Here is a 111,291-nt window from a genome sequence, read left to right on the forward strand (position 1 = left end):
ATCCTGACCCCGCCGTCGGACGCGGCCGCGGAGGCGGTGTCGGACGCCTGGGCGGTGCCGAGGCCGGCGAAGCCGGCGAGGGCGCCTGCGGCGAGCGCGGCGGTGGTGAGTGCCGCGAGCATCGGTCTGCGGGAGCGCATGTGCAGCCTCCGGGAGGTGCGGATCGGGGGGTCTGGAGCAGTGATAGCGATCCGCACAGCCCCCCGTCAATGGTCTGAACCAAACCGGGAACTAGACCTTTCCCGCAGTGAAACCCCTTGTCAGAGAGGTGAGCTGACAGAAATCAGCCGCTCGTCAGCGGGGTGACGAGCGGCTTAAGGATCTCTTAAGCGGCGGTGGGGCCGGAGGTTGACCACTGGACCACCCGCCGGTGCGGCCGCCAGGTTTTACCCGGCGGCAACGCCCACGGGGTCCCCTGCGGGCAGCCCGTACGCGTCCGCGAGGAGTTCGAGACCGCGCAGCCGGGCCCCGGCGCCGTGGACGTTCGCCGTCAGCATCAGCTCGTCGGCGCCGGTGCGCGCCACCAGCGCGTCGAGGCCCTCGCGGACCGCGTCGGGGGTGCCGTGGACGACGTCGGCGAGCCACGCCTCGGTGAACTCGCGCTCGGCGGCCGTGAACGGGTACGCCGCCGCCTCCTCCGGGGTGGGGACGAGACCGGGCCGCCCGGTGCGCAGCCGGAGCATCGCCAGCGCACCGGTCAGGACCTGGCGCCGGGCCTCGCGCGCGTCCTCCGCCGCCAGCGCCCCGACGCCGATCAGGGCGTAGGGGGCGTCCAGTACCGCGGAGGGGCGGAAGCTGTCCCGGTACAGCTCCAGGGCCGGAACGGTGTGGCGCGCCGAGAAGTGGTGGGCGAAGGCGAAGGGCAGCCCGAGCTCCCCCGCCAGCCGGGCGCTGAAACCGGAGGAGCCGAGCAGCCAGACCGGCGGCCGGTGCGGGGACTGGACCCCGCCCGGCACGGTGCTCTGCACCGGGCCGGGCACCGCGTGGATCCGGGCGTAGGGATGGCCGTCGGGGAAGCCGTCGTCGAGGAAGCGGAGCAGCTCGCCGAGGAGCCGGGGGAAGTCGTCCGCCCCCTCGTCCGCCGTGCGGCGCAGCGCCGCGGCGGTCGCCCCGTCCGTCCCCGGGGCGCGCCCCAGCCCCAGGTCCACCCGTCCGGGCGCCAGGGCCTCCAGGGTGCCGAACTGCTCGGCGACGACCAGCGGGGCGTGGTTGGGCAGCATCACGCCACCCGACCCGAGGCGGATGCGCCCGGTGTGCGCGGCGAGGTGGGCGAGGATGACTGCCGGGGACGAGGAGGCGACGCCCGGCATGGAGTGGTGCTCGGCGACCCAGTGGCGGTGGAAGCCGCGGCGCTCGGCCAGCCGGGCGAGCTCCACACTGGTCCGCAGCGCCTGCCCCGCCGTGCGTCCGCTGCCGACGGTGACCAGGTCCAGCACGGACAGCGGCACCGGGGCGGAGCCGGCCGCCGTGCCTCGGATCTCGTCCACTGCGTTCACCGGGGAGCCTCCTGTTGCGGGTCGCGGGTACTCCGCGGCACAACAGGAGGCAGTCTCCGCTTATTCCCCGGACGGGGGCGGGCGGCCCGGACCGGGCGTCAGTCCCGGCCCGCGAAGAGGGCGCCGAGCTCGTCGGCGCGCACACCGTGCCGCTCGGCCAGCCTCAGCCCCTCCCAGACCGTCACCTGGTTGGCCGTGAGCACCGGCTTGCCCACCGCCTCCTCCAGCTCCGGCAGCAGCGCCACCGTGCGCAGCGCGGTGTCCGGAACCAGGACCGCCTCCGCCTCCGGGCGGTCCGCCGCCCGCACCAGGTCGAGCAGCTGCCCCGGCCCCCAGCGCGCGGCCTCGGCCGCGGTCGCCACCCCGCCGGTCACCGCCGACACGACCTCCACCCCGGCCTCCCCCAGGAACTGCGCGAACAGCTCGGCCACGTCCTCCGGGTAGCTGGCCGCGACCGCCACCCGAGCCGCCCCGACGGCCTGGGCCGCGCGGACGAAGGCGAACGAGGTGCTGGACGCCGGAAGGCCCGCCGCCAGGGCCAGGGAGCGCACCTGCTCGCGCGCGCCCGCCCACCCGTACACGAAGGATCCGCTGGTGCAGGCCCAGACCACCGACTCCGCCCCGGACAGCCGCAGCTCCTCCACCCCGGCGGCGAGGCGGTCCTCCTCGCCCATCCGCAGCAGGGCGTCCACCCGGTGGGCGTCCTCGCCGATGTCGGTGTGGACCACGGGCACGTTGACCCCGGTGAGCAGCGCCTCGATGCGCGGGTAGTCGTCCTCTGCGGAATGCCCGGGGTACAGCAGCCCCACGGTGGTCATGTCACGCCCTCCTGTCCTTCCGGCTCGGCCGGTCTCGCAGCAGCGTCCATCAGCAGAGCCTGGTAGGGGCCGACCGCGCGCACCCCGATGGCGCGCAGGGCCGACCACATCGTGACCTGGTTGGCGGAGACCACCGGCATCCTCAGCTCGGCCTCCAGCTGCGGGATGACGTCGTAGGTGGGCAGGTTGGTGCAGCTGACGAAGAGCGCGTCCGCGTCCGCCGACACCACCCGGCGTGCCATGTCCGCCACCTCGCGGTACGGCACCTTCCAGATGTGGCGGGTCAGACCGAGGAAGGCCCGGCCCGTGACCGCCACGTCCGCCTGGGCGAGGAAGTCCTCCAGCGCCCGGGTCACCGACTCCGTGTAGGGCGTGAGCACGGCTATCCGGCGTGCCCCCAGCTCCTGCAGGGCCTCGATCAGTGCGCCGGACGTGGTCAGCGACGGTACCTCGCCGGCCGCGCTCATCACCTCGCACATGGCGCGTTCCCCGAGGAGGCCGTCCACAAAACTGCCGGAGGCGCACGCGTAGGCGACGACGCTCGGCTGGGAGGCGCTCAGCGCCCGGACGGCCTCGCGCAGCGTGTGGTGCTCGCTGACGAGCCGGGCCAGGTCGAGCGAGACACCGGCCGGCACGAAGGGGGTGCGCGTCAGGCGCAGCGAGACCTCGTCCGGGACCCAGCGCCACAGCTCGCGGTCCAGTGCGAAATCGAAGGGGGCGACCACGCCGACACCGTGCTGCGGCAGGGGCCCACCGAGGAAGGAGACGTCCATGACCGTGCCCTTCAGACGCCTTGTTGACGACGGTAGATTCAAGTGCAAGCGTGGGTCAATCCATACATCCCAGACTTTTCGAGGCGGTTTCCGGTCGATGTCCCGACCCTCGCTCCTGGTCCTCGCGGCCGACCCCCCTCCACGCCTCGGCGCCCTCACCGGGAAGGCGGACGTCCGCTTCACCGACGAGGCGCGCCTGGCCGGTGAACTCCCCCGCGCGGACGCGCTGCTGGTGTGGGACTTCACCTCCGAGGCGGTCCGCCGGGCCTGGCCCGGCGAGGGGCCCAGACCGCGCTGGGTGCACACCCCCAGCGCGGGGGTGGACCGCCTGCTCTGCCCGGAGCTCGCGGCCTCCGAGACCGTGGTCACCAACGCCCGGGGCATCTTCGAGCAGCCCATCGCCGAGTACGTGGCGGCCCTGGTCCTCGCCATGGCCAAGGACCTCCCCGCCACCCTGGAGCGGCAGCGCGAGCGCCGCTGGCGGCACCGCGAGACCCTCCCGGTCGAGGGCAGCCGCGCCGTCGTCGCCGGCGCCGGGCCGATCGGCCGGGCGGTGGCCGGGACGCTGCGCGCCCTGGGGGTCCGCACGGCCGTGGTCGGCCGTACCGCCCGACCCGGCATCCACGGCGAGCAGGACCTCGACCTGCTGCTGACCCGGGCCCACTGGGTGGTGTGCGCCGCCCCGCTGACCGAGGCCACCCGGGGGATGTTCGACGCCCGGCGCTTCGCCCTGATGCAGCCCTCCGCGCGCTTCCTCAACGTCGGGCGCGGCCCCCTGGTCGTCGAGGCCGACCTGGTCGCCGCCCTGCGCGACCGGACGATCAGCGGCGCCGCGCTGGACGTCTTCGAGCAGGAGCCCCTTCCGCCGGACAGCCCCGTCTGGGAGGCCCCCGGCCTGATCGTCTCCCCGCACATGAGCGGCGACACGGTCGGCTGGCGCGACCGCCTGAGCGAGCAGTTCGTCTCCCTGTTCGAGCTGTGGGCCGCGGGAGAACCCCTGCCGAACGTGGTCGACAAGGAACGTGGGTACGTGCCCATGCATGACCACGCGCCTGACTGACCTGACCGCACACCGACTGCTGGCCGGCTACGCACGGGGGGACTTCTCCCCCGTGGACGCCGTCCGGGAGTGCCTGGAACGGGCCGAGGCCGTCCAGCCGACCGTCAACGCCTTCGTCCGCATCGATACCGAGGACGCCCTCGCCCGGGCGGGGGAGTCGGCGGCACGCTGGCTGCGGGGGGAGCCGCGGGGCCTGCTGGACGGCGTGCCGGTGACCGTCAAGGACCTGCTGCTCCAGCGCGGGGTGCCCACCCTGCGCGGCTCGCGGACCGTGGACCCGAAGGGCCCCTGGACGGAGGACGCGCCCTCGGTGGCCGCCCTGCGCCGCCACGGGGCGGTCTTCCTGGGCCGGACCACGACCCCCGAGTTCGGCTGGAAGGGCGTGACCGACTCCCCCCTCCAGGGGGTCACCCGCAACCCCCACGACCCCTCGCGGACGAGCGGGGGGTCGAGCGGCGGCGGCGCGGCGGCCGTGGCCCTGGGCGCCGGTCCGCTGTCGGTCGGGACGGACGGGGGCGGTTCCGTGCGCATCCCGGCCTCGTTCTGCGGGGTCTTCGGGCTGAAGCCGACCTACGGCCGGGTGCCCCTGTACCCGGCCAGTCCCTTCGGGACCCTGGCGCACGTGGGCCCGATGGCGCGGGACGCCGCCGACGCGGCGCTGATGCTCGACGCGATGAGCGCACCCGACTGGCGGGACTGGACCCAGTCCCCGGCGGAGGGCGATCTGCGCGGGCGGCTGGCCGAGGGGGTGGAGGGGCTGCGGGTCGCCTACTCCGCGACCCTCGGCGGGCAGGTCCCGGTGCGGCCCGCGGTGGCGGCCGCCGTGCGGCGGACGGCTGCCGCCCTGGCCGACCTCGGCGCCTACGTGGAGGAGGCCGACCCCGACATCGCCGACCCCGTCGACGCCTTCCACACCCTGTGGTTCACGGGCGCGGCCCGCGTGGTGCAGCACCTGGGCCCGCGCAAGCGGGCGCTGCTGGATCCGGGCCTCGCCGAGATCTGCGCCGAGGGGGCGGGGCGCAGCGCCCTGGACTACCTGGCCGCGGTGGACGCGCGGGCCGCGCTCGGGCGGCGGATGGGCCGCTTCCACACCCGCTTCGACCTGCTGGTGACGCCCACCCTGCCGATCACCGCCTTCGAGGCGGGGGCGGAGGTGCCCGCGGGCTCGGGCCTCCACCGCTGGACGGGGTGGACGCCGTTCACCTACCCGTTCAACCTGACCCAGCAGCCCGCCGCCACCGTGCCCTGCGGGACCGACGATGACGGCCTCCCGGTGGGCGCGCAGCTGGTGGCGGCACGCCACCGGGACGCGCTGGTGCTGCGCGCGGCGCACGCGCTGCACGGGGCGGGGGCCGCGGTGGCACCCTCCCCGGGCGCGCCGCGCTGACGCCCGGGGACGGCCGGCTCAGGCGCGGCGGAAGGAGAGCGTCTCCCCCGCCGCGCCGGTGCGCCACAGGTCCTGGCAGGCCGCGGCCATCTCTTCGAGCCCCTGCACCACCTCGCCCCAGACGGTGCCCGGCACCCAGCCGGTGTCCCCGTTCAGCAGCAGGTTGTTGCGCTCGTAGAACAGCGCCAGATCCACCGTCACCGGCCCCGGACGGGCGGCCCCGTAGCCGTGCGAGGCCGTGCCGAGCTGCTCGCCGCTGAAGGTGAAATAGCACAGGTCGCCGGGGATCGGGGTGACCGTCGGGTTCTCCAGCGGGGGCTCGGCGTCGGCGAAGGGCGGGAAGAGGGCGTAGACCTCGTTGCGGGCGTACTTGGCGTGGTAGACGTCGCCGCTCAGCGGCAGCGCCCCCCACACGGCGGCGCAGGCGGCCGGGGCCCGGTCGTCGAGCAGCCGGGCGGTGCAGCGGGCACCGCGCCGGTCGAGGGACACGGTCAGGTATCGGTCGGCCATCTTCTACGCATACCCCACGCGGACCCGGGTAGCCGCGCGGCCATGGCTCGTACTAGACACGCACGACCAATGAGCAGACGCTCGGTGCTCCTCGGCACCGCGGCCGTCGGCACTCTCGGGGCGCTGGGGGCCGCGGGGTGCGGCCGGGTTCCCTCCGGTGACGCGCTGGCCAGGCTGAAGTCCCAGGGAACGGTACGCCTGGGGATCGCCGGGGAGGTGCCGTACGGCTACGTGGACGACCGGGGCGAGTTCACGGGCGAGGCCCCGGAGCTGGCCCGGGTCGTCTTCAGGCGCCTGGGGATCGACACCATCCAGCCGGTCGCCACGGACTTCGCCTCCCTCATCCCCGGTCTGAACTCCCAGCAGTTCGACGTGGTCTCGGCCGGGATGTACATCAACAAGGACCGGTGCGCCCAGGTCATCTTCTCCGACCCCGAGTACCAGATGCTCGACGCGTTCATCGTGCGCAAGGGCAACCCGAAGAACCTGCACACCTACGAGGACGTGGTGCGGACCAAGGCCCGGTTCGCCACCGGGACGGGCTACGCGGAGATCGGCTACGCCGTCGCCGCGGGGATACCCGAGAAGGACATCGTCATCCTCCAGGACCAGGTGGCCGGGCTCAACGCGGTGGAGTCCGGCCGCGTCGACGTCTTCGCCGGAACGGCCCTGACGGCCCGTGAGGTGGTGCGCAAGAGCTCGCGCGCCGAGGCCACCGAGGCGTTCGCGGCGGTCGTCGACGGCAAGGAGCAGATCGACGGGGGCGGCTTCGCCTTCCGTCCCACCGACACCGAGCTGCGCGACGCCTTCAACGACGAGATCCTCGCGATGAAGAAGAGCGGTGAGCTGTTCCGGATCCTGAAGCCCTTCGGCTTCACCGAGTCCGAGATGACCACCCTGACCGCCGAGGAGCTGTGCCGGAAATGACAGCCGGACTCTGGCAGAACTGGGTGCTCCCCGGTATCTGGATCACCGTGCAGCTGCTGGTCTACAGCGCCGCGCTGGCCGCGTTCGTCGCCTTCGCCGTGGGCATGGCGCGAACCCATCGCTCGACGCCCGTGCGCTTCCTGGCGGGCTTCTACACCGAGGTCTTCCGCGGGACGTCGGCCCTGGTGCTGATGTTCTGGCTGTTCTTCGTGGTGCCCCCGCTGATGGGCTGGCAGCTGGTCCCCATGTGGGCCGCGGTCCTGGCGCTGGGCCTGTCGTACGGTGCCTACGGCGCGGAGATCGTGCGCGGGGCACTGAACTCGGTGGCCACCGCCCAGCGTGAGGCGGGTGTCGCCCTCAGCTTCACCCCCTGGCAGCGGATGCGGCTGATCCTGCTCCCGCAGGCGGTGCCCGAGATGATGCCGTCCTTCTGCAACCTGCTGGTCGAGCTGCTCAAGGGCACCGCGCTGGTGTCGCTGCTCGGCGTGGGCGACGTCTCCTTCGCCGCCTACCTGGTGCGCCTGGCGACCCAGGAGAGCGCGCAGATCTACACGGTCAGCCTGGTGATCTACTTCGTGCTGGCCCTGCTGGTGACCCGGTCGATGAAGGCGCTGGAGCGCCGGTCGAAGCGGAACATCGGCATCGAGCAGGAGCCCGGCCTGCTGGGCGGCCTGCTGGCGCGCCGCGGCGCCGGACCGGTCCGCGGTACCGAGGCGGCGGGAGGTGCGTCGAAGTGACGTGGGACTGGTCCGCCGTCTGGGACTTCATGCCGCGCTTCTGGGAGGGGCTGCTGGTCACCCTCCAGGTACTGGTGCTCGGCTCCCTGCTCTCGTTCTCCCTGGGCCTGGTCTGGGCCCTGGCCTTCCGCGCCCCGAGCCGGCTGGTCCGCTGGCCGGTGAACGCCTTCACCGAGTTCGTCCGCAGCACGCCGCTGCTGGTGCAGCTGTTCTTCCTGTACTTCGTCCTGCCCGAGTGGGGCATCCGCTTCTCCGCCCTGGTGACGGGCACGATCGCGATCGGACTGCACTACTCGACGTACACCGCCCAGGTCTACCGCGCCGGTATCGACGCCGTGCCGAAGGGCCAGTGGGAGGCGGCGACGGCCCTGAGCCTGCCGGCCCACCGGACCTGGTTCGCGGTGATCCTGCCGCAGGCCGTCCGCCGCATCACCCCGGCGCTCGGCAACTACGTCATCGCCATGCTGAAGGACACCCCGCTGCTGGCCGCGATCGGCGTGCTGGAGCTGCTCCAGCAGTCCCGGCTGGAGAGTGCCTCGACCTTCCAGTACACCGAGCCGCTCACCGTGATCGGCATCGCCTTCATCCTGATCGCCTATCCGGCTTCCCTGCTGGTACGAGCCCTGGAGCGCCGCCTTGCCCGCTGACACCGCCCCCGACACGGCCCCCGAGACCGGCGGCACGCCGAACGGCGAGCTGATCCGCTTCGACAACGTCACCAAGCGGTTCGGGGACAACACGGTCCTCGACGACCTCTGCTTCTCGGTGAAGCCGGGCAAGCACGTGACCCTGATCGGCCCGTCCGGCTCCGGGAAGACGACGATCCTGCGGCTGCTCATGACCCTGGAGTCGCCGGAGGAGGGCACCATCACGGTGGCCGGAAGGACGCTGTTCCCGGCCGCCGAGAAGGAGCGCCGCGAGGCCCGCAAGAAGATCGGCATGGCCTTCCAGCAGTTCAACCTCTTCCCCAACATGACGGTGCTGCGCAACATCACCGAGGCGCCGGTGCGGGTGCTGGGGCTCTCCAAGGAGGAGGCCGAGGCGCGCGCCCGGGAGCTCCTGGAGCTCGTGGGGCTGAGCGAGAAGGCGGACGCCAAGCCCGGCCAGCTCTCCGGGGGCCAGCAGCAGCGGGTGGCGATCGCCCGCGCCCTGGCGATGCGCCCGCAGGTGCTGCTGCTGGACGAGGTGACCTCCGCGCTCGACCCCGAGCTGGTCGCCGGGGTGCTGGATCTCCTGCGGGACATCGCCCGGACCACGGACATCACCATGGTGTGCGTGACGCACGAGATGAGCTTCGCCCGCGACATCTCCGACGAGGTACTGATGTTCGACGGCGGCAAGGTCATCGAGTCGGGCCCGCCGGAGAAGATCTTCTCGGATCCGGAGCAGGCACGGACGCGCGAGTTCCTCGGCGCGGTGCTCTGACCACCCGCCCCACCGAAGACGTATGCCCTTGGCATATGCCAAGCAGATGCGCCCCAGCGCAGGCCGCTGGGGCGCCGCGTCTTTTGCGCCAACACCCCGCCGCCAGGGGGTCCTTGGCCGCTATCGTGGAGGGGAAGTTGCGGTAACAACCTGGTAGGGGGAAACCGTGGCGCTGAAGCCCGAGCCGACCGCGCCGTTCCATTCGGTGCACTACGTCCTGCGCGTCCTGGAGACCATCTCGCGCCACGGCGGCGGCGTGAGCGACGCCCAGATCGCGCGTGAGACCGGACTGCCGCCGGGCCACCTCGCCCCGATGCTCGCCATGCTCCGCCGCGAGGGCTACGCGGAGCAGACGGCCGACGGGGCGTACGTGACCGGCGAGTCGCTCGTCCTGCTGGGTTCGGGGTCGACCCGCAAGGAGGCCCTCGCGGCCAAACTCCAGGACACCCTGTCCGAGCTGCGGGACTCGGTGGGGGCGGCCGTCTACATCAGCCGGTACATCGACGGCGAGGTGAAGATCACCCAGTTCGCGGACGGCCCGGGCACCCCGAAGGTCAACGAGTGGGTCGACTTCCGCTCGGCGGCCCACGCCAGCGCGGTCGGCAAGTGCCTGCTCACCCAGCTCGACGTCAACGGCCGCCGCGACCACCTCTCCCGTCACAAGATCGCCAGGCTGACCTCCCGGACGATCACCAGCGAACGGCTGCTGTTCTCCAAGCTCGACGCCCAGCCCCCGACGGTGCCCGTGCTGGACCTGCAGGAGTACGCGGTGGGCACCGTGTGCGCGGCGGTCCCGCTGACCGCCGGGTCCGCGGTGGGCTGCCTGGCGCTGTCCCTGCCGATCGAGCACGCGCACCGGCTGCGGCAGGCCGCGGACACCCTCAACCGCAGGGCCGCACCGGTGGTGCTCTCCCTGGCGATCTGACGCCGCCCTCCGGGCCGTACCGCCACGGAACGGGTGATACCGCCCCCCGGCCGACGGCCGGGGCCCCTCGGGTCCCGGCCGGGGCTCCCGTGGTCGGAACCATCCTCCGGGAGCCGGTAGTATGGACGCCGTCGGCCGCCGAGCGGCGGACGAGTCAGGCGCCGCTAGCTCAGTTGGTTAGAGCAGCTGACTCTTAATCAGCGGGTCCGGGGTTCGAGTCCCTGGCGGCGCACAGCACGGCAAGGCCCCTCGCGTGAGCGGGGGGCCTTCCGCGTTCCTCCGGACGGCACCCCGGCGCGGCGGCACCGCACCCCGGACCCGGCGGTGGTCCGGGGGGTTGCGGCGCCGGGGCGCGAGGGGCCGCCGTCCGGCACGGGGATCAGAACTGGACGTCGGAGCAGGCGTAGAACGCGTTGCCCGTGTCGTGCACGGTCCACACCGCCAGGATCAGATGGCGGCCGGACTTCCCGGGCAGCGTGCCGGAGTGCGACAGCGTCGAAGGCGGCTGCTGCCCCCCGTAGGGAACGGTCAGGAAGGGCTGCGACTCCAGGGCCGCGCGGGTGAGCGGCCGGGCGGGGTTCCACCCGTCCCTGGTGATGAAGTACCTGAAGTCGGTGGTGCGGTGGCGGGCGGTGAACTGCCAGCGGAACGTGTAGTTCTGCCCGGCGCCGACCCGGGTGGCCGGCCAGGCGCCGCCCCGCGGGTCGTCGAGCTGCGAGAAGCGGCCGTTGCCGCCCGCGCAGATCGTTCCGTCGGCGGGGCCGCGGGCGGGAAAGCCCTTGGGGCCCTCGACGCTCTGCGGTTCCCACTGGATCGAACCGCAGCCGGTCACGGTCCTGTTGGCGCAGAGCTTCTGCCGGCTGATGGGGGAGTCGGTGTAGCCGTGGCTGCTGGCGCTGCCGGTGGCGAGCACGGTCGTGCCCGCCACGGCGAGGCCGACCAGGGCCGCACCCATCTTCTTTCGCATGCTGGCTCCAGGAAGGGACGTGGGGAGTGCCTTGCGGTGCACGCGTGCGGTGGAGCGTATTCCGGTCTAGACCAAGTCCCAATGTATTGAGCCCCGTTGAGCATGTCCATACCATTCACGGAGCCTCTGCCGCGCCCGCCCGTCCCGTGTAGAAGGCAACGGTCAGATCCTTCACCAGCGCCTTGCGCTCGTAGTCCTCCCGGTCGACCAGACCCCGGTCCGTCAGCCGCCCCACGGCGTCCTCGACGGCGTCCACGACCGAGCTCAGCACGGCGTCCCGGTGCCGTGCGTCGATCGCGGCGATCTGCCGCCGCTGGACCGCCTCGGCCACCTCGGGCGCGTAGTCGACCACCACCGGCTGGGCGGTGAAGACCTCGACGCCCACCGGGGCGCACTGCGCGGCCAGCGTCTCGGTCAGCGCGGCGCCCACCGCGCGGGCGTCCCGGAGCGTCGGGACGGCCTCCCCGAAGCCGTCCGCCGGAAGCTGCGAGAGCACCCGGGCCGTCGCCGACTCCACCTGCTCGGCCAGGTACTCCTCGTGGTCCTCGACCCCGAGCGCCGCCCGCACCGTGTCGGCCACCCGCCACACCACGAGGACCACCACCCGCAGCGCCGTGCCGTCCGCGTCGTGCACGGGCATCGGATCGCTGCGCCAGTGGCGCAGCCGCACGTCGATCCTCCGGCGCAGCACCAGCGGGCTCACCCAGACCAGTCCCGTCCGCCGCACGCTCCCCCGGTAGTCGCCGCAGAGGGTGAGCACCCAGGCGTGGCCGACGCGCCCGCGGCCCAGGCCGCCGAGGCCGAACAGCGCCAGCAGCACGCCCAGGGCCAGCAGACACCAGACGCCGAGCCCGATCCCCTGGTACGGCGGCGGGCTGACGCCGAGCATCCGGCCCACCATGCCGGGCACCGCGCCCGTCCCCCACACCAGCGCGCCGATCCCCGCGAGCGAGAAGGCCCCCGCCACCAGGCCGATCCAGCCGGGCAGCACCGGACCGGGCCGCTCGGTCAGCCGGGGGTCCACGACCGGCACGGTGCCCGGGTCGGGCGCGGCCTTCGGTCGCGCCGCCGGACCGGACCGCGCGCCGGGGCCCGCGACCGGGCGCCCCGCCGCGCTCACCCGGGGCTGCTCGCCGGTGCCCATCCGGCGGTTGATCACCGAGGCCCGACGGGCCGGGGCGAGGGCCGGGGGCACGTCGTCGTCCCGGAAGAGCAGGTGGATCGGGATCTCGGTCGTCGTCTCGCTCGCGATCACCGGGCTGCGCCGGACCGGCTCGGCGGCGGGTGCCTCCTCCGAGGCGGCCGGGGGATCGCCGGGGTCCGCGGACTCCTCCGGCGCCCCGGTCGGCCCGCCGTCCCCCGCCGCGGGCGCCGAGGAAGACGGCCCGGGGGCATCGGGCGCGGGGCGGGGGGCCGCGGGCGCCAGGGTCGCGGCCTCGGACCGGAGCGCGGGGCCGTCGGGCGGGACGGGGCCTTCCGGTTCCGGCTTCGTGGTGTTCATGGCGCCTCGCCTTCCTTCGATGGGCAGTGGCCGGCAGTGGCCGTGTGCGAGGGCCGGCGGGCGGCGGGGACGGGCCCGCCGTCCGCCGGCCCCGGGTCAGCGGGCGGCGAAGAGCCGCCGCCAGGTCTCGGGCCCGGGGTAGCCGTCGGCCGCGGTGCCGCGCCAGCCCTGCGCCAGCTGGAACTCCTGGACGTTGCGCCGGTCGGCCTCGGACCAGCGCGGCGAGGGCCCCACGGCGTAGTGGCGCCCGTAGCCGCGCAGGACCAGCTGCTGCCCGAGCCGGGTGACGTGGTCGTTGGACCGCCCGGTGCGGAAGTGCTCCCGCCCGGGGAAGGGCGGCGCCTGGGCGGACGGGCCCGCGGTCACGGCCGGGGCGATGTCCTTGCCCTTTCCGTCCACCAGCAGCTGCCAGGTGTGGGGGCCGGGCAGTCCGTCGGCCTCGGCCCCGCGCCAGCCCTGCGCGCGCTGGAACGCCTCGGTCGCCCGCCGGTCCGCCTCGGACCACTGCGGCCCGGGCCCCTCCTGGTAGAAGCGCTTGCCGCCCCGCGCCACCAGCAGTTCGCCGAGCCGGGTGACATGGGCGTTGTTCGCGCCGGGGCCGAAGGAGGCCGCGCCGGGGAAGGGGGTCGCCGCGCTCTCGGCTCCGCCGGTGGTGGCGGTCACACCCTTGTAGCGGTAGGCGACGTAGCTGGCCGAGTTGCTCCAGTAGGCCATGGGCGTGGCCTGCCGCCGGGTCCGCGGCTTGGTCTGCTCGTAGGCCACGTAGGACGTGTGGGTGTAGTCGGTCCAGCCGCCGAAGATCGTCACATGGGAGCCGGAGGTGGGGTCGGCGGGGTTGTGGAAGAGCAGGATGTCACCCGGCTGGAGGTCCTCGCGGGCGATCCGGTCCCCGAACTTGGCGAGGCTGCCGGTCCATTCGTTGCTGCCGAGGTCCCAGGCCATGGAGACGTAGCCGGAGCAGTCCTGGCGGTACCCGTCGGTCCAGTACGCCGTCATGCTGTACGGGACCTTGGCGGCGACCCACAGCTTGGCGCGGTTGATGATCTCGGCCCGGGTCGTGGTCTTCAGCTGGGAGGCGACGACCGGCTTCCCGGTGGGGCCGTGCAGCGGCCCCGCACTCCCCTGCTCGGTGGGCGGCAGCGGATCCGCCGCGGGGGTGACGGGCCGGACGGCCCCCGGGGCGGACGCGGCAGCCGCCCCGGCACCGCCCAGGACCACTCCGGCGGCGGTCACCAGCACCAGCGCGCGGCGGCAGCCGTGCGCGGACGGGTGGGCTCCCGCGGCCAGGGCCCGGCGGGCCTGCGCACATCCGGCGCAGTCGCACTCCCCGCCCGGCTCGTACTCCTCGAAGACCGGCACGGCCATACGCCTCGCCTCCCCAATCGCAATCGGCAAGATCCTCTGACGGTGTTTCACGGGCGCCAGTGTCCCAACCGAACGGACAAAACGCATTTTGACGGATCAACCAATAAAAACCATGATCTGACCGGCATCGGCGCGGCGGGCGGCTCCGCGCCGCCCACCCGGCCGGTGCGGAGCACCCCTCGCCGTCGGGTAGAGTTCTCCAGGTCAGCAGGCGCCGCTAGCTCAGTTGGTTAGAGCAGCTGACTCTTAATCAGCGGGTCCGGGGTTCGAGTCCCTGGCGGCGCACGCACACCGAGGCTCCTCTCGTTCGACGAGAGGAGCCTCGTTCGTGTGCCCGCACGCAGCGGGAGGGGTTCCGGCGGCGGGGACCGCCGGGCCGGCCGCTCCGGTCAGTCGGAGTCCGAGCGGCGGCGGCGCGCACTGCGGACGGCGAAGACGACGGCCGCGACCGCGGCCAGCACCAGTCCGACGACCGCCTGGGTCCGGCTCGGCCCGGCGTCCTCCGGGTCCACCGCGGCGACGGGCGCGGCGACGGCGACCGCGCCGCCACGCGCAGGGGCCCGCTCGGCCGGGGCGACCGGCGGGGGCACGGCCGCCGCGGGGGCGCGGTGCGCGGCGGCATGATGCGCGCGACGGGCCTCCGGCCGCTGCGCGGACCGCCCCGAGAGGCCCGCGAGGGGTGAGGCCGCCGCCGGCAGGAGGACGGACCGACCCGCGCGGCCGCCGCACACCGCCGCCGCCCTCAGCACGTCCGGCCAGGACTCCGGACCGGGACGCACGGCGGCCGGGGGGCGCAGGCCGTCCGGCCGGGACGGGCGGCGGACGGCGGTGGGCAGGAGGGCGGCCCCCGCGGCCGGTGCGGTCGCCTGCGCGCAGGACGCGGCACCCGCGCGGGGCGCACCGCCGGGCTCCGGGGCGGCGGGCGCCGGAGGGGCGTCGGCACCCCGGGCGGCGGCCGGGGAGGGCGGCGCGAGGGGCATCAGGACGAGGACGGCGGCCACACCGGCCGAACCCAGGGCAATCGAACCTGCACGCATCGTGAACCTCCTGCTTCCGCCAGGGTCACGCCTGCCGTCCGATTCCGCATCCGCGGGACCCGCCCGGCCTCGCGAGCGGGTCCGCGAACGGCCTCAGACCCGCTCGACGAGGTCCGCGATGGAGTCCACGATCGTGGACGGGCGGAACGGGTAGCGGTCCACGTCCGCCGGGGTGGTCAGCCCGGTCAGCACCAGGAAGGTCTCCATACCCGCCTCCAGGCCGGCGAGCACGTCCGTGTCCATCCGGTCGCCGATCATCGCGCTGCTCTCGGAGTGCGCACCGATCGCGTTGAGGCCGGTGCGCATCATCAGCGGGTTGGGCTTGCCCGCGAAGTACGGCTCCTTGCCGGTCGCCTTGGTGATGAGCGCCGCGACGCTGCCCGTGGCCGGCAGGGGGCCCTCGGTGGACGGCCCCGTCTCGTCCGGGTTGGTGCAGATGAACCGGGCACCGCCGTTGATCAGCCGGATGGCCTTGGTCAGCGATTCGAAGCTGTAGGTGCGGGTCTCGCCGAGTACCACGTAGTCCGGTTCGTGGTCGGTGAGCACGTAGCCGATGTCGTGCAGGGCGGTGGTCAGGCCCGCCTCCCCGATGACGTACGCGGTGCCGCCGGGGCGCTGGTCGTCCAGGAAGCGGGCGGTGGCCAGCGCGGAGGTCCAGATGTTCTCCACGGGCACGTCCAGGCCCATCCGCGCGAGACGGGCGTGCAGGTCCCGTGCCGTGTAGATGGAGTTGTTCGTGAGCACCAGGAAGGGCTTGCCGGTCTCCCTGAGCTTCTTGACGAAGGCGTCGGCGCCGGGGATCGGCACGCCCTCGTGGATGAGGACGCCGTCCATGTCGGTCAGCCAGGACTCGATCGGCTTGCGCTCTGCCATGTGGGCGGACTCCTGCCGTGCATACGTCGATACGTGCGAAGGACGCCGCGACAGCACTGTGGCGACACCGGACAGACTAAGGCCTTCCGCGCAGGCGGCCCCCGGCCGGTCGGCGGGAAACCTGAAGGCCGCGGGCGGTCCGCGGGCACGGGGCACGGGCCCGCGCGGGCTCCGCCGGCCCCTCCGCGGCCGGTCCGGCGGCAGGGGTGCGGCCGCGGCGGCTCAGCGGCGGCGCTGCGACCGCAGCCGGCGGGAGAGCAGCAGCAGGACGGCGCCCCCGCCCGCGGCGGTCACGGCGACCGCGGCCAGGGCCCGGGCGGCCGGACCGGGGCCCGTGGCCGCCAGCTCGCCGGGGGCGAACGGCACGGGCGGGCGGGCGTCCGGGCTCCGCACCGGGCGCGGGGCGGGGTCGGCCCCCGGGCTCTCCGTGCGCCCGGCGGGGGGCTCCGCCGGGCCGGTGGCGGGGGCCGAGGGTGCGGGGTCCGCCGGGGTGACGGCGAGGCGGTAGTCACCGGACTCCCCGACCCAGTCGCCGTCGTCCCCCATGCGCTGGACCACGGCCGCACTGACGGTGACGTCGCCCGGGGCGGTGGTGGCGGCGAGGGAGAACCTGACCTCCACGGCGACCGTCCGCCCGGCGGGCACCACGAAGCCGCGGAACCCGTCGTCGAACGCACCGACCAGTTCCTCCTCCTCGGTGCGCTCCAGGGCGACGGGCCGCCAGCGGCCGGCGTCGGCGTCGCGGAACTCGACGGCCACGCCGTCGGGGCGCAGCGGCCCGGCGGAGCCGGCGAGGACCACGACGGGGTGCAGGTGGTGGCACTGCTCGGGCGTGGTGTTGGTCATCTCCAGCCGCCACCGGCTGAAGCCCGAGCCCGCGCGCACGGTGTCGGGACCGCCGCGGATGCGGGCCCGGATCGGGAACTCGGGGTCGCCGTCCCGGCCGCAGGTGGGCTGCTGGTCCGCGGGGCGTGCGGCGCCCTGGTCGCCGACCCCGGCGCGGGGCGCCGGGCGGTCGTCGTCTGCGGCGGCGGGGGCCGCCGGCAGGACGGTCGCCGCGATCGCGGCGACCGCACAGGCGGACGGGAGGGCGAGGGCGTTGCGGAGTCGCATCGGGGGGCCTTTGCTGCTCGCGTGCTGCCGGGACGGCCGGGCCGGGGTCCGGGGGGACAGGGCCATCGTTGCCCCGAGCGCCCGGTTGCCGCGGCCCGGATACCGCCGAACAGCGGCGGATCGCCCACCGTGCCGGGGACTGCCCGCCCCGGCGGGGCCCCGGGGCGAGGGGATCCGCGGCGGCGCCGGGGAGGCGCGCCGGGATCAGGCGGGGCGCCCGAAGAGGGGGGCGAGCACGAGGTGGGCCGCGCCCTCGGCGACGGTGTCCGCTCCGGCGTCCACCGCGGCGACCGGCACCGGCCCCCGGGCGGCCACGGCCCGGGCCACCCCGGCGGTGAACACCTCCGGGGCGGCGGCCACGGTCCGGCCGCCGAGCAGCACCCGGTCGATGTCGAGCAGGGCCACCAGGTTGGCCGCGCCGGTCCCGAGGACCCGGGCGGCCTCCGGGAGGTCGCCCCGGCCGACCGCCGCGAGGCAGAGCGCTTCGAGGCAGCCCCGGCCGCCGCAGCCGCACACCGGCCCGTCGAGCCGGACCACCTGGTGGCCGAACTCCCCGGCCCCGGTGCGGGAGCCCCGGTAGGGCGCACCGCCGAGCACGAGGCCCGCGCCGAGGCCGGTGCCCAGGTGGAGGTAGGCGAACGAGTCGCCGGGGCCGCGCAGGGCGAGCCCGAGGGCGGCCGCGTTGGTGTCCTTGTCGAGGACCACCGGCAGGCCCAGCCGGGCGGCGAGCTCCTCGCGCAGCGGGTGGCCCTCCCACTCGGGGAAGCCGGTGACCCTCCCGGGGACGCCGGAGCGGTGGTCGAGCGGCCCCGGCATGGCGACCCCGGCGCCGAGGACCCGCGGCGGGCGCCCGTCGGCCCGGACGCGGGCCGCGGCGTCCCCGAGCAGCGCACCCACGGCGTCCGCGGCGGCGGCGATCACCCGCCCGGCGCCCGCGCCCAGGTCGAGCGGGCCCCGCCGGGAGGCGACGGGCGTGCCGGAGAGGTCGAGCAGCACGGCTGTCAGCTCGTCGCGGTCGAGGTGGAGGCCCACGGCATGGGCCGCGGACGGCACCAGGCCGAGGACCGTGCGGGGCTTGCCCCCGGTGGAGGCGCGCCGGCCCGCCTCGGCGACCGTGCCGTCCGCACGGAGCCGCCCGACGATCTTGCTGACGGCCTGGGGGGTGAGGCCGGTGCGCTCGGCCAGCTCCACGCGGCTGATGCCCTGCGCACCCGCCGTGCGCAGCAGGTCCAGGACGAGGGCCGTGTTGTGGCTGCGCAGGGCCGTCAGCCCGGCCCCGGCCGGGGCACCGGCGGGCAGGGTGAGCCCGCCCGGCGGACCCTGCCGCCGGGCGGCGCCCGGCGCCCCGCCGCCGGTCCCCGCCGTACCCGTACCCGTGCCCGCCTCGTCCGGCCGCTCCGTCGTCACCCTCCCATTCTGCGGTGTGCTTGCACTTTGGCAACAGCGTTGCTTAAGTGGCCTCCATGACCGGACCCGGCACTCCCCTGCGCGTCGGGCTCGTGGGCTACGGCCTGGCGGGCTCCGTCTTCCACGCCCCGCTCATCACCACCACACCGGGGATGGCACTCGACACGGTCGTCACCTCCCGGGCGGAGCGCCGGGACGCCGCCCGCGCCACGCTCGGCGACGGGATCCGCTTCGCCGCCCGCCCCGAGGAGCTGTGGGAGCGGGCCGGGGCGCTCGACCTCGTCGTCATCGCCTCCCCGAACCGGACGCACGTGCCGATCGCCACGGCCGCCCTGCGGGCCGGGCTCCCGGTGGTCGTGGACAAGCCGATGGCCGGGACGGCCGCCGAGGCGCGTGCCCTCGGGGCCCTCGCCGAGGAGCGGGGCCTCGTCCTCTCGGTCTTCCACAACCGCCGCTGGGACAACGACTTCCTCACCCTGCGCGGCCTGCTCGCCGACGGCGCCCTGGGCGAGGTGCGGCGCTTCGAGTCCCGCTTCGAGCGCTGGCGCCCCGAGCCGAAGGGCGGCTGGCGCGAGTCGGGCGACCCGGCGGACCTGGGCGGGCTGCTGTACGACCTCGGCAGCCACCTCGTCGACCAGGCCCTGACGCTCTTCGGGCCGGCCGTACGGGTGTACGCGGAGGCCGATGTGCGGCGGCCCGGCGCGCAGGCCGACGACGACACCTTCCTCGCCCTCACCCACGCGGGCGGCGTCCGCTCCCACCTGTACATGAACGCCGCGGCCGCGCAGCTCGGCCCGCGTTTCCGTGTGCTCGGCTCACGCGCCGGGTACGTGAAGTACGGACTCGACCCCCAGGAGGCCGACCTGCGTGCCGGGAGGCTGCCGGGCGGGGGCGGGCCCTGGGGCGTCGAGCCCGAGTCGCTCCGGGGCCGCCTGGGCTCCGGGGAGTCCCCCGCGACCGGCGGGGGCGCCCCGGTGCCGACCCTGCCGGGCGACTACCCCGCGTACTACGCGGCCGTCGCCGCGGCCGTGCGCGGCGAGGGCCCGGTCCCGGTGACCGCCGGACAGGCGGCGGCCGCCCTCGACGTCCTGGAAGCCGCCGGCCGTTCCGCCAGGGACGGCGTGACCGTGGAGATCGACAGATGACCGGTACGACGCCGACGGAGCACCCGTCCGCCGACGAGATCACCGAGCAGGAGCGGCGCCTGACGCTGCGCCGCTTCAGCAACGAGGACGCCTGGAGGCTGGGCAGCCTGCTGGTGGAGATGGCCCACCTGCGGAGCGCTCCGGTCGCGATCGACATCCGCCGGGGAGCCCAGCAGCTGTTCCACGCGGCGCTGACCGGTTCCAGCGCCGACAACGACGCCTGGATCGACCGCAAGCGGCGGGTGGTCGAGCGCTACGGGGTGAGCTCCTACCTGGTCGGGGCCCGGCACCGCGAGAAGGGCGTCCCCTTCGAGGAGTCCTCCCGGCTCGACCCCGCCCGCTACGCCGCGCACGGCGGTTCGTTCCCGATCAACGTCGAGGGTGTGGGCCTGGTGGGTTCGGTGACGGTCTCCGGTCTTCCCCAGGCCGAGGACCACGCCATGGTGGTGGAGGCGCTGGAGCGGTTCGCCGCCCACGCGGACGGCTCCAGCGGCGTGGCGGGCCCCCCGTCCTGACACCCGCGGGCGCGCCGCGACCCGGGCGGGTGCCGCCCGGGCCGCGGCGGCGCGGGGCGCCCCGCGCGTGTCCTACGCCCCCTTCAGCTGCTGGCGCTGGCGGCCGAGGCCCTCGACCTCCAGCTCCACCACGTCGCCCGGCCGCAGGTAGGGCTTGGGCTCGGGCCGGCCCATCGCCACCCCGGCCGGGGTGCCCGTGTTGATCACGTCGCCCGGGTGGAGCGTCATGAAGCGGCTCAGGTAGCGGACGACCTCGGCCACCGGGAAGATCTGGTCGGCGGTGGAGCCGTCCTGCTTGAGCTCGCCGTTGACCCACAGCCGCAGGCCGAGGGCCTGGGGGTCCGGGACCTCGTCGGCGGTGACCAGCCAGGGGCCGAGGGGGTTGAAGGTCTCGCAGTTCTTGCCCTTGTCCCAGGTGCCGCCGTGCTCGATCTGGAACTCGCGCTCGGACACGTCGTGCGAGACCGCGTACCCGGCCACATGGGCGAGTGGGTCATCGTCGTCGCCCAGGTACCGGGCCGTGCGCCCGATGACCACGGCGAGCTCCGCCTCCCAGTCCGTCTTGCGGCTGCCGCGCGGCACGAGCACGGTGTCCTCCGGGCCGACGACGGTGTCGGCGGCCTTGAGGAAGACCACCGGCTCGGCCGGGGGCTCGGCCCCGGTCTCCGCGGCGTGGTCGTGGTAGTTCAGGCCGATGCAGACGACCTTGCCGACCCGGGCGAGCGGCGGCCCGATCCGGAGCCCGGCAGGGTCCAGCGGGGGCAGCACGCCCGCGCCGGCCGCGGCCCGGATCCGGTCGAGTGCGGACGCGTTCGCGAGCAGCGCCCCGTCGATGTCGTCGACGAGCTGGGACAGGTCGCGCAGGGTGGCGCCGTCCGGGTCGAGCAGGGCGGGGCGCTCCGCACCCGCCGGACCGACACGCAGCAGCTTCATGGGTTCGTCTCCCCTGTTCTGTGACCGCCCCGGACCGACGGGTGCGGCCGTCGGCGATCGGGGGGTCGGCTGATCCTCCAAGAGGTCCGACGGCTCTGCAAGACCCTGTTCACCACCTGGACCGGGGCCGGGTGGGAGCGGAGTGCACCCCGGACCGGCGCCCCGCCCGCTCCCGCCCCGGCCGTCAGGCCGGCGCCGGGGCCTCGGGGGCGGCCGCGTCGCGGTACAGCCAGGCGCGCTCGGCCACGGTCCAGGTGGTGGAGGTGACGACGTAGAGCGCGGCCGCGAGCGGGACGACGGCCACCGTGACCAGGGTCGCGAAGGACAGCAGCGGCATGAACCTGAGCATCGCCCCGAGACCGGGCGGCTGGTCCGCGACCGGGGCGGGGGCGGCGGCCAGCTGCCTGCGGGTGGTGCGGTAGCCGAACACCGCCACGACGGCGACCAGCGCGAAGACCGCCAGGTACACCGTTCCGTCGGGCCCGAGGAGACCGCCGTCGGCGAGGGCGTCGGCCCAGCGGCCGCCGAGCGGGGCGCCGAACAGGCCGTGGTCGAGCAGCGCGTTGGCCTCGCCGCCGATCCGGTCGCTGGAGAACAGCTGGTACATCAGGAAGAACGCCGGCAGCTGGAGCAGCGCGGGCAGGCAGCCGGCCAGCGGCGAGACCTTCTCCCGCGCGTACAGCTCCAGGACGGCGCGCCGCAGGCGCTCCGGATCCGCCCCGTGCTTCCTGCGCAGCTCGGCGACGCGGGGCGCGAGCCGGGTGCGGGCACGGGCTCCGCGGGCCGCGGCGCGGGCGAGCGGGTGGGCGGCGAGGCGGACCAGGGCGGTGAAGACCACGATGGCCGCGGCGGTGGCGGACGCCGCGAGGAGCGGCTGGAGCAGGTCGGCGAGGCGCTCGACCAGCGAGGCGAAGGCGGGCAGGGGGGAGACGGACATGGCTGGGCCCTTCCGGAGGGGGTCTCGTCGTGCCGGGGTGGTGACGCGGGATCGGCGGGACGGCCCGGAGGGCGGGCAGGGGTGAGCGCCGGGCGCACGGAGACCTCGGGTGTCCGTGGCGGGGCGGCCCCCGGGCCTACGGAGCGTCAGGCTCCGCGGCGGGGTGCGGGAAGCGCTACCCGGGAGGTCCGGCACCTGCCGGACCCGGGAGCCCTACGCGGCCGTCAGGACGGGACGGCCGGGCGCCCGGGGCCTGGTGCGGCCCCGGGAGTCGGGATCGCGCTGGGGAAGGAAGGCGGTGCGCCGCGCCCTGTCGCGCAGCGCGGTGCGGACCCGGGTGCGCGGCACCGCCGGGACGCATCGGGCCCCGAGCGCCACGCAGACGACGAGGGCGGAGCCCGCGGCGGCGGTCGCGGTCGCGGCGAGCGCGAGGGCCGCCGTCATGCCGTCGCCGTCGACGAGATGGGCACCGGCGAAGAGCAGCAGCAGGAGCAGCCCGGGCAGCCGGATCGGGCGCGGCACACCGCGGAGCATCCCGCCCTCCCTCCCGCACGCCGTTCCCGTGGACCGGTCGGCCCCCTCGTCCCTGTACACGATCAGACGCGGGGCCCGGTTCCCGCCGCCGGGCGGACGAGGCGGGTCGCGCGCTGTGACGTACCCCACGCCCCACGGGTCCCCGCACCCGGCAGCGCCCCTGCCTGGGGCGATACCGCTCCCCCTCCGGCACCGCGCGGAGCGGCCCGACGGCCCCCGCCGCGGCCCCCCGCACCGCCGCCGCACGGCAGTACGGTGTGGGGCATGCGCCCCGACACCCCCGCCGACCACACCGCCGAAGCCGAGCGCCTGCTGCGGACCGCCGAGAGGTACCCGGAGGACGACGAGCAACTGCTGCTCCAGGCCGCCGCCCATCTGGAACTCGCCGGTGAACGCGAGCGCGCCTCCGGGCTCTACGACCGCCTGCTGGCGGCCGACCCGGAGCATCCGCAGCTGGTCAAGGCGCTCCAGGCGGCGAACCTCTGGGAGTACGGGCACGAGGCGGAGGCCCGTGCCCTGATCGCGGGCATCCGCATCGCCGCCCCGCCGCAGCCCGCGCCCTGGGAGGTCGTCGCCGAGACGCTGGAGGCCCACGACGAGCTGGACGCCGCCCACGCCTGCTACGACGAGGCGCTCGCGCTGCTGCTGCCGCAGGACGGGGAGGTGCCCTACGCGGCCCGCACCCTGCTGACGGGCCGCCACCGGGTGCGGCGGCTCCAGGGCCGCGAGCACGACGCGCACGACGCGCTCGCGGACCGCGTCCACGCCGCACGCACACCGGACGTCAGCCTCGACGAGCTCCACGACCCGGGGCGCCTGTGGGCGCTGGGCTCGGACAACCCGGAGGAGCTCCGGGCGGAGATCGCGCGGCTGCGGTCGGAGCTGGGCTCCTACCGCTCGGCGCTGTCGCGGCCCTTCCCCGTGGCGGTCCTGCACTGGTCGGCGCCGGAGCTGGCCGAGCTGCTGGCGGCGTATCCGGAGCTCGCCGCCGAGTACCCCTCGCACGAGGCGCATCTGGCGACGATCGAGTCCTCGCTGCGGGACCTGGCGGCCACCGGGACGGAGAACCTCGGCGTCGTCACCGGCACGCTCCCCTCCTACGAGGCGTTCGCCGCCTCGGAGTCCGCCTCGCCCGCCGCGGTCTCGCTGCTGCCGCAGTACGCCACGACGCTCGCCGCCCGCGGGCGCGCGGCGGCCTGGCCGCCCGCGCAGGGCGCCCGGTGCTGGTGCGGCGCGGACGGCGCCTACCGGGACTGCCACGGCCGCTGAGCGGGCCGGTGCCGTGCGCGGCGCGCCCCCGGAACCGGAGCGGTTCCGGGGGCGCGCGGCATCCTCGGTCAGGGGCGCAGCAGCAGCACGTTGCCCAGGGAGCGCTCGCCCGCCGCGTCCGAGGGACGGTTGACGATCCCGGCGTCGGCGGTCGCCATCACGCTGGAACCGCCGCCGTCGAGGTTCATCGCCTCGCGGGCGCCCAGGCGGCGCATCAGCTCGGCGGCCCGGGCGATGCCGAGGCCCTCGCTGTACCCGGCCCGGCGCCCGTCGACGACCACCAGCATCAGGCGGCCGGCGCCGTCGACACCGATCATGGACCGGGGGTTGGCACGCACCGTCCAGTTGTAGGTGAACGTCTGGTCCGCGCCCTGGCGCACCACCCCGTCGGCGACGGCGTTCACGGACACCCTGCCGTCCCGCACCATCGTCGGACCGACCTGGAGGACGGTGGTGTCCGGGGTGAGGGCGACACGGCGGCCGCTGCCGTCCTCGACGCGCTCCTCCACGGTGAGCCGGGTGCCGGGCACCGCGTGCGCGCGCAGCCAGCGGGCGCTGTCCCCGAGGGCCTGCACGGTGGACCCCCCGGCGGGCACGGCGGTCCCGCGCGTGCCGTTCAGGGCGAGGACGGTGCCCTGTGCGTCGAGCACGGCCTCGGCTCCGGCGCCGGAGGGCGTCGCGGCGCCCCATTCGGGTGTGAAGCGGACCAGTTCGCTGGGGTCGGTGCAGCGCAGGTCGTGCTGGGGGAGCTCGGTGGGCAGGTCGCCGCCGACCCCGCCGCAGTTCCACACGACGCCCGGCGGCCGGTTGACGCCGTCGACCTCGGCGGCCGCCGCGCCGGCGCGGAGCGTCACACGGGCGGTGAAGGTGTCGACGTCGACCGAGCGGCCGCCGGTGATCCTGATACCGGCCCGGCCCCGGGTGGCGGAGCCGATCAGCCGGCCGTCCTTCACGTACAGCCCGGCGGGCGCCCCGTCGTAGAACCACTGGCCGTTGATCCCGGCGATCGCGTCGGCGGCGCCGAGCAGTTCGGTGAGCTTCTCGGTGCCCTTCAGCGAGGGGCCGAAGTCGGTGTCCAGCCGGCCGCCGAAGCGGGTGAAGTCCACCCGCAGCACATGCACCCGCTGCGGGGCTCCCGCGTCGTCGCCGTCCTGGGCCGTGAAGCGGGTGCCGCCCGCGAAGCCGGCCTTCCTCACCCGGGCCAGCTCCGCCGCCGCGTCCGCCTCGGCGGCGTGGCCGCCGACCCGCACCGTCCAGCCGAGCCTCCCGGCCGGCCGGTCGGCGAAGGCCGGGGCCCGGACCTCGGCGACGCGGGGGGTGAACCCCGCGGCCCGCAGCGCCGCCGCGACCCGGTCGGCGGTGGCCCGCGGGCCGAGGGCGGTGCGCGCGGAGGCGAGGGGGCCGTCCGGCGTCGCGGGCAGGTTGACCTGCACGGTCCACCGGTCGCCCGGGTCGGGGCTGCCCAGGGCGTAGGTGCTCAGGAGCACCCCGGGGGCCACCTCCCTGGTCGTGACGGCGGCGCCGGGGAAGCGGGGCTCGGCGGAGCGCGCCCGGGGAGTGCCCGCCGCCTCGGCGTTCGGCGCCGCCACCGCAGGATTCCTCGCCGCTTCCGTGCCGTTGAGGGCCACCATGGTGCCCGCCACCACTCCGGCCGCCGCCAGGAGGGAGAGTGCCTTCGTCCGCATGTTCGCCTCCGCTCGTCGGAACTGTGCCACCGGGCAAGTCAACGAGCGGCGGGTGTCGCAGGATACAACTCCCGCGGCACGGGCGGGGAAGAGCCTCCGGCGCTTCTGCTCCGAGGTCCGCACCGCCTGCGCTCCGCGGCGGCGCGGTGCGGGCCGGAGCCCCGCCGGGCCAGGACGCGGCGGGGGCGGACGCGCCGGGGGCGGGACCCCGTTGAACACCGGGGCCCCGCCCTCCGTACTCAAGGGCACCTCCCCCAAGAGGCTGGGCGCGTGACCGTCGGGCAGGGACGGCTCACGCGCCCGGCTGCTGCTCCCGGCACGCCCGGTGCGCGGGCGGCTCGCCCTCCGCCGCCCGGGCGGCCGGCGCCGGCCGCTCGTCCGTCCGCGGTCCGAACAGCCGGGGCAGCCCGGCCCGGTCGGATCCCACCTTGCGGTAGATGTCCGACAGCAGCCGGGTCACCGCGGCGGGTTCGGCCTCGAGCGCCTCGGCCATCCGCTCGTCGGACCAGCCGAGCGCCGCCCACTCCGCGACGGTCCGCTCCTGCGCGGTGAGCGACTCCGTCGCCGCCGTGCGCAGTTGCAGCGGCCACAGCCCGGCCTCGTCCAGCTCCTTGCGGGCCCTGGCGGCCAGCGCGTCCGCACCGCACTCCACCGCGCCCTCCAGTCCGCGGTGGAGCTGCTCGCCCGCCCGGTCCCGCAGCCCGGCTGCGCGCAGCGCGACGCCGTGGTCCACCAGGGCGCAGGCGAGGTCGTAGCCCGCGGGCGAGCGCTCCAGGTGCGCGACGGCGTCGGCCAGCAACTCGATCCGTCCGGACCCCTCGGTCACGGCGGCCATGGCGTGCAGCGCCTGCCCGATCGCCGACTGCGTGCCGAACCGGCGGGCCAGGTCGACCGCTTCGGAGGCCAGCGCGAGGGCCCGCTCCGGGTCGTCGGTGGCGCGGGCGAGGTGCAGCCGCCAGGGGCACCAGGCGGGGTTGCGCATCCCGCGCGGCTCCAGCCTCAGGCCCACGCGGGCCAGCTGCTGCTCCGCCTCCCGCCGCCTGCCCAGGGCGAGCAGCAGCTCGGCGTGCACGGTCTCGGCGTCCGGGTAGACCACGGCGCTCGGCACCACGTCGCCGTAGTGGTAGGCGGAGGCCACCTGGTGGGCTTCCTGGGTCCGGCCGCGGGCCAGCAGGACCTCGACGAGGATGCCGATGGCGAAGTACTGGGCGGGCACCATGTGGCCGACCCGGTCGGCGATCCTCAGCCCCGCCCGGACCAGCGTCTCGGCCTCGTCGAGGCGGCCCCGCCGGTAGCGGATGTAGCCGAGCAGGGTGAAGCCGAAGGACAGGTGGGCGCCTCGCCAGCCCTTGGTCTCGCACTCCTCGATGCCCTTGGTGAACAGTTCCTCGGCGCGTCCGGGCCGGTCGCAGTACATGAAGGTGAGTGCGACGAGGATCGGCACCTCGAAGCCCCACTGCTCGTCGGTCCAGCTGAGGCCCTCGCCCAGTGCCTCCTCCGCGTAGTGCAGGGCGGTGGCCGCGCTCTCGCCGCGGACCATGGCGTCCCAGGCGCGCAGGCCCAGGATGTACCGCTCGGCCAGTCCGCGGCCGGTGAGGTGCTCGGCGAGCTTGGCCAGCCGGCGCGAGCGGGACCGGGAGTCGGGCTCGTCGGCGCGGAAGGCGTTCCACATGAACTGCTCCGCCTGCATGTGCAGCCGGGTCCGGGCGTCCGTGGCGTCGCGGGCCGCCGCGGCGACCGTCTCGGCCGCCTCCGCCATCCGGTCCGAGTGGCCGAGCGCCTGGGCCAGCCGGTAGACGACGGCCTCGCGCAGCGACGGGGCGAGCACCGGCTCCTCCAGCGCGGCGCGCAGGTGGTTCACGGTGGTCGCCGGTTCGGTCAGCAGCGCGGAGCAGCCCAGTTCGAACAGGACGTCGGCCCGCTCCTCCAGTGCGGGAGGTTCGCGCAGTGCCCGGGCCAGGCAGCGGCGGGCCGCCTCCGGGGCACCGGACCTGAGGTACTCGCGTGCGGCCTCGCGCAGCTGCCGCACCGCCCACGGGTCGCTCTCCGGGTGCATCTCCAGCAGGTGCCGGGCCACCGTGGTCACGCCGAGGCCCGCCCCCGAGACGACCGCCGCGGCCTGGCCGTGCATGGCGACGCGGAACGCTGCGGGTATGGCCCGGTAGACGGCCGACGCGACGAGCGGGTGGAAGAACTCCAGGCGCCCGTCCGGAGCGTCCTCGGGCACGCCGTCCGCGTCGGTGGGCGGTTCCGCCAGGATGCGGGCCTCGCGCAGCGCGGCGACGGCGTCCGCCGACTCCGCCTCGCCCAGACCGCCGACGCTCGCGGCCAGGCTGCGGGTGGCCCCGGCGCCCAGCACGGCCGCGCTCCAGGCGAAGCGCACGGCGGAGGTGCCGAGGCGCTCCAGCCGGTCGACCAGTCCGCTGCCCTTGACGGCGGAGGCCAGCTCGCGCAGTTCGGGGACGTGGGCGGACTGCGGCTTGAGCCCGCGGTCGGCGACCTTGGCGGTGAGTTCGACGGTCTCGAAGGGGTTCCCGCCGGTGACCGCCCAGGTCTCGCGGCAGAAGCCGTCGTCGGCCTCCTCTCCCAGGCAGTCGCGGACCAGGCGCCCGACCGCGCCGGGGGTCAGCGGGACGAGTTCGTGGGGGTGCGAGCCGTTCCGCTCGGCCAGGCCGGCGAACGCGGCCGCGTCGGCGGGCAGTTCGTCGCTGCGGTAGGCGACGACCAGCAGCATCGGGAGTTCGCCGATGCGGGGCGCGAACCCGGTGAGCCAGGCCAGCGACTCCGCGTCCGCCCAGTGGGCGTCGTCGAGGACGACCACCAGGGGCGCGTGCTGCACGGCGAACCGGGTGGCGATCCAGTCCAGCCCGTCGCGGACGCCCTGCGGGTCGGGGCTGCCGTTCCCGCCCGCCACCAGGCCCATGGCCGGGGCGACGATGTCGTACCAGCTGCCGAGGAGTTCGCGGTGCTCGCGCTCGCCGGACGCGGCGAGCAGCGGCTGGACGAGCTGGCGGACCACGTGGAAGGCCACGCCCTGCTCCTGCTCGCCGCCGCGGGCGAGCAGGACCGTGCAGCCGCGCGCCGCGGCCCTGCGGCGCACTTCGTTGAGGAGGGTCGTCTTGCCGAGTCCGGCCGGTCCGGCGAAGGCCAGCAGTGCGCCGTTGCCGCGCCCGGGCGACCCGGCACCTGGCGCGCCGAGTTCGGTCAGCAGCGCATCCACTGCCGCGAGTTCGGTGTCACGTTCCAGCAGCAGGCGCCGCGAGCGCCCGGGCCGGTCTCCCGTGTGGGCCACATCTGTTCCTTTGACCGTGAGGTGTCCATGGGGTCATGCGGGGTCGGGCGTCCGGGTGCCCCGGCGGTGGGACCGGACGGTCGGCGGGTGCTGGAGCGGGGCGGGGGCCTTCCGTTGCGGTGGCCGGGGGTTCGCCGGTGGTCGCGCGGTCGGTGCGGGAGCGGTGGGCCGGACGGCGGTCGGGTCGGGTCGGGTGGTGCAGATCGGTCAGGGCGGTCAGGGCGGGGCGCACTCGTGCGCGCCGGGCGCGTACCGCGCGGCGCGGGCACATGCGCCCCCTGCGTAGCGTACGGCCACCAGGACGTTGCGTGACCCCGTGTACCTGTTCCGGCCACGGGGGCCCTGGGCATCTGGTAGCAACGGGGCGGGCGCACGGGTCGCGCGCGCCCGGTACCCGCGCCGGGATGACGTTGCCTCAGAATCCTCTGGTGCACCACCCGTCGCAGAAGCCCTCGCCACCGGGCGCGCGAGACCGGTCCGGCGGTGCTTCACACCACTTGGCCCGCCCCGCATGCTCCCCTACCGGCGACCGGGCGCCTAGCCTCCATGAGGCCGAGTCCCGCCCCTGGCAGGGGCGGACCGGTGGGGCCCTCCCACCGGAGGCGCGTCCCGCCCGGGATCACCGGAGGGGCGGCGGCGGACGCGGCGGACCGCACCACCGCCCGGTGGAGCGGCGCGAGAAGTCTGGGGGAGCGATGGCGAACGCGATGGACACCGAAAGCACCGCCGGTATCGGGGGCTCCGGAGGCACCCGCGGCACCCGCAAGGCCCTGACGGACCCGACGCGCCGGACGGCGGCCGTCAGGATCCCCTTCCCCGCGCGGCTGAGCCCGCACGCGGAGCGTGCCCGCCGCCACACCCTCACCTGGCTGCTGGAGACCGGCATGCTGGACGGCGACGCGGCGACGGCCGAGTACGACGCCCTCCGCCTGGAGCGGCTGATGGCCTACTTCTACCCCGACGCCAAGGCCACCGACCTGGAACTGGCCGCGGACTTCAACGCCTGGTTCTTCATCTTCGACGACCAGTTCGACGGCAGCCTGGGGCTGCGCCCGCGGGCCGTCGAGCGCCTGGTGGACCTGCTCGGCCGGACGATGGACCCCGCGGGCCGACTGCCCCGCCCTCGCCCGGAACCCGGCCGGGACGGCACCGAACCGCCCCTGGTGCGCGGCTTCCGGGACATCTGGCTGCGCTCCACCACCGGGGCACCGGCCTCATGGCGCCGGAGGTTCCGGCGCCACTGGCTCGCGTACATGGCGGCCCACCGGGACGAGGCGCTCAACCGCAGTGCGACGGTGCTGCCGGGGCTCGACCGGTTTCTCGAGGTCCGGCGGCACTCCATCGGGGTCCAGCCGTGCCTGGACTTCACGGAGCGGTGCGGAGGCTACGCCCTGCCCGACGCCCTCCACGGCGGCTCGCCCCTCCGGGAGATGCGGCAGATCACCTCCGACGTGGTGATATTCGTCAACGACATCGTCTCCCTGGTCAAGGAGCTGGCCGCGGGCGACGTGAACAACAGCGTCGTGGTCCTGCGCGAGGAGCTCGGCTGCACCCTGGACGAGGCGGTGGAGCAGATCGCCCGGCGCGCCAACACGTGCTGCGCGCGCTTCGCGGAGCTGGCCGCCACCCTCCCCGCGACGCTGGCCGCGGCGGGTGCCCCGGCCGAGCTCAGGGGGCATGTGGAGCACTACGTCGAGGGCATGGGGCACCTGATGGCGGGCAACCTGGCCTGGTCGCTGGCGACCTCCCGCTACGACGAGCAGGGCGTGGCGGCGGTGAGCGGGGGGCGGCAGCGGCCCTGGGCGCACCTGGTCGCGGAGCGCGACGGCGCGGCTCCGGACCCGGAGGGGGCGGCGGACGGGGACGCGGCGGCCGCCGGGGGGCGGGCCGGCGCCGCCCGGCGCGACGGGAGCTGAGCCCGGAGCGGGGCACCGGCCCGGCGGGAGCGGCGGCACCGGGGCCGGTCAGCCGCCCAGGGCGTGCGCCACGGTGTAGATCGCCAGCCCGGCCAGCGCTCCGACGACCGTGCCGTTGATCCGGATGAACTGGAGGTCCCGGCCGATGTGCGCCTCGATCTTGCGCGAGGTGTGCTCGGCGTCCCACCCGGCCACCGTCTCCGAGATCAGCGAGGTGATCTCGGAGCGGTAGGTGGTCACCACGTACACCGCCGCGTCCTCCACCCAGCCGTCGACCTTCGCCTGCAGCCGGGTGTCGGTGGCCAGCCGCGCGCCCAGCGACAGCAGCGAGGCCCGGGCGCGCAGGCGCAGCTCGCTGCGGTCGTCCTCCGCCGCCGAGATGACCATGGTCCGGACCGCGGACCAGGCCGAGGCGATGACGTCCTGCACCTCGGAGCGCGCGAGCAGCTCGGACTTCAGGTGCTCGACGCGCTCCCGCGTCCTCGTGTCGGACTGGAGGTCGGAGGCGAAGTCGGCGAGGAAGCGGTCGATGGCTCCCCGGGCGGGGTGGCCGGGCATGTCCCGCATCTCGGTGACGAAGCGGAGCAGCTCCCGGTAGACCCGCTCGCCGACCTTGCGGTCGACGAACCGGGGCGTCCAGCCCGGGGCACCTCCCTCGACGGCCCCCATGACGGAGTCCGCGTGCAGCACCAGCCAGTCGTGGGCCCGGGCGCAGACCAGGTCCACCGCGCGGTGGTGCGCCCCGTCGGCGACGACCTTCTGCAGGGTCCGGCCGACGCCGGGGGCGATCTCGACGGCCTCGGCCCGGCGGGTGACGGCCTCGCCGACCACGGCCTGGACGTCGGAGTCCCGCAGCACGGTGAGGGCCCCGCGCAGGGCGGTGGCCAGCTCGGCGGTGACCCGGTCCGCATGGGCGGGCTCGGAGAGCCAGCCGCCGAGGCGGGAGCCGATGCCGAGGGCGCCGAGGCGGGTGCGCACGACGTCCTCGGAGAGGAAGTTCTCCCCGACGAAGGAGCCCAGCGACGCACCGAGCTGGTCCTTCTTGTTCGGGATGATCGCGGTGTGCGGGATGGGCAGCCCCAGCGGGCGGCGGAAGAGCGCGGTGACGGCGAACCAGTCGGCGAGGGCGCCGACCATGCCCGCCTCGGCCGCGGCGGCGACGTACCCGGCCCAGGGGCCGGCACCCGCGTTCCGTGCCCAGGTGGCGAGGGCGAAGACCAGGGCCACGAACAGCAGCAGCCCGGTGGCCGTGGCCTTCATACGGCGCACGCCGCGGCGCTTCTCCTCGTCGGCGGCGGTGTAGGCGAAGCCGGGCAGGATCCGCGGCCGGGACCCGGCCGGGCCCGCCGTCCCGCTCCCCGCGGGGGCGGCGGCGACCGCGCCGGGAGCGGCCGGAGCCGCGGCCCGCGGCGGCGCGTCCTGCGGCCCGGCCCCGGAGGACTCCCGGGCCGCCTCCGCCGGGCCCGGGGAACCGCCACCGGGGCCCCGGGCCGTGCCGGTGCCGGGCCCCTCCGGTCCGGGCGAGGGCGCCACGGCGCCGGAGGGGCCCACGGCCCACGTGTGCGCCCCCGGCGGCCCGCCCGCCCCGGGCGCCTCCCCGGAACCGGCGCCGCCGGGATCGTCCCGTCCTGTGCGTTCCATGCGCTCCACCCGTCCGCGCGTACGTACCGTGGGGTCCCGTACGCATTGTCCCTCCCTGGAGGACTCCCGGGCGGCACGCCGAGTTCCCGGGTCGTGCCGGATGATGTGTGCATGGAGAAGCGACAGGGTCTTCCGGGCACGGCACGCCTCGCCGCGCTCCTCGCCGCCGTGGTCCTCATCGGCGCCGGTGCCCGTCTCGGCGCCGACACCCTGCGGCAGGGCCCGGCCCTGCGCACGTCCCCCGGCGCCGCGGCGGCATGGGTCGGCACCTGGACCGCGAGCCCCGTCGCCACGGCCGCCCCCGACGGCCCGGTCGGCTCCCCGGCCGGCCCCGGCGGACGCACCGTGCGCAACGTCCTCCACACCAGCATCGGCGGCACCGCCGCCCGGATCACCCTCTCCAACCTGTTCGGCACGGCACCGCTGGACGTCTCCTCCGTCACCCTCGCCGTGCGGGCCCCGGGCCGCGGCGCCGGGGCCGCCCTCGGCACGCTGCGCCCGGTCCCCTTCGCCGGGCGGCAGGCCGCGACCCTGGCCCCCGGCGGCATGCTGGTCAGCGACCCCGTCGCCTTCGGCGTCCCGCACGACGGCGACCTCCTGGTCAGCATCCACACACCGGCCGCCGCCGACGGCGCCACCACCCATCCCCGGGCCCACCAGACCTCCTACGTCGCCGAGGGCGACCGGACCCGCGACACCTCCGGGAGCGCCTTCACCTCCCGGACACCGTCCTGGCACCACGTGACCGCCGTCGACGTGCTGACCTCCGAGGCCCGCGGCGCGGTCGTCGCCGTCGGCGACTCCCTCACGGACGGCGCGGCCTCCACCCCGGGCGCCAACGCACGCTGGCCGGACCGCCTCTCCGACCGGCTGGGCGGCCGGTACGCCGTGCTGAACGCGGGCATCAGCGGCAACCGGCTCCTGACCGAGGGCCGCGGGCCCGGCACGCTCGACCGGCTCGACCGCGACGTCCTCGGCCGCTCCGGGGTGCGGACGGTGATCGTGGCGGTCGGCATCAACGACCTGCTCCGCTCGCCGCAGGCCCCGCCGGCGGCGGAGGTCGTCGCCGGCTACCGGCGGCTCGCCGACCGCGCCCGTGCACGCGGGCTGCGCGTGGTCGGCGCCACCCTCGCCCCCTGCGGGGGGTACCGGAACTGCTCGGCCGCGGTCCGGGCGGCCCGGACGGAGGTCAACGAAGCGGTACGCCGGGGCGGCATCTTCGACGCGGTGGCCGACTTCGACCGCGCACTGCGCGACCCCGGGGACCCGGAGCGGCTGGCGGCCGCCTACGACAGCGGCGACCACCTGCACCCCGGCGACGCGGGCTACGCGCGGATGAGCGAGGCGGTCGACCCGGAGGTCCTGTGACCGGGCCACCCGCCGAAGGCCGCCCGCGGGGACGGCCGCGCGCGCCTCAGCCGAGCTCCTTGCGCCCCTCGCGCTTCTCCAGCTTCTCCCGCCGCGCCCGCTCGGCCCGCTCCGCCCTCAGGCGCTGCTTCTCGGCACGGGTCGGCTTGCGCTCCACGGAGACCCCGCCCATCAGCGCGATCCCGCGGACCACGACCCGCGGGGCCTCCGGATCGGGCGCCCGGTCCGTGCGCCCCTCCTCGGCGAAGCCGCCCATCAGACCGATACCGGTCACCTCCACGTTGAGGTCGGGCGGCACGACCACCGCGACCCCGCCCATCACGGCGACGCAGGTGATGACCGTCTCCCTGGCCTCGAACCGGGCCTCGCGCAGATCGAGTTCGCCGCCGCCCATCACCGTCACCGCGTTGAACCCGCGGCCGATGGTCCAGGTGCCCCTGCGGCTGAAGCCGCCCCAGAACGCGAACGCGCCCTTCGACGTCGGCGGAAGCCCGATCCGCTCCCGCCAGCCGGAACGCACCGGCTGCGCCGCTTCGTAGGGGGCCGGGGAGGCCGCGCCGCCGGGAGCCGGGAGGTCGCGCACCAGCGGGGCCAGCTCACCGTGCGTACGCGCCCGGTACACCGCGTCCAGGCGCTGCTCGAACTCGTCCATGTCCAGACGCCCCTCGGCGACCGCGTCGCGCAACCGCTCCGCCACCCGCTCCCGCTCGGAGTCGGACGCACGCATCTCGGGGAGTTCGCTCGTCATACCGCCAGCCTAGTCAAGCAGAACGGCCCGCGTACATCCTCGCGATCACCGCCTCGATGTCCGGCTCCCGCACCGACAGGTCCACCAGCGGGTACCGCCGCGCCAGCTCCGCGACCAGCGGGGCCGCCGACCGCGCGGCGGGGAAGGCCAGCCACTGGCGCGGCCCCTCCACCCGCACCACCCGCACCCCCGCGAGCCCGACCGGCGCGAACTCCCGCTCCAGGTCCACCACGAGCATCCGCTCGCTCTCCCCCGCCTCGTGCAGGCCCCCGAGCGCCCCGTCGTAGACGACCCGGCCGTGGTCGATGACCACCACCCGCCCGCACAGCTGCTCGATGTCCGTCAGGTCGTGGGTGGTCAGCAGCACGGTCGTGCCGCGCTCCTCGTTCAGGTCCCGCAGGAAGCCGCGCACCCTCGCCTTGGACACCACGTCGAGCCCGATCGTCGGCTCGTCCAGGTACAGCACCTCCGGATCGTGCAGCAGCGCGGCGGCGATCTCCCCCCGCATCCGCTGACCCAGCGACAGCTGGCGCACCGGCACCTCCAGCAGAGGCGCCAGGTCCAGCAGTTCCACGCAGCGCTCCAGGTTCGCCCGGAACACCGCGTCGGGCACCCGGTACAGGCGGTGGATCAGCCGGTAGGAATCGCGCAGCGGAAGGTCCCACCACAGCGTCGAGCGCTGCCCGAACACCACGCCGATGCGCCGCGCGAGCCGGGTGCGCTCCCGCGAGGGGTCGATACCGGCGACCCGCACCCGCCCCGCGCTGGGCGTCAGGATGCCGGTGAGCATCTTCACCGTGGTCGACTTCCCCGCCCCGTTCGGCCCGATGTAGCCCACCACCTCCCCGCTCCGGACCGTGAAGCTGACCCCGTCCACCGCCCTGACCCGGTGCCTCTCCCGCCGCAACCGCCCCGCCCTGCGGCGCACGTCGAACACCTTCTCGACCGCGTCCACCTCGATGACGTCCACCCGCACACCCTTCCCTCGTCGACTCAGCTGCCCGTACTGCGGTACGCGCGCAGCCCCGCCCGCCACGCCAGCCCCGCCGCCGCCAGGGCCGCCGCCGCGACGAACGGGGGCAGCAGCGCGCACCAGGCGGGCAGCCCGATCGGGCTCTGCCTGCCCAGCACGTACATCGCAGGCACCCAGTTGACGAAGGCGAGCGGCACCACGAACGTCACCCCGCGCACCAGGTCCTTCGCGAAGATCGACGGCGGGTACTGCAACAGCGTGTTCCCTCCGTAGGTGAACGCGTTCTGCACCTCGGCCGCGTCCTGCGCGAAGAACTGGAACGCCGCCCCCGCCACGAACACCGCGGCGAACAGCGCCCCGCCGCACAGCACCATCAGCGGCACGGCCGCGACCCTCCCCGGCGTCCACTGCACCTCCACGGTCGCGAGCGCGTACCCCAGGACCAGCAGCCCCTGCACCACCCGCCCCAGGCGGCGCAGCGCGAAGCGGTCCGCCGCCACCTGCGCGAGCACCGGCACCGGACGCACCAGCAGCACGTCCAGCGTCCCGTCCCGCACCCGCCGGCCCAGCCGGTCCACCGACCCCAGCACCAGGTCCGCCAGCCCGAAGGCGGTGCTCGTCGTGCCGTACAGGAACGCCACCTCCGGCAGCGACCAGCCGCCCAGCGCCTCGACATGGGAGAACATCAGCAGGATCGCCACGAAGTCGAACGCCGTCGCCGCGAGGTTGCCGAACGCCGTCATCGCGAACGACAGCCGGTAGGCCATCGTCGAACGGACCCACATCCCGACGATCAGCCCGTACGCCCGCACCCCGTCCGCCGCCCGCACCCCGCGCCGCGGGACGCGGCCGCGCACCGGGGGACCGTCCTCCCGCACCGCCTCAGCCACCCTGCACCACCACCCGCCGCGTCGCCGCCGCCTGCACCAGCCGCCCCGCACCCAGCAGCACCACCGCCCACCCCGCCTGGAAGGCGTACGCCCCGGCCAGCTCCCACCCCGTGCGCTCCCCCAGCAGCACATCCGCCGGCACCTGCAGCAGCGACGACCACGGCAGCGCCCGCGCCACCTCCCCCAGCACCCCGGGGAACACGTTCAGCGGAAGCAGCATCCCCGAGAAGAACAGCCCCGCCAGCCAGCACATCTGCGCCACCCCCGCCCCGTCCAGCAGCCAGAACGCCGACAGCGCCACCAGGAAGCGGACGGCGAAGCCCACCACCACACCCAGCACCACCGACAGCAGGAACGCCGGCCACGTCCACCAGGAGGACGGCAGCGCCAGATCGAACGCCAGGGCCCCCACCAGCAGCGGCACCAGACCCCGACCCAGCAGATGGAACGCGGCCCGCCCCAGGTCGCACGCCAGCCACCACAGCTGCAGATCCGCCGGACGGTACAGGTCGACCGCGATGTCCCCCGTACGGATGCGCTCGATCAGCTCGTCCTCGACACCGCCGCCCATCAGGGCGCAGGCCATCAGCAGCGTCTGCCCCAGCCACACGAAGGTCACCGCCTGGGAGAGGTCGTAGCCTCCGAGCTGCGGCCGCTGCTCCCACAGGGCGATGTAGGCGTACGCCATGATGAAGCCGAACACCGTGTTGGTGAACACCCCGGCCGCCGTCGCCACCCGGTAGGTCGCATAGCGCCGGAACCCGCCCGCGGCGACCCGCGCATACAGCCGCACCACCCTGCCGCCCTCCGCCGCACTCGCCCGCCCGCCGGGCCCCGACCGGGCTCCCGGGGCCCACCCGCCCGCCACCGACCGGCAGACGCTAGTGGAGCCACTCCCGGGACGCGACCCCTTTTCCGTCCACCTGCGCCCGGATCCAGGGGATATGACAGGGAAAAGGGCACTATGTGCACATGAGTGACGAGTCGCAGCAGAGCCGGCCGCCCCGGGACGCGACCGCGCCCGGCCCCGTCCCGCCCGCTCCCGACGGGAAGCGCAGGCGCACCCCCCGCCGCAGGCGCACCGGCTGGCGCCGCGCCGTCCCCACCTGGCGCACCGTCCTCGGCACCGCACTGGCCACCGCGGCCCTCCTCACCGGCGCCTTCCTGGCCGGCTACCTCCTCATCGACATCCCCGCCGCCAACGCCACCGCCACCGCCCAGACCAACGTCTACCTCTACCGCGACGGCACCCGCCTCGCCCGCGACGGAGAGGTCAACCGCGAGAACATCCGCCTCTCCGACGTGCCCACCGGCGTCCAGCGGGCCGTCCTCGCCGCCGAGGACCGCGACTTCCACTCCGCGCCCGGCGTCGACCCCCAGGCCATGCTCCGCGCCGCCTGGAACACCGTCACCGGAAAGGGCCGCCAGTCCGGCTCCACCATCACCCAGCAGTACGTCAAGAACTACTACCTCGCCCAGGAGCAGACCCTCTCCCGCAAGGTCAAGGAGTTCTTCATCGCCGTCAAACTCGGCCGCGAGCGCAGCAAGGACGAGATCCTGGAGGGCTACCTCAACACCAGCTACTTCGGACGGGGCGCCTACGGCATCCAGGCCGCCGCCCACGCCTACTACGCCAAGGACGCCGCCGACCTCGACACCGCGGAGGGCGCCTACCTCGCCTCACTCCTCAACGCCCCCAGCCAGTACGACGTCGCCACCCACCCCCACAACCGCCCCGCCGCCCTGGCCCGCTGGCACTACGTCCTCGACGGCATGGTCGACGAACAGTGGCTCACCCCCGCCGCACGCCGGGCCATGCGCTTCCCCGCCCCCCGCGCCGCCGAACGCTCCCCCGGCCTGTCCGGCCAGCGCGGCTACCTCGTCGAGGCGGTGACCGAGCACCTCTCCCGCACCGGCGTCCTCGAACCCCGGCAGCTCGCCCGGGGCGGCTACCGCATCACCACCACCCTCGACCCCCGCCTGCAGAACGCCCTCGCCGAAGCCGTCGACGAGCACGTCACCCACCGCCTCGACGACACCCGCGAGGCCGACCGCACCGTCCGCGTCGGCGGAGCCTCGCTCGACCCCGGCACCGGCGAGCTCCTCGCCATGTACGGCGGCATCGACTACACCGAGCAGTTCGTCAACAACGCCACCCGCCGCGACTACCAGGTCGGCTCCACCTTCAAACCCTTCGTCTTCGCCTCGGCCGTCGAGAACTCCGCCACCACCCAGGACGGACGGCCCATCACCCCCAACACCGTCTACGACGGCACCTCCGCCCGCCCCGTACACGGCTGGCCCGGCACCCCCTACGCACCCGAGAACGAGGACGACGTCTCCTACGGACCCGTCACCGTCGGCCGCGCCACCGACGAGTCCGTCAACGCCGTCTACGCGCAGATGGCCGTCGACGTCGGCCCCGCCAACGTCCGCAGCACCGCCGTCGCCCTCGGACTCCCCCCGGCCACCCCCGACCTGACCGCCTCCCCCTCCATCGCCCTCGGCCCCGCCACCGCCAGCGTCCTCGACATGGCCGGCGCCTACGCCACCCTCGCCGCCCACGGCCGCCACCTCCCCCCGGCCCTCGTCCTCGGGATCAGCCGCAACGGCACCGAGATCGCCCTCCCCGAACGCCGCCCCCGCCGCGCCGTCTCCCGCGAGGCCGCCGACACCACCACCGCCGTCCTGCGCAACGTCGTCGACGGCGGCACCGGCGCCGCGGCCGGGACGGTCGGCCGCCCCGCCGCGGGCAAGACCGGCACCGCCGAGGAGGACCGCGCCGCCTGGTTCGCCGGCTACACCCCCGACCTCGTCACCGTCGTCGCCCTCCTCGGCCAGGACCCCGAGACCGGCGCCCAGACGCCCCTCTACGGCGCCCTCGGCGCCGCACGCGTCAACGGAGGAGGCCCGCCCGCCGAGATCTGGGCCGCCTACACCGCCGCCGCCCTCCAGGACAGCAGCCCCCTCGACTTCGACCTCACCGTCACCGAGGAACCGCGCCCCGAGCAGCCCCCCGCCCCAGAGGACGCCGCACCCTACGGCACACCGGACGCACCGGACGGCGACACCCCCGGCGGGGACACCCCCTACACCGACGGCACGGACCCGGCCCCCGGAGCCGGCGGCCCCCCTCGGCCCCTGCCCGCGACCGCGGCGCCCCCGGCCCCCGAGCACCCCGCACACCCGGCCCCGGCCGGGCCCGCGCAGGCACCCCAGGCCCCGCCCCACCCGGCACCCACCGGACCTCAGTGACCCGACGTCGCCTTCAGACCGACCACCGCCACCAGCAGCAGGCACACGAAGAAGATCCTGGCCGCCGTCACCGGCTCACCCAGCGCCACCATGCCGACCACCGCCGCACCCGCGGCCCCGATCCCCACCCACACGCCGTACGCCGTACCGATCGGCAGCGAACGCGCCGCATGCGACAGCAGCACCATGCTCGCGACGATCCCCCCGGCCGTGAACACACTCGGCCACAGACGGGTGAACCCCTCGGTGAACTTCATCCCGACCGACCAGCCCACCTCAAGCAGACCGGCGACCACCAGCAGCACCCAGGTCATGACGGACGGCACCTCCGAAAACGCGGAACGGACACGGGTGCGTCGTCTTTGCGGAAACCCGGTACGGCGCGTCTCGTCGGGATCCCGCCAACCTAGCAAACCGCACACGCAAAGGACCGGTGACCTCCGCCACCGGCCCCGGCCGCACCGCGACCCTCCCGCACCCCTCCCGGGGCCCTGCCACGCAGGCGCCCCGCGGGCACGCCCTACAGGTACAGCCCCGTCGAGTCCTCCGACCCCTGGAAGCGGTCCGCCGCCACCGCGTGCAGATCCCGCTCGCGCATCAGCACGTACGCCACACCGCGCACCTCGACCTCCGCCCGGTCCTCGGGGTCGTACAGCACCCGGTCACCCACCTCCACCGTGCGCACGTTCTGCCCGACCGCCACCACCTCGGCCCAGCCCAGCCGCCGGCCGACCGCCGCCGTCGCCGGGATCACGATGCCGCCGCTGGACCGCCGCTCCCCCTCGGGGATGTCGGTCCGCACGAGCACGCGGTCGTGCAGCATCCGGATCGGCAGCTTGTCGTGGTGGGTCGTCTGCTCATGGCTGTTGGCGCTCACGCGACAAAATTACCCGCCCGGACCCGCACGGCGCGCCGCAGGGTCACCCGCGGCGCCGTCGCGCCGACGCCGCCAGCAGCCCCACCACGCCCACGGCCACCATCGCCACCGGCACCACCCGCTCCAGCCGGGGGGCACCGTCCTCCCCGACGAACTTCTCCTTCACGCCCGAGAGCGTCCGGTTCACCGCCACGAAGGCACGCCCGGCCGTCTCGTCCACGGTCGACGCGACCTTCGCCTTCGCGTCGCCGATCACCGTCCTGGGGTGCACGCGCACACCGATCTCGTCGAGCATCTCGGCGAGCTGCTCGCGCCGGCGGACGATGTCCGCCTCGATCTGCGCAGGGGTCCTGGTATCCGACACCGCGCCGCCTCCGTGGTCGTGTCCGGTGGTCCTACATCGACTGGTCCTTCATCGACAGTCTGTCAGCTGTCCCCGTCCCGCACCCCACGGCACCCCCATTACGCTCGACGGCGTACACCCGCACGTCCTCCGAGGAGAACCATGAGCGAGCGCCTCCAGCCCGGCGACACGGCCCCCGCCTTCACGCTGCCCGACGCGGACGGAAACGAGGTCTCCCTCGCCGACCGCAAGGGCCGCAAGGTGATCGTCTACTTCTACCCGGCGGCGCTCACCCCGGGCTGCACCAAGCAGGCGTGCGACTTCACCGACAACCTCGACCTCCTTGCGGCCGCGGGCTACGACGTCATCGGCGTCTCCCCCGACAAGCCGGAGAAGCTGGCCGCCTTCCGCGAGAAGGAGAACCTCAGGGTCACCCTGGTCGGCGACCCCTCCAAGGAGGTCCTGGCCGCCTACGGGGCCTTCGGGGAGAAGAAGCTCTACGGCAAGACCGTCACCGGCGTGATCCGCTCCACCGTCGTCGTCGACGAGGAGGGCAGGGTCGAGCGCGCCCTGTACAACGTCAAGGCCACCGGGCACGTCGCGAAGATCATCAAGGACCTGGGCGTCTGACCCTGCCACCGGGCCGCCCCGCCCCGGCGTGACCTCCCCCGCCCCGGCTCGTTGCTCCGTACGGGTAACGAACACGCGGGCGGGAGGGGAAGGGCCGATGGAGCGGAGTCCCTACACCAGGGAGCGGCTGTCCGAGGCGGCGGCGGGGGCGCGGACGCTGAGTGAGGCCCTGGTCTCACTGGGAGTGGACCCGAAGGGCCCGGCCCGTCGCTACCTGCGCGAGCGGATGCGGCGACTGGGCGTGCCCACGGAGCACTTCACGCGTGAGGGCACCCGCTGGACGCGCGAGGTACTGGAATCCGCCGTGGCCTCGTCCGCGAACATGTCCGAGGTGCTCCGGCGGCTCGGCCTCGACGTACTCGGAGGGCACCACACCCACCTCGGCCGCCGGGTGCGCGCCCTCGGCATCGACACGAGCCACTTCACCGGTCCCGTACGACGCAGGGGCGGGGGCGGTCGGCAGGACCCGGCGGCTGTTCTCGTCCGTTCGCCGGGGCTGACCCGCCGCGTTCCCGGGGAGCGCCTGCGGCGGGCCCTGTCCCGTCTCGGCGTCCCGCAGCGCTGCGACCTCTGCGGGACGGACCCCCTCTGGCGTGGCCGCCCCCTGCCGTTGGAGGTCGACCACCGGGACGGCGACTGGCGGAACAACAGCCCGCACAACCTGCGTCTGCTGTGCCCGAACTGCCACTCGACCACCGACGCCTACCGGCGACGGTCCCGTGGCGGTCGGCCCGCGCGCGGCGGGGAGCGCTGAGATGCCGCCCGCGAAGTACACACGGGAGGCTCTCTCGGCGGCCGCCGCGGCCTGTGCCGATCTCGACGAGGCGATCGCCCTCCTCGGAACGAGGCCCTACGGGAAGCTGCGTCGCTACCTGCGAGGCCGCTTCGCCCACTTCGGTATCGACGTCTCGCACTTCACCGACGAGCCCGGGCGCCCACCGGGCCTGTCGGATACGAAGCAGCTGAGGGACGCCGTGGAGCGGGCGCTCTCCGTGGCCCAGGCGCTGCGGCTGCTCGGCCGCCCTGACAACAGCAGGACGCGCGCCCGGTTCCGGGAAGCCGTGTCACGGGCCGGGATCGACACCTCGCACTTCCTCGGCCAGGGCCATGGAAAGGGCCGACCGGGCCGGACGCGGCCGCCCGAGGAGGTCCTCGTCCGGCACTGCGGTCCGCGCCGCACACGGACCGCGGTCCTGCGCCGGGCGCTCCGGGCGAGCGGCGTCCTTCCGGTGTGCGAGGAATGCGGCACGGGCGAGCTGTGGCACGGTAACCGCCTCACCCTGGAGATCGACCACGTCAACGGCGATCCGTACGACGACCGCGGGGAGAATCTCCGGCTGCTGTGCCCCAACTGCCACGCCGTCACGAGCACCTGGTGCCGAGGAGGTCGGCGCCGACCCGGCGGTCCCACCCTGCCCGGCGAGGCTCCCGCCCAGTAGAGTGGCAGCGCGGCAACGCAGGCGCCCGTACGCCAACGGCTGAGCGGCGATCTTTAGGTGGTCGTGTCTGTCGGTTCGAATCCGACCGGGCGTACCGCAGACGAGGGCCGGTCCGCGCACGACGTGCGGACCGGCCCTTCGCCGTCCTCCTCAGCCCAGCAGCTCCCGTACCGCCGGTACCAGCGCGCGGAAGGCCTTGCCGCGGTGGCTGATGGCGTTCTTCTCCCCGGGGCTCAGCTCGGCGCAGGTGCGGTTCTCGCCCTCCGGCTGGAGGACGGGGTCGTAGCCGAAGCCGTTGGTGCCGTGCGGGGAGCGGCGGAGGGTGCCGGTGAGGCGGCCCTCGGCGACGCGCTGGGTGCCGTCCGGGAGTGCGAGGGCGGCGGCGCAGGCGAAGTGGGCGCCGCGGTGGGGGGTGTCGATGTCGAGGAGCTGGGCGAGGAGCAGGTCGAGGTTGGCGCGGTCGTCGCCGTGGCGTCCGGCCCAGCGGGCGGAGAAGATGCCGGGGGCGCCGCCGAGGACGTCGACGCAGAGGCCGGAGTCGTCGGCGACGGCGGGCAGGCCGGTGGCCCGGGCGAGGGCGTGGGCCTTGAGGAGGGCGTTCTCGGCGAAGGTGACGCCGGTCTCCTTGGTGTCGGGGATGTCGGGGAAGGCGTCCGCGCCGACGAGGTCGTGGGTGAGGCCCGCGTCGGCGAGGATGGCCTTGAGTTCGGTGATCTTCCCGGTGTTGCGGGTGGCGAGGATCAGGCGCGTCATGCCCCCAGTATCTACGGGGTGCAGACCTTGCCGATCTCGGTGGCGGCGTCGGTGACGGGGGTGAGGTCGGGGGTGGGGTCGCCGGCTTCGATGGAGGCGCGGACGTTGTCGACTCCGGCGGCGAGGTCGTCGACGGCCTTGCCGAGGTCGGCGTTGTCGGTGGTGTCTCCGAGGTCGGCGAGGTCGCGGTCGATCTGGTCGAGGGACTCCTTGGCCTGGGTGGGGTCGTCGGAGGCGGTGGAGACGGCTCGCTGGAGGTTGTCGACGCTGGTGGCGATGGCGTCGGCGGTGGCGACGCAGTCGAGGGCCTTGTCGATCGCGCTGCACCCGACGGCCGCGGGTATGAGCAGGGCGGCTGCGGTGATGACGGCTGCGGTGCGGCGGCGGGCGGGCATGGATCGTCCTCCTGGTGTGCGGACGGGCGCACGGTGGTCCGTGCGCCCGTACGGGGTGACGCCGGCGGGGGTGTCGACGGTTGCCGGCGTGGGGTGGTGGTGTGCGGCGCGGGCCCCGGGTGGGTGCGGGGTGCGGGTGGGTCAGGTGGTGGGGGCGGTGCCGTCGAGGGCGGTGCGCTGGAGGGCGGCGAGGTCGGCGCAGCCTCCGGTGGCGAGGTCGAGGAGGGCGTTGAGTTCCTTGCGGTCGAAGGGTTCGGCCTCGGCGGTGCCCTGGACCTCGACGAAGCGTCCGTCGCCGGTGCAGACGACGTTCATGTCGGTCTCTGCGCGGACGTCCTCCTCGTAGCAGAGGTCGAGGAGGGGGGTGCCGTCGACGATGCCGACGGAGACGGCGGCGACGGTGCCGGTGAGGGGCTGCCGGCCGGTCCTGACGAGCTTCTTGCCCTGGGCCCAGGTGACGGCGTCGGCGAGGGCGACGTAGGCGCCGGTGATGGCGGCGGTGCGGGTGCCTCCGTCGGCCTGGAGGACGTCGCAGTCGAGGACGACGGTGTTCTCGCCGAGGGCCTTGTAGTCGATGACGGCGCGCAGGGACCGGCCGATGAGGCGGCTGATCTCGTGGGTGCGGCCGCCGATCCTGCCGCGGACGGATTCGCGGTCGCCGCGGGTGTTGGTGGAGCGGGGGAGCATCGAGTACTCGGCGGTGACCCAGCCCTCGCCGCTGCCCTTGCGCCAGCGGGGGACGCCTTCGGTGAAGGAGGCGGTGCAGAGGACCTTGGTGTCGCCGAAGGAGACGAGGACGGAGCCCTCGGCGTGCTTGCTCCAGCCTCGTTCGATGGTGACGGGGCGGAGTTGTTCGGGGGTGCGGCCGTCGATGCGTGACATGGGGGCGAGCCTAGCGGCAGACGGGTGAGGGGCCTGCGTCCGGTGATCGGATTCAGGCCCCTCGGGTGCGCCGGGCGCCGCTGGGGTGGGGCGTCAGTGCGCGGTGCGGTGGGTTCGGGTCACATCATGTCTTCGATGTCGGCGGCGATGGGGTCGGCGTCGGTGCCGATGACGACCTGGATGGCGGTGCCCATCTTGACGACTCCGTGCGCGCCGGCGGCCTTGAGGGCTGCTTCGTCGACCTTGGAGGGGTCTGCGACCTCGGTGCGGAGGCGGGTGATGCAGCCTTCGATCTCCTCGATGTTGTCGATCCCGCCGAGGCCGGCGACGATCTTCTCAGCCTTTGTGGCCATGTTCTCTCCCTGATGTCCTGTGCGCGGGGCGCCTGCCCGACCCACCGTTGGTCGGATTTGTCACGGTAACGCACGGTTGGCCCATCTTCACGGGCGGGTGGTCGCCTTCTGTCGAAGGATGGCGACCACCGGCGTCCCGCCCGCCCCGCAGTGCGGCGCGGGCGTCCGACCCGTTGGCGACTGGTCTACACCAGTCTGCAGCACCTGCCAACCAGAGTCTGCCCCGGGAGGACGCCGATGACCGCGGAGAGCGCCGCAGCACCGCAGCACCGCTGGTGGAACGGGCTGCTCCAGGGGCTCCAGAAGGTGGGGCGGAGTCTGCAGCTGCCGGTGGCGGTGCTGCCGGCCGCGGGGCTGCTGGTGAGCCTGGGCAATCTGTTCGGCGCCTATCTGCACGGCCCGTTCTGGGACAAGACCGCGAACGTGCTGATCAAGGGCGGCACGGGGATCCTCGACGGGGCGCTGGGGCTGCCTTTGCTGTTCTGCATCGGGGTGGCGATCGGGTTCGCGAGGAAGGCGGACGGCTCCACGGCGCTGGCGGCGGTGGCGGGGTTCCTCGTCTACTTCAACGTGCTGAAGGCCTTCCCGGTGGACGGCACGGTGACGGAGGCGCTGCCGGACGGGGTGCCGCAGAACCCCGGGGTGCTGGGCGGCATCATGATCGGCCTGCTGACGGCGGTGATCTGGCAGCGCTACCACCGCACCAGGCTGGTGGACTGGCTGGGCTTCTTCAACGGCCGGCGGCTGGTGCCGATCATCATGGCCTTCGTCTGCTGCGTCCTGGGGGTGCTGTTCGGCCTGCTGTGGGAGCCGGTGGGCGACGCGCTGACCTCCTTCGCGAAGCAGCTGATCGACCTGGGGGCCTGGGGTGCGGCGATCTTCGGCGTGGCGAACCGCCTGCTGATCCCGATCGGCATGCACCAGTTCCTGAACACGTTCTTCTGGTTCCAGGCGGGCGAGTACACGGGTGACGACGGCACGGTGGTGCAGGGCGATCTGACGCGGTTCTTCGCGGGCGACCCGGATGCGGGCCTGTTCATGTCGGGCTTCTTCCCGATCATGATGTTCGGCCTCCCGGCGGCGGCCCTGGCGATCACGCACTGCGCGCGGCCGGAGCACCGCAAGCGGGTGGCGGGGCTGATGGTGTCGGTGGCGCTGACGTCCTTCGTCACGGGCGTGACGGAGCCGATCGAGTTCTCGTTCATGTTCGCGGCACCGCTGCTGTACGGGCTGCACGCGCTGCTGACGGGTGCGTCGATGGCGATCACCTGGGGGCTGGGGGTGCACGCGGGGTTCAGCTTCTCGGCGGGGCTGATCGACTACATCGTCAACTGGCACCTGGACACCAAACCGTGGCTGATCATCCCGATCGGGTTGTGCTTCGCGGTCGTCTACTACGTGCTGTTCCGGATTCTGATCACTGTCTTCAATATTCCGACTCCGGGGCGTGAGCCGGAGGAGCTGGAGGAGGAGATCGAGCGGGAGCAGACGAAGTAGCCCTCTCCCACCAGGCAGAACCCCGGCGGGGTGCGGCCCCCGGACCCGTGCGGGTCCGGGGGCCGCCGTGCGGGTGACCTGATTGTTACCCGGGCCGGGAAATTCGCAGGTTCCTTATCTATCGTTCACCGTGCTACAACAGGTCTACACCACTCAAAGGTGTAGACCACGCGGTCCAGACCATCGGCCGCGTTCCCCTTTTGAGAGACGCCGCCCTCCCCCGTGCTCCGTCCCGGCGACGTCTTGTTCCACTGGAGGAAGTTGATGTCCACGGCTAGCGCCGCCCCCGAGGCGGACAAGAAGAAGATGGGCGCGGGCGCGATGGCTGTCATGCAGCGCATCGGCCGCAGCCTGATGCTGCCGGTCGCCGTGCTGCCCGCCGCCGCGCTGCTGGTGCGCTTCGGTCAGCCCGACATGCTGGGCAAGGAGTCGTTCCCGACCTTCATCACCAAGATCGCGGGCTACATGGCCGCGGGTGGCGGAGCGCTGCTGGACAACATGGCGCTGCTGTTCGCCGTGGGTATCGCGATCGGCTTCGCGAAGAAGTCCGACGGCTCCACCGCGCTCGCCGCGGTCGCCGGCTACCTGGTGTTCAAGAGCGTGCTCGGCACCTTCACCGACAGCAGCCTCCCCAAGAAGGAGGCGATCGTCGACGGCAAGATCGTCATGGTGGAGCAGGCCGTCGACGCCAAGGTGCTCGGCGGCGTGGTCATGGGCATCATCGTGGCCCTGCTGTACCAGCGCTTCTACCGCACCAAGCTGCCCGACTGGGCGGGCTTCTTCGGCGGGCGCCGCCTGGTGCCGATCCTGTCGGCCTTCGCGGGTCTGCTCACCGGCATCGTCTTCGGTCTCATCTGGCCGTGGCTCGGCGCGGGCCTGCACTGGTTCGGTGAGAGCCTGGTCGAGTCCGGCGCCGTGGGCGCGGGCATCTTCGGTGTGGCCAACCGCGCGCTGATCCCGGTCGGCATGCACCACCTGCTCAACTCCTTCCCGTGGTTCCAGGCCGGCACCTACGAGGGCAAGAGCGGCGACATCGCCCGCTTCCTCGCGGGCGACCCGTCGGCCGGGCAGTTCATGACCGGCTTCTTCCCGATCATGATGTTCGCCCTGCCGGCCGCCTGCCTGGCGATCGTGCACTGCGCCCGCCCGGAGCGCCGCAAGGTCGTCGGCGGCATGATGTTCTCCCTCGCGCTCACCTCCTTCGTCACCGGTGTGACCGAGCCGATCGAGTTCACCTTCATGTTCATCGCCCCGGTCCTGTACGCGATCCACGCGGTGCTGACCGGTGTCTCGATGGCGCTGACCTGGGCGCTCGGGATGAAGGACGGCTTCGGCTTCTCCGCCGGCGCGGTCGACTTCTTCCTCAACCTGGGGATCGCCACCAACCCGTGGGGCCTGGCCCTGGTGGGTCTGGTCTTCGCGGCGGTCTACTACGTGATCTTCCGCTTCGCGATCACGAAGTTCAACATCCCGACGCCGGGCCGCGAGTCCGACGAGGAGCTCGCCGAGCTGGAGAAGGCCGAGGCCAAGTAGGCCCGCGCCGCCCCCGGCACCCGCACCGGAGCCCCCGCCCTCGTCCTCAGGGCGGGGGCTCCGTCCGTCTCCCGGAGGCTCCGGGCGCTCAGGGGCGGCCGGGCGGCGGGTCCGCGGCCGGGACGCAGAGCACCGGCACGCTCGACAGGTGGAGCAGCTTGTGGGGTGTGGAGCCGAGGAGCGCTCCGCGCATCGGGCTCTCCCCGTAGCTGCCGACGACCACGACCCGGGCCGCGTGCCGGGCGGCCGCGTCGAGCAGCGCCTGGGCCGGGTGGGCGTCGAGGATCTCGACCACCGTGGGCACGCCCGCGGCCTCGGCGGTGGTGCGCGCGTGGGCGAGGGCCTCCCGGCCCGCGGAGCGCAGGGCGTCGGAGTGGGCGCGGTACTCCTCGCCGAGCGAGCCCGGGGCCCCGGCCCCGTAGACGAGGACCAGCGGCTCGTGGAAGGCGGCGGCCGTCTCGACGGCGACGTCCAGGGCGCGCAGTGCGCCCGGGGACTCGTCGTACCCCAGCACCACGGACATCTCAGCCCTCCTCGTCCCCGGGGCCCGAGCCCGGGGAGGCACCGGGGACGAGCGCGGGGTCGGCCACCCCGCGCCGCTCCCGCCAGAACGGCCCCCCGGCCAGACGCTGCGCTGCCAGCACCAGGATGCCGACGAGCACGATGCCGATCCCGATCACCAGCGGCGGCCCGAGGCCGAACCAGGAGGTGCCGCTGTAGGAGTTGGCGGGGTCGGCCATGTCCCCGACGGATTCGACCAGCAGCCAGAACAGCAGCCCCGCCCCGACGAGCGGTCCGACGCCGATCAGCAGCAGGTTGCGCAGGCTCTCGGTCAGGTGGCGGCGGTAGTAGACGGCGCAGGCGACACCGGTGAGCGCGTAGTAGAAGGCGATCAGCAGCGAGAGCGCGGTGAGCGAGTCGAAGAGGGCGTTCTCGCTGATCCGGTTGACGACCAGGTACCAGGCGATGGCGACGACGGCGACGCCCCAGGTGCTGATGTCGGGGGTGCGGAAGCGGGGGTTGATCCGTGCCAGGGGGGCGGGCAGGGCACCGCGGCGGGCCATGGACAGCGCGGTGCGCGAGGCGGGGATGATCGTGGTCTGGGTGGAGGCGAGCGCGGAGGTGGAGACGGCGAGGAGGACGAGCCAGTCCCAGCCTCCGAGGGCCTCGGTGGCGAGCTGCGCGAAGATGAACTCCTCCTCGGCGGCGTTCTCGGCGAGGTAGGCGGGGCCGGCGTAGGCGACGACGGCGATGCCCACGGACAGGTAGGTGACGACCAGGACGACCGTGGACCAGATGCCGGCCCGTCCGGGGGCGCTGCCGCCGCTGCCCCTGACCTCCTCGGTCAGGTTGACCGCCGACTCCCAGCCCCAGTACATGAACACGCCGAGCAGCAGTCCCCCGGTGAGGGCGGCGCCGCCTTCGCCGAAGGGGTTGAGCCAGGAGAAGGAGGGCTCGACGGCGTCCAGGGAGCCGGTGCCCGCGTAGACGCGGTAGAGGGCGACGCCGGCGAAGACGAGCAGGCAGGCCACCTGGGCGAGGATCAGCGCGTTCTGCACATGGGCGGAGGCCTCGGTGCCGATGACGCAGATGGCGGTCATGACGAGGATCAGCAGGACGGCGAGCGTCTGGCGGACGGCGTCGTTCTCGGCCCATCCGTCGAGGCCGACGGTCAGCAGTCCGAAGCCGACGGCGACGTCCGCGAGCGAGCCGACGACGAGGACGCCGGTCATCATGATCGCCCAGCCGCCGAACCAGCCCGCCCAGGGGCCCATGGCGCGGGTGACCCAGGAGAAGGTGGTGCCGCAGTCCTGGTCGACGCGGTCGAGGTAGTAGAACGCCGAGGCGATCAGGAGCATGGGGACGAAGGAGGCGAGGACGATGCCGGGGGCGTAGACGGCCACCAGGGCGACGATCGGTCCGATGACGGCGGCCAGCGAGTAGGCGGGCGACGTGGAGTTGATGCCGATCACGAGGGCGTCGAGGAAGCCGATCGCGTCGTGCTTCAGTTCCGCGGCGGGGGGCCCGGCGCCGCGGTCGTGCGCCGGGCGGGGGCCCGCGCTGTCGTCGGCCATGGTGCCTCGCAGAAGGTGACGGGGGACAACCCTCTGCTCACGGTACGGCCGGTGGCCCGGCTCGGCCCGCCGGACGTGGTCCGGTCGGGGGCCTGGGGCCCACCCGCTCCCGGCGGACGGGGGCGGGGACGGGTGGGAGGCTCAGAGCTCGTAGACGGCACCGGGGCGGGCGAGCTCCGCCGGGCCGTCGTACTCCTCGCGGGCGTCGGCGAGGTTGCGCTCCCCGTCGGTCCACGGCGGGATGTGGGTGAGCACCAGCCGCCGGGCGCCTGCGCGCCGGGCGGAGACCCCGGCCTCCCGTCCGTTGAGGTGGAGGTCCGGGATGTCCTCCTTGCCGTGCACGAAGGAGGCCTCGCACAGGTACAGGTCGGTGCCGTGGGCCAGCTCGTCGAGGGCCGTGCTGACGCCCGTGTCACCGGAGTAGGTCAGCGACCGGCCGCCGTGCTCCAGCCGGATGGCGTAGGCCTCGACGGGGTGGGCGACCCGCTCGGTGCGGACGGCGAACGGCCCGATGCGGAAGCCGCCGGGCTCCAGCGTGCGGAAGTCGAAGACCTCGCTCATCGAGGACGGCGAGGGCGTGTCCGCGTAGGCGGTGGTCAGGCGCTGCTCGGTGCCCTCGGGGCCGTACACGGGGATGGCCGGGCAGCGGCCGCCGTCGTGGCGGTAGTAGCGGGCCACGAAGTAGCCGCACATGTCGATGCAGTGGTCGGCGTGGAGGTGGCTGAGGAAGATGGCGTCGAGGTCGTAGAGACCGCAGTGGCGCTGCAGCTCGCCGAGGGCGCCGTTGCCCATGTCGAGGAGCAGCCGGAAGCCGTCGGCCTCGACGAGGTAGCTCGAACAGGCCGACTCCACGGACGGGAACGACCCCGAGCAACCGACGACGGTGAGCTTCATGGAGCGGGAACCTCCGTTGACGAAGGAGGACTGGGGGGAGGTCGTGCGGTCCGTCGAGAGTAAGGCGCGAAAGGGCCGGTCGCTCCTCAGCGACGCTCTGTTGTGGGGGAACTCACCCCCGTGTTCGGCGGGTGCGCCTCGCGGCTGCCCGCAGGGGTACGGTCGTGCGCATGAACACGTGGTGGTGGCTCGCCCTGGGCGCGGTGGTGGTGCTGGCGCTGGTGGCGGCGGTCTCCGACGGGCTGGGGCGCGGTCCGCGGCCGCGCCGGCCCGCGGGCCGGCGCCGTCCGCCCGCGCGGCCGGGTGAGCGGGCCCGGCCCGGGGATCGGGTGCCGGTCGCGGGTGAGATCTGGTGGGCGCGGGTGCCCTACGAGGACGGCCCGGGTGCGAAGGACCGGCCCTGCCTGGTGCTGTCGGTGAGCGGAGGCACGGCCCGCGTCGCGAAGATCACCAGCCGGTACCGCGACGAGCGGCCCGGGGTGATCGCCCTGCCGCCGGGTTCGGTGGGCGATGTGCGGGGGCGGGCGAGCTTCCTGGAGACGGACGAGCTGCGCCGGGTGCGGCTGCGGGAGTTCCGCAGGCGGGTGGGGGCGGTGGATTCCGCGGTATGGGACCGGGTCCGGCACCTGGCGGCCTGAGTCAGGCCGCCAGGGCTCGGGTGGCTCAGGCCCAGAGCTGGCCCTGGAGGGTCTCGATGGCCGCCTCGGTCGTCGGCGCGGTGTAGACGCCGGTGGACAGGTACTTCCATCCGCCGTCGGCGACGACGAAGACGATGTCGGCGCTCTCGCCGGCCTTGACGGCCTTCCTTCCGACGCCGATGGCGGCGTGCAGGGCGGCACCGGTGGAGACGCCCGCGAAGATGCCCTCCTGCTGGAGCAGCTCCCGTGTGCGGGTGACGGCGTCGGCCGATCCGACGGAGAAGCGGGTGGTGAGCACGGAGGCGTCGTAGAGCTCGGGGACGAAGCCCTCGTCGAGGTTGCGCAGCCCGTAGACGAGGTCGTCGTAGCGGGGTTCGGCGGCGACGATCCTCACGTCGGGCTTGTGCTCGCGCAGGTAGCGGCCGGCGCCCATGAGGGTGCCGGTGGTGCCCAGTCCGGCCACGAAGTGGGTGACGGAGGGCAGGTCGGCGAGGATCTCGGGGCCGGTGGTGGCGTAGTGGGCGCCCGCGTTGTCGGGGTTGCCGTACTGGTAGAGCATCACCCAGGAGGGGTTCTGCGCGGCGAGTTCCTTGGCGACGCGGACGGCGGTGTTGGAGCCGCCGGCGGCGGGGGACGAGATGATCTCGGCGCCCCACATCGCGAGCAGGTCGCGGCGCTCCTGCGAGGTGTTCTCCGGCATGACGCAGACGATGCGGTAGCCCTTGAGCCTGGCCGCCATGGCGAGCGAGATGCCGGTGTTGCCGCTGGTGGGTTCGAGGATGGTGCAGCCGGGGGTGAGGCGGCCGTCCTTCTCGGCCTGCTCGACCATGTGGAGCGCGGGGCGGTCCTTGATCGAGCCGGTGGGGTTGCGGTCCTCCAGTTTCGCCCAGATGCGGACGTTCTCGGAGGGCGACAGCCGCGGCAGCCGGACGAGCGGTGTGTTGCCGACCGCCGCGAGGGGGGAGTCGTACCGCATCAGCGCATTCCGCCGGCGACGGCCGGGAGGATGGTGACGCTGTCGCCGTCGGACAGCGGGGTGGCGATGCCCTCCAGGAAGCGGACGTCCTCGTCGTTGAGGTAGACGTTGACGAAGCGGCGCAGCTGGGAGCCGTTGTCCTTGTCGACGATGCGCTCCCGGATGCCCGCGTGGCGCGAGTCGAGGTCGGCGAACAGCTCGGCGAGGGTCGCTCCGCTGCCCTCGACGGCCTTGGCGCCGTCGGTGTAGCTGCGGAGGATGGTCGGGATGCGGACCTCGATGGCCATGGTGTGGGCTCCTGTAGGAAGGGTGGCGCAGGGCGCGCGGCGGGGCCCCCGCGCGAGGGGCTTTGTCTGCTGGGTGCGCTCGTACGTCAGGCGGCGCGGGCGCAGGGACCGGCGGCTGCCGGACACATCGCGCTGGCGAGGCGGCACAGGTCGACGTGCAGCCGCGCAACGAGCAGGGGGGCGCTCGGCGTCTTGTCGCTCACGTCAGGGTCAACCATGCGGTCATCGTATCGATTCCCGATCCGGGTTCCGGAGTGTGATCCCACATACTGGACTCCTCCCGCTCGCGATGCGGACTCGGGGCATGGGGGGCGGCTCCGGGGGCCGCGGGCGGGGACCGGTTCAGTAGGCGTCGACGACGCGGACGTCCTCCTCGGTGATCCCGCCGTCCACGATGCGGAAGGAGCGGAACTGGAAGGGTCCGGCGCCGTCGGTGTCGGCGGTGGAGACCAGTACGTAGTGGGCGCCGGGCTCGCCCGCGTAGGAGACGTCGGTGCGCGAGGGGTACGCCTCGGTGGCGGTGTGCGAGTGGTAGATCACCACCGGCTCCTCGTCGTTGTCGTCCAGCTCGCGGTAGAGCTTCAGGAGGTCGCCGGAGTCGAACTCGTAGAAGGTGGGCGAGCGGGCGGCGTTCAGCATCGGGATGAAGCGCTCGGGGCGCCCGGAGCCCTCCGGGCCCGCCACGATCCCGCAGGCCTCGTCGGGGTGGTCCTCGCGGGCGTGGGCGACGATCCGGTCGTACAGGGCACGGGTGATGGTCAGCATGGGCGACAGGATAGGCGGACGGCCGACGCGCCCGGGACGAGGTGCCCGACGGGTGAGACGCACGGTGGGACGGCAGGGGCGGGACCCTCCACCGGGCCGGGGCGGACTTCCGGCGCGCGGCCCGCGGCCCGCGGCCCGCGGACGAGAGGGGGGCCCTGGGCGGCGGCTCAGGGGCTCAGGGTCTCGACCAGGGTCTCCTGGAGGGCGCCGAGCCAGAGGTAGGCCATCACCATCGGCTTGCGCGGGTCCTCGTCCGGCAGGCGGTACAGCCCCTCGTTGTCGTCCTCGTCGCCGACCTCCAGCCGGGTGCCGATGGTCAGACGGAGGTCGTTGAGCGCCCCGAGCCAGTGGCGGCAGTCCTCGGCGCGCAGTTCCAGCACCGCGCCGCCGTCCCCGGCGGGGGTGAGCGCGTCGAGGGAGCGCACCACCGCGAGGGCGTCCTCGCGCTTGCGGGTGCGCAGGTCGGCCTCGGTGAAGCGGCGGAACTCGGCGGAGCGGGCGCGCAGTTCCTCGTCGGCGCCGTCCGCGCCGGGGCCCTGGTAGGCCTCGGGGAAGAGCCGGGCCAGCGCGGGATCGGACGGGGGCTCGCTGGGCCCCTCGGCGAACAGGGCGGCCAGCGGGTCGTCGCCCTGCACCGGTTCGTCGCCGGGGCCGATGAGTTCCAGGAGCTGCACGGCGAGCGAGCGGAGGATGGAGATCTCCACCTCGTCCAGTGCCACGGCTGCGCCGCCGCCCTTCAGCGGCTCGAAGTGAGAGCTCATCAGATGCGGTCCTGGGAGAGGGTGGCCCACAGCCCGTAGCCGTGCATGGCCTGCACGTCGCGCTCCATCTCCTCGCGGCTGCCGCTGGAGACGACGGCGCGCCCCTTGTGGTGGACGTCGAGCATCAACTTGTGCGCCTTGTCCTTGGAATAGCCGAAGTACGCCTGGAAGACATAGGTGACGTAGCTCATCAGATTGACGGGGTCGTTGTGCACCAGGGTCACCCAGGGCACGTCGGGCTCGGGGACGGCGGATGCCTCCTCCGCCGACTCGGTCCGCTCGATCTCCAGTGGCACGGTCACGCAACCCATGCTGCCACCTGAGCCCCCCTGTCGCACAAACGGCCTCGCGGGGGACCGGCCGGGAAGCCGGCCGGCCGGGGACGGCCGCCCCCCGGCCGAGATCTCGTCAAAGTGACGAAATGGGGGTACGCTTCCTGCCATGGCCGCGCCGGACGGGGAGCGGCCCCGTACGTCCCGCCCGCCCGACGGGCGGCCCGACACGAACCACGAGGTGCACCGCTGTGGATGCTGCGGACCTTGGACTCCCGGTGGACGTCCCGTCGACCGCTCTCTTCACCGACCAGTACGAGCTGACCATGCTCCAGGCCGCGCTCAGGGCCGGCACGGCCGGGCGGCGCTCCGTCTTCGAGGTCTTCACGCGGCGGCTGCCGGAAGGGCGCCGCTACGGGGTGGTCGCGGGCACCGGGCGCGTCCTCGACGCCGTGGAGAACTTCCGCTTCGACCCGGCCCTGCTCGGCTTCCTGCGCGAGCGGGGGATCGTGGACGAGGCGACGCTGCGGTGGCTGGCCGGGTACCGCTTCCGCGGCGACGTGTGGGGGTACCCGGAGGGGGAGGTCTACTTCCCCGGCTCACCGGTCATGCGGGTCGAGGGGACGTTCGCCGAGTGCGTGCTGCTGGAGACGGTGGTCCTGTCCGTCCTCAACCACGACTCCGCGATCGCGGCCGCGGCCTCCCGGATGTCGGCCGCGGCGGGCGGACGCGGGCTGATCGAGATGGGCGCCCGGCGCACCCACGAGCTGGCGGCCGTGGCGGCCGCCCGCGCGGCCTACGTCGGCGGCTTCGACTCCACCTCCGACCTGGCGGCCGGCTTCCGCTACGGCATCCCCACCGTCGGCACCAGCGCCCACGCCTTCACCCTGCTCCACGACACCGAGCGGGGAGCCTTCCGGGCGCAGGTGGACTCCCTGGGGCGCGGGACCACCCTCCTGGTCGACACCTACGACGTGGCCGAGGCGGTGCGCACGGCCGTGGACATCGCGGGGCCGGAACTCGGGGCCGTCCGCATCGACTCCGGGGACCTGCTGCTCGTCGCCCACCGGGTGCGCCGGCAGCTCGACGAGCTCGGGGCGGTGAACACCAGGATCGTCGTCACCTCCGACCTGGACGAGTACGCCATCGCCTCGCTCGCCGCGGCTCCGGTGGACGCCTACGGCGTGGGCACCCAGCTGGTCACCGGCAGCGGCCACCCCACCTGCTCGATGGTCTACAAGCTGGTCGCCCGGGCCCGCTCGACCGATCCGGGCGCGCCGCTGGAGCCCGTCGCCAAGAGGTCGCGCGGCGGCAAGACCTCGGTCGGCGGCCGCAAGTGGGCGGCGCGGCGGCCGGACGAGCAGGGCGTGGCCGAGGCGGAGGTGGTCGGCACCGGGGCGGTGCCGGACGGGCTGGCCGACCGGCAGCTGCTGGTGCAGCTGGTCAAGGGCGGCGAGGTGGTGGCCCGGGAACCGCTGGACTCGGCCCGCGAGCGGCACCTCGCCGTGCGCGGCGGGCTCCCGCTGTCGGCGACCCAGCTCTCGCGGGGCGAACCGGTCCTGCCCACCGAGTACCTCTGAGCGCCGCGCTCCCCGGCGGGCGGCGGCCCGGCCCCTTCCCGGGCCGCCGTCCCTCTGGCTACGCTCGGTAGTGCCGCGGGCCGGCCCGACCCGTTCCCCCTCCACCACCACCGAAGGACACCCGTCATGCACCGCGCGTTGATCGTCGTGGACGTCCAGAACGACTTCTGCGAGGGAGGCAGCCTCGCGGTCGCGGGCGGCGCGGACGTCGCGGCCGCGATCACCGAGCTGATCGGACACGCCCAGCCCGGCTACCGGCACGTGGTGGCCACCCGGGACCACCACGTGGACCCGGGTGGCCACTTCTCCGACCTACCCGACCACGTCGGCTCCTGGCCGCGGCACTGCGTCGCGGGCACCGAGGGGGTCGGCTTCCACCCGAACTTCGCCCCGGCCGTCGCCTCCGGCTCCGTCGCCGCCGTCTTCGACAAGGGCGCCTACACGGCGGCCTACAGCGGTTTCGAGGGGGCCGACGAGCACGGGACCTCCCTGGCCGACTGGCTGCGCGCACGGCAGGTGGCCGAGGTCGACGTCGTCGGCATCGCCACCGACCACTGCGTCCGCGCCACCGCGCTCGACGCGGCACGCGAGGGGTTCACCACCCGGGTGCTGCTCGACCTGACGGCGGGCGTGGCCCGCGAGACCACGGACCGCGCCCTGGAGGAGCTCCGGGAGGCGGGCGTGGAGGTGAGCGGCAAGCCGGTGGTGCGCTGAGGCGCCCGGGCCCGGGAGGACCCGGTACCGCCTCAGGGCCGCATCAGCGCCCGTATGGGGTGCCAGAGCTCCTGCGGGCGCTCCCGCTCGGCCCGCCACAGCAGCCCGTCCGGGTGGTGGAGCACGGCGGTGATCTCGTCCGGGGTCGGGGGCTCGGCGTTCCCCCGCAGGTAGACGGCCCGCAGTCCGAGGTTGCGCAGCCGGGTCAGGGCCCGCGCCCGGTTGGCGGCGTGCACCAGGAACCTGACGTTCGTCCCGTCGCCCGCCGGGTTCGGCAGGCTGAGCGCGACGACGACGCTGCCTCCTGGCAGCTTGGCGAAACCTCCGCCGGGCATACGGAACCACTCCCCCGTGAGTTCGATGTCAATAAGGGCCCTGCCCCCGCACCTAAACACGATCGGCCGCCGCCCGCTAGAGGGCGACGGCCGATCATGGTTTGACCTGCGGTTTTACCGATCAGCGACCCGAGGGTCCGATCTTGATCTTCAGCTTCTGCCCGTTGCGGGGCTCGCTGACGATCGCGATACGGGTGTTGGTGTCAGTGACCTTCACACCCGCGGTCGGGTTCTCCGGGTACCAGTAGGTGCCCTTGCGGTCGTCGAAGACCGAGACACCCCGCTGGGACGGGATCCGCTGCCCCACGCCCGCCTTGTGGAGGGTGAGGCGGTCGGTGCGGTAGCGGCTGAACGTGGAGTCGAACGACTGGATCCGGTTCCGCATCAGCGTGCCGTCGGCCCACTTCATCGGGGTCGGGTGCGCGTCGATCGGCAGGACCAGGCCCTCACCGGGGTGCGCGCTGGTGTTGTTGTCGTTCTGGGAGGTGTCCCACTTCCAGATCAGCATGCCGTTCTGGTACGGGTAGTGCTCCACCCAGCCGTTCTTCGGGGCGGTGAACCCGAAGTTGTAGGGCCCGACCTCCAGGGTCCGGTCGTACGAGACGTACTGGCGGTTCTCGACGATGTAGTACTGGTCGTACTCCTGGGTGAACGACTCCCCGATGCGGGAGAAGCCGCTCGCCGTCCAGCCCGCGTCGCCGTTCTCGGCGTTGTCGCCGAAGAGCTCCTGGCCGTCCGCCGTCAGGGTGATGGCGTCGGCGGTGAAGCCCTTGCCGGCCACGCCGCCGTCGGTCTGGTAGCGGAAGCGCAGGTCGATCTTCTGTCCCGCGTAGGCGTCCAGCGGGTAGGCGAGCGCCCGGTGGCCCTCGGAGGGACCGGTCAGGGCCGGCTTGTCACCGGCGTCGCGCGGGATGGCCTGGCCGTCCGACGTACCGTCGACGGGCGTCCAGTTGGCGCCGCCGTCGGTGGAGACCTCGGTGTAGAGGTAGTCGTAGTCGGCCTCGATGTCCCACCAGCCGTCGAGCTCCAGCGAGGCGCTCGACGCGCCCGTCAGGTCGACGGAGCGGGTCAGGGTGTTCCTGAGGTCGTCGCCCATGTCGCTCCACCACTGCATGGAGCCCTCGGCGGGCTTCACGACGGTGGTGGTGACCTCGCGCTTGGGCAGCTCGACGACGACCGCCTGCGGGCGCTTGGTGTTGTACGCGGAGACGCCCAGCGTGTGGGTGGACCGCTGGCCCGCCTTAGCCGTCTCGTAGTTGAGCCAGCCGAGCTGGAGCTTGTCCCAGGCGTTCATGTCGCCGGGGACGTCGCCGATGGTGTCCTTGCCGGCGCCCAGCCAGGAGCCGGAGGACATCAGGGTCCAGAAGCCGGTGGAGTTCTCGCCGCCCTGGGTGTCGTAGTGGTCCGGCAGACCGAGGTCGTGGCCGTACTCGTGGGCGAAGACGCCGAGTCCGCCGTTCTCGGGCTGCATCGTGTAGTCGCCGACCCAGATGCCGGAGTCGCCGATCTCGGTCCCGCCGGCGCGGTTGCCCGCCGGACCGGTCAGGCCCGCGTCGGTGCCGTAGGCGTACCAGCGGTGGGCCCACAGGGCGTCACCGCCCTGCACACCGCCGCCGGCCGACTCGTCCTCGCCCGCGTGGACGATCTGGAAGTGGTCGATGTAGCCGTCCGGCTCGTTGAAGTCGCCGTCGCCGTCGAAGTCGTAGCGGTCCCACTCGTCGTAGGAGGACAGCTGCTCCTTGATCTGGGCGTCGGTGCGGCCCTTGGCCTTCTGGTCCGCGGTCCAGGCGGCCACGCCGTCGCGGACCGTGTCCCAGACGTTGGCGCAGTTGGACTGGCCGCAGTAGTTGGAGCCGTACCGCGCCTCGTTGTACTCGACCTTGACCCAGTCGGAGACGTCGCCGTCCACCGAGTAGCGCCCGGAGGACGTCCGCTCGAAGTAGGTCTTCAGCGAGTCCTTCTGGCGGCCCTTGCGGTCCTTGCCGGTACCGAAGTACAGGTCCTGGAAGTGCTCGCGGTCGTAGTCCGCCTGCCAGGCGGTGGAGTTGTCCACCGTGCGGTCGGGCTCGGCGATCTGGTTGTGCAGCGGGCCCGGGTCGCCGCCGTACTTGACGACCGGCGGCTGGGGGCCGGGGCCGTCGGGGTCGTACATCGTGGTGTCGTCGACCTTGTCGCCGAACTCCACCAGGACGGTGAAGATCTTGTCGGTCTTCTCCCTGGCGAGTTCGACGTACTTCTTGTTGTCGAGCCGGACGACCTTGGAGCCCTTGCGGGACTGGACCGTGGCCTCTCCCGATATGACCTGCTCCAGGGCCGCCTGCCGCTGCGCCTCCTGCTTCTTGGTGAACGGCCCCTCGAGGTCGTGCTCGACATGCCCCTGATGCGGTGCCGGGTCGTGCCTCTCGATGGCCGCCTGGCCGGACGGCTTGCCGCCGTCGGCCTGGGCGAAGGTGAACGCCGAGGCCGTAGCGGTGGTCGCGGCCAGGGCCACGACCACCGCGGTCGCTCTGAACGTCCGTCGATTACTGGTCACTTGATGGTGTCCTCCCCCGCGTTCCGTCGCCGTCGCGGACCGGTTGGTGGGGTCGTCCGCGCGGGCGGTGTACGCGTCTCAAGTGACGACATTCGACCGGAGTCGGGGAAGAAAAGACAGTCCTTGACTTGAACAGGCCAACTGCACTATGCAGTAGCGCCGATCCGCTATCCGGACGATCCCCAAATCGGCCTAGACCCCGATACTTTCGGCCACACAGCCCGCCAAATGAATCCGTGCGCCCCCCTGTGCACCGGCACCGTGGGTCAGGTCACGCTTACTTCGTGTTCCCTCCGGGCATCGGGAACCGTAGAGTCCTGAACCAGTGCGACCTGGCCCGTGCCTTCCCCGACCCTGCCCCGAGGACGGATCCCGTGATGCCGCGTCCGACTGCCGCCCAGTACGCCTACGGTTCGGCAACCGCCGTCTCCTCGGCCGTCGCCCTGCTCCTGCTGACCGGCGCCGGGAGCGTCCTCGCCACCACCGCCGTCGCCGCCGCGGCACTGGCCCTCGGGCTCGCGGTCGCCGCGGCGCCCGCCCTGCACCGCGGCCGCGCCGGCGGGGCGGGGGCGAAGGCCGCCGCCGGGCGGACCGCGCCGGGGCCCGCCGCCGGCCCCGCGTCCGGCCGCGTCCCCGCGCCCCGCGGCGGTGCGCGGATCAGGCAGCACTCCCTACGCGGTTGACACCACCACCGTCTTGGCCGCCTTGTCGTGCAGTCCCTGCTTGTAGGGGCGGTCGGAGACCACGGTGATCAGGATGACCAGCCACCAGACGCAGTAGCAGCACACCAGCGCCGGCACCCACAGCACCACGGCCCGCAGCGCCGAGGCCCCGGTGTCCGGGGTGCGACCGTCGTTGAGCATGGCCACCCGGAGGTTCATCAGCCGCTTGCCCACCGTGCGGCCGTCCCGCCTGATCATGAGCGTGTCGTAGCCGATGTACGCGGCCAGCGAGACGATCGTCCAGATCCACTGCCGCCCCGTGTTCACCTGGTCGGTGAACTCCTCCCCGTCGGTGGTCCACTCCCAGCCGCCGAAGAGCAGGGACAGCACCGCGAGCGGAACGGCGATGATCAGGATGTCCACCAGGCGGGCGAGGAACCGCTTGCCGAAGGGCGCGAGCGGCGGCATCCCCGCCAGCGGATCCGCCCCTCCGTACGCACCCCCGTAGGGTCCCGGTTCGTACGGGGGCGGCTGCCCGCCGCCGTAGGGACCGCCCGGCCCGCCCGCCCCGCCGCCCGGGGTGTCGTACGGCGAGCCGCCGCCCGGCCCCGCCCCGCCGCCGGAGTCACCCGGGGACCCGGAGGGCCCGCCGCCCGGCGGCGGGGGCTGGCCCTCACCGCCGGAGGGGGGCGGCTCCTGGGGCCTCTTGCGGAGCGGATCCTCGTCGGACGGCGGACCGGGGGGCGGCTGATCGTTGCTCATGGGGGCAGTGCACATCGGGGCACCCTGCCCCGCAACGCCTCACGTGCGTTCGGGGGAACACACCGGGCGGGCCGGGTGACGGGCAGTCAGCCGCTGACGAAGGTGTGCGCCGCCTTGTCGTGCCAGCACTGCCGCCAGGGCTTGTCGAACAGGCACCACAGCACGTTGAGGACGCCGAGGACCAGCAGCCCGAGCACGCTGTAGACCAGCCAGCGGCGCAGGGCGCCGCCGAAGGACGGCGGTTCGTGCGACTCGATGTCCAGGACCGTCAGCCCGCACAGCCGCTTGCCGAGCGTGCGGCCCCAGCGGGCCGTGGGCAGCGCCTCGTAGAGCACTCCCAGGACCAGCAGGGCGCCGAGGACGATGCCGAGGCACGTGCCGGTGGTGCCGTCGAGCAGCCACACGGTGACCGTCTCGCCGGACAGGCGGGCGGCTTCGAGCTTGGCGTCCACGTGCTCCCACGCCCTCGTGCCGGCGGGCACCGCGACCGCGCCGACGAGCGCGCCGAGCAGCAGGGTGTCGACCAGCCGGGCCGCGAGCCGCCGCCCCGGCGACGCGGGGCGGGCGTTGGCCTGGGCCTGGGCGGCCCTCAGGAAGGGGTCGTCGACCGGGGGCTTGAACGGCGTGACGGGCTGCCCGCCCTCGGGGGCGGCGGACGTGCCGGAACCGGCGAGCTGGTGGACCTGCTGGGCCCAGGACGCGGCACCGCCTCCCTGCCCCTCGCTCACGGGGCCGGCGGACCGGGCCGCGGGCTCGGGCTGCGCGGGAAGCGGCGAGGGCGGCGTGGCGGACGGCCCGGGCCGGGCGGGGGCCGCCGCGGCGGCCTGCCGCTCGGCGGGGGCCTGGGGCCACTGCGCCTGCGGGGGCGGTGCGGCGGCGGTCTGCTGCGCGGAGGCGGCGACGGGTGCGGCGGCACGGGGGCCGTCCGCCGCCCCACCGGGCCGCGCCCGTCCGGAGCCGCCGTCGGCCGGGACCTCGGTGCGGGCCGCGGCGGGGCGTTCGGGGGCGGGGGCGGGGGCGCTCCCGGACCGCATGCCGGGCAGCTGCCCGCCGCTGGGGTCGGCGGCGGGCTCGGCAGGCCGGCGCGGATCGCCCGCGGCCGGACTCCCCCACGACACCCGGTGGTCGAGGTCCCCGCCGAAACCGGCCTGGCGTGCGGTGTCCGCCTGCCAGGCGGAGGCGGGTTCGGGGCGGGCGGTCCCGGGCTCCGGCTCCTCGTCCAGGAAGACCGGGCCCGTCTCCTCGACGCGTGCCGGGGGCGGCGCGGCGGCCGACGCGGCAGACGGCGGCGCGGCGGCCGCCCCGGGCGGGGCGCTCAGCTCCTCCCCCTGGGCGGGAGCGGGCCGGCTCGTGCCGGGCACCCAGGCGGCACCGTTCCAGTACCGGACGTATCCGGGGATGGAGGGGTCCGGGTAGTAGCCGGGCGCGGGGCTTCCGTCACCGGTGGCCGGGGTGGGGGCGCTCATCACCGTGGTCCCGTATCTGCTCGTCGAGGCCTCACTTCAAGGGTCCACATCTATCAGACCGTTGGGCACGCCCGGGGCCGTCCGGGAGGATGGGGCCCGAACAGGTCACCACATCGTTACGGAAAGTTACCGGGGAAAGTCGCGTAAGAGCCGGGGGCCGCCGCCCTCTCGTCTCTGTGCGGGGCACCGCCGACGGCGGTGCGCGACAGGCCGCGACGTGGCGAGAAGGGAACGAGGACGATGAAGGACATCGTGGTGGAACGCGAGCTGGAGCTGAACCTGGTGCTGTCCCCGGAGCGCAGCGTGCCGGTGCCGGCCCGTCTGGTGTACCGGGCCGACGACCCCTTCGCGGTGCACATCGTCTTCCACGTCGGCTCCGACCACCCGGTGGACTGGACGTTCGCCAGGGAGCTGCTCGTGGAGGGGGTGTTCCGTCCCTGCGGCGGCGGGGACGTGCGGGTGTGGCCCACGAAGAACGAGGGCCGCAGCGTCATCCTGATGGCGCTGAGTTCACCCGAGGGGGACGCGCTGCTGGAGGCGCCGTCGGGTGCGGTGTCCGCGTGGCTGGAGCGTTCCCTGCGGGTGGTTCCCCCGGGGACGGAGGCCGCTCTGCTCGGTCTCGACGAGGAGCTGGCCGCGCTGCTGGCGCCGGCCGGGGCGGACGAGCGCCCGCGGCGGGCGGCGCCGCGGGCCGAGGAGCTGCCGGACGGAGAGGCGTGAGGGCGGCGCTCGCGGGGCCCGGGGACGCGCCGGGCGGGCGGCACGCGGCGCCGGGAGGCGGAGTGCGGGGCGGCCGGTTGCGGAGGGCGGCCGCCCCGGGGCCCGGCAGGGCGGTGCCGGGCCCCGGGTGCCGGCAGGGCGGGCGGCGGCTCAGAAGAGCTTGCCGGGGTTGAGGATGCCGAGCGGGTCGAAGGTCTCCCGGATGCCCCGCTGGAGTTCCAGGGCCACCGGGCCGAGTTCGGTCGCGAGCCACTCCTTCTTCAGCACCCCGACGCCGTGCTCTCCGGTGATCGTGCCGCCGAGTTCCAGGCCCAGCGCCATGATCTCGTCGAAGGAGGCGCGGGCCCGGCGGGACGCGTCGGCGTCCCGGTGGTCGAAGCAGACGACGGGGTGGGTGTTGCCGTCCCCGGCATGGGCGCACACGCCGATGGTGAGCCCGTGCCGCTCGGCGATCGCGGCCGTTCCGTCGATCATGTCGCCGAGCCGGGAGCGGGGCACGCAGACGTCGTCGATCATGGTGGCCGGTGTGAGGGCCTCCAGGGCGGGCAGGGACATCCGGCGTGCCTGCAGGAGCAGTTCGGACTCGGCGGGCGTGTCGGCGGGCACCACCTCGGTCGCGCCCGCCGCCTCGCAGAGTGCGGCGACGGCTGCGAGGTCGGCGGCCGGGTCGGGGGTGTCGAAGGCGCACAGCAGCAGCGCCTGGGTGCTCTCGGGGAGTCCCATGCTGCCCAGCCGGTTGACGGCGCGGAGGGTGGTGCGGTCCATGATCTCCAGGAGGGAGGGGGTGTGCCCCTGCTCCATGACCGCGCACACCGCCGTGCAGGCGGAGGCGGCCGAGGGGAACTCGGCGGCCAGCACCAGGGGGGCGGGCGGCTTCGGCCTCAGGGCGAGGACGGCCTCGACGATGACGCCGAGGCTCCCCTCGGAGCCGACGAACAGGCGGGTGAGGTCGTAGCCGGCGACCCCCTTGGCGGTGCGGCGGCCGGTCCTCAGCAGGCGCCCGTCGGCGAGGACGACCGTCAGGCCGAGCACGTACTCGGCGGTGACGCCGTACTTCACGCAGCACAGCCCGCCCGAGGCGGTGCCGATGTTGCCCCCGATGGTGCAGGTCTCCCAACTGGAGGGGTCCGGCGGGTAGGTGAGGCCGTACTCCTGCGCCGCCCGGGAGAGGTCCGCGTTGACGACGCCCGGTTCGACGACGGCGATCCGGTCGACCGGGTCGATCTCCAGGATGCGGTTCATCGCCGTCAGGGAGAGCACGATGCATCCGTCGCTGGCGTTGGCCGCGCCGGAGAGGCCGGTGCGGGCGCCCTGCGGCACGACGGGGACCCGCAGGGCGGTCGCGGTGCGCATGACGTGGCGGACCTGGTCCACGGTCCGTGGCAGCACCACGGCGGCCGGTGTCCCGGCCTCGCAGAAGCCCGCCATGTCCCGGTCGTAGGAGCGGGCCACGTCGGGGTCCGAGATGAGGGCCTCGTCGGGCAGGCCGCTGCGGAGGCGCTCCAGGAGTTCGTCCATGATCCCAGCCTGGCACCGGGGGCCATCGGTGTGAACCCGTCCGCGTTCGACCGGGTGGCTTCCGAGTGTGCTCGGGGCACCGGCCGGGCGCTGGCGCACAGTGAGCGCATGAAGAGCGAGACCCTCAGGAACACCGCCGTCGGCGTACTGGGCGGGGCGGCCGCGCTCACCCTGGTGGTGCTGTTCGTCCCCGGCTGGGGGGACGGGGACGGCGGGAGCCCGCGGGAGGCCGCCGGGCGGGCCCTGTCCGCCGCGGCGGCCGGTGCGCCGGCGGCCGCGGACGACCTGGCGGCGCTGGTCGCCGACCGCGAGCGGCGGGTGCGCGAGAGTCCCGGCGACGACCGGGCGTGGGCGCAGCTGGGCGCCGCCTACGTGGAGCGCGGGGTCGGGAACGGAGAGACGGCCCTGTTCCCGAAGGCGGAGCGGGCGCTGCGCCGTTCGCTGGCGCTGCGCGCCCCGGACCGGGGGAACACGGCGGCGCTGGTGGGCCTGGGTGCGCTCGCCAACGCGCGGAACGACTTCGGTGCGGCACGGGAGTTCGGGGAGCGGGCCCGTGCGCTGCGGCCCGGCTGGTGGGCGGTGTACCCGGTGCTGGTGGACGCCTACGGGGGCCTGGGGGATCCGGAGGCGGCGGGCCGGGCGGTGGACGCCCTGCGCGGGCTCGCCTCTGGGCCTCAGGTGGAGGGCAGGCACGCCCAGGCGTTCCGGGACCGGGGCCTGCGGGAGGACGCCGCCGTGCTGGCGTACGACGCCCGGGAGCACGCCTCGACCCGGGCCGAGCGGGCGGCGGCCCACCACCGGCAGGGTGAACTGGCCTGGGAGCGCGGGGAGTACGCGGAGGCCGTCGCCCACTACGAGGCGGCGCTGGAGGCCGACCCGGGAGCCCACCGCTCGCTCGGGGGCCGGGCCCGGTCGCTGGTGGCGCTGGGCCGCACCGAGGAGGCCCGGCAGGACTACGCACGGGTGCTGGAGCGTCGGCCGCTGCCCGGGTACGCGCTGGAGTGGGGCGAGCTGGAGGAGTCCCTCGGCGAACGCGACCGGGCCCGGTCGCTGTTCGGCCGGATGCGGGAGCTGGTGGCGCGGGGCCGCCGGGACGGGGTGGACGGGGACGTGGTGCTCGCGCGCTACGAGGCCGACCACGGGGCGCCCGAGGCGGCCGTCCACCGGCTGCGGGACCAGTGGCGGCGCGGGCACCGCAGTGCGGAGGTCGCCGACGCGCTGGGCTGGGCGCTGTACCGGGCGGGCAGCCCCGAGGAGGCGGTGCCCTTCGCCTCGCGGGCGGCGGGGCAGGGGGCGGGCGGGGCGCTGTTCTCGTACCACCGGGGGGTGATCGCCCTGGAACTGGGCGAGCGCGGGGAGGCCCGCCGTCATCTGGTGGAGGCGTTGCGCACGGGCCCCGAGTTCTCCCCGCTGCGGGCGCCGCGGGCCCGGGCGGCGCTGTCGGCGGTGGCCGAGCCGGAGCCGGGCGGGCCGAGGGACCTGTACGGGGACGGGCCGGATCCGATCGACGAGCCGGAGCCCTCCGACGGGGACGGCCGCGAGGAGGAGGCCGGGGAGCGGTAGCCGGCCCCGGCCGGGCGGTGCCCGGTCCCGCGGACCGGTGGGGTCCGCGGGACCGCGGGAGGCGGCGGGCCGGGTGCTCCCCGGCCCCGACCGGTCGCGCAGGACCGGTCAGAGGTTGCCGCGCTTGGCCTGCTCGCGCTCGATGGCCTCGAAGAGGGCCTTGAAGTTGCCCTTGCCGAAGCCCATGGAGCCGTGGCGCTCGATCATCTCGAAGAACACGGTCGGGCGGTCCTGGACCGGCTTGGTGAAGATCTGCAGCAGGTAGCCGTCCTCGTCGCGGTCGACCAGGATCTTCAGCTCGCGCAGCGTCTCGACCGGCACCCGGGTCTCGCCGGCCCACTCGCCGAGGGTGTCGTAGTACGAGTCCGGGGTGTCGAGGAACTGCACGCCCGCCGCGCGCATCGAGCGGACGGTGGCGACGATGTCGTTGGTGGCGAGGGCGATGTGCTGCACACCGGCGCCGCCGTAGAACTCCAGGTACTCGTCGATCTGCGACTTCTTCTTCGCGATCGCCGGCTCGTTGATCGGGAACTTCACCTTCAGGGTGCCGTCGGCGACGACCTTCGACATGAGGGCGGAGTACTCGGTGGCGATGTCGTCGCCGACGAACTCCTTCATGTTGGTGAAGCCCATGACCTTGTTGTAGAACGCCACCCACTCGTTCATCCGGCCGAGCTCGACGTTGCCCACGCAGTGGTCGATCGCCTGGAAGGTGCGCTTGGCCGGCGGCTCGACCATGGGGTCGGCGGCCACGTAGCCGGGCAGGTAGGGGCCCTGGTAGCCCTTGCGCTCGACCAGCGTGTGGCGGGTCTTGCCGTAGGTGGCGATCGCGGCGAGGACGACGACGCCGTGCTCGTCCGCGACCTCGTGCGGCTCGGTGATGCCGGTGGCGCCCTGCTCGACGGCGTAGGCGTAGGCCGCGCGGGCGTCCGGCACCTCGATCGCGAGGTCCACGACACCGTCGCCGTGGGCGGCGACGTGCTCGGCGAGGAAGCGCCCCCGGTCGGTGGACGCCTTGATCACCGAGGTGAGGACGAAGCGGGCCGAGCCGTTGGTGAGCACGTAGCTCGCGGTCTCACGGCTGCCGTTCTCCGGTCCGGAGTACGCCACGAGCTTCATGCCGAAGGCCGTCGAGTAGTAGTGCGCCGCCTGCTTGGCGTTGCCCACGGCGAAGACGACCGCGTCCATGCCCTTCACCGGGAAGGGGTCGGCCTCACGCGCGGTGTCCGGGGTGTGATGCGTGGTCTCAGTCATGGCAGCAGGCTCCCCCTGCTCCGCAAGGTGCGCAATAGTTCTCGTGGATGCTGGGCAATCTGCACAGCGATTCGCGAGTGGGACCGGTCTTTGTGTACAGGATGACCATCGAGGAGAGGCCATGGCGATCGATCATCTGGACGGGCGGCTCATCGTGCTGCTGGCACGCGAACCGCGGATAGGGGTCCTGGAGGCGTCGCGGCGCCTCGGCGTGGCCCGCGGCACGGTCCAGGCGCGGATGGACCGGCTCCAGTCGGGCGGGGTCATCCGCGGCTTCGGCCCGGACGTGGACCCGGCGGCGCTGGGCTACCCGGTGACCGCGTTCGCGACGCTGGAGATCAAGCAGGGACAGGGGGCGGAGGTGCGCAACCACCTGGCCTCCGTCCCCGAGGTGCTGGAGCTGCACACCACGACGGGTCACGGCGACATGCTCTGCCGGCTGGTCGCCCGCTCCAACGCGGACCTCCAGCGGGTGATCGACCGGGTCGTCGGCTACGAGGGGATCGTGCGCGCCTCGACGGCGATCGTGATGGAGAACCCGGTGCCGCTGCGGATCATCCCGCTGGTGGAGCAGGCCGCGGGAAGCTGACCGGCGGGCCCGCCCCGCGGGGCCTCAGCAGGAGGGGGGCCTCAGCAGGAGCGGGGCATCAGCAGGAGGGGACGTCCCCGCCGCTTTCCAGGGCACGGAGGGAGTCGACGGCCCCGTCGAGGGTGGTGACCGGGATCAGGCGCAGGCCCGAGGGGAGTTCGGCCCGCGCCTCGCCGCACTCCGCCCGCGGCACCAGGAAGACGGTGGCCCCGTCCCGCCGGGCCGCCTGGGTCTTCAGGGAGACGCCGCCGACCGGGCCCACGGTGCCGTCCTCGGCGATGGTGCCCGTGCCGGCGACGGTCCGTCCGCCGGTCAGGTCACCGCCCTCGCCGTCGCCGTCGAGCTTGTCGACGATGCCGAGGGAGAACAGCAGGCCCGCGCTCGGTCCGCCGACGTCGGCGAGGTGCAGGGTCACCTCGATGTCCTCGGGGTCCTCGCCGAGGTAGGCCAGGGCGGCGGCGGTGGCGTCGTCCTGCGAGTCCTCCATCGCCCGCGTGTTGCGGCGCTCGACCTCCTCGACGGACTTCCCCGCCGGGTAGACGGCGTCGCGGGGCAGCACGGCCCGGTCCGTCCGGAACCACGCGTCCACCACGTCGCCGAGCCCGACCTCGGCCGACGGGCCCGTGGCCACGATCGTGGTCATGCGCAGTTCCCCGCCGGTGGGGCGGGTGGGCGCGCCGGTGATGGTGATGATCTGGCGCCCCTGGTCCTCCCCCAGCACGTTCGCGGTCATGCCCGGCTGCGCCACGACGAACGGCAGGGGTGCGAACCCGGCGACGGCGATCAGCCCGGCGACGGGCAGGGCGCAGAGGGCGGCGACGCGGGCGCGGCTGTGCGCGAGGCTGGAGAACACCCCGACAATCTATCCGGGCGCACCCGGACATCCACCACGGCCGTCGCGCGGGGCCGGGTGCCCCGGACCGGGCGGCACGGCGGCGGCGGGGCGCCCGCCCCCGGGCCCGTGCACCCCGGTGCGCGGGCCCGGGGGCCCGCGCGCCGCCGCGGGGCGTCCGTCAGCGCAGGGCGTCCGCGACCTCGCGTGCCGCGTCCAGGACCCGGGGCCCGACGCGCTCGGGCACGGCGTCGGCGAGCATCACGACGCCCACGCTGCCCTCGATGCCGCTCACCCCGACCAGCGCGGCGGCGGCCCCGCAGGCGCCCGCCTCCAGCTCGCCGGCCGTGAGGGTGTAGCCCGGTTCGGCGTGCGCGGTCTGGCGGGCGGCGAGTATCGCCTTGCCCGCCGCGCCGCGGTCCAGGGGGTGCCGGAACCCGGCACGGTAGGCGACGTGGTAGTCGGTCCAGGTGGGCTCGACGACGGCGACGGCCAGAGCCTCGGCCCCGTCGACGAGGGTCAGATGGGCCGTGGCCCCTATGTCCTCCGCGAGCGAGCGCAGGGCGGGCATCGCCGCCTCGCGCACCAGCGGGTGGACCTGCCGCCCGAGGCGCAGCACGCCGAGCCCGACGCGGGCCCGGCCGCCCAGGTCCCGGCGGACCAGGGCGTGCTGCTCCAGGGTGGCGAGCAGGCGGTAGACGACCGTGCGGTTGACCCCGAGCCGGTTGGACAGCTCGGTCACGGTCAGCCCGTGGTCGGTATCGGCGAGCAGCTTGAGGACACGCAGTCCCCGGTCGAGCGTCTGAGAGGTTTCCGCGGTCACGACGCCCCCTCCTTCGGAGTGAGTGACGGCGGTCCCCCCACGGGATCGGCGGCACCGGTCCCTTCGGCGACGCACCCAGAGGCCGCCGGCAGGCCATGGCACACCGACTGCGCTCCGCGGCGGCGCTGCCACGGGGCGTGTGTTTGCCGGGACAGTAGCGAGCGGCACCGCTCAGCGGAAGACCTCGTCCAGAATCCGGGCGATCTTCTTCCCGAGCTGCGGCGTTGGTCCCGCTTCGTGCGCCCGCCCGGGCCCGCGTTCGTGCGCCCGCCCGGGCCCGCGTTCGTGCGCCCGCCCGGGCCCGCGCGAGAGCGCGCGAAGGGGCGCGCCGGGGAGCGCCGGGGAGCGCGGGACGGGCGGTGCGCGCCCTCGCCGTCGACGGATCCGTGAGCCGGGAGCCGGCGAGAGGGCGAACCGGTCCGAACCGGACGGGCGGGACGGGCGGGACGTGGCGGGCGGCGCCCCGGCGACCACGGTGCGCTCCCGGGGCGCCGGACCGGGCCTGGGGCGCCGGACCGGGCCTGGTCGGCCCGGCTCAGGGGCGTGCGGCCGGAAGGGGCGTGCGGGCGGGGCGGAGGCGCGTCAGCGCATCCGCGTGGCCCACTCCTGCACCTTCTTGATCCGCTCGCGGATCTGCCCCGCAGTCGCCTCCGCGCTCGGCGGGCCGCCGCACACCCGGCGCAGCTCGGTGTGGATCACCCCGTGCGGCTTCCCGCTCTGGTGGACGTACGCGCCGACCATGGTGTTGAGCTGCTTGCGCAGTTCGAGCAGTTCCTTGTGGGAGACCACCGGCCGGCGTTCGGCGGGCAGCTCCAGCAGGTCGGCCTCGTCGTCGGGCTTCCTGCGGCTGTGGGCGATCTGCCGCGCCTGCCGCTTCTGGAGGAGCAGTTGCACCTGGTCCGGCTCCAGCAGTCCGGGGATGCCGAGGTAGTCCTGCTCCTCCTCGCTGCCGGGGTGGGCCTGCATCCCGAACTCGGCACCGTCGTACAGCACCCGGTCGAAGACGGCGTCCGACTCCAGTGCCTCGAAGGGCAGCATGTCCTGCTCGCCGGTGTCCTCGTCCTGCTGCTTCTCGGCCTCGGCCATCTCCTTCTCGGACTCCGCGTACGGGTCCTCCTCGCCGTCCTTCTTCGGCTTGTCCAGCGCGTGGTCGCGCTCGACCTCCATTTCGCCTGCGAAGCCGAGCAGGTCCGGAATGGTCGGGAGGAACACGGACGCCGTCTCGCCGCGGCGGCGGGAGCGCACGAAGCGGCCGACGGCCTGGGCGAAGAACAGCGGGGTCGAGATGGTCGTGGCGTAGACGCCGACGGCGAGCCGCGGCACGTCGACGCCCTCGGACACCATGCGGACGGCGACCATCCAGCGGTCCTCGCTGCCGCTGAAGTCCTCGATCCGCTGGGAGGCCGCGGCCTCGTCCGAGAGGACGAGAGTGGCCTTGGTCCCCGTGATCTCCCGGATGAGCTTGGCGTAGGCGCGGGCCGAGTCCTGGTCGGAGGCGATGACGAGGCCGCCTGCGTCCGGGATGCCCTTGCGGACCTCGGTGAGCCGCTGGTCCGCGGCGCGCAGCACGTTGGGCATCCACTCGCCGCGAGGGTCGAGCGCCGTCCGCCACGCCTGGGAGACCGCGTCCTTGGTCATGGGCTCGCCCAGCCGGGCGGCCACCTCGTCGCCCGCCTTGGTGCGCCAGCGCATGTTGCCGCTGTAGCTGAGGAAGATCACCGGGCGGACGACGCCGTCGCCCAGGGCGTTTCCGTAGCCGTAGGTGTAGTCGGCGGAGGAGCGGCGGATCCCGTCGGTGCCCTCCTCGTAGGTGACGAAGGGGATCGGGTTGGTGTCCGAGCGGAAGGGCGTGCCCGTGAGCGCCAGGCGGCGGGCCGCCGGCTCGAAGGCCTCCAGGCACGCCTCGCCCCAGGACTTGGAGTCGCCCGCGTGGTGGATCTCGTCGAGGATCACCAGCGTCTTGCGCTGCTCGCAGCGGTTGCGGTGCAGCATCGGGCGGACGCCGACGCCCGCGTACGTCACCGCGACGCCCTGGTACTCCTTGCTCAGCGGCCCCGCGCTGTACTCCGGGTCCAGCTTGATGCCTATCCGCGCCGCGGCGGCCGCCCACTGCTTCTTCAGGTGCTCGGTGGGGGCGACGACGGTGATCTGCTGCACCACGTGGTGGTGCAGCAGCCAGGAGGCGAGGGTGAGGGCGAAGGTGGTCTTGCCGGCGCCCGGGGTGGCCACCGCGAGGAAGTCCCGCGGCTGGTCCTGGACGTACCTGTCCATGGCGCCCTGCTGCCAGGCGCGCAGCTTGCTGGCGGTGCCCCAGGGGGCCCGGCCGGGGAAGGCGGGTGAGAGGTGGTGGGAGGCGGTAGTAGTCACGGTCTCCGGTTCAGTTGCTCTCGGCGTACTGGGGCACGGCCGCCGCCCCGGCCGGCGCGGCTCGGGGCCGGGCCGCCGCGTACGGCAACCGGGCCACCCTACCGGGGGCCGGAGCGGGTGACCGGCTGACGGCGGCCCGCGCCGGCCACTGGGACGGGAGTCACATCCGGCGGACGGGACAGGGCCGTTCGGGGGCCCGGCGAGGCGTCCGGAGCGCAGGGGCCGGGTCCCCGGCGCCCCGTCGCGACGCGTCACACCCGGCCGGGCTCCGCCACCCGCAGCCGGGTCGCCACCCACGCGCCCAGCAGCGCCACGCCCGCCATCGGCAGGAACACCGCGGCGAACGCCGAGGGCTGGGACCCCGCCGCACCGGACGCCACCGCACCGTGGGCGGCCCCCGCGGCGCCCCCGCCGAGCGCGGCGAAGGCGGCGCCTCCCGCGGCGAGAAGCAGGACGTTGGAGAGGGCGTCGGATATCTGCAGCGCGGCCGAGTTCGTGCCCGCCTCCTCCGGCGCGGACAGCTTGAGCAGCAGCACGCTGGTCGACCCGATGACCAGTCCCATGCCGAAGCAGCCGAACCCCCAGGCCACCGCCACGATCCACACCGGGACCGCCTGCACCAGCACCGTCGGCGCGGTGGCGATCGCCGCGGCGACCAGCAGCATGCCGAGGACGGCGAGACGCTCCCGGTGCGGCTCGGCGGGCGGCCGGGACTGCACGAAGGACCCCAGGGCCCAGGTCGCCCCGCCCACCGCGAGCGACAGGCCCGCCAGGGTCGGCGAGAGCCCCCGCTGGGTGACCAGCATCAGCGGGACGAAGGACTCCGCCGCGATGAAGGACCCCGCGGCGATCCCCCGCAGCAGCACCACGGAGGGCAGCCCCCGGACCGCCCGGTAGGTGCCTCGGGGCAGGACCCCCAGCACCGAGGGCACCAGCAGGGCCGCACCCGCGGCGGCGGGCAGGACGGAGAGCCAGCGCAGCTCCTGACCGGCGTACTGGAGCAGCCCCGCGCCGAGGGAGATCCCGAGGGCGAGGCGGATGCGACGCCGGTCGAAGGAGGGGACGGGAGCCCCGGGGTCGGCGGGCCCGGCGGCACGGCGGCGGATCGCGGGGAGCGCCAGGGCGAGCGGCACGGCGACGAGCGCGGGGATGCCGAGGAAGACCCACCGCCAGCCGAGCTGCTCCGCGACCGTGCCGGCCGCGAGCGGGCCGACGACGGAGGGGATCACCCAGCTCGCCGCGAAGGCCGCCATGATCGCGGGCTGGAGGTGGGAGGGGTAGGCGCGGCTGACGACCACGTACAGGGCGACGATGACGAGACCGCCGCCCAGTCCCTGCACCGCGCGCCCGATGACGAAGACCCACATCACCGACGCCGTCCCGGAGAGCGCCAGGCCCGCGGCCCAGGCGGTCATACCGCAGGCGAGCGCCCCGAGCGGCCCCCGGCGGTCCGCCCACTGACCCGAGACGACCATGCCGAAGAGGCTGGTCGTGAAGTAGGCGGAGAAGGCGAAGGCGTAGAGCGGGATGCCGTGCAGCTCGCGGGCGGCGACCGGCATCGCCGTGCCGACGGCGGTCGCCTCGAAGGCGATCAGGAAGACGACGGAGACGATGCCGACGCTCAGCGCCCGGTAGTCGGCGCCGAGCACCCCGGTGGCCTTCTCCCGGACCGGTTCCCCGGCAGGGCCTGGGGAGGGGGAGGGCAGGTGCGACGGCTCGGCGAGCGGCTCCGTGAGGGCGGTGGATATCTGCGTCGGGGCGTCGCGGTCGCGCGGTTCGGCGGCGGTCATGCCCCTCAGAGTAAGGGGCGCATCAGGTAAAGGCCCCTGTCGCTGGTCGCGCTCCGACCGGGCCCTTGGTCGTAGGTCCGCCCTCTGGGCGGGCACGCCCGCGGCGAAGGACGCCGAAGGCGACCCGGCGGGCGCCGGGAGGCGTCCGCCTGCCGGAGGACTCCGGCGCGGCAGCCCCGATCCGGCCTCGCGCCGGAAGCCCCGGACGTCCTGCCCGTCCCGAGCCGGGGAACGCTCCCGGGAATGACGCTGCCCGCACCGTTCGGGTGCGGGCAGCGGTGCTCAGCGGCCGGGGTCCCGGCTCGGCGGAGGCGGGTCGGACGGCGGGCCGAAGCGTCCGGCGGGAGGCTGAAGGTAGCCCTGGGGAGCCTGCCCGTGCGACGGGGGCGCCTGGGACGGAGGTGCCGCCTGCGGCGGGTAGGCCGGTGCGCCCACCGGCTGGGGCCCCGGCGCAGCGCGGCGCCGGCGCACCACGACCGCGGCCACCGCACCCGCCAGGACCACAGCGGCACCGACGCCCAGAGCGATCCACGGACCGCTCCCCCCGTCCTCGTCCTGCGGATCCGCGGCCGCCTGGCCGGGACCGCTCTCGTCTCCCCCGGCCGCCGGGTCCGGAGCAGCGGACGGCTCGGGGTCCGGCTCCGCAGACGCCTCGGCCTCCGCCAGGTCCGGAAGCGGATACACATCGGCCGGACCCGGATCACCCGGCGTCTTCAACGCGATCCGCGGCCGCACGACCCCGTAACCGCCCCGGTCGGTCCGCTCCATGCCGTTCTTGGCCTTGCCCGCGGTGTTGATCATGACGCGCAGGACCTGGTTGTTCGTCCACTCCGGGTACTTCGACCAGATCAGCGCGGCGGAGGCGGACGCGAGGGCGGTGGCGTCGCTGGTGCCGTGGCTCCGACACAGCTCCGTGCCGCCCGGGCACGCAGACACAATCTTTTCGCCAGGCGCCGCAAGATCCACTTGTGGCCCACTCTGCGACTCAGCCGTAACAGTGCCGTTCTCATCGACGGCAGACACCCCGACCACACCGGGCGTTCCCGCCGGATACTTGAGAGTGTTGTGAGTATCGCCGTCATTTCCCACGCCAGCGAAGATCAGAGCACCCTTCCCCAAGGCGTACTTGACAGAATCTGCTACTTCCTCAGACGGCTCTGCCACGGCCTGCGAAATGTTGATCACCTTAGCTCCGGAGTCAACCGCGTAGCGGATTCCCTTGCCGAGGGATCCGTTCCAGAACTTTGGGTTCCATGCCAGCTTCGTGCCCTCATCCAGCAGAGGAAGCCTGATTGGGAGGATCTTGGAATCTGGAGCAAGTCCGAATGAACCTTGCCCTCCTGACTTGGCTCCGGTTCCAGCAATCATGACGGCCATCTTCGTGCCATGGCCGTCATAGTCGTGGGTCTCGTCTCCCGGTGCTTCCTTCGACAAATCAAGCCCGGGCAGCACCTGCCCCTTGAGGTCAGGCAGCGTGTCGTCAACACCCCCGTCAATGACGGCTACGGTGACACCCTTGCCCGTGCTGACCTTCCACATCTCGTCCGCGTCCATAGCGTCGAGATGCCACTGCATCTCCCGCACCGTCTCGGCCTGCGCCGGGGTGGCGGCGATGCCCACCAGCAGCAACCCCAGCGCCGCCGAGACGGCACGCCAGCGCCTGACCGATCGGTTGCTGCCGATGAGCATCGTTCATTTCCCTCTGTGGACGGTGTCTTAGTCGATGACCGGAGGCACGACGCGACGGTTGTCGCTCAGCCACGTCTCCTCGTCCTCGGTCAGGTAGTCGGGACGCTTCCGCTTGTCCTGCTCCTCGGTGCGCTCGTTCTTCCGCCCCCGAGGCGGTACCGCTCCCGCTCCGGCACTCGGGCGGGCGTTGCCGGTCGAGGAGGTGCGGGACGGACCGGTGCCCGTAGCGCCGGCGGTCCGCCCGACGGCGGCTCCCGGCTGAGACGGGCGACCGCCCATGACCCCGCCGGTCTCGCCCGCCAAGCGGCGGCCGCCGGAGCCTGTGGCGGCGGGTGAGGCGGCTGCGCGTCCGCCCGCCCCTGCGGCGCCCTGCCCGAGGGGGGCACGGCCCATCGCCTGCTGCTCGCCCCCGACGACCAGGCCGCGCGGGATGCTCCCGGCAGCCCGCCCCGGGGCAGGGGGCATGGGGCGCCCGCCCACGATGCCCGGCGTCCCACCCGTCGGCCGACCGGTGCCGCCGTAGAGCTGACCGGTGCCCGGGAGGCTTCGGCCCGAAGCCGATGCGCGTCCCTGCGCCGGACCCCCGACGGGCCCGGCGGTCAGTGGAGGAGCCCCTCCCAGCAGGGGCGGGAAACCCTCGCTCCGGACAGGGGACGGGCCGGGCGCCGGTGCAGGACCCGGCCCCGCGGTCGTCGGGGGCGGAAGCGTCCCGACGCTGTCGAGACGGGTGGAGACGGACGGCGCCTCCACCAGGCGCTCGGCGGGAGAACCGGATCTCGGTGCGGTTGAAGTGCCGGACGCTGCACCAGCAGACCCTAGCTCCGTCTCCCCGACGGAGGCCGAGGCAGATCGAAGAGCAGAAGAACCAGATGGCGCCTGGGCCACACCGAATCGCTCCTCGCCATCTACGCGTGCAGTCTCCGGAGGCACGAACTCCCCCGGAGGCGGCGGGAACTCCGGCAGCGGCATCGACTGGATGCGCTGACCGGAGTGGGTGTACGTCTGGCCCAGCTTGCGCAGTTGGTCCGCCGCTTCGAGGCGGCGGTGCTCCTGGGCGGTCTGCGCCCCCGTGAGCATCTTCAGAGCGTCGACCTCGGCGTTGCCCGACCCCGGGTCCTTCCTGGCGGCGTGCAGCAGCTCGCGGGCGCTCGCCTCGCGCGCCTCGGCCGCACCGTCGCGCGGCGGCACCGCGGCCTTGGCGTGCGCGAGGGCCGTGGCGACCTCCTCGAAGACCTGGGCGGCGTTCTGCGTGTAGCCGCCCAGCTCCAGGGTGGCCATGACGGCCTTGTGGCCCCAGTCCCGGAAGGACTCGCCACCCTCGCCCTGCCACACGACGCGCGTCATGTGGGCCTTCATTCCCTCGCCCACCCGGGTGATGACGCTGGACGCCTTGGACAGCCGCTGGGCGAGCTGGGCCGCGGACTCGGAGTTCGCTCCCTTGATCATCGCCAGCAGCGCGTCGTGCGTCTGCGCCTCGAAGTCCGTGGTCCGGGGCCCGGGGATCGACCCGGGGTCCTTCACACCGTCAGTCATGGACGGTCACCATCCTGCTGTCCCCCAGTCTTCAGAAGCTGTGTTGATTGTCGCCCCCGGCCGTCCCGCCGCCGGGCGCCTGCGGCCCGCCGTCGGCGGCCGGGCGGGCGCCGTCCTGCGAGCCCTCCGGCCTCAGCTCCTGCGCCAGCTGGAGCATCCGATCGCGGACCCCCTGGTCGATGTTCTCGTAACCGACCTGCGAGGCCGAGACGGCGATGCTGAGGCCGTCGACCTGGAGGGCGAGGATCTTGGAGAGCTTCTCCACCTGGTCGTGGACGCTGGCGTAGACGCTGTAGAGATAGGCGCTCTCACCGAAGGCGGTGCTGCCGAGCTGGCCCGGCTCGATGCGGCCGGCCCCGACCTTCTCGGGCGCCGCCTCGGAGCCCTCCAGCTCGACGAGCAGCTTGTCGATCTCCCGTTTGAAGGTGGTCATCGACTCCAGCTCGGTGACCAGTTTGACCGCCGAGAGAGCGGGGCCCACGAGGGGCACCACCCCCAGCACCTCCGGTATGACCGGTCGTCCCGTCCCGTCGTCCAGAGCCATCCATGCCTCCCCGTTCACAGCGCTCTACGCCGCCACTCTACCGAGTGGTCATGACAGCAGGCACCCCCGAATTGCAGGTGCAACGCGGGTCACACCCATCGGAGTTGGCCCCTGCCGCCGCCTTTCGCCCGCGTTTCCCGCACCGTCACGCGGCGCGGTGCGCGGCGGGCGCCGCCCTCGGTGCGGGCGACGGGGACGCCGTGGCGCCGCATCGGGGGCACCACCGTCCGGCCGCCCGCGCGGACGGGCCTCACGGCAGGCTACGCCTCCGGCCCATCCAACCGGGAGGCGGGGGCGGGGAAATGGGCGTGCGGGCGCCTCAAGCGCGGCCCGGAGGGCGGCTCCTGGGCGGGCCCGGCCCGTACCGGAACCGCCCGGCGGCGTTGCGCTCAGGAACGGCAACCCGCCCGGGCGCCGGGTGTGTGCCGGACGGTCGTCCGCGCGGGGCTCGGGGCGGGCGGCGTGTCGCCGCCCGCCGCGCGTCAGCCCCGGGCGGTGGCCGCGGCCACCGCCGCCTGCGGGCGGATCGGAAGGCGGTTGACCGGGCGGCCGGTCGCCGCGCGGACGGCCGCCGCGACGGCCGCCGGGGAGGTCACGACGGGCACGGCGCTCACGGGCTTGGCGCCGAACGGCGCCACCACGTCGCGTTCCTCGACCAGCTTCACGATGCGGATGTCCGGTGCGTCGAGGCAGGTGGGGAGGGCATAGCCGGTGAGGTCGGGGTGGCGGACCAGTCCGCGGGAGGTGCGGAGGTTCTCGGTGAGGGCCGCGCCGATGCCCTGGGTGACGCCCGCCTCGATGCGTGTGGCCAGCTGGGCGGGGTTGAGCACCCGTCCGACGTCCTGGGCCACGGCCATCTCCACGACCCGCACGGAGCCGAGTTCGATGTCGACGTCCACGACGGCGCGGATCGCGCAGAACGCCAGGCCCACGAAGGCGTCGCCCTGGCCGGAGGCGTCAAGGGGCTCGGTGGGGTGGGGGCGGCACTGCGCGGTCGCCCACAGCTCCTTGCCCGCCATGGCCTCCATGACCGTCGTCGAGAGCACGCCGTCGTAGGAGGTGATCCTTCCGTCGGCGATCTGGAGCAGCTCCGTGGACATGCCGAACTGGTGGGCCAGTGGCTGGAGGAGCTGCGTGCGCACCATCTTGGCCGCGCGCTCGACCGCGCCGCCGGAGACCCAGGTGTGGCGGCCGTGCGCGGCCGGACCGGCCGGGGGCTGGTCGGTGTCGACGGCGGCGACCCGCACGTCCTCGACACCGAGGACGTCCTGGACGATCTGGCGGGCGAGGGTGGAGAAGCCGGAGCCGGTGTCGACCGCGGCACAGATGACCGTGGCCACGCCGTCCTGCACCCGGACGGTGGCGGTGGAGACCTCGTCGGTGCCTTCGGCGCCGAGCATGTGGACCATGCCGAGGGCGTAGCCGACGCCCCGTCGCACCGCCCCCGGCTCTCCCGCGCCCTCGGGGCCGCCGGGGAGGAGCCAGTCCTCCTCGGGGGTGTCCTTGGGGAGCGAGGGCAGCGGGAAGTCGCGTACGGCCTCCAGCAGTTCGGCGACCGGGGCCGGGCAGGTGACGGTCTGCCCGGTGGGCAGGATGTCCCCGGTGGCGAGGACGTTGCGCAGGCGCAGTTCGGCAGGGTCGACGCCGAGTCTGGCGGCGAGCTTGTCCATCTGCGCCTCGTAGGCGGCGCAGACCTGCATGGCACCCTCGCCGCGCATGTGCCCGGAGGGCGGGTTGTTGGTGCGCACCGCCCAGCCCTCGATGAAGGCGTGCGGCACGACGTAGGGGCCGCAGGCGAAGGCGACGGCGGCGGCGAGCGATTCGGCGGAGGAGTCGGCGTAGGCCCCGGCGTCGAGGAGGAGCTGGGCCTCGACCTTCACCAGGTGGCCCTCCGCGTCGGCGTGGTGCCGGTAGCGCAGCAGGGTCGGGTGGCGGTGGGCGTGGCCGAGGAAGGACTCCTCGCGGGTCGCGGCGAGTTTGACCGGGCAGCCGGTGCGGAGCGCGAGCAGCCCGAGGGGGAGCTGGAAGCCGGGGTCCTCGCGGTCGCCGGTGGCGCCGGGGACCCCGGTGACCACCACCTTCACGCGGTCCTGCTCCAGACCGAAGCAGGCGGCGGCGAGGGAGCGGTCGGCGTGCGGGTCGGTGGAGGCCAGGTAGAGCTCCACACCGCCGTCGGGGCGGGGCACGGCGAGCCCGGCCTCGGCACCGACGGGTGCGGGGTCCTGGCGTCCGATGCGGTACAGGCCCTCGACGACGATCTCGCCGACGGCGTCCGGGTCGCCGTAGCGCAGCGGGATGTGGCGCACGAGGTTGCCGTCGGGGTGGAGGGGCTCCGCCTCGAAGGCGCGCTCCGGGTCGGTGACGGGTTCGAGGAGCTCGTACTCGACGGTGATGGCCGCGGCGGCGAGCCGGGCGGTGTCCGGGTGGTCGGCGGCCACGGCGGCGATGGCCTCGCCGTGGTGGCGGACGGTGTCGGCGGCGAAGACCGGGCGGTCGGCGATACGGCGGCCGTAGGCGGAGTCCCCGGGGACGTCCTCGTGGGTGATCACGGCCCGGACGCCGGGCATCTCCCGGGCGGCGGAGGTGTCGACCGAGAGGATGCGCGCATGGGCGTGCGGAGAGCGGAGCAGGGCCGCCCAGAGCAGGCCCTCGGCCCACAGGTCGGAGGCGTAGGGGAAGGTGCCCTCCGTCTTGGCGCGGGTGTCGGCGGCCGGGAGGGAGACCCCCAGGCCGCGGGTGGGTGCCTCGTCGGCCGGGGGGGCGCCCTCGGGCCGGAGCGGCGAGGTGGTGGCCGCGTCGTTGCTCACGCCATGCCTCCGTCGTGCGGGTGCGGCTGGGCACTCCCCTCGCCGGGGGGTGCCTGGTGCGGTACGCGGGCCCCGTCCGGTGCGGAGTCGGCCCGCTGGTCGGCGGTGTCGCCGTCGGGGGCCTCGGCGGCGGCCGCCCGGTCGGCGACGACCTCGCGGACGGCGGAGAGCACGCCCTGGTAGCCGGTGCAGCGGCAGAGGTTGCCGCTGAGGGCCCGTCGGGTCTCCAGTTCGCTGGGGGCGTGGTTGCCCTCCAGGAGGTCGTGGACGGTCATCGCCATTCCGGGGATGCAGAAGCCGCACTGGACGGCACCGCACCGCGCGAGGGCGCGCTGGACGTCCGAGGGCTCGCCGTGGGTGGCCAGGCCCTCGACCGTGCGGATCTCGGATCCGGCCGTGGTCGCGGCGGGGACCAGGCAGGAGGCCACCAGGCGGCCGTCCACCTGCACGTTGCAGGCGCCGCACTCCCCCTGGGAGCAGCCGTCCTTCGCGCCGGCGAGGCCGAGGCGCTCGCGGAGCACGTAGAGCAGGGACTCGCCGATCCAGGCGTCGGTGACGGGGCGGTCGGCGCCGTTCACGGTGAGGACGTACGAGGCGGCCGGGTGCTCGTCGCCCGCGCCGGGCAGCGGCGGGGCGTCCGCCGGGTCGAGGACGGGCAGCGGCTCCGGCGCGGGTGCCGTGTGCGGGGCCTGCCCCGGGGCGTCGTGCGGCGCGGGGGCGGCCTCGGTGCGCGGCGGGGGCACGGGGGCGCCGGGCGCCTCCTCCGCGGCGGTCGGGGCGTCCGCCGGCGCCTCGGACGGGACCTGTGCGCCGGGCTCCGGGGCGGGAGGCTCTGCGGGGAGGGCCGGGGGGTCTGCGGGCGGGGCGGCGGGGCCTTCGTCCGGGAGGCGGTCCGCCGGGGCGGGCACCGGTTCCGGGGGGCCGCTCTCCGGGGCGCCGGAGAGGTCGTCCGGTGCTTCCGGGACGGGATGCGCGTCCCCGGAGGGGGCCCCGGGCCGGTCGGCACCGGTGGGCGCGGAGGCGTCCCCGGGCGCGGCGGTGCCCTCGGCCGCCGGGTGTTCGGGTCCGTGCTCTTCGACCGGCTCGGGTCCGGGCTCGGGCTCGGGCGCTCCGTCCGGGAAGGGCTGCGCGGGGTCCCCGGGTGCCGCCTCGGCGGCCTCCGGGAGCGGATCGGGGTCGGGCTCGGGCTGCTGTGCCCAGGGGGCGGGGGCGCCTCCGGGGAGCGTGGTCCAGGCCGGGGCGGCGGCGGGCGCGGTGCCGGGGACCGCGTTCCGGGGGTACTCGCCGGACTCCTCGGGCAGGTCGCCGTCCGCTATGGGGACGGACCACTGTCCGGTCATCTCGTGGGCGGCGGCCGGGTCCCGGGGAGCGGACTCCTCGGGGAAGGTCCACTGACCGGTCGCCTGCGGGTCCGCCGGGTCCCGGGGAGCACGCGGGTCGGGGAAGGTCCACTGACCGGTCGCCTGCGGGTCGGCCGGGTCCCGGGGAGCGGACTCCTCGGGGAAGGTCCACTGACCGGTCGCCTGCGGGTCCGCCGGGTCCCGGGGAGCACGCGGGTCGGGCCCGGCGTGCAGCGGATCCTGCCCCCGGGCTGCTTCCCTCGTGGCGGCGGGCTCCTCCGCCGGGCCGTGGCGGCCGGGCGCGCCGGAGTGCCCCGTCTGCCAGTCGACGGGCGCTCCGTCCCCGTCGGCCGGGGACGCGAGGGGCTTCAGGGGCGTGATCATCGGCGGGGTGTAGCCGTGCCCGGGCGCCTCCAGCGGCGCCGCGTCCTGGGGCCCCTCGGGCGGGAGTTGGAGGAAGGTGGTCGACTCGCCGTCGTAGTCGGGGCCCGTGGTCGGCTGCCAGCTGCCGTACTCGTGGACGAAGCTCTGCCCGTGGCCCTGGGTGGCGTAGGGGTCGGCCGCCTGCGGCCGGTACGGGTCGGCCGCCTGGGCGCCGTAGGGGTCGGGTTCCCTGGTGCCGTAGGCGCCGTGCTCCTGGGCGTACGGGTCGCGGCTCTCGGCGCCCTGCGGGTAGCCCTGCCCTCGGCCGTACTCCCGCGGGTAGTCCCGGCCGTACCCGCCCGGGTACTCCCGGCCGTAGTCCTGCCCCTGGGCGTCGCCGTGGCCGCCGCCGTAGGTGTGCCCCTCGGAGGCGTCGCGGAGGTAGCCGTCGTCCTCCCGCATGCGCTCGCGGGTGCCGGGGCGGCCGTCCTGGTCGCCGGGCTCCGCGTGGTGCCGCTCCGCGGCCTCCGGCCGGTCGCCTGTCCCCGGGTGCCCTGTGTGCCGGTGGTCCTCGTCGCTCATGACAGCGCCCTCCCCAGTGCCCGTCGGGCCAGCGCGGCGACGGTGCGCCGCAGGTGCAGTACGGCCGGCGGCAGGGCCTCCGGCTCCTCGCCCGGCGCGGCGGGCACCGGGTCGGGGATGCAGGCGGCGGCGACGTACTCGCCGAAGGCCGCGAGTGCCTCGTCGGCGAGGCCGCGCTCACCGTCCCAGTCGATCAGCGAGGCGATCCAGCGCTCGGCCTCCAGCGGCCGCAGCGGCATGGGGGCGATCGCCCCGACCGCGCAGCGCACGCCGCGCCGCGCGGGGTCGAGCACGACGGCCACGGAGGCGGTGGCGCGACCGGGCCCGGTGCGCCCGGTGGCCTTGAGGAAGACCTGCGGGGCGTGCAGCAGCGGGACGCGGACGAAGCCGATCAGCTCGGCCGGGCCCAGCAGCTCGCGGCCGGCGAGCAGATGGGAGACGGGGATCTCGCGGCGGGCGCCGCCGGGTCCCGCGACCACCAGGTCCGCTTCCAGTGCGGCGAGGACGGGCAGGCAGTCCCCCGTGGGCGCGGCGGAGGCGATGTTGCCGCCGAGGGTGCCGGCATTGCGGATCTGGGGTGGCCCGGCCGCCCGGGCGGAGGCCGCGAGGGCGGGGATCAGCGCGGCGAAGTCGGGGCGGCCCATCCGCGCGTGGGTGAGTCCGGCGCCGAGGAGTGCGTGGCCGTCCTGGTAGCGCCAGCCGCGGATCTCGCTGATGCGGCCGAGGCCCACGAGGCCGGCGGGGCGCAGACGGCCCCGGTTGACCGACGTCATCAGGTCGGTCCCTCCGGCGACGGGCACGGCGGCGGGCATGGCGGTGAGAGCCGCCACGGCCTCGTCGAGCGAGTCCGGCAGCGTCACCGACTGTGCGGTCCGCGGTGCGTGCGTGGTCACCCAGCTGCCCCTTCCCGGTGTCCAGGCCATCCCGCCTGTGTGGCCGTACCGTACGTGCTCACAGGCCGGACGTGGCAACTCTGGCACATGTTCCGGGCCGTGCGCCGAGAGGGTCCGCGAAGGGTGCAAACACACCATAAGTCCGATGAGCATGCTTCGGTCCGGTCAGCAGGCCGGAACGGGGCGGTGACCGGGCCCCGGCGGAGGGCCGCGACGGCCGCCCGGGCGGTGCGCGCGCCGGAGGGGGCGCGCACCGCCCGGGCGGCGGCCGGACATGGTCAGATCTCGGGCGGCGCACCCTCCACGGGGCGCCCCAGGATCCCCGGGCGGCGCTGCCAGGGGCGGGGCCCGCCGGGCGGGCGGTAGTCGACGCCCAGGGCGTCGAGGCGGGCGTAGTGGTCGGCCATGCGCCGCTCGAAGGCGGCGAAGTCCCTCTCGTGCGGGGCCGGGAGCGCCGACCAGGCCACCTCGGCGAAGGCGGCGAGGCGGGGGAAGACCTGGTAGTCCACCCGGGCCCGGTTCTGCATGACCTCGGTCCAGACGTTGGCCTGGGTGCCGATGACGTGGGCGGCGGCCTCGGGGGACAGGCTCGGCGGCACCGGCTCGAAGCGGTAGACGTCCTCCAGGGTGCGCACGTAGCCGATGGGCATCGGCTCCTCCCCCGCGGCCTGGCGGTGGTCCAGGTAGACGTGCTGCTCGGGGCACATCACCACGTCGTGTCCCGCCTCGGCGGCCGCGATGCCTCCCCCCGTGCCGCGCCAGGAGGAGACGGCCGCGCCCTCGGCGAGGCCGCCTTCGAGGATCTCGTCCCAGCCGATCAGCCGGCGCCCGCGCGCCGTCAGCCAGCGGTCGAAGTGGCGGATGAACCAGGACTGCAGGCCGTCCTCGTCGCCGAGTCCCAGCTCCTTGATGCGGGCCTGGGCCGCGGGTGAGGCCCGCCACTGGTCCTTGGGGCACTCGTCGCCGCCGATGTGCACGAACTCGGAGGGGAACAGGGCGAGGACCTCCTCCAGCACCTCCTCGTAGAAGCCGAGCACGGCATCGGAGGGGGCGAGCACGTTCGGGGTGACGCCCCAGGTGTCCCAGACCTCCACGGAGGCGGTGTCGACGACGTCGGAGTTGCCCAGTTCGGGGTAGGCCGCGATGGCGGCCTGGGAGTGGCCGGGCAGGTCGATCTCGGGCACGACGGTGATGTACCGGTCGGCGGCGTAGGCGACGATCTCGCGGATGTCGTCCTGCGTGTAGTAGCCGCCGTGCGGGGTGTCGTCCCACAGGGGCGAGGCGCGGTGCCCGTACTTGCTGCGGGCACGCCAGGACCCGACCTCGGTGAGCCGGGGGTGGCGCCGGATCTCGATCCGCCAGCCCTGGTCGTCGGTGAGGTGGAGGTGGAGGACGTTGAGCTTGTGGGCGGCCATCAGGTCGAGGTGGCGCAGGACGTCGTCCTTGGGCATGAAGTGGCGGCACACGTCGAGCAGCAGGCCGCGCCAGCCGAAGCGCGGGGCGTCCCGGACGGTCCCGCGGGCGATGCCCGGCACCGTGCCGGGGCGGATCCGGGAGCGGCGGAAGGCGTCGGGGCCGAGGAGCTGGCGCAGCGTCTGCGCGCCCCAGAACACTCCGGCGCCGCTGCCGCCGCGGATCTCGGCCCGCTGACCGGCCAGGACCGACAGCCGGTAGGCCTCCGGGGCGAGCGCGGGGTCGACGCGCAGGACGACGGTGTCGGGGGCGGCGGCGTCGGTGGACGGCGGCAGGGGCAGCCCCAGTGCGGGGCCCAGCACGGTGCGCAGCCACTGCGCAGTGGGCTCGGTGCCGGGCCCGGCGTACAGGGCCGTGTGCCGGTCGGGGGTGAAGGCCGGCCCCTCGCCCGTCTCGGCGTGGGCGGGGGCGGGCACGAGGCCGGGCGGGTGCGGTGCGTTCGCGGTCATGGAGACTCCTTCGTGGATGCCCCGGCCTGCGGGCCGGGGTGGTGCGGCCTCCCGCCCGCGGGGCGGCGAGGCTCCTGCGGCGGAGGGCGGGGAGGCGGTTCGCGGCGGGGCGGTCCGGTGGGCGCGGCCACCGGCCGGTGCCCGTGTCAGTCCTTCACCGCGCCGCCGAGGCCGGAGACCAGGCGGCGCTGCACGAGGACGAAGAAGACGAGGACGGGGACGGTCATGACGGTCGAGCCGGCCATGATCCCGCCCCAGTCGTTCTCGTCGGGCTTGAAGAAGACGAGCAGGGCCATCGGGAGCGTGGACTGCGAGGTGTCGCTGATGATGAAGGACTTCGCGAAGAGGAAGTCGTTCCAGGTGGAGATGAACGAGAAGACGCTCGTGGCGACGAGCCCCGGGAACACGAGGGGGAAGAGGATCTGCCAGAGGAAGCGGGTGCGGCCCGCCCCGTCGAGGTAGGCCGCCTCCTCCAGGGCCTCGGGTACGGCCTTGACGAACCCCCTCAGCATCCAGATCGCGAAGGGCAGCGAGAAGGCGAGGTGCGGGAGGACGAGTGCGCCCAGGGTGTTGAGTTGGCCCAGGTCGCGCATCAGGAAGAACAGCGGAATGGTCAGGGCCTCGATCGGCACCATCTGGGCGATCAGGAACATGATGAGCAGGGTGGTGCGGAACCGGAAGCGGAACCGGGTGACGGCGGTGGCCGCGAGAAAGGCGATCACCGCGGAGGCGAGGACCACCGTCCCGGCGACCAGCAGGCTGTTGAGGAAGTAGCGGCCGAAGTCCTCCTGCAGGAAGACGCGGCGGAAGGAGTCGAGCGACGGCGCGAGAGTCCAGGGACGCGGTTCGGTCGACTGGATCTCGCCTTCCGGTTTGACGGCGGAAAGGACCATCCAGTAAAGGGGGAAGGCGACTGCCAGTGCCGTGACCAGCGCTGTCGCCTCGGCGGCGAGCCGGCCGGGCCGGGCCCGCCGGGAGGGCCGAAAGGCAGTGGTCATATGTCCTCTCCCTGGCGCCGCAGGAGCCGCAGGTACACGAGGGTGACGGCGAGCAGGATCAGCAGCATCACCACGCCGACCGCCGATCCGAGGCTGTACTGCGAGGAGGCGAACGCCTTCTGGTAGGCGTAGACGTTGAGCACCAGGTTCTGTCCGGCGATGCCGCCGCCCCCGGTCATCACGTAGATCTGGGTGAAGACCTTGAAGTCCCAGATGACCGACTGGATGGTGACCACGACGAGGATGGGGCGGAGCATCGGCGCCATGACGGAGCGCCACGTCCGCCATGACGAGGCGCCGTCGAGTGCGGCGGCCTCCAGGACCTCCTCGGGAATGGCCCGGATTCCCGCGTACACGGTGACCATCACGAACGGGTAGGAGCACCAGACCACTTCGAGCAGGACCAGCAGGAAGGCGCTGTACTGCCCGTAGGTCCAGGAGAAGTCGCCCAGGGAGAGGACCCGGTTGACGGGGCCCAGGTCCGGGTCGAAGAGGAACAGCCAGACGGTGGACCCGGTGACCGCCGGGGTGGCCCAGGCGCCGAGCGAGGCCAGCATCAGGGCCGTCCTCGGCAGGGCGCGGACGCGGGTGAGCAGCACGGCGAGGGTGCAGCCGACCGCGAGGGTGGCGAGGACGCAGGCGGCGGCGAAGAGCACGGTCGCGAGCAGCACGTCGCGGAACCGGGGGTCACCGAGGAGGGTGCGGTAGTTGCCGAGCCCCTGGAAGGTGGTGGGCTGCCCTCCGCTGACCTGTGCCTGGGTGTATTCGAGGAACGAGATCAGGCCGAGTTGGTAGACGGGGTAGACCAGCAGGGCGGCGAGCACGACGAGGGCGGGGGCGAGGTACAGCCAGGGGGTCGCGCCGCCGCGCCGTCCCGTGCGCGCGGGGGCGGCCGGGCGCGGCCGCCCCCGCGCGGGGCCCGGGGGCCGTGCTGCGGTGCCGGCGGTGCCGGCCCCCGGGGGTGCGGTGGCGTTGGGGTCGGGGCGCACCGGGTCAGCCCGCGGCGGCGAAGGCGGCGTCCATGGTGCGGGCGGCGTCGGAGGCGGCCGTCCGGACGTCCTTGCGGCCGCTGACGACCTCCTGGAACATCCTCGGCAGGACGAGCGAGGCGTCGATCTGCCCCCAGGCGGGTGTGGCGGGCACGAAGCGGGAGCCGGAGCCGAGGGTCTCGATGAAGGGGGCGGCGAACGGCTCCTTGCCGACGGCCGCCGCGCGGACGTCGGTGAAGGTGGGCAGGAAGCCCATGGCCTCGAAGAGGGCCGCCTGCGTCTCCTTGCCGGCCAGCCGCTTCATCAGGTCGACGGCGAGGGTGCGGTGGCCGGTGCTGCGCAGGACGCCGAGGTTGTTGCCTCCGGCGAACGCGGGGGCGATCTCCCCCTCGCGGACCCCGGGCAGCGGGACGACGGCGTACCTGCCCCCGGCCTCTCCGGCCTCGACGGCCCGGCGGCTGAAGTCCCCGCCGATGACCATGGCGGCCTTCCCGGCGGCGAATGCGGTGATGGTGGCGTTGCCGCCCATCGCGGCACAGGTGGCGGCGGGGCAGTTGTCCTCGCCGAAGAGCGCGGCGTAGGCGGCGATCCCCTTGCGGGACGCGGGGCTGTCGATGACGGAGGTCCAGACACCGTCCCGGAGTTCGGCGATGCCCCCGCCGTGCGCCCAGATGAACGGCAGGGCTCCGTAGGTGTTGGCGCCGCCCACGGCGATGCCGTAGAGCTCCGGACGGGCCGCGCGGATCCGCTTCGCGGTGGACACGAGCTCGTCCTGGGTCCCGGGCGGCTCGATGCCGAGGTCGGCGAAGACGTCGGTGCGGTAGTAGAGGGCGCGGGCGCCGACGAAGAGGGGGGCGCCGTGGACCCTGCCGTCCACGGTGACGGACTGCCGGGCGGCGGGGTCGGTGTCCGCGGCCTCGTCCCATGCCTCGAACTCGGCGGTGACATCGGCCAGTCCGCCGTCCTCGACGTATCCGGCGGTGTCGGTGTTGCCGTACTCGATCACGTCCGGGGCGCTCTCCGGGTCGTTGAAGGCCGCCTTGATCCGCTCGGCGCGGGTCTCGACGGGGATGTACTCGACCCGGACGTCGACACCCTCGTGGGCCTCGACGAAGCCCGCCACGGCGGCGTCGACGGCCTTCTCCTTGGGTGCGTTGCCGACCTCCCGGAAGAGCCACACGCGCAGGGTGCCGGTCTTTCCGTCCCCCTGGGAGGCGCCGGAGGAGGTCGCCGGGGCGCAGGCGGTCGCCGCGAGGCCGGCCAGGGCGAGCGCCGCGGCGGGGGCGGCGATTCGGGCGATCAGGTTCATGCAGGGACCCCCACGACATGGCGTTGCAGCATGTGCAACATGCGTTTCGTACTGCACAACACGCAGGAGGCTATGGGGGTGCGGCGCGACGCCACAAGGGGTCGCCGCCACCTTGTGGCCGGGAGGTGCGCACCCTGCAACGGCCGCACCCCGCACGCCCTTTCGCACCGGCGGCCCCGACCGGCACGGTTCCCGCCGCCCCGCCCCCGGCACGCGAACGGCCCCCCGGTGCGCCTGGAGCGCGCCGGGGGGCCGTCGGAGCCGTGGGTCGCGGGAAGGTGGCGGCGGGGCCGCCGCGGCGGCTACTTCTTGCCGCCGTCCTTGCCCTTGTCGCCGCCGGATCCCATGGAGTCGTAGATCTCCTTGCACATGGGGCAGACCGGGTACTTCTTGGGGTCGCGCCCCGGTACCCAGACCTTGCCGCAGAGGGCCACGACGGGAGTGCCGTCGAGGGCACTCGCCATGATCTTGTCCTTCTGGACGTAGTGGGCGAAGCGCTCGTGGTCGCCGTCGCCGTGCGACACCTGCGGCGTCGGTTCTACGAGGGTCCCGGTGCCTGTCCCGCGCTCGGGCTCAAGAGTGCTCATAGGCTCCAAGGGTACCCACGCACCGCCCGGTGCGGGAGCACGGCCCGCGCGCGGCCCGGGCGGGCGCGCCGGACCCGCCCGCGTCAGTTCAGGCTCGGGTCGTCCGGGTAGGTCGCGAACATGGCGAGCTCGCTGCGCTGCCTGCGCAGGACCGCGCGCCACAGCCCCTCCGGGCGCGGTGAGGAGACGTCGCCCGGCTCGGACTCGACCACGTACCAGGCGCCCTCCTCCAGCTCCGCCTCCAGCTGGCCGGGACCCCAGCCCGCGTACCCGGCGAAGATCCGCAGCGAGCCCAGGGCGGCCCCCAGCAGTTCGGGAGGCGCCTCCAGGTCGACCAGTCCGATGGCGCCGTGCACCCGCCGCCAGCCGAGCGGCCCCTCGTCGCCGGGGATGACCGCGACGCCGAGGGCGGAGTCCAGCGACACGGGTCCGCCCTGGAAGACCACGCCCGGTTCCCCGGTGTGCGCGGCCCACGGCTGGAGGATGTCCGCGACGCCGACCGGCGTCGGCCGGTTGAGGACCACGCCGAGCGAGCCCTCGTCGTCGTGGTCGAGCAGCAGCACGACCGCGCGGTCGAAGTTCGGGTCCGCGAGAGCCGGTGTGGCGACGAGCAGCCGCCCTGTGAGCGAGGACACCTCGGTCATGCGACACATGATCCCGCATCCCGGGCCGCCGCGGGGGCCGAGCGCCGCAGTGCGCCGAGCCCGCAGGTCGCGGTGGTGCGGGCCGGGCGCCCGCCGGGCGCCGTGCGGTGACCGTCCGCGAGAGGGCGCCGACGGAGCGTGTTGTGCCGAAACCATGACGTTCCTGCCACCCCCTCGCCCATACTGCCGGAGCCCTTTCGCCCCTTACCCTTTTCTCTGGCCCCCCGTCCGACCTCCGCCCGGCCCCGCCGGGAGGACCCCTCCGGAACGCGAGATTCATGACCGGCACAGACGATGTACTGCTTGTCCACGGCGGCACCCCGCTGGAGGGCGAGATCCGCGTCCGCGGCGCGAAGAACCTCGTGCCCAAGGCGATGGTCGCCGCACTGCTCGGCAGCGGGCCGAGCCGGCTGCGGAATGTGCCCGACATCCGTGACGTGCGCGTCGTCCGGGGCCTGCTCCAGCTGCACGGTGTGACCGTCCGCCCGGGCGAGGAGCCGGGCGAGCTGGTGCTCGACCCGACGCATGTCGAGAGCGCCAACGTCGCCGACATCGACGCCCACGCCGGGTCCTCGCGCATCCCGATCCTGTTCTGCGGCCCGCTGCTGCACCGCCTGGGCCACGCCTTCATCCCCGGTCTCGGCGGCTGCGACATCGGCGGGCGGCCGATCGACTTCCACTTCGACGTGCTGCGCCAGTTCGGCGCGACGATCGAGAAGCGCGCGGACGGCCAGTACCTGGAGGCCCCGCAGCGCCTGCGCGGCACCAAGATCCGCCTGCCGTACCCCTCGGTGGGCTCCACCGAGCAGGTGCTGCTGACGGCCGTGCTGGCGGAGGGCGTCACCGAGCTGGCCAACGCGGCGGTGGAGCCGGAGATCGAGGACCTGATCTGCGTCCTGCAGAAGATGGGCGCGATCATCTCTGTGGACACCGACCGGACGATCCGGATCACGGGCGTCGAGAAACTCGGCGGCTACACCCACCGGGCGCTGCCCGACCGCCTGGAGGCGGCCTCCTGGGCCTCGGCCGCGCTCGCCACCGAGGGCGACATCTACGTCCGCGGGGCCCAGCAGCGCTCGATGATGACCTTCCTGAACACGTACCGGAAGGTCGGCGGCGCGTTCGAGATCGACGACGAGGGCATTCGCTTCTGGCACCCGGGCGGGCGGCTGGCCTCGATCGCGCTGGAGACGGACGTCCACCCCGGCTTCCAGACCGACTGGCAGCAGCCGCTGGTCGTCGCCCTGACGCAGGCCACCGGTCTGTCGATCGTGCACGAGACGGTGTACGAGTCGCGTCTCGGCTTCACCTCGGCGCTCAACCAGATGGGCGCCCACATCCAGCTGTACCGGGAGTGCCTCGGCGGCTCGGACTGCCGCTTCGGCCAGCGCAACTTCCTCCATTCGGCGGTCGTGTCCGGCCCCACCCGGCTCCAGGGCGCGGATCTGGTGATCCCCGACCTCCGGGGCGGGTTCTCCTACCTGATCGCCGCACTGGCCGCGCAGGGGACCTCGCGGGTCCACGGCATCGGGCTGATCAACCGCGGCTACGAGAACTTCATGGAGAAGCTGGAGAAGCTCGGCGCGAAGGTCGAGCTGCCCGGCGGCCCGGTGGTCTGAGCCCCTCCGCCACCCCTGCGGCCCCCGCGGACCTGCTCCGCGGGGGCCGCGGCGCGTCCGGGGAGGACGGCACCGGGCCCCACGGGGCGGGAGGGCGCGGGGCCCGCCGGGCGGCGCGGGCGGGCACGGCGAAGGGCGGGCACCGGGGGAACCGGTGCCCGCCCTTCGGGGCTTTCGGGCCGCCTTACTTGCCCTTGGCGGCTTCCTTGAGCTTGGAGCCCGCGGAGACCTTCACGCTGTAGCCGGCGGGGATCTGGATCGGGTCGCCGGTCTGCGGGTTGCGGGCGGTGCGAGCGGCACGGTGGGTGCGCTCGAAGGTCAGGAAGCCGGGGATGGTGACCTTCTCGTCGCCCTTGGCGACGACCTCGCCGACGGTCTCGGCGAGAGCCGCCAGGACGGCGTCGGCGTCCTTGCGGGTCACCTCGGCGCGGTCGGCCAGCGCGGCCACCAGCTCACTGCGGTTCATGTTCTTACTCCCGTGTTCTTCTTGCTGTTGAGGCGTGCCACGCGGCAGGGCCGCGCAGTGGGCACACCGAAGCCGATGCTGCCAGGGCCCTCGGACAGTCCCCTGACCCGGGTCTGCGGTCAGACCCTCGCGCCCGAATACGCATCCTGCCCCCACGACCGGCGGGAACGCCAATCCGGCACTCTCGCGGGTCACACGAAAAGCGCCACGTCCCTGCCGTGGTGACGTTGCGTCGACTGTGCCGGAACACCCCGGAGCGGCCATGGGCCCGCGCAGCGCCACCCTAAGGGCTGCCCCGTGCTCCCCGGTGGACCGGCGCGCGGCGCCGGATGGGTGCGCCGGGCGGCGGAAAGCCGCTCGGGCACCGGGCGGATCCGGACGTTCCGGCAACCCGGCGGGGTGCCGCGGCCGCCCCGGTGCGCCCGCCGGGGACCCTGGCGGGCGCGGCGGGATCAGGCCGGAGTGGGGGTCGTCACAGAGGCCCCCGCGGCCTTGGCGGCCTCCCGCACGGCCCCCGCGACGGCTCCCGCGACCTTGTCGTTGAACACCGACGGGATGATGTAGTTCGGGTTCAGCTCGTCGTCGGTGACGACGTTCGCCAGCGCCGAGGCGGCGGCGAGCATCATCTCCGTGCTGACCGTGCGCGAGGTGGCGTCGAGCAGGCCGCGGAAGACGCCCGGGAACACCAGCACGTTGTTGATCTGGTTGGGGAAGTCGGAACGCCCGGTGGCCACAACGGCCGCCGTCCGACGGGCGATTGCGGGGTCGACCTCCGGATCCGGGTTCGCGAGCGCGAACACGACGGCGTCCTCGGCCATGGCGGCGACGTCGTCGGCGCCGAGCAGGTTGGGGGCCGAGACGCCGATGAACACGTCGGCGCCCACGACGGCCTCCCTGAGGGTGCCGGTGACACCCTCGGGGTTGGTGTTGTCGGCGATCCAGCGCAGCGGGGAGTCGGGCGTGGCGTGGACGAGGTCCTCGCGGCCCGCGTGCACCACCCCGTGGATGTCGGCGACGACGGCGTGCTTGACCCCGGCGGCGATCAGCAGCTTGAGGATGGCGGTGCCGGCCGCGCCCGCGCCGGACATCACGACGCGTACGTCCGAGACGGACTTGCCCACCACGCGAAGGGCGTTGGTGAGGGCGGCGAGCACGACGATCGCCGTGCCGTGCTGGTCGTCGTGGAAGACGGGGATGTCCAGGGCCTCGCGCAGTCGGGCCTCGATCTCGAAGCAGCGCGGTGCGGAGATGTCCTCCAGGTTGATCCCGGCGAAGCCGGGGGCGATCGCCTTGACGATCTCGACGATGGCGTCGGTGTCCTGGGTGTCGAGGCAGATGGGCCAGGCGTCGATGCCGGCGAAGCGCTTGAAGAGGGCGGCCTTGCCCTCCATCACCGGCAGGGCCGCCTTGGGGCCGATGTTGCCGAGGCCGAGCACGGCGGAGCCGTCCGTCACCACTGCAACGGAGTTGCGCTTGATGGTGAGGCGCCGGGCGTCCTCGGGGTTCTCGGCGATGGCCATGCAGACCCGGGCCACGCCGGGGGTGTAGACCATGGAGAGGTCGTCGCGGTTGCGGATGGGGTGCTTGGACGCCATCTCGATCTTGCCGCCGAGGTGCATCAGGAACGTACGGTCGGAGACCTTGCCGAGGACGACGCCCTCGATACCGCTCAGGCCCTCGACGATCTCGTCGGCGTGGGCGGTGGAGCTGGCCGCGATGGTGACGTCGATGCGCAGCTTCTCGTGGCCGGAGGCGGTCACGTCGAGGCCGGTCACCGATCCGCCGGACGATTCCACGGCGGTGGTGAGCTGCGAGACCGCGGTTCCGCTCGCGGGCACCTCCAGCCGGACCGTCATCGAGTACGAGACGCTTGGCGCCGTTGCCATGACCGGGTTCCTCTGCTTTCCCTAGCTTCGTTGCTACGCGGTGCCCGGGCACGGGGCCCGGCAGCGCCCCTTGATGGTGACACCTACCTGCGGGTAGCAGGTAATACGGTCATTTAGTTTTCGGAAGTTGTTTTCCACCATACGAGAAGTCATCCGGGAACAGAAGAGGTCCGGACCACCGCGGGGTGGCCCGGACCTCGTCAGAACGGATGAAGCGGCACCGACCCGCCATGCTCGCCTCGCGGCAAGTGGTCGCTCGAAGCGACGAAGGTTGGGCCCGGGGGCTTGGATCGGGCCGGTGCCTCCCCCAGGCTAACGCACAGTCCCCACGGCTGATTCCGTTCCGGCAGACCGTTTTCCGCCACGGCCGTCCCCGGGTCGCACGCGCCCCCGGTGGGCGGCCGCCCCCGCCGCGTGTCGCCCGGCGGGAGCGGCCGCTCAGTCCCGCAGCAGGGCGGGGACCCCGTCCGCGTCCGGCTCGTCCACCGTGTCGGAGACCAGGGTGAGCTGCTGCGTCGCCCGGGTGAGTGCGACGTACAGCACACGCAGCCCGGCCGGGGACTCGTCGGCCACCTCGGCGGGGGAGACCACGACCGTCGCGTCGTACTCCAGCCCCTTGGCCTCCAGGGAGCCCAGGGCCACGGCCCGGTCCCCCAGCCCGGACAGCCAGCGGGCGGCCTCCTCGCGGCGGCGCATGGCGACGACCACGCCCACCGTGCCCTCCACCTCCGCCAGCAGGCGCTCCGCCTCGGCCCGCACCGTGGCGGCGAGGCCGCCCCGCGCCCCGACGACCGCGAACCGGGGCCGGACACCGGTGGAGCGGACCGCCTCGGGTGCCGCCATCCCGGGCATCGCCACGGCCAGCACCCGGGCCGCCAGCTCGGCGATCTCCGCGGGGTTGCGGTAGTTCACCGTGAGCTCGAACCGGCGGCGGGGCCGGGTGCCGAGCGCCTCGTCCCGGGCCTCGGCCGCCTCCTCCGGCGAGGACCAGGAGGACTGGGCGGGGTCCCCCACCACCGTCCAGGTGGCGTGGCGGCCCCGGCGGCCGATCATGCGCCACTGCATGGGCGTGAGGTCCTGGGCCTCGTCGACGATCACATGGGCGTACTCGGTGCGCTCGGCGGCCAGCCGCTCGGCCCGCTCCCGCTGGGACTCCTCGCGCTGCGGCATCAGCTCCTGGAGGCCGGTGAGCTGGTCCAGCGGGTCGAGTTCCCTCTTGCGGCGGGGGCGGGCCGGGGTGCCCAGCAGCGTGGCCAGCTCGTCCAGCAGGGCCACGTCGTGCACCGACAGCGCGTCCCGGCGCAGCGAGCGCGCGAGCCGCCGCACCTCGCCGGGGTCGAGGACGCGGCGGGCCCAGCGCCCGAGGCGCCGCTCGTCCGCCATGGCGGCGAGCACCCCGCGGGGCGTCAGCTCCGGCCACCAGGCGTCGAGGAACTCCAGGAAGGCGTCCTCGGCGGAGACGTCCTCGTCGAAGGAGGCACGCAGCTCGGCGGCCAGCTCCGGGTCGGAGTGACGCCCGGCGGCGCCGGACTTCGCGTACAGCGCGTCCAGCAGCAGCCGCCGGGCGCGGGGGCGCAGCAGGTTCACCGGCGTGGTGCCGCCGAGCGCGGCGGCGCGGATGCGGCGGAGTTCCCCGGGCTCCAGCTCCAGGCGGCGGCCGAAGGCCACGACCCGCAGCCGGTCCGCGGTGGGCGCGGGCGCCTCCTCGCCGAGGGTGAGCTGCCCCGACGCGGCGGCGGCCCCCGGCTGCTCCAGGGCGCCCCGCGCGGCCTTGCGCAGCACCTTCACCATCCGCGAGGAGCCCTTGGTGCGGGCCACCGCCGGCTCGTCGTAGGCCGTCGCCTCGGCGCCGTCGACCAGGGAGCCGACGGCCCGGATCGCCACCTGGCCCTCCTCGCCGAGCGACGGCAGGACGCCCTCGGTGTACGCGACCAGCAGCGGGGTCGGGGAGACCACGAGGATGCCGCCCGCGTAGCGGCGGCGGTCCTTGTAGAGGAGGTAGGCGGCCCGGTGCAGGGCCACCGCGGTCTTGCCCGTGCCGGGTCCTCCCTCCACGTAGGTGACGGACGCGGCGGGGGCGCGGATCACCAGGTCCTGCTCGGCCTGGATGGAGGCGACGATGTCGCGCATGGTGTGGCCCCGGGCCTGCCCGAGGGCGGCCATGAGGGCCCCGTCCCCGACCGCGGGGAGCGGTTCGCCGCCGAGGAGGGCGGTCAGCTCGGGGCGCATCAGGTCGTCCTCGACGCCGAGCACCCGGCGGCCGCGGGAGCGGATGACGCGCCGGCGCACGACACGGCCGGGCTCGACCGGGGTCGAGCGGTAGAAGGGCGCGGCGGCGGGTGCCCTCCAGTCGATGACCAGTGGCGCGTAGTCGGCGTCCAGCACCCCGATGCGGCCGATGTGCAGGGTCTCCCCGATGTCGGCGGTCCCGTCGGGCCGCACGGCGTCGTCGGCGGGCTCGACCGAGGTGTAGGCGCCGTCCGGCCCCCGTTCGCCGTCCTTGCCGTAGAGGAGGTCGATGCGGCCGAAGAGGAAGTCCTCGAACTCGTTGTTGAGCCGGTTGAGGTGGATTCCGGCGCGGAAGACCTGGGCGTCCCGCTCGGCCAGTGCGCCCGGTGTGCCGACCTGCCCGCGCCGGGCGGCGTCGCGCATGAGGAACTCCGCCTCGTGGATCTTCTCCTCCAGGCGGCGGTAGACACGGTCCAGGTGGACCTGCTCGACGGCCGTCTCGCGGTCGCGCACCGAGTCGGCGGCCGGGTCGGCCGCGGGCGCGACGGGTGAATCAACGGAATCAGCGGCATCCTGCGCGGCCACCGGGCCCCCTTCTGACGTGCACTGGGCAGCCGTCAACCGTACGCCACGGCGGGTGGGTCGTGCACCCGGGCGCCCGGTGGCGGGGCGCCGGGCGGGTCGTACGGGGTGTCGCGGGGGCCGGAGCGGCGCGCGGCCGACCGGGGGAAGGGGGCCCGCGGGGAAGGGGGCGGGCCGGGACAGCAGTGTGTCCCGGCCCGCGGGGGAGGCCGGACGCGGATCGCGGGGACCGCTGCGCTACACGTCGACCTCCACGAGGCGTTTGCCGTCGAAGGTGCGGACCTCGAAGTGGTCGATATCGTTCCGCTCCATGGCGGCGCCGCCGTGGACGTAGAGCGGGTCCTTCGCCGACTTCTCGGGGCTGTCGGGGATCCCGTACCCCCACTTCGGGACCGACCAGGAGGTGACGACCTCCTCCTCGCCGGTCTTGGACACGGCGATCAGGCTGCACTTCAGGGGGCCCCGGACGTTCTTCAGCTCCAGGACCGCATGGGTGCCCCAGCCCTTGCTCTCCATGCCGATCACCGCGCTGACCTTCGTGGTCGCGTCCGTGGCCTGCGCCTTCGCCTCCATGTGGTGGAAGAAGGCGTCCTCGGCGGGGCTGGTGGGGTGGGGGTCCGCGGCCAGGGTGCTGCCGGAGGGACCTCCCGAGGTGGCCTGGACGGCGACGGCGGGCGCCCCGATGATCAGGGCCGCTGCGGCGGCGACCAGGTACATCCCCCGCCGCCGCTTGGCGGCCCGCCGGGCCGCGACCTCGTCGAGGAGGCCGTCGAGCACGCGGGGGCCCGGCGCGGTGGGCACCACGGCGGGCGCGGGCCGGGGCTGCGGGAAGTCCTCGAAGCCGGGCAGTCCGTAGACGTTGCCGGGCGGAGCGGACGGCGCCGGGGCGGGGGCGTCGGCCAGCATCGCCAGCATCGGCTCGATACCCGAGAACTCGTCGAGGCGGGCGGCGCAGATGTCGCAGCCGGCCAGATGGGCCTCGAAGGCGGAGGCGTCCGCGTCGTCGAGCACGCCGAGCACATAGGCGCCGACGGCGTCGTGCACGGACTCCTGTTCGCGCCGGTCGTACCCGGTCATGCCGTGACCCCCCTTTCCTCCAGAGCGAGCTTCATCGAACGCAGTGCGTAGAACACCCGGGACCGCACGGTCCCGCTGGGTATGCCGAGCGTCTCGGCCGCCTCGTTGACCGTGCGGCCCTTGAAATACGTCTCCACAAGGACTTCCCGGTGTGCGGGCGTCAAATCGTCGAGTGCATCCGAGAGCGTCATCAGCCACAACGCCTTGTCGATCTCGTCCTCCGCGGGCATGACCTCCAGCGGCGACGGGTCGACCTCCTGCGGCCGGGCCTGCCGGCTGCGGTGGCCGTCGATGACGATGCGCCGGGCGACCGTCACCAGCCAGGGTCGGACAGAGCCGGTGGCCTGATTCAGCCGACCGGCGTTCTTCCAGGCACGGATGAGCGTCTCCTGCACGACGTCCTCCGCGCGCTGGCGGTCTCCCGCGACAAGACGGAGTACGTAGGCGAGCAGCGGTCCGGCATGTTCGCGATAGAGCGCGCGCATCAGGTCCTCGTCGGGGACGGAGGGTTCGATGCGCGGCTTCTCGCTGCGATGGCGGGCCCGTTGCGGACGGTCATCGGCCACGGCGGCATCCTTGCGCACCTGAACCTCCCGGTCGAGACCCTGTTGTGAACGGCTGGCTATCTGTCCCCCTTCACTACGGGGGCCGCCCGGGGATCACTCAACGCACACGCGGAAAACTTCAAGATCTTTTGTTTGGGCCCGCGGAAGGCGTGCCGCGGCGCCGGTGGCGGGCCACCCGGGCGCGGTTCCCGCACACCTCGCCGGAGCACCAACGGCGTTGCCCGCCACGGGAGGAGTCCAGGAAGACCCGGCGGCAGCCGTCCGCCCGGCAGCGCCGCAGCCGGCCGCGCGCCGCGGGGTCGGTGAGCAGCTCGACGGCGTCCCGGGCGATCGCCGCGAGCAGGGCCTCGGGCGTGGGGGCGGTGCTCAACTCCCTTACCAGGCCGCCGTCCAGGCCGGGCACGGCACTGATCCCCGGCGGCGGGCGGCGGGCCAGCCCGTTGACGGTCCGCAAGGCCCGCGCGTCGAGACCTCCTTCGAGCTCCGCGTCCACCAACGCGGCCAGGCAGCAGCGCAGTTCACGGAAGGCCGCGGGCCGGCAGGAGCGGTCCACCGGAAGGCGGGTCCCGGCAGGGAGGAGTCCCACCGCGGTCAGCCAGTGGGCCAACTCCCCTGCCCCGGAGAGCGGTTCCGGATCGCCCTCCGCCGCGGGAGCGGTGGCGAGCAGGTCCAGGCAGAGGCGGCCGGTGTCGATCAGCCTGTGCCGCCGGGGTGCCGCGGGAGGGCGCCCGGCGTCACCGTCAGTCATGCTCCTGCCACCAGGGGGCTCCTCGGTCGCATCGGGTGGTCCCCCGGACCGCTCCGGGCGCAGGGCGGTGGACCGGGCCCGCCCCCGGCGCCGCGGACGGCACCGGCGGGACGGGACGCGGCACCGGTGCCCGTGACCGCGGTCCGTGGGCGGAGCCCGGCCGCTCCGGGCGCCGCTCCCAGGGTGCCCGGAGCGGGCAGGGGCCGGAAGACCCCGCGCGGCCACCGTGTCGGCGGGACCTTCCGGGCGGCCGGTTCCGGGGGTCAGCCGCCCCCGAGCCGGAGCACGGCGGTCAGGTACAGGCACAGCGACACCACGGTCAGCAGGAAGGCGGCGGTCGTGTGCGCGGCGAGCCCGGCCCCGGTCCCGAGCCCCAGGTGCACCCGGGCGGCCCTGCTCACCCTCGGCCTGGGCCCGCCGTGCGCGGCGGCTGCCGAGGCGCGCTCCACCGCCGTGCGCACCGCCCTGCGGCTGCGCTCCGTCGTGACGCCCAGCCGCACCCCGTGGACGTCGCGCACCAGCAGGGTGCGGTAGGTCCTGCCGTAGGAGAAGGTCGTCAGCAGTCTCACGGAGGCGATCCGGTCCAGGTCCACGGAGCGCTCACCGGTCAGGGTGCGGGCCGTCAGCCGCGAGGACCCGCGCAGCGAGGGGGCGTGCTCCTCGCACAGCGCGGACAGGAGCAGGGCGCCGACGACCACGGCGGGCAGGCCGAGCACGATCGGGGCGCCCTGAGGGAGCATCCCGGCCCGGGCGAGTGCATGGCCGGCGAAGGGCAGCAGCAGCACCGCCGCCGCCACGCCCGACCCGACGCGTGCCCGCGCCACGCTGCGCCCCGCTTGCGGGTCCATTGCCGCTCCCGTCCTCGTGCTGCCCTGTCGGTCCAGGATGCGGGGGCGGCGGCCCTTCCCGCATTGCCGGATCCCGGCAGTCTTCGGCAGGTTCCACCTCCCGGGCCGGGCCGCGGGCACGCGGCCGGGTACGCGCGCCGACGGGGAACGGCCCCGGGGCGGGGACCCCCGCCGCGGCCGCCGGAGGACGGCCGGGGGCGGCGCGACGGCCGGTGGCCGGGTACCTCACCCGCCGTCCGCGTACTTGCTGCCCGCGGCCGGGTCCAGGGCGAGGCGGTAGCCGCGCTTGACCACGGTCTGGATGAGCTTCGGGGTGCCCAGCGCGGTGCGGAGGCGGGCCATGGCGGTCTCGACCGCGTGCTCGTCCCTCCCCGAACCCGGCAGGGCCCGCAGCAGTTCGGCGCGGGGGACCACCCAGCCGGGGCGCCGGGCCAGGGCGCGCAGCAGGGCCATCCCGGCGGGCGGCACCGGGCGCAGTACCTCGTCCACCAGCACGGCATGACCGCGGATCTCGATGCGGTGCCCGGCCACGGGCAGGCTGCGGGCCCGGGAGGGCAGCTCGGTTCCCAGGAGCTGCACCAGCGGACCGAGGCGGAAGCGCTCCGGCTGGACGGTGTCCACCCCTGCCGCCTGGAGCGGCAGCGCCGTCACCGGCCCCACACAGGCCGCCAGGACACGGTGGTCGAAGGCCCCGAGCAGCGCGTCCAGCAGCCCGCGGCGCTCGGCGCGGGCGAGCAGCGAGGCTGCGGCGGGTGCGCTGGTGAAGCTCACGGCGTCGAGCGCACCGGCGAGCGTGGCGTCCAGCAGCCGGTCGAGGGGGCCGAGGTCCTCCGGGGCCATCCACCGGTAGACGGGCACCAGGACCACGTCGGCGCCGCCGGCCCGCAGCGACTCCACGAACCCGGGCAGCGGCTCGCCGTGCATCTGGAGCGCGATCCTCAGGCCCGCCACGCCCTCGTCCAGCAGCCGGTCGAGGACCTCGGCCATGGACTCCGAGGCGGGCGACCACTGCTCGACGAGACCGGCGGCCCGGATGGCGCCCTTCACCTTGGGGCCCCGGGCCAGCAGCCGGACCTCGCCCAGGCGGCCCAGCAGGGCGTCTCCCACGCCCCAGCCGTCGGCCGCCTCGACCCAGCCCCGGAACCCGATCGCCGTGGTGGCCACCACGGCGTCCGGGCGACGGTCGATGATCTCCCGGGTGGCGGCGAGCAGTTCGGCGTCGTCCGCGAGCGGCACGATCCGCAGGGCGGGCGCGTGCAGCACGGAGGCGCCGCGGCGCTGGAGCAGGGCGCCGAGTTCGTCGGCGCGGCGGGCGGCGGTGACGCCGACGGTGAAGCCCGCGAGCGGGCCGTGCGGTTGGCCGTGGTGGTGCATCTCAGTCGTCCCCACTGGATGTCGCCCGGCGGACCGCCCTCTGCGGCGGCTGCCCCGCAGGGCGGTGAACGTGGCGGCCGAGCCTGCCAAAGTCGCGTGACAGGCCCGGATCACCGGCGTTTCCCCGCCGTTACGCGGGGCACCGCCGGTGTTTCCGGCCCTGTCACGGTGACGGGCCCGGGACGCCGCTTGCGGCGTCCCGGATCACACCTGGGCGTAGGCGGGCCGGGGCTCGCCCTCGTGCGGGGCGGCCGGGGCGGGTTCGGCGGCGGGGCGGCGAAGGTATACCGCCCAGGTCACCAGCGTGCAGACCAGGTAGAAGGCGAGGAAGGCCGCGAAGGCCGCGGTGCCCGTGCCCGCGGTCTGGAAGGACTGGCGGAAGGCGAGGTTGATCGCGAGCCCCCCGACACCGCCGGTCGCCCCGATGAACCCCATGGCCGCGCCCGACAGCCGGCGCCCGTAGGCGGCCGCCGCCTCGCCCGCCATGCCCCGCTCCAGTGCCTTGTTCTGGAAGATGCCCGGGATCATCTTGTACGTGGAGCCGTTGCCCAGCCCGGTGAGGACGAACAGGGCGATGAAGCCGACGAGGAAGACCGGCAGCGAGGCGCGCACCGAGGCGGCGACGACCACTCCGGTCGCGGCGGCCATGGCGACGAAGTTCCACAGGGTGATGCGTGCGCCGCCGAAGCGGTCGGCGAGCAGCCCGCCGACGGGCCGGACCAGCGATCCGAGCAGCGGGCCGACGAAGGTGAGCGACGCCGCCTGGAGGGGCGTGCGGCCGAACTGCGTCTGGAGCACCAGGCCGAAGGCGAAGCTGTAGCCGATGAAGGAGCCGAAGGTGCCGATGTAGAGGAAGGACATGATCCAGGTGTGGGGCTCCCTGAGGGCCTCCCGGGCCGCGCCGGTGTCGTTGCGGACCGGGGCGAGGTTGTCCATCCGCAGGGCGGCGCCGAGGGCGGCGACCACGATCAGCGGCAGGTAGGCGCCGATCAGCAGCCGCGGGTGCGCGGCCCCCGCGGTCCCGATGACCAGCAGGGCGGCGAGCTGGATGACGGGAACGCCGATGTTGCCGCCGCCCGCGTTGAGCCCCAGTGCCCAGCCCTTCTTGCGCAGCGGGAAGAAGGCGTTGATGTTGGTCATCGACGAGGCGAAGTTCCCCCCGCCCACGCCGGTGAGTGCCGCCACCAGCAGGAAGGTCGTGTAGGAGGTGCCGGGCTCCATCACGAACCAGGCCGCACCGGCCGGGAGGAGGAGCAGCGTGGCGCTGAACACCGTCCAGTTGCGGCCGCCGAAGCGGGCCACGGCGAAGGTGTAGGGCACCCTGATCAGTGCGCCGACCAGGGTGGCGGTCGCGATGAGGAAGAACTTGCCCGCGGGGTCCACCCCGTACTCGGGTCCCATGAAGAGGACCATCACCGACCACAGGCTCCACACGGAGAAGCCGATGTGTTCGCTGAACACGGAGTAGGCGAGGTTGCGGCGCGCGATGCGCTCCCCCTGCGTCTTCCAGAACGTGTCGTCCTCGGGGTCCCAGTGCTCGATCCAACGGCCTGCCATCGTGCGCCTCCACCTGTGTCCGGTCGTGGGGACGACGCTAGGCACGGCTCGTTTCCGTCGGGTGGCGCGAGGTGACCGGTGCGGAACGTTGCTCTCACTTGGTGGACACGGCGGCCGTGAGGCGGCCGGGCGGTCCGCGGCGGCGGGCGGGTGCGAGGCGCGCCGGGGACGGTGCCCGGAGCGGGGACGGACGGCCGGCGGCGGAGGGGCCGTGCGGGACGGACGGCCGGCGGCGGAGGGGCCGTGCGGGACGGACGGCCGGCGGCGGAGGGGCCGCGCGCGGCACACGATCGCCGCCGCCGTGATCGCCTGCGGGCCGTCCCACGGCACCCGGTGGATCGGCGCGCGGCGTCGGGGGCGGCGCGCCGCACGGCGGAGGGGCGCCTTCACCCCCCGGTGCGTGCGGCGGTGCGGCGAGGCGCCGTGGCCGTCGTCGCGCGCCCGCCGGATACCGCGGGACGGTCCGTGGCGGTGTCAGGTGCCGCGCATCACCGCGCGGTCCGCCTCGGGCAGCCAGGAGCCGGCCGGTTCGCCGAGCCAGCCCTCCCGGGCGGCGAGCTCGTCCGCGGCGCGGACCAGGGCGTCCAGGCCGGGATGGGCGAGCCCCCTGCGCCACACCATCGAGACCGGGGAGAGCGGTACCGGGTCGACCAGCGGCCGCAGCACCACGCCCGCGGGCACCGGGTGGTCCACCACGGCGAGCACCGGATCCCCGCCCCTGGCCATCACCCGCCGGAACTCCTCCATGCCCACCGCCATCGGGGCGGGCGGGGAGAGCGCGACCCCCCGGCCGTCGACGAGACGGGCGGCGAGGTCGGTCCACTCGGCGGTGCACGGGTTGCCCGCGCCCGCGTAGAGCCTGCGCCCCGCGAGCGCGGCGAGCGGCACCCGGTCGAGGGCGGCGAGCGGGTCTCCCTCGGCGAGCAGCACGGCCATCGGCTCCAGCCGGACGGGCCGGTGGCGGAGCACGGAGCGCACCCCTGCCCCGAGCCCCGCGAAGCGGCCGAAGGAGACGTCGAGCCGGCCGGCGGCGATCTCCGCCGCGGCACCCGCGAGCCCGCTCTCGTAGCGGGCCATGAGCTCGTGGTCGGGAGCCAGTTCACGGGCCCGGGCGAGCACCCGGCCGGAGCTGAGCCCGGCGGTGTTGAGGTCGACGAGCAGCGGCCGGTCGGCGCCTCGCGCGGCGGCCAGCAGGTCCTCCTGGGCGGCCAGCATCCGGCGGGCGTGGGGCAGCAGGCGCTCGCCGTCACCGGTGAGGGCGACCTGGCGGGTGGTGCGGAGGAACAGCTCCGTGCCGAGCTCCCGCTCCAGGCGGCGGATGTCCCGGCTGAGCGCCTGCTGGGCGACGAACAGACGGGCAGCGGCGCGGGTGAAGTGGAGTTCCTCGGCGGCGGCCACATAGGCACGCAGGAGGCGCGGATCCAGGTCTCGGGGCACAGCGCATTCAACAACACGGGTGCGTGAATGGCCATCCGACAGGTGTTGGACCGGCCCCGGGCCGCGACGCGAGGCTGGGGGCATGCCCGCCACCCCTTCGCGGCCCACCACGGCCGTGCGCTCCGCGCCGCCCTCCTTCGCACCCGGTGCGCCCGCCCTCGTCCCCCGTCTCGGCACCCGCGGCTGCGGGGGCCGCCGGACCGGCGGTCTCCGGACCGGCGGCGCGGCGGGCGGTGCGCCGGGCTCCTCCCGCCGCCCGCCAGGTCCCTACCGGCGGCTCTTCGGGATCCCCGGAACCCGGGCGTTCACCGCGGCCGGCCTGCTGGCGCGGCTTCCCGCGGGCATGTTCGGGGTGGGCGCGATCCTGATGATCGCGGGCACCCGGGGGTCGTACGCGCTGGCCGGGGCCGTCACGGCGACCGGCCTGGCGGCGACCGCGCTGGTCGCCCCCGTCACGGCGCGCCTGGTCGACCGGTACGGACAGGCGCGGGTGGCCGTCCCCGCCGCCCTGCTGGCGGTCCTCGGGCAAATGGCCCTGGTGCTGTGCGTCCGCTCCGGTGCCCCGGCCTGGACCCTGTTCGCGGCGTACGCCGCGACGGCCACCTGCCCGAACGTCGGGGGGATGTCCCGGGCCCGCTGGGGGCACCTGCTGCGCGGCGCCCCGGAGGCCCGGCACACCGCGAACGCGGTGGAGCAGGCCGTGGACGAGCTGTGCTTCATGCTGGGGCCGGTGCTGGCGGCGCTGCTGTGCTCGGCTCTGTTCGTGGAGGCGGGCACGGTGGCGGCGGCCCTGCTGCTGCTGAGCGGGGTGCTGCTGTTCGCGGCCCAGCGCGGCACCGAGCCGCCCGTCTCCGGGCGCGGCACCGCCGCCGCCCCCCTGCGGGTGCCGGGGATGCGCCCGCTGCTCGGGGTCTTCCTCGCCACCGGGGCGGTGTTCGGGGCGACGGAGGTGGTCACCCTGGCCGAGGTGGGCGGGGCGGCCGGGGGCGCGGTGCTCGGCCTGGCGGCCGCGGGGTCCGGCGCGGCCGGGCTGCTGTACGGCAGGACCCGCAGGGCGGTGGCGCTGCCGTGGTGCCTGGCCGCGATGACGGCCCTGACGGCGCTGCCCCTGCTGGCGGCCGCCCTCACGGACCGGCTCGCGCTGCTCGCCGTGGCGCTGCTGGTCGCGGGTACGGCGACGGCGCCGACCATGGTCGCGGGGATGACGGCGGTCCAGCGGCTCACCCCGGCCGGGCGGGCGAACGAGGGCATGACGCTGGCGGTCACGGCACTGCTGGGCGGCATCGCCGCCGGCTCGGCCGCGGGGGGCTGGACGGTCGAGCGCCTGGAGCCCGCCGCGGGCTATCTGGTGCCGGTCTGCGCCGCCGCCCTGGCCTGGGCGGCGGCCGTGGCAGGCCGGGGGCACGGCGGCCGGGCATGACGAAGGCCCGCCGGCACGGGGCCGGCGGGCCTTCACCCACATGGGGTGGCGAGGTGGTGGGGGCATCGCGCCCCCGGGCCTCGTCGGTGGAGATGGCGGGAATCGAACCCGCGTCCAACGGTGCGGAACCAGGGCTTCTCCGTGTGCAGTCCGCTGCGATTTTCTCAGCCCCGGAGATCACGCGGACAAGTCTCCGACGGGCTCAGTCACTGTGTGGTTTCCCTCTCGACCCCGTGACCGGGCCTAGAGGTTTAGTTCCCTAGATGACGCCAGGAACCGGGTCGGGAACAGCCCCGGGCTGACGCTCCATGAGTGAAGGTTCGTCTCTACTGCTTATCAGGCAGCGAGGGCGAAGGCTTCGGAGTTATCGCGCTTGGAATTGGCGATTATTGGTTGCGACATATGGTTAACGAGATCATTGCCGCTTCCTCGACACGCTTCCCCTGCTTCGACATCCGCTGTCGAAACCGATCATCCCCATGTTGAGTTGACAAGCCCCCGTCTCCAGGGGCGATGCCCATCGTACGTGACCAACGCACGACGATGCCAGCGCATTCCCCCGCGGGGCGGTCCCTCAGGCCCGCTGCCTGCGGCGGGCGGCCGAGACGGCCCGGTCCGCCTCCCTGCGGTCCTGCTTCTCCCGCAGCGTCTGGCGCTTGTCGTACTCCTTCTTGCCCTTCGCCAGCGCGATCTCGACCTTGGCCCGGCCGTCCTTGAAGTACAGGGCGAGCGGGACGATGGTGTGACCGGTCTCCTGGGACTTGGACTCCAGCTTGTCGATCTCCTCCCGGTGCATCAGCAGCTTGCGGCGGCGCCGGGCGCTGTGGTTCGTCCAGGTGCCCTGGCTGTACTCGGGAACGTGCACGTTGTGCAGCCACGCCTCGCCGCCGTCGATCTGCACGAAGCCGTCCGCCAGCGAGGCCCGGCCCTGGCGCAGCGACTTCACCTCGGTACCCGTGAGCACGAGGCCGCACTCGTAGGTGTCCAGGATGTGGTAGTCGTGCCGCGCCTTCTTGTTCTGGGCGATCAGCTTGCGCCCTTTTTCCTTTGCCATAGTGCGGTCATTTTCGCACTACGAGGCCCCCCTGAGGCCACCCAATACCGATGCGGCCCGCTCCTCGGCCCCCTCGTCGGCGGCCAGGTCCGGTGCGATGCCCGTGCCGTCGACGTGGTGACCTGCCGGAGTGCGGTAGAGGCCCACGGTGAGCTCGGCGACGGAGCCGTCGGGCAACCGGCTCGGCATCTGCACCGAACCCTTGCCGAAGGTGCGGGCACCGACGGTCACGGCGCGGCCACGGTCCTTGAGCGCGCCGGTGACCAGTTCGGCGGCGCTCATGGTCCCGCCGTCGACCAGCGCGACCAGGGGCCGCCGGGTGTCGCCGCCCGGCTCGGCGTAGAGCGCCCGCTGCTCGCCGCGGACGTCGTAGGTGGCCACCAGGCCGCCGTCCAGGAAGGCGGAGGCCGCCTCGACGGCCTCGCTGACCAGACCGCCCGGGTTGCCGCGCAGGTCGAGCAGGACGCCGGCCTCGCGCGGGGCCTCCTCCACGGCGCGGCGCACCCGCTCGCCCGACCCCTTGGTGAAGGCGTCGACCCTGATCAGCACGGCCTCGCGGCTCAGCCTGCGGACCGTGACCGACTCGGTGAGGAGGCGGACGCGCTCCAGCTCGGCCGTGAAACGGCGGCCCTCGCGCTCCAGGCCGAGACGGACCGCGGTGCCCTCGGGGCCGCGCAGCAGGGCGACCACCTCGGTCACGGGGCGGTGCGCGACCTCTTCGCCGCCGACGGCCAGCAGCAGGTCGCCCGGGCGGATCCCGGCGCGCGCGGCGGGAGCGTCCTGCTGCACCCGGGAGACCTCGACACGGCCCTCGGCGTCGCGCCGGGCACCGAGGCCCACCCCGCTGTACTCGCCGTCGAGGGCGTCGGCGAACTCCTCGTACTCGCGGCGGTCGTAGACGGCGCCCCAGCGGTCGCCGCTGCGGCTGACGAACTGCTCGGCCGCCTCCGTACCGGACTTGCCGTCGGCCATGGCCTCGGCCGCCGCACGCGCCAGGCCCTCGCGGTCCACGGTCGCCCCCGCGGCGCGCGCGGGCTGGGTGCGCCGCGGCTCCTCGGCGTCCTCGCGCGGGAGGACGCCGGTGACCGCCGCGGTGGCGAGCACGGTCGCGAAGACCAAGGTCAGGGCCGCCCCGCGGCGGATGCCGTGGGGCCGTCGACAGAACTCGGGGCCTGACATGGCGCCGAGTCTAGGACAAGCGAAGGGCGCCGTACGGCGGTTGACCGTACGGCGCCCGGGGCGCTTCTCACACCTTCAGGTACTTGCGGAGCGCGACGAAAGCCGCAACGGCGGGCATCAGCAGCCCGATCGCGAGCACCAGCGGCAGCTTGGTGAAGACCGCGTCCCAGCCGATGAAGTCGACCAGCTGCATCTTGTCCGCGAGGGCGAGGCCGTTGTCGATCAGGAAGTAGCGGCCGACGAGCAGCATCACGCAGGCCACGGCACCGCCCAGCAGGCCCGCGACCGCGGCCTCCATGATGAACGGCGTCTGGATGTAGAAGCTGGACGCCCCCACGAGCCGCATGATGCCGGTCTCCCGGCGGCGGCTGAACGCCGACACCCGCACGGTGTTGACGATCAGCATCATCGCGATCACCAGCATCAGGCCCATCACGCACAGCGCCGCGATCCGCATCCCGTTCATCAGGCCGAAGAGGTTCTGGAGGATGTCCCGCTGGTCCTGGACCGAGTGCACGCCGTCGCGCCCGGCGAACGCGGTGGCCACCACCTGGTACTTCTCGGGGTCGTGCAGCTTGACCCGGAAGGACTCCTGCATCTGGTCGGGAGTGATGGTGGCGGCGATCGGGGTGTCGCCGTACTGCTCCTTGTAGTGCTTGTACGCCTCCTCGGCCGTCTCGTGCTGGACGGTGTCGACCAGGTCGAGGGCCTTCAGGTCGGACTCGATCTGCTCCTTCTGCGCGGTGGTGACGGCGCCCTTGGCGCACTGCGGTGCGGTCGAGGCGTCGTTCTTGTTGCAGAGGAAGATGGAGACGTTGACCTTGTCGTACCAGAAGTCCTTCATGGTGTTGACCTGCTCCCGCATGAGCAGGGCACCACCGAACAGGGCCAGCGACAGGGCCACGGAGATGACGACGGCGAAGGTCATCGTGAGGTTTCGACGGAGACCGACGCCGATCTCCGACATGACGAACTGGGCGCGCATGGCGTGCTTTCAGCCTTTCAGTCTGTCCGGGCTCAGTGCTGGTAGCCGTAGACGCCGCGGGCCTGGTCGCGGACGAGACGGCCCTTCTCGAGCTCGATGACGCGCTTGCGCATCTGGTCGACGATGTTCTGGTCGTGGGTCGCCATCACCACGGTGGTGCCCGTGCGGTTGATCCGGTCGAGCAGCTTCATGATCCCGACCGAGGTCTGCGGGTCGAGGTTTCCGGTCGGCTCGTCCGCGATCAGCAGCAGCGGCCGGTTGACGAAGGCGCGCGCGATGGCGACGCGCTGCTGCTCACCGCCCGAGAGCTCGCCGGGCATCCGGTCCTCCTTGCCGCCGAGGCCGACCAGGTCGAGAACCTGGGGGACGGCCTTGCGGATCTCGCCCCGCGGCTTGCCGATGACCTCCTGCGCGAAGGCCACGTTCTCCGCCACGGTCTTGTTGGGCAGCAGCCGGAAGTCCTGGAAGACCGTGCCCAGCTGGCGGCGCATGTGGGGCACCTTCCAGTTGGAGAGGCGGGCGAGGTCCTTGCCCAGGACGTGGACCGCGCCCTGGCTGGCGCGCTCCTCGCGCAGCAGCAGCCGGAGGAAGGTCGACTTGCCCGAACCCGACGATCCCACGAGGAAGACGAACTCCCCCTTCTCGATTTCGAGGGAGACGTCACGCAGGGCAGGTCGGTTCTGCTTGGGGTAGCTCTTGGAGACGCTGTCGAATCGGATCACGGATGCACCACGGGTCGCCGGGAGTAGGTGAGCGTGACCATACGCGAAGCCGCACAGGCCGTGCAGACACGGTCCCGACTTGACCGATTTATCCCGTCGCAGGACGGGGGCGATACGGCGGGGCGCGCCGAAAGGCGCCCGAGCTGGCACAGTGGTAGGGGAACAGAGGCGTTTCCCGGTGCGTTCCGGGGAGAGACATTCCGCTGACGGTCCGCGGCCACTCCGCGGCCCCGGGTGCGCGGGAGGAGGAGAGCGCATGACCTACGACCGGCTCGTGTGCGGGAACTGCGCGGCCCCCGTGTCGGAGGGCCGCTGCCCGGTGTGCAGGGCCAATCGGGAGCGCCTCCAGCAGGAGGGTCCGTTCGCCGGGCTGAATCCCGCGGCGCTGCTGGCGCTGCTGGTGGTCCTCGTGGCGGCCGTGGCACTGCTGGCCGTCTGACGTACGAGGAGGAGGGCCCGGGACGCGTCCCGGGCCCTCCTCCGTGTGCGCTGCGCGACGGTCCGTCTCAGACGGTCACCGCACGGTGCGGCCTCAGGCCGCGGCGCTGCCGCCGACCAGGCGCGGCAGCATGCGGAAGCCGATGCCGCCGGCGATCATGGTCGCCGCGCCGAGCAGCAGGAAGGTGGTCTCGGCGGCGCCGGTCTCGGCCAGCTCCTCCTTGGCCTCGCCCTGCTGGACCGGCTGCGAGCCGACGCTGTCGGGGGTGGTGCCGGCGGGGGCGTCACCCTCGATCACGCCGCCGTTCGGGTCGGCGCCGTTGCCTCCGGAGGCGGAGCCGCCGGTGGCCGCACCACCCGAGGCGTCACCCGTGGTCGCACCACCGGTGTTGGCACCACCGGTCGTGTCACCGGTCGTCGCACCACCGGTGCTGGCACCGCCGGTGTTGGCACCGCCGGTCGTGTCACCGGTGGTCGCACCGCCCGTGGTGTCACCGGTGGTCGCACCGCCCGTGGTGTCACCCGTGGTCGCACCACCGGTCGTGTCACCCGTGGTCGCACCACCCGTGGTGTCACCCGTGGTCGCACCACCGGTCGTGTCACC

The 111,291-nt window shown here is 74.3% G+C and carries 103 protein-coding genes, 3 tRNA genes, 1 other RNA gene and 1 riboswitch (2 of these 108 cut by a window edge); of the genes, 31 read left to right on the plus strand and 76 right to left on the minus strand.

Going from position 1 to position 111,291, the window contains the following annotated elements; all coding sequences use genetic code 11:
* The 4 genes from NPS70_RS07460 to NPS70_RS07475 form a co-directional block, all read right to left on the minus strand.
* Window positions 1–122, minus strand: the beginning of a protein-coding gene (locus NPS70_RS07460; RefSeq protein ID WP_374211959.1) for a glycosyl hydrolase family 18 protein. 1,558 nt of this gene lie to the left of the window's left edge; only the first 122 of its 1,680 coding nucleotides appear in the window; it begins with the start codon at window positions 120–122; its stop codon lies beyond the left edge, outside the window.
* 264 nt (window positions 123–386) lie between these two features.
* Window positions 387–1,496, minus strand: a complete 1,110-nt coding sequence (locus tag NPS70_RS07465; protein WP_256523261.1) for an LLM class flavin-dependent oxidoreductase — start codon at window positions 1,494–1,496, stop codon at window positions 387–389.
* Between the two features lie 98 nt (window positions 1,497–1,594).
* Window positions 1,595–2,314, minus strand: coding sequence for a decarboxylase (locus tag NPS70_RS07470; protein WP_256523262.1), 720 nt, complete (start codon window positions 2,312–2,314; stop codon window positions 1,595–1,597).
* Window positions 2,311–3,087 carry an aspartate/glutamate racemase family protein gene (locus tag NPS70_RS07475; RefSeq protein WP_256523263.1) on the minus strand — a complete coding sequence of 259 codons (777 nt, stop codon included), beginning with the start codon at window positions 3,085–3,087 and terminating at the stop codon, window positions 2,311–2,313. The genes NPS70_RS07470 and NPS70_RS07475 overlap by 4 nt, the downstream gene beginning before the upstream one ends.
* Before the next feature lie 97 nt (window positions 3,088–3,184).
* Here NPS70_RS07475 and NPS70_RS07480 point away from each other — a divergent pair, with 97 nt between their 5' ends.
* Both NPS70_RS07480 and NPS70_RS07485 read left to right on the plus strand, forming a co-directional pair.
* Window positions 3,185–4,147, plus strand: coding sequence for a D-2-hydroxyacid dehydrogenase (locus tag NPS70_RS07480; protein ID WP_256523264.1), 963 nt, complete (start codon window positions 3,185–3,187; stop codon window positions 4,145–4,147).
* The gene (locus NPS70_RS07485; RefSeq protein ID WP_256523265.1) at window positions 4,128–5,534 is read left to right on the plus strand and encodes an amidase; all 1,407 of its coding nucleotides are present in this window, start codon (window positions 4,128–4,130) and stop codon (window positions 5,532–5,534) included. Before NPS70_RS07480 ends, NPS70_RS07485 begins: the two co-directional genes overlap by 20 nt.
* Before the next feature lie 18 nt (window positions 5,535–5,552).
* Here NPS70_RS07485 and NPS70_RS07490 read toward each other — a convergent pair whose 3' ends face one another.
* Window positions 5,553–6,044, minus strand: a complete 492-nt coding sequence (locus NPS70_RS07490; protein WP_256523266.1) for a DUF3830 family protein — start codon at window positions 6,042–6,044, stop codon at window positions 5,553–5,555.
* A 69-nt stretch (window positions 6,045–6,113) separates the two neighbouring features.
* Here NPS70_RS07490 and ehuB point away from each other — a divergent pair, with 69 nt between their 5' ends.
* From ehuB to NPS70_RS07520, 6 genes are all read left to right on the plus strand, one after another.
* Window positions 6,114–6,971, plus strand: a complete 858-nt coding sequence (ehuB, locus tag NPS70_RS07495) for an ectoine/hydroxyectoine ABC transporter substrate-binding protein EhuB (protein ID WP_256523267.1) — start codon at window positions 6,114–6,116, stop codon at window positions 6,969–6,971.
* Window positions 6,968–7,708, plus strand: coding sequence for an ectoine/hydroxyectoine ABC transporter permease subunit EhuC (gene ehuC, locus NPS70_RS07500; protein WP_256523268.1), 741 nt, complete (start codon window positions 6,968–6,970; stop codon window positions 7,706–7,708). Before ehuB ends, ehuC begins: the two co-directional genes overlap by 4 nt.
* Window positions 7,705–8,355 carry an ectoine/hydroxyectoine ABC transporter permease subunit EhuD gene (ehuD, locus tag NPS70_RS07505; RefSeq protein WP_256523269.1) on the plus strand — a complete coding sequence of 217 codons (651 nt, stop codon included), beginning with the start codon at window positions 7,705–7,707 and terminating at the stop codon, window positions 8,353–8,355. The genes ehuC and ehuD overlap by 4 nt, the downstream gene beginning before the upstream one ends.
* On the plus strand, window positions 8,345–9,133 hold the full coding sequence (locus tag NPS70_RS07510; protein ID WP_256523270.1) for an amino acid ABC transporter ATP-binding protein: 789 nt from the start codon (window positions 8,345–8,347) through the stop codon (window positions 9,131–9,133). The genes ehuD and NPS70_RS07510 overlap by 11 nt, the downstream gene beginning before the upstream one ends.
* Window positions 9,134–9,299: 166 nt before the next feature.
* Window positions 9,300–10,058 (plus strand): IclR family transcriptional regulator C-terminal domain-containing protein, encoded by a 759-nt coding sequence (locus NPS70_RS07515; RefSeq protein ID WP_256523271.1) that lies wholly within the window; start codon window positions 9,300–9,302, stop codon window positions 10,056–10,058.
* Window positions 10,059–10,216: 158 nt separating this feature from the next.
* A tRNA-Lys gene (locus tag NPS70_RS07520) sits at window positions 10,217–10,290 on the plus strand.
* Window positions 10,291–10,437: 147 nt separating this feature from the next.
* Here the strand turns inward: NPS70_RS07520 and NPS70_RS07525 are convergent.
* The 3 genes from NPS70_RS07525 to NPS70_RS07535 form a co-directional block, all read right to left on the minus strand.
* Window positions 10,438–11,025 (minus strand): lytic polysaccharide monooxygenase, encoded by a 588-nt coding sequence (locus NPS70_RS07525; protein WP_256523272.1) that lies wholly within the window; start codon window positions 11,023–11,025, stop codon window positions 10,438–10,440.
* Between the two features lie 115 nt (window positions 11,026–11,140).
* Window positions 11,141–12,526, minus strand: a complete 1,386-nt coding sequence (locus NPS70_RS07530; RefSeq protein ID WP_256523273.1) for an SPFH domain-containing protein — start codon at window positions 12,524–12,526, stop codon at window positions 11,141–11,143.
* A 96-nt stretch (window positions 12,527–12,622) separates the two neighbouring features.
* Window positions 12,623–13,891: a peptidoglycan-binding protein gene (locus tag NPS70_RS07535; RefSeq protein WP_256523274.1), complete on the minus strand. Its 1,269-nt coding sequence runs from the start codon at window positions 13,889–13,891 to the stop codon at window positions 12,623–12,625.
* 211 nt (window positions 13,892–14,102) lie between these two features.
* Between NPS70_RS07535 and NPS70_RS07540 the strand changes: the two genes are divergently transcribed.
* Window positions 14,103–14,176: transfer RNA gene (locus NPS70_RS07540), tRNA-Lys, on the plus strand.
* A gap of 104 nt (window positions 14,177–14,280) precedes the next feature.
* Here the strand turns inward: NPS70_RS07540 and NPS70_RS07545 are convergent.
* The 4 genes from NPS70_RS07545 to NPS70_RS07560 form a co-directional block, all read right to left on the minus strand.
* Window positions 14,281–14,928, minus strand: coding sequence for a hypothetical protein (locus tag NPS70_RS07545; RefSeq protein WP_256523275.1), 648 nt, complete (start codon window positions 14,926–14,928; stop codon window positions 14,281–14,283).
* A 93-nt stretch (window positions 14,929–15,021) separates the two neighbouring features.
* Window positions 15,022–15,801, minus strand: coding sequence for an HAD-IIA family hydrolase (locus NPS70_RS07550; RefSeq protein ID WP_256523276.1), 780 nt, complete (start codon window positions 15,799–15,801; stop codon window positions 15,022–15,024).
* Window positions 15,802–16,023: 222 nt separating this feature from the next.
* On the minus strand, window positions 16,024–16,914 hold the full coding sequence (locus NPS70_RS07555) for a hypothetical protein (protein ID WP_256523277.1): 891 nt from the start codon (window positions 16,912–16,914) through the stop codon (window positions 16,024–16,026).
* A gap of 204 nt (window positions 16,915–17,118) precedes the next feature.
* Window positions 17,119–18,321, minus strand: a complete 1,203-nt coding sequence (locus NPS70_RS07560; protein WP_374211952.1) for an ROK family protein — start codon at window positions 18,319–18,321, stop codon at window positions 17,119–17,121.
* 56 nt (window positions 18,322–18,377) lie between these two features.
* Between NPS70_RS07560 and NPS70_RS07565 the strand changes: the two genes are divergently transcribed.
* Window positions 18,378–19,466, plus strand: coding sequence for a Gfo/Idh/MocA family oxidoreductase (locus NPS70_RS07565; RefSeq protein ID WP_256523278.1), 1,089 nt, complete (start codon window positions 18,378–18,380; stop codon window positions 19,464–19,466).
* Window positions 19,463–19,981 carry a heme-degrading domain-containing protein gene (locus NPS70_RS07570; protein WP_256523279.1) on the plus strand — a complete coding sequence of 173 codons (519 nt, stop codon included), beginning with the start codon at window positions 19,463–19,465 and terminating at the stop codon, window positions 19,979–19,981. Before NPS70_RS07565 ends, NPS70_RS07570 begins: the two co-directional genes overlap by 4 nt.
* A gap of 72 nt (window positions 19,982–20,053) precedes the next feature.
* Here NPS70_RS07570 and NPS70_RS07575 read toward each other — a convergent pair whose 3' ends face one another.
* The 3 genes from NPS70_RS07575 to NPS70_RS07585 form a co-directional block, all read right to left on the minus strand.
* On the minus strand, window positions 20,054–20,914 hold the full coding sequence (locus tag NPS70_RS07575; RefSeq protein WP_256523280.1) for a fumarylacetoacetate hydrolase family protein: 861 nt from the start codon (window positions 20,912–20,914) through the stop codon (window positions 20,054–20,056).
* A 184-nt stretch (window positions 20,915–21,098) separates the two neighbouring features.
* Entirely contained in the window at window positions 21,099–21,851 is a 753-nt protein-coding gene (gene yidC / locus NPS70_RS07580) for a membrane protein insertase YidC (RefSeq protein ID WP_256523281.1), read from the minus strand.
* 213 nt (window positions 21,852–22,064) lie between these two features.
* A complete protein-coding gene (locus NPS70_RS07585; RefSeq protein WP_256523282.1) occupies window positions 22,065–22,385 on the minus strand; it encodes a DUF6412 domain-containing protein in 321 nt (106 codons plus the stop codon).
* A 264-nt stretch (window positions 22,386–22,649) separates the two neighbouring features.
* Between NPS70_RS07585 and NPS70_RS07590 the strand changes: the two genes are divergently transcribed.
* Window positions 22,650–23,654 (plus strand): hypothetical protein, encoded by a 1,005-nt coding sequence (locus tag NPS70_RS07590; protein ID WP_256523283.1) that lies wholly within the window; start codon window positions 22,650–22,652, stop codon window positions 23,652–23,654.
* A gap of 68 nt (window positions 23,655–23,722) precedes the next feature.
* On the opposite strand, the gene NPS70_RS07595 is transcribed toward NPS70_RS07590, so the two are convergent.
* Window positions 23,723–25,339: a phosphodiester glycosidase family protein gene (locus tag NPS70_RS07595; RefSeq protein ID WP_256523284.1), complete on the minus strand. Its 1,617-nt coding sequence runs from the start codon at window positions 25,337–25,339 to the stop codon at window positions 23,723–23,725.
* 292 nt (window positions 25,340–25,631) lie between these two features.
* Complete coding sequence (locus NPS70_RS07600) at window positions 25,632–28,631, minus strand: AAA family ATPase (protein WP_256523285.1); 3,000 nt, start codon at window positions 28,629–28,631, stop codon at window positions 25,632–25,634.
* Window positions 28,632–29,338: 707 nt separating this feature from the next.
* Here NPS70_RS07600 and NPS70_RS07605 point away from each other — a divergent pair.
* Complete coding sequence (locus tag NPS70_RS07605) at window positions 29,339–30,547, plus strand: isoafricanol synthase (protein WP_256523286.1); 1,209 nt, start codon at window positions 29,339–29,341, stop codon at window positions 30,545–30,547.
* A 48-nt stretch (window positions 30,548–30,595) separates the two neighbouring features.
* Here NPS70_RS07605 and NPS70_RS07610 read toward each other — a convergent pair whose 3' ends face one another.
* Window positions 30,596–32,188 (minus strand): DUF445 domain-containing protein, encoded by a 1,593-nt coding sequence (locus tag NPS70_RS07610; RefSeq protein WP_256523287.1) that lies wholly within the window; start codon window positions 32,186–32,188, stop codon window positions 30,596–30,598.
* A 111-nt stretch (window positions 32,189–32,299) separates the two neighbouring features.
* Between NPS70_RS07610 and NPS70_RS07615 the strand changes: the two genes are divergently transcribed.
* On the plus strand, window positions 32,300–33,556 hold the full coding sequence (locus NPS70_RS07615) for a GDSL-type esterase/lipase family protein (RefSeq protein ID WP_256523288.1): 1,257 nt from the start codon (window positions 32,300–32,302) through the stop codon (window positions 33,554–33,556).
* Window positions 33,557–33,602: 46 nt separating this feature from the next.
* On the opposite strand, the gene NPS70_RS07620 is transcribed toward NPS70_RS07615, so the two are convergent.
* From NPS70_RS07620 to NPS70_RS07635, 4 genes are read right to left on the minus strand one after another with little or no spacing between them, the layout of a single operon-like run.
* Window positions 33,603–34,304 (minus strand): DUF1707 domain-containing protein, encoded by a 702-nt coding sequence (locus NPS70_RS07620; protein WP_256523289.1) that lies wholly within the window; start codon window positions 34,302–34,304, stop codon window positions 33,603–33,605.
* Between the two features lie 13 nt (window positions 34,305–34,317).
* Complete coding sequence (locus NPS70_RS07625) at window positions 34,318–35,280, minus strand: ATP-binding cassette domain-containing protein (RefSeq protein ID WP_256523290.1); 963 nt, start codon at window positions 35,278–35,280, stop codon at window positions 34,318–34,320.
* A 17-nt stretch (window positions 35,281–35,297) separates the two neighbouring features.
* The gene (locus tag NPS70_RS07630) at window positions 35,298–36,167 is read right to left on the minus strand and encodes an ABC transporter permease (RefSeq protein ID WP_374211953.1); all 870 of its coding nucleotides are present in this window, start codon (window positions 36,165–36,167) and stop codon (window positions 35,298–35,300) included.
* Window positions 36,160–36,960 (minus strand): ABC-2 family transporter protein, encoded by an 801-nt coding sequence (locus NPS70_RS07635; RefSeq protein WP_256523405.1) that lies wholly within the window; start codon window positions 36,958–36,960, stop codon window positions 36,160–36,162. Before NPS70_RS07635 ends, NPS70_RS07630 begins: the two co-directional genes overlap by 8 nt.
* A gap of 179 nt (window positions 36,961–37,139) precedes the next feature.
* On the opposite strand from NPS70_RS07635, the gene NPS70_RS07640 reads away from it, so the two are divergent.
* Window positions 37,140–39,422 carry a transglycosylase domain-containing protein gene (locus tag NPS70_RS07640; RefSeq protein ID WP_256523291.1) on the plus strand — a complete coding sequence of 761 codons (2,283 nt, stop codon included), beginning with the start codon at window positions 37,140–37,142 and terminating at the stop codon, window positions 39,420–39,422.
* On the opposite strand, the gene NPS70_RS07645 is transcribed toward NPS70_RS07640, so the two are convergent.
* The 3 genes from NPS70_RS07645 to NPS70_RS07655 form a co-directional block, all read right to left on the minus strand.
* Entirely contained in the window at window positions 39,416–39,736 is a 321-nt protein-coding gene (locus tag NPS70_RS07645; RefSeq protein WP_256523292.1) for a multidrug efflux SMR transporter, read from the minus strand. The two genes, NPS70_RS07640 and NPS70_RS07645, sit on opposite strands and share 7 nt — an antisense overlap.
* A gap of 36 nt (window positions 39,737–39,772) precedes the next feature.
* Window positions 39,773–39,840, minus strand: a riboswitch (guanidine-III (ykkC-III) riboswitch).
* 102 nt (window positions 39,841–39,942) lie between these two features.
* Complete coding sequence (locus NPS70_RS07650; protein ID WP_256523293.1) at window positions 39,943–40,299, minus strand: co-chaperone GroES; 357 nt, start codon at window positions 40,297–40,299, stop codon at window positions 39,943–39,945.
* Window positions 40,300–40,342: 43 nt separating this feature from the next.
* On the minus strand, window positions 40,343–40,663 hold the full coding sequence (locus NPS70_RS07655) for a DUF3618 domain-containing protein (RefSeq protein WP_256523294.1): 321 nt from the start codon (window positions 40,661–40,663) through the stop codon (window positions 40,343–40,345).
* A 141-nt stretch (window positions 40,664–40,804) separates the two neighbouring features.
* Between NPS70_RS07655 and bcp the strand changes: the two genes are divergently transcribed.
* The 4 genes from bcp (at window position 40,805) to NPS70_RS07675 (ending at window position 42,805) form a co-directional block, all read left to right on the plus strand.
* A complete protein-coding gene (bcp, locus tag NPS70_RS07660; RefSeq protein WP_256523295.1) occupies window positions 40,805–41,272 on the plus strand; it encodes a thioredoxin-dependent thiol peroxidase in 468 nt (155 codons plus the stop codon).
* A 97-nt stretch (window positions 41,273–41,369) separates the two neighbouring features.
* On the plus strand, window positions 41,370–42,026 hold the full coding sequence (locus tag NPS70_RS07665; protein ID WP_256523296.1) for an HNH endonuclease signature motif containing protein: 657 nt from the start codon (window positions 41,370–41,372) through the stop codon (window positions 42,024–42,026).
* Window position 42,027: 1 nt separating this feature from the next.
* Complete coding sequence (locus NPS70_RS07670) at window positions 42,028–42,711, plus strand: HNH endonuclease (RefSeq protein ID WP_256523297.1); 684 nt, start codon at window positions 42,028–42,030, stop codon at window positions 42,709–42,711.
* A 21-nt stretch (window positions 42,712–42,732) separates the two neighbouring features.
* A tRNA-Leu gene (locus NPS70_RS07675) sits at window positions 42,733–42,805 on the plus strand.
* A gap of 56 nt (window positions 42,806–42,861) precedes the next feature.
* Here the strand turns inward: NPS70_RS07675 and rdgB are convergent.
* From rdgB to NPS70_RS07695, 4 genes are all read right to left on the minus strand, one after another.
* Window positions 42,862–43,464: an RdgB/HAM1 family non-canonical purine NTP pyrophosphatase gene (gene rdgB / locus NPS70_RS07680; protein WP_256523298.1), complete on the minus strand. Its 603-nt coding sequence runs from the start codon at window positions 43,462–43,464 to the stop codon at window positions 42,862–42,864.
* A gap of 11 nt (window positions 43,465–43,475) precedes the next feature.
* Window positions 43,476–43,859: a hypothetical protein gene (locus NPS70_RS07685; RefSeq protein ID WP_256523299.1), complete on the minus strand. Its 384-nt coding sequence runs from the start codon at window positions 43,857–43,859 to the stop codon at window positions 43,476–43,478.
* A 141-nt stretch (window positions 43,860–44,000) separates the two neighbouring features.
* Window positions 44,001–44,741, minus strand: a complete 741-nt coding sequence (gene rph / locus NPS70_RS07690; RefSeq protein ID WP_256523300.1) for a ribonuclease PH — start codon at window positions 44,739–44,741, stop codon at window positions 44,001–44,003.
* Between the two features lie 119 nt (window positions 44,742–44,860).
* Window positions 44,861–45,094 carry a glucose PTS transporter subunit EIIB gene (locus tag NPS70_RS07695; RefSeq protein ID WP_256523301.1) on the minus strand — a complete coding sequence of 78 codons (234 nt, stop codon included), beginning with the start codon at window positions 45,092–45,094 and terminating at the stop codon, window positions 44,861–44,863.
* 237 nt (window positions 45,095–45,331) lie between these two features.
* On the opposite strand from NPS70_RS07695, the gene NPS70_RS07700 reads away from it, so the two are divergent.
* The gene (locus NPS70_RS07700; RefSeq protein WP_256523302.1) at window positions 45,332–46,591 is read left to right on the plus strand and encodes a PTS transporter subunit EIIC; all 1,260 of its coding nucleotides are present in this window, start codon (window positions 45,332–45,334) and stop codon (window positions 46,589–46,591) included.
* A 264-nt stretch (window positions 46,592–46,855) separates the two neighbouring features.
* Window positions 46,856–48,124 carry a PTS transporter subunit EIIC gene (locus NPS70_RS07705; RefSeq protein ID WP_256523303.1) on the plus strand — a complete coding sequence of 423 codons (1,269 nt, stop codon included), beginning with the start codon at window positions 46,856–46,858 and terminating at the stop codon, window positions 48,122–48,124.
* Window positions 48,125–48,212: 88 nt separating this feature from the next.
* Here NPS70_RS07705 and NPS70_RS07710 read toward each other — a convergent pair whose 3' ends face one another.
* The 3 genes from NPS70_RS07710 to NPS70_RS07720 all read right to left on the minus strand — a co-directional run bounded on the left by NPS70_RS07710 (window position 48,213) and on the right by NPS70_RS07720 (window position 51,093).
* Window positions 48,213–48,647 carry a universal stress protein gene (locus NPS70_RS07710; RefSeq protein WP_256523304.1) on the minus strand — a complete coding sequence of 145 codons (435 nt, stop codon included), beginning with the start codon at window positions 48,645–48,647 and terminating at the stop codon, window positions 48,213–48,215.
* A 1-nt stretch (window position 48,648) separates the two neighbouring features.
* Window positions 48,649–50,199 (minus strand): APC family permease, encoded by a 1,551-nt coding sequence (locus NPS70_RS07715; protein ID WP_256523305.1) that lies wholly within the window; start codon window positions 50,197–50,199, stop codon window positions 48,649–48,651.
* 141 nt (window positions 50,200–50,340) lie between these two features.
* Window positions 50,341–51,093, minus strand: a complete 753-nt coding sequence (locus NPS70_RS07720) for an MBL fold metallo-hydrolase (RefSeq protein ID WP_256523306.1) — start codon at window positions 51,091–51,093, stop codon at window positions 50,341–50,343.
* 170 nt (window positions 51,094–51,263) lie between these two features.
* Here NPS70_RS07720 and NPS70_RS07725 point away from each other — a divergent pair, with 170 nt between their 5' ends.
* Window positions 51,264–51,731 (plus strand): type II toxin-antitoxin system PemK/MazF family toxin, encoded by a 468-nt coding sequence (locus NPS70_RS07725; RefSeq protein WP_256523307.1) that lies wholly within the window; start codon window positions 51,264–51,266, stop codon window positions 51,729–51,731.
* Between the two features lie 25 nt (window positions 51,732–51,756).
* Here NPS70_RS07725 and NPS70_RS07730 read toward each other — a convergent pair whose 3' ends face one another.
* The 6 genes from NPS70_RS07730 to clpS all read right to left on the minus strand — a co-directional run bounded on the left by NPS70_RS07730 (window position 51,757) and on the right by clpS (window position 54,831).
* Entirely contained in the window at window positions 51,757–52,707 is a 951-nt protein-coding gene (locus NPS70_RS07730; RefSeq protein WP_256523308.1) for a PLP-dependent cysteine synthase family protein, read from the minus strand.
* Window positions 52,707–52,994, minus strand: coding sequence for a MoaD/ThiS family protein (locus NPS70_RS07735; RefSeq protein ID WP_256523309.1), 288 nt, complete (start codon window positions 52,992–52,994; stop codon window positions 52,707–52,709). Before NPS70_RS07735 ends, NPS70_RS07730 begins: the two co-directional genes overlap by 1 nt.
* Before the next feature lie 86 nt (window positions 52,995–53,080).
* Window positions 53,081–53,212 carry a putative leader peptide gene (locus NPS70_RS07740; RefSeq protein WP_305885564.1) on the minus strand — a complete coding sequence of 44 codons (132 nt, stop codon included), beginning with the start codon at window positions 53,210–53,212 and terminating at the stop codon, window positions 53,081–53,083.
* A gap of 124 nt (window positions 53,213–53,336) precedes the next feature.
* Window positions 53,337–53,759 carry a Mov34/MPN/PAD-1 family protein gene (locus tag NPS70_RS07745; protein ID WP_256523311.1) on the minus strand — a complete coding sequence of 141 codons (423 nt, stop codon included), beginning with the start codon at window positions 53,757–53,759 and terminating at the stop codon, window positions 53,337–53,339.
* A gap of 167 nt (window positions 53,760–53,926) precedes the next feature.
* A complete protein-coding gene (locus NPS70_RS07750; RefSeq protein ID WP_256523312.1) occupies window positions 53,927–54,520 on the minus strand; it encodes a DUF2017 domain-containing protein in 594 nt (197 codons plus the stop codon).
* The gene (clpS, locus tag NPS70_RS07755; protein WP_256523313.1) at window positions 54,520–54,831 is read right to left on the minus strand and encodes an ATP-dependent Clp protease adapter ClpS; all 312 of its coding nucleotides are present in this window, start codon (window positions 54,829–54,831) and stop codon (window positions 54,520–54,522) included. The genes NPS70_RS07750 and clpS overlap by 1 nt, the downstream gene beginning before the upstream one ends.
* 212 nt (window positions 54,832–55,043) lie before the next feature.
* Between clpS and NPS70_RS07760 the strand changes: the two genes are divergently transcribed.
* Window positions 55,044–56,372, plus strand: coding sequence for a nicotinate phosphoribosyltransferase (locus NPS70_RS07760; protein ID WP_256523314.1), 1,329 nt, complete (start codon window positions 55,044–55,046; stop codon window positions 56,370–56,372).
* A 126-nt stretch (window positions 56,373–56,498) separates the two neighbouring features.
* Complete coding sequence (locus tag NPS70_RS07765; protein WP_256523315.1) at window positions 56,499–57,086, plus strand: isochorismatase family protein; 588 nt, start codon at window positions 56,499–56,501, stop codon at window positions 57,084–57,086.
* A 32-nt stretch (window positions 57,087–57,118) separates the two neighbouring features.
* Here NPS70_RS07765 and NPS70_RS07770 read toward each other — a convergent pair whose 3' ends face one another.
* Both NPS70_RS07770 and NPS70_RS07775 read right to left on the minus strand, forming a co-directional pair.
* Window positions 57,119–57,421: a hypothetical protein gene (locus NPS70_RS07770; protein ID WP_256523316.1), complete on the minus strand. Its 303-nt coding sequence runs from the start codon at window positions 57,419–57,421 to the stop codon at window positions 57,119–57,121.
* A 121-nt stretch (window positions 57,422–57,542) separates the two neighbouring features.
* Window positions 57,543–59,954, minus strand: coding sequence for an immune inhibitor A domain-containing protein (locus tag NPS70_RS07775; protein ID WP_256523317.1), 2,412 nt, complete (start codon window positions 59,952–59,954; stop codon window positions 57,543–57,545).
* Between the two features lie 377 nt (window positions 59,955–60,331).
* On the opposite strand from NPS70_RS07775, the gene NPS70_RS07780 reads away from it, so the two are divergent.
* Window positions 60,332–60,637 carry a hypothetical protein gene (locus NPS70_RS07780; protein ID WP_256523318.1) on the plus strand — a complete coding sequence of 102 codons (306 nt, stop codon included), beginning with the start codon at window positions 60,332–60,334 and terminating at the stop codon, window positions 60,635–60,637.
* Here NPS70_RS07780 and NPS70_RS07785 read toward each other — a convergent pair.
* Complete coding sequence (locus tag NPS70_RS07785; protein ID WP_256523319.1) at window positions 60,626–61,378, minus strand: RDD family protein; 753 nt, start codon at window positions 61,376–61,378, stop codon at window positions 60,626–60,628. The two genes, NPS70_RS07780 and NPS70_RS07785, sit on opposite strands and share 12 nt — an antisense overlap.
* A gap of 86 nt (window positions 61,379–61,464) precedes the next feature.
* On the minus strand, window positions 61,465–62,844 hold the full coding sequence (locus tag NPS70_RS07790; RefSeq protein ID WP_256523320.1) for an RDD family protein: 1,380 nt from the start codon (window positions 62,842–62,844) through the stop codon (window positions 61,465–61,467).
* A gap of 240 nt (window positions 62,845–63,084) precedes the next feature.
* Here NPS70_RS07790 and NPS70_RS07795 point away from each other — a divergent pair, with 240 nt between their 5' ends.
* Complete coding sequence (locus NPS70_RS07795) at window positions 63,085–63,564, plus strand: SsgA family sporulation/cell division regulator (RefSeq protein ID WP_256523321.1); 480 nt, start codon at window positions 63,085–63,087, stop codon at window positions 63,562–63,564.
* 150 nt (window positions 63,565–63,714) lie between these two features.
* Here the strand turns inward: NPS70_RS07795 and NPS70_RS07800 are convergent, their stop codons facing one another.
* The gene (locus NPS70_RS07800) at window positions 63,715–65,082 is read right to left on the minus strand and encodes an FAD-binding oxidoreductase (protein WP_256523322.1); all 1,368 of its coding nucleotides are present in this window, start codon (window positions 65,080–65,082) and stop codon (window positions 63,715–63,717) included.
* Window positions 65,083–65,190: 108 nt separating this feature from the next.
* Here NPS70_RS07800 and NPS70_RS07805 point away from each other — a divergent pair, with 108 nt between their 5' ends.
* Entirely contained in the window at window positions 65,191–66,645 is a 1,455-nt protein-coding gene (locus NPS70_RS07805; protein ID WP_256523323.1) for a lipopolysaccharide assembly protein LapB, read from the plus strand.
* 108 nt (window positions 66,646–66,753) lie between these two features.
* On the opposite strand, the gene hppD is transcribed toward NPS70_RS07805, so the two are convergent.
* The gene (gene hppD / locus NPS70_RS07810) at window positions 66,754–67,899 is read right to left on the minus strand and encodes a 4-hydroxyphenylpyruvate dioxygenase (protein WP_256523324.1); all 1,146 of its coding nucleotides are present in this window, start codon (window positions 67,897–67,899) and stop codon (window positions 66,754–66,756) included.
* 121 nt (window positions 67,900–68,020) lie between these two features.
* Here hppD and NPS70_RS07815 point away from each other — a divergent pair, with 121 nt between their 5' ends.
* Window positions 68,021–68,488: an Lrp/AsnC family transcriptional regulator gene (locus tag NPS70_RS07815; protein WP_256523325.1), complete on the plus strand. Its 468-nt coding sequence runs from the start codon at window positions 68,021–68,023 to the stop codon at window positions 68,486–68,488.
* Window positions 68,489–68,546: 58 nt separating this feature from the next.
* On the opposite strand, the gene NPS70_RS07820 is transcribed toward NPS70_RS07815, so the two are convergent.
* From NPS70_RS07820 to NPS70_RS07895, 16 genes are all read right to left on the minus strand, one after another.
* Window positions 68,547–69,341 (minus strand): S16 family serine protease, encoded by a 795-nt coding sequence (locus NPS70_RS07820; RefSeq protein WP_256523326.1) that lies wholly within the window; start codon window positions 69,339–69,341, stop codon window positions 68,547–68,549.
* Window positions 69,342–69,501: 160 nt separating this feature from the next.
* Window positions 69,502–70,143, minus strand: a complete 642-nt coding sequence (locus NPS70_RS07825) for an IclR family transcriptional regulator (protein WP_256523327.1) — start codon at window positions 70,141–70,143, stop codon at window positions 69,502–69,504.
* A 582-nt stretch (window positions 70,144–70,725) separates the two neighbouring features.
* Window positions 70,726–72,510: a DEAD/DEAH box helicase gene (locus NPS70_RS07830; protein ID WP_256523328.1), complete on the minus strand. Its 1,785-nt coding sequence runs from the start codon at window positions 72,508–72,510 to the stop codon at window positions 70,726–70,728.
* A gap of 251 nt (window positions 72,511–72,761) precedes the next feature.
* A complete protein-coding gene (locus tag NPS70_RS07835) occupies window positions 72,762–74,300 on the minus strand; it encodes an MFS transporter (protein WP_256523329.1) in 1,539 nt (512 codons plus the stop codon).
* A 282-nt stretch (window positions 74,301–74,582) separates the two neighbouring features.
* Complete coding sequence (gene mycP / locus NPS70_RS07840) at window positions 74,583–75,989, minus strand: type VII secretion-associated serine protease mycosin (RefSeq protein WP_256523330.1); 1,407 nt, start codon at window positions 75,987–75,989, stop codon at window positions 74,583–74,585.
* Between the two features lie 27 nt (window positions 75,990–76,016).
* Window positions 76,017–77,522: a hypothetical protein gene (locus tag NPS70_RS07845; protein WP_256523331.1), complete on the minus strand. Its 1,506-nt coding sequence runs from the start codon at window positions 77,520–77,522 to the stop codon at window positions 76,017–76,019.
* Window positions 77,523–77,553: 31 nt separating this feature from the next.
* The gene (locus tag NPS70_RS07850) at window positions 77,554–78,066 is read right to left on the minus strand and encodes a hypothetical protein (RefSeq protein ID WP_256523332.1); all 513 of its coding nucleotides are present in this window, start codon (window positions 78,064–78,066) and stop codon (window positions 77,554–77,556) included.
* Window positions 78,067–78,548: 482 nt separating this feature from the next.
* A complete protein-coding gene (locus tag NPS70_RS07855) occupies window positions 78,549–80,873 on the minus strand; it encodes a xanthine dehydrogenase family protein molybdopterin-binding subunit (RefSeq protein WP_256523333.1) in 2,325 nt (774 codons plus the stop codon).
* A complete protein-coding gene (locus NPS70_RS07860) occupies window positions 80,870–83,158 on the minus strand; it encodes a 2Fe-2S iron-sulfur cluster-binding protein (RefSeq protein WP_256523334.1) in 2,289 nt (762 codons plus the stop codon). The genes NPS70_RS07855 and NPS70_RS07860 overlap by 4 nt, the downstream gene beginning before the upstream one ends.
* Window positions 83,155–84,051 carry an FAD binding domain-containing protein gene (locus NPS70_RS07865; RefSeq protein WP_256523335.1) on the minus strand — a complete coding sequence of 299 codons (897 nt, stop codon included), beginning with the start codon at window positions 84,049–84,051 and terminating at the stop codon, window positions 83,155–83,157. Before NPS70_RS07865 ends, NPS70_RS07860 begins: the two co-directional genes overlap by 4 nt.
* Window positions 84,052–84,329: 278 nt before the next feature.
* Window positions 84,330–85,973 carry a beta-N-acetylhexosaminidase gene (locus tag NPS70_RS07870; protein WP_256523336.1) on the minus strand — a complete coding sequence of 548 codons (1,644 nt, stop codon included), beginning with the start codon at window positions 85,971–85,973 and terminating at the stop codon, window positions 84,330–84,332.
* A 146-nt stretch (window positions 85,974–86,119) separates the two neighbouring features.
* The gene (locus tag NPS70_RS07875) at window positions 86,120–86,971 is read right to left on the minus strand and encodes a carbohydrate ABC transporter permease (RefSeq protein ID WP_256523337.1); all 852 of its coding nucleotides are present in this window, start codon (window positions 86,969–86,971) and stop codon (window positions 86,120–86,122) included.
* Window positions 86,968–87,960, minus strand: a complete 993-nt coding sequence (locus tag NPS70_RS07880) for a carbohydrate ABC transporter permease (protein ID WP_256523338.1) — start codon at window positions 87,958–87,960, stop codon at window positions 86,968–86,970. Before NPS70_RS07880 ends, NPS70_RS07875 begins: the two co-directional genes overlap by 4 nt.
* Before the next feature lie 4 nt (window positions 87,961–87,964).
* Window positions 87,965–89,269: an extracellular solute-binding protein gene (locus NPS70_RS07885; RefSeq protein ID WP_256523339.1), complete on the minus strand. Its 1,305-nt coding sequence runs from the start codon at window positions 89,267–89,269 to the stop codon at window positions 87,965–87,967.
* A gap of 302 nt (window positions 89,270–89,571) precedes the next feature.
* On the minus strand, window positions 89,572–89,856 hold the full coding sequence (locus tag NPS70_RS07890) for a DUF3039 domain-containing protein (protein WP_256523340.1): 285 nt from the start codon (window positions 89,854–89,856) through the stop codon (window positions 89,572–89,574).
* A gap of 83 nt (window positions 89,857–89,939) precedes the next feature.
* Entirely contained in the window at window positions 89,940–90,500 is a 561-nt protein-coding gene (locus NPS70_RS07895; protein WP_256523341.1) for a YqgE/AlgH family protein, read from the minus strand.
* A 278-nt stretch (window positions 90,501–90,778) separates the two neighbouring features.
* On the opposite strand from NPS70_RS07895, the gene murA reads away from it, so the two are divergent.
* Window positions 90,779–92,119, plus strand: coding sequence for a UDP-N-acetylglucosamine 1-carboxyvinyltransferase (gene murA, locus NPS70_RS07900; protein ID WP_256523342.1), 1,341 nt, complete (start codon window positions 90,779–90,781; stop codon window positions 92,117–92,119).
* Between the two features lie 184 nt (window positions 92,120–92,303).
* Here the strand turns inward: murA and NPS70_RS07905 are convergent, their stop codons facing one another.
* The 10 genes from NPS70_RS07905 to NPS70_RS07950 form a co-directional block, all read right to left on the minus strand.
* Window positions 92,304–92,585: an HU family DNA-binding protein gene (locus tag NPS70_RS07905; protein ID WP_004571953.1), complete on the minus strand. Its 282-nt coding sequence runs from the start codon at window positions 92,583–92,585 to the stop codon at window positions 92,304–92,306.
* Window positions 92,586–93,037: 452 nt separating this feature from the next.
* Window positions 93,038–94,471, minus strand: coding sequence for an NAD-dependent malic enzyme (locus NPS70_RS07910; RefSeq protein ID WP_256523343.1), 1,434 nt, complete (start codon window positions 94,469–94,471; stop codon window positions 93,038–93,040).
* Between the two features lie 438 nt (window positions 94,472–94,909).
* The gene (locus tag NPS70_RS07915) at window positions 94,910–97,285 is read right to left on the minus strand and encodes a UvrD-helicase domain-containing protein (protein ID WP_374211954.1); all 2,376 of its coding nucleotides are present in this window, start codon (window positions 97,283–97,285) and stop codon (window positions 94,910–94,912) included.
* 234 nt (window positions 97,286–97,519) lie between these two features.
* Window positions 97,520–98,359, minus strand: coding sequence for a zf-HC2 domain-containing protein (locus NPS70_RS07920; RefSeq protein ID WP_256523344.1), 840 nt, complete (start codon window positions 98,357–98,359; stop codon window positions 97,520–97,522).
* Window positions 98,356–98,943, minus strand: a complete 588-nt coding sequence (locus NPS70_RS07925) for a sigma-70 family RNA polymerase sigma factor (protein WP_256523345.1) — start codon at window positions 98,941–98,943, stop codon at window positions 98,356–98,358. Before NPS70_RS07925 ends, NPS70_RS07920 begins: the two co-directional genes overlap by 4 nt.
* A 100-nt stretch (window positions 98,944–99,043) precedes the next feature.
* Window positions 99,044–99,673 carry an ABATE domain-containing protein gene (locus NPS70_RS07930; protein ID WP_256523346.1) on the minus strand — a complete coding sequence of 210 codons (630 nt, stop codon included), beginning with the start codon at window positions 99,671–99,673 and terminating at the stop codon, window positions 99,044–99,046.
* Window positions 99,674–99,936: 263 nt separating this feature from the next.
* On the minus strand, window positions 99,937–100,521 hold the full coding sequence (locus NPS70_RS07935; protein ID WP_256523347.1) for a hypothetical protein: 585 nt from the start codon (window positions 100,519–100,521) through the stop codon (window positions 99,937–99,939).
* A 225-nt stretch (window positions 100,522–100,746) separates the two neighbouring features.
* Entirely contained in the window at window positions 100,747–101,895 is a 1,149-nt protein-coding gene (locus NPS70_RS07940; RefSeq protein ID WP_256523348.1) for a uroporphyrinogen-III synthase, read from the minus strand.
* Between the two features lie 204 nt (window positions 101,896–102,099).
* The gene (locus NPS70_RS07945) at window positions 102,100–103,452 is read right to left on the minus strand and encodes a NarK/NasA family nitrate transporter (RefSeq protein ID WP_256523349.1); all 1,353 of its coding nucleotides are present in this window, start codon (window positions 103,450–103,452) and stop codon (window positions 102,100–102,102) included.
* A 474-nt stretch (window positions 103,453–103,926) separates the two neighbouring features.
* Entirely contained in the window at window positions 103,927–104,889 is a 963-nt protein-coding gene (locus tag NPS70_RS07950) for a LysR family transcriptional regulator (RefSeq protein ID WP_256523350.1), read from the minus strand.
* 82 nt (window positions 104,890–104,971) lie between these two features.
* Here NPS70_RS07950 and NPS70_RS07955 point away from each other — a divergent pair, with 82 nt between their 5' ends.
* Window positions 104,972–106,309, plus strand: a complete 1,338-nt coding sequence (locus tag NPS70_RS07955; RefSeq protein WP_256523351.1) for an MFS transporter — start codon at window positions 104,972–104,974, stop codon at window positions 106,307–106,309.
* A gap of 84 nt (window positions 106,310–106,393) precedes the next feature.
* Here the strand turns inward: NPS70_RS07955 and ssrA are convergent.
* The 5 genes from ssrA to ftsE form a co-directional block, all read right to left on the minus strand.
* Window positions 106,394–106,788: a transfer-messenger RNA gene (gene ssrA / locus NPS70_RS07960) on the minus strand.
* A gap of 95 nt (window positions 106,789–106,883) precedes the next feature.
* On the minus strand, window positions 106,884–107,363 hold the full coding sequence (gene smpB / locus NPS70_RS07965) for an SsrA-binding protein SmpB (RefSeq protein ID WP_256523352.1): 480 nt from the start codon (window positions 107,361–107,363) through the stop codon (window positions 106,884–106,886).
* Window positions 107,364–107,381: 18 nt separating this feature from the next.
* On the minus strand, window positions 107,382–108,542 hold the full coding sequence (locus NPS70_RS07970; RefSeq protein WP_256523353.1) for a S41 family peptidase: 1,161 nt from the start codon (window positions 108,540–108,542) through the stop codon (window positions 107,382–107,384).
* A 67-nt stretch (window positions 108,543–108,609) separates the two neighbouring features.
* Window positions 108,610–109,527 carry a permease-like cell division protein FtsX gene (ftsX, locus tag NPS70_RS07975; RefSeq protein ID WP_256523354.1) on the minus strand — a complete coding sequence of 306 codons (918 nt, stop codon included), beginning with the start codon at window positions 109,525–109,527 and terminating at the stop codon, window positions 108,610–108,612.
* 32 nt (window positions 109,528–109,559) lie between these two features.
* Window positions 109,560–110,249, minus strand: coding sequence for a cell division ATP-binding protein FtsE (gene ftsE, locus NPS70_RS07980; RefSeq protein WP_256523355.1), 690 nt, complete (start codon window positions 110,247–110,249; stop codon window positions 109,560–109,562).
* Between the two features lie 256 nt (window positions 110,250–110,505).
* On the opposite strand from ftsE, the gene NPS70_RS07985 reads away from it, so the two are divergent.
* Window positions 110,506–110,688 (plus strand): hypothetical protein, encoded by a 183-nt coding sequence (locus NPS70_RS07985; protein WP_256523356.1) that lies wholly within the window; start codon window positions 110,506–110,508, stop codon window positions 110,686–110,688.
* Between the two features lie 93 nt (window positions 110,689–110,781).
* On the opposite strand, the gene NPS70_RS07990 is transcribed toward NPS70_RS07985, so the two are convergent.
* Window positions 110,782–111,291 carry the 3' portion of a hypothetical protein gene (locus tag NPS70_RS07990; protein ID WP_256523357.1) on the minus strand. It continues 387 nt past the right edge of the window, so the window shows 510 of its 897 coding nt (coding positions 388–897); the start codon falls outside the window, past its right edge; the stop codon is at window positions 110,782–110,784.

The organism is Streptomyces sp. C10-9-1, assembly GCF_024497955.1.
GTDB classification, from domain to species: domain Bacteria; phylum Actinomycetota; class Actinomycetes; order Streptomycetales; family Streptomycetaceae; genus Streptomyces; species Streptomyces sanyensis.

Bases quoted from the DNA above. Each gene is read 5' to 3' on its own strand.
- NPS70_RS07795 (WP_256523321.1), top strand. From the start codon at position 63,085: ATGAAGGACATCGTGGTGGAACGCGAGCTGGAGCTGAACCTGGTGCTG.
- NPS70_RS07575 (WP_256523280.1), bottom strand. From the start codon at position 20,914: ATGAAGCTGCTGCGTGTCGGTCCGGCGGGTGCGGAGCGCCCCGCCCTG.
- NPS70_RS07640 (WP_256523291.1), top strand. From the start codon at position 37,140: ATGAGTGACGAGTCGCAGCAGAGCCGGCCGCCCCGGGACGCGACCGCG.
- NPS70_RS07715 (WP_256523305.1), bottom strand. From the start codon at position 50,199: ATGGCCGACGACAGCGCGGGCCCCCGCCCGGCGCACGACCGCGGCGCC.
- NPS70_RS07985 (WP_256523356.1), top strand. From the start codon at position 110,506: ATGACCTACGACCGGCTCGTGTGCGGGAACTGCGCGGCCCCCGTGTCG.
- NPS70_RS07605 (WP_256523286.1), top strand. From the start codon at position 29,339: ATGGACACCGAAAGCACCGCCGGTATCGGGGGCTCCGGAGGCACCCGC.
- NPS70_RS07940 (WP_256523348.1), bottom strand. From the start codon at position 101,895: ATGCACCACCACGGCCAACCGCACGGCCCGCTCGCGGGCTTCACCGTC.
- NPS70_RS07730 (WP_256523308.1), bottom strand. From the start codon at position 52,707: ATGCGGTACGACTCCCCCCTCGCGGCGGTCGGCAACACACCGCTCGTC.
- NPS70_RS07615 (WP_256523288.1), top strand. From the start codon at position 32,300: ATGGAGAAGCGACAGGGTCTTCCGGGCACGGCACGCCTCGCCGCGCTC.
- NPS70_RS07910 (WP_256523343.1), bottom strand. From the start codon at position 94,471: ATGGCAACGGCGCCAAGCGTCTCGTACTCGATGACGGTCCGGCTGGAG.
- NPS70_RS07570 (WP_256523279.1), top strand. From the start codon at position 19,463: ATGACCGGTACGACGCCGACGGAGCACCCGTCCGCCGACGAGATCACC.
- NPS70_RS07620 (WP_256523289.1), bottom strand. From the start codon at position 34,304: ATGACGAGCGAACTCCCCGAGATGCGTGCGTCCGACTCCGAGCGGGAG.
- NPS70_RS07885 (WP_256523339.1), bottom strand. From the start codon at position 89,269: ATGAACCTGATCGCCCGAATCGCCGCCCCCGCCGCGGCGCTCGCCCTG.
- NPS70_RS07670 (WP_256523297.1), top strand. From the start codon at position 42,028: ATGCCGCCCGCGAAGTACACACGGGAGGCTCTCTCGGCGGCCGCCGCG.
- NPS70_RS07590 (WP_256523283.1), top strand. From the start codon at position 22,650: ATGCGCCCCGACACCCCCGCCGACCACACCGCCGAAGCCGAGCGCCTG.
- NPS70_RS07555 (WP_256523277.1), bottom strand. From the start codon at position 16,914: ATGCGACTCCGCAACGCCCTCGCCCTCCCGTCCGCCTGTGCGGTCGCC.
- hppD (WP_256523324.1), bottom strand. From the start codon at position 67,899: ATGACTGAGACCACGCATCACACCCCGGACACCGCGCGTGAGGCCGAC.
- NPS70_RS07525 (WP_256523272.1), bottom strand. From the start codon at position 11,025: ATGCGAAAGAAGATGGGTGCGGCCCTGGTCGGCCTCGCCGTGGCGGGC.
- ehuC (WP_256523268.1), top strand. From the start codon at position 6,968: ATGACAGCCGGACTCTGGCAGAACTGGGTGCTCCCCGGTATCTGGATC.
- NPS70_RS07725 (WP_256523307.1), top strand. From the start codon at position 51,264: ATGAACACGTGGTGGTGGCTCGCCCTGGGCGCGGTGGTGGTGCTGGCG.
- NPS70_RS07935 (WP_256523347.1), bottom strand. From the start codon at position 100,521: ATGGACCCGCAAGCGGGGCGCAGCGTGGCGCGGGCACGCGTCGGGTCG.
- NPS70_RS07595 (WP_256523284.1), bottom strand. From the start codon at position 25,339: ATGCGGACGAAGGCACTCTCCCTCCTGGCGGCGGCCGGAGTGGTGGCG.
- clpS (WP_256523313.1), bottom strand. From the start codon at position 54,831: ATGGGTTGCGTGACCGTGCCACTGGAGATCGAGCGGACCGAGTCGGCG.
- NPS70_RS07685 (WP_256523299.1), bottom strand. From the start codon at position 43,859: ATGCCCGCCCGCCGCCGCACCGCAGCCGTCATCACCGCAGCCGCCCTG.
- NPS70_RS07485 (WP_256523265.1), top strand. From the start codon at position 4,128: ATGACCACGCGCCTGACTGACCTGACCGCACACCGACTGCTGGCCGGC.
- smpB (WP_256523352.1), bottom strand. From the start codon at position 107,363: ATGGCAAAGGAAAAAGGGCGCAAGCTGATCGCCCAGAACAAGAAGGCG.
- NPS70_RS07720 (WP_256523306.1), bottom strand. From the start codon at position 51,093: ATGAAGCTCACCGTCGTCGGTTGCTCGGGGTCGTTCCCGTCCGTGGAG.
- NPS70_RS07740 (WP_305885564.1), bottom strand. From the start codon at position 53,212: ATGGTTGACCCTGACGTGAGCGACAAGACGCCGAGCGCCCCCCTGCTC.
- NPS70_RS07765 (WP_256523315.1), top strand. From the start codon at position 56,499: ATGCACCGCGCGTTGATCGTCGTGGACGTCCAGAACGACTTCTGCGAG.
- NPS70_RS07705 (WP_256523303.1), top strand. From the start codon at position 46,856: ATGTCCACGGCTAGCGCCGCCCCCGAGGCGGACAAGAAGAAGATGGGC.
- NPS70_RS07710 (WP_256523304.1), bottom strand. From the start codon at position 48,647: ATGTCCGTGGTGCTGGGGTACGACGAGTCCCCGGGCGCACTGCGCGCC.
- NPS70_RS07875 (WP_256523337.1), bottom strand. From the start codon at position 86,971: ATGACCACTGCCTTTCGGCCCTCCCGGCGGGCCCGGCCCGGCCGGCTC.
- NPS70_RS07920 (WP_256523344.1), bottom strand. From the start codon at position 98,359: ATGACCGGGTACGACCGGCGCGAACAGGAGTCCGTGCACGACGCCGTC.
- NPS70_RS07695 (WP_256523301.1), bottom strand. From the start codon at position 45,094: ATGGCCACAAAGGCTGAGAAGATCGTCGCCGGCCTCGGCGGGATCGAC.
- NPS70_RS07470 (WP_256523262.1), bottom strand. From the start codon at position 2,314: ATGACCACCGTGGGGCTGCTGTACCCCGGGCATTCCGCAGAGGACGAC.
- NPS70_RS07805 (WP_256523323.1), top strand. From the start codon at position 65,191: ATGAAGAGCGAGACCCTCAGGAACACCGCCGTCGGCGTACTGGGCGGG.
- NPS70_RS07550 (WP_256523276.1), bottom strand. From the start codon at position 15,801: ATGGCAGAGCGCAAGCCGATCGAGTCCTGGCTGACCGACATGGACGGC.
- NPS70_RS07770 (WP_256523316.1), bottom strand. From the start codon at position 57,421: ATGCCCGGCGGAGGTTTCGCCAAGCTGCCAGGAGGCAGCGTCGTCGTC.
- NPS70_RS07870 (WP_256523336.1), bottom strand. From the start codon at position 85,973: ATGACCGCGAACGCACCGCACCCGCCCGGCCTCGTGCCCGCCCCCGCC.
- yidC (WP_256523281.1), bottom strand. From the start codon at position 21,851: ATGTCCGTCTCCCCCCTGCCCGCCTTCGCCTCGCTGGTCGAGCGCCTC.
- NPS70_RS07970 (WP_256523353.1), bottom strand. From the start codon at position 108,542: ATGTCAGGCCCCGAGTTCTGTCGACGGCCCCACGGCATCCGCCGCGGG.
- NPS70_RS07785 (WP_256523319.1), bottom strand. From the start codon at position 61,378: ATGAGCAACGATCAGCCGCCCCCCGGTCCGCCGTCCGACGAGGATCCG.
- NPS70_RS07665 (WP_256523296.1), top strand. From the start codon at position 41,370: ATGGAGCGGAGTCCCTACACCAGGGAGCGGCTGTCCGAGGCGGCGGCG.
- NPS70_RS07735 (WP_256523309.1), bottom strand. From the start codon at position 52,994: ATGGCCATCGAGGTCCGCATCCCGACCATCCTCCGCAGCTACACCGAC.
- NPS70_RS07585 (WP_256523282.1), bottom strand. From the start codon at position 22,385: ATGCTCCGCGGTGTGCCGCGCCCGATCCGGCTGCCCGGGCTGCTCCTG.
- NPS70_RS07780 (WP_256523318.1), top strand. From the start codon at position 60,332: ATGCCGCGTCCGACTGCCGCCCAGTACGCCTACGGTTCGGCAACCGCC.
- rph (WP_256523300.1), bottom strand. From the start codon at position 44,741: ATGTCACGCATCGACGGCCGCACCCCCGAACAACTCCGCCCCGTCACC.
- NPS70_RS07835 (WP_256523329.1), bottom strand. From the start codon at position 74,300: ATGACCGCCGCCGAACCGCGCGACCGCGACGCCCCGACGCAGATATCC.
- NPS70_RS07700 (WP_256523302.1), top strand. From the start codon at position 45,332: ATGACCGCGGAGAGCGCCGCAGCACCGCAGCACCGCTGGTGGAACGGG.
- NPS70_RS07480 (WP_256523264.1), top strand. From the start codon at position 3,185: ATGTCCCGACCCTCGCTCCTGGTCCTCGCGGCCGACCCCCCTCCACGC.
- NPS70_RS07895 (WP_256523341.1), bottom strand. From the start codon at position 90,500: ATGACCGAGGTGTCCTCGCTCACAGGGCGGCTGCTCGTCGCCACACCG.
- ftsX (WP_256523354.1), bottom strand. From the start codon at position 109,527: ATGCGCGCCCAGTTCGTCATGTCGGAGATCGGCGTCGGTCTCCGTCGA.
- NPS70_RS07790 (WP_256523320.1), bottom strand. From the start codon at position 62,844: ATGAGCGCCCCCACCCCGGCCACCGGTGACGGAAGCCCCGCGCCCGGC.
- NPS70_RS07610 (WP_256523287.1), bottom strand. From the start codon at position 32,188: ATGGAACGCACAGGACGGGACGATCCCGGCGGCGCCGGTTCCGGGGAG.
- NPS70_RS07800 (WP_256523322.1), bottom strand. From the start codon at position 65,082: ATGGACGAACTCCTGGAGCGCCTCCGCAGCGGCCTGCCCGACGAGGCC.
- NPS70_RS07955 (WP_256523351.1), top strand. From the start codon at position 104,972: ATGCCCGCCACCCCTTCGCGGCCCACCACGGCCGTGCGCTCCGCGCCG.
- NPS70_RS07545 (WP_256523275.1), bottom strand. From the start codon at position 14,928: ATGCGTGCAGGTTCGATTGCCCTGGGTTCGGCCGGTGTGGCCGCCGTC.
- NPS70_RS07845 (WP_256523331.1), bottom strand. From the start codon at position 77,522: ATGACTGACGGTGTGAAGGACCCCGGGTCGATCCCCGGGCCCCGGACC.
- ehuB (WP_256523267.1), top strand. From the start codon at position 6,114: ATGAGCAGACGCTCGGTGCTCCTCGGCACCGCGGCCGTCGGCACTCTC.
- mycP (WP_256523330.1), bottom strand. From the start codon at position 75,989: ATGCTCATCGGCAGCAACCGATCGGTCAGGCGCTGGCGTGCCGTCTCG.
- bcp (WP_256523295.1), top strand. From the start codon at position 40,805: ATGAGCGAGCGCCTCCAGCCCGGCGACACGGCCCCCGCCTTCACGCTG.
- NPS70_RS07645 (WP_256523292.1), bottom strand. From the start codon at position 39,736: ATGACCTGGGTGCTGCTGGTGGTCGCCGGTCTGCTTGAGGTGGGCTGG.
- murA (WP_256523342.1), top strand. From the start codon at position 90,779: ATGACCGGCACAGACGATGTACTGCTTGTCCACGGCGGCACCCCGCTG.
- NPS70_RS07490 (WP_256523266.1), bottom strand. From the start codon at position 6,044: ATGGCCGACCGATACCTGACCGTGTCCCTCGACCGGCGCGGTGCCCGC.
- NPS70_RS07815 (WP_256523325.1), top strand. From the start codon at position 68,021: ATGGCGATCGATCATCTGGACGGGCGGCTCATCGTGCTGCTGGCACGC.
- NPS70_RS07475 (WP_256523263.1), bottom strand. From the start codon at position 3,087: ATGGACGTCTCCTTCCTCGGTGGGCCCCTGCCGCAGCACGGTGTCGGC.
- NPS70_RS07535 (WP_256523274.1), bottom strand. From the start codon at position 13,891: ATGGCCGTGCCGGTCTTCGAGGAGTACGAGCCGGGCGGGGAGTGCGAC.
- NPS70_RS07530 (WP_256523273.1), bottom strand. From the start codon at position 12,526: ATGAACACCACGAAGCCGGAACCGGAAGGCCCCGTCCCGCCCGACGGC.
- NPS70_RS07945 (WP_256523349.1), bottom strand. From the start codon at position 103,452: ATGGCAGGCCGTTGGATCGAGCACTGGGACCCCGAGGACGACACGTTC.
- NPS70_RS07905 (WP_004571953.1), bottom strand. From the start codon at position 92,585: ATGAACCGCAGTGAGCTGGTGGCCGCGCTGGCCGACCGCGCCGAGGTG.
- NPS70_RS07930 (WP_256523346.1), bottom strand. From the start codon at position 99,673: ATGACTGACGGTGACGCCGGGCGCCCTCCCGCGGCACCCCGGCGGCAC.
- NPS70_RS07850 (WP_256523332.1), bottom strand. From the start codon at position 78,066: ATGGCTCTGGACGACGGGACGGGACGACCGGTCATACCGGAGGTGCTG.
- NPS70_RS07745 (WP_256523311.1), bottom strand. From the start codon at position 53,759: ATGCTGACCATCACCCGTGCCCTGTACGACCGGATCGTCGCCCACGCC.
- NPS70_RS07750 (WP_256523312.1), bottom strand. From the start codon at position 54,520: ATGAGCTCTCACTTCGAGCCGCTGAAGGGCGGCGGCGCAGCCGTGGCA.
- NPS70_RS07890 (WP_256523340.1), bottom strand. From the start codon at position 89,856: ATGAGCACTCTTGAGCCCGAGCGCGGGACAGGCACCGGGACCCTCGTA.
- NPS70_RS07860 (WP_256523334.1), bottom strand. From the start codon at position 83,158: ATGAGCGACGAGGACCACCGGCACACAGGGCACCCGGGGACAGGCGAC.
- rdgB (WP_256523298.1), bottom strand. From the start codon at position 43,464: ATGACGCGCCTGATCCTCGCCACCCGCAACACCGGGAAGATCACCGAA.
- NPS70_RS07565 (WP_256523278.1), top strand. From the start codon at position 18,378: ATGACCGGACCCGGCACTCCCCTGCGCGTCGGGCTCGTGGGCTACGGC.